The following is a 115,343-nucleotide window of genomic DNA, read 5'->3' as shown; positions in this document are numbered from 1 at the left end:
GCCGGGGCATCGGGAACGAGGGACTCCATGTACAGGCGGGCGATGAGGCAGTTGACCATCGGCAGCAGCAGGTAGTCCATGAGCGACGTCCACCCGACGAGGAACCCGAGTCCCGGGGACATCGTCTCGCGGGTATAGGTGTACGCCGATCCTGCCGTCGGGAAGATCTTGACCATCTTTCCGTAGCTGAAGGCCGTGAAGATCATGACGATGAGAGCGATGAGGTAGGCCGAGGGCACTGCTCCCTTGGTCTCGTCGGACACGATCCCGAACGTATCGAAGACCACCGTGGGCGTCATGTATCCGAGTCCGAGTCCGACGATGGACCACAGTCCGAGGTTGCGCTTCAGTGAGCCAGAGGCAGCCATATCAGTCCTCCCCAATGAGTTGTGCTGCCTGCCGGTCCGAGCATGTCGTCGTCGACGGCGGTCCGGCAGTGATGTGCGTCATGATCCTAACGCTTCCGCTACTGATTGCGAAACCACCGAGGATGATTACCGGAGCAATGGGTGCTCAATTGATATGGAATCAGTGATTGTGGGCGGCATTCACAACGATATCGGTAGTTGAGCGCTGGCAGGCGTCCGTCCGGTCAGGTGCCGTACCTCTCGGCTGTCCCGCACCGTCCCGACCGGCCCAGTTATCGAACGAACCGTCAGGCAATGGCGAAAACAGAGTAGATTGCAGTCATAGGACCTACCGGCCCCACAGAGAGGTGTGAGAGAAGTATGGCGATCGAAACGCTCAGTTCCCGACAGTCGGCGGCATGGAAGGACCGGGTTCTGCCCCCGGTCGAAAAGGTCGCCGAAGGCGTCTGGGCCGCGCCGGTTCCGATCCCGAACAACCCGCTCGTCTACACCTACTGCTATGCCATCGCCGATGGCTCCGGTGTCGTCCTCATCGACCCGGGCTGGGACGGCAAGGATCAGTACCTGGCCCTCACCTCGGCGCTCGCCGACCTCGGTTTCAAACCCACAGACATCCACGGCATCGCGATCACGCACTACCACCGGGACCACATCGGGCTCGTGCCCGCGCTGCTGGCGAAGAATCCCAGTGCCTGGATCGCCATGCACGGTGAGGACCTGCGCTCCATCAAGCGCTTCTACACCAACGCCGTCGACCTCGGCACCGGCATCGACCCGAACATCAACATCGCCCGCGCCTACGGAGTCCCCGAAGACCGCTGGGGAGAGGTCGAGAGCCTGCAGGTCGGCTCGAGCCGTGCGAAGGACGCGAACGAAGCCGGCGGCGCCAAAGACCCGAAACGCGAAGCCCTGAGCTTCTACCAGCAGGCCCTGCGCCAGATGCCGGAGACGGTCCGCGTCCTCGACGACGGCACCGAACTGCCGCTGGCCGACGGCACGGTGCGGGCACTGTGGACTCCAGGCCACACATACGGGCACTCGGCATTCGTCCGCGACGACGACAATCTGCTGTTCTCCGGCGACCATGTGCTGCCGACGATCACGCCGAACATCGGGCTCGATTCCGGGGCGATCACGCACAGCCTCGGCGACTATCTGCGGTCGTTGGAGAAGATCGCACAGCTCGACGAGGACGTGTCGGTGCTGCCCGCCCACGGGTTCCGCTTCAGCGGACTCCACGACCGCAAGGCAGAGCTCGTCGACCACCACCACGAACGCCTCGACGAGATCCGGGCGCGGATGGAAGCCACCGACGATCACAGCGTCTACTCGATCGCGCAGGGCCTGCACTGGTCACGCGGATTCGACAGCCTCCACAACTTCAATCTCTTCGCCGCCCTTGCCGAAACCGCCGCACACATGCATTATCTCGGTATCGACCTCGGCGTCGGTTCCCTCGTCGGCAACAGATGATGCAGGTCAGAACGCAGCAGATGATGCACGCCAGAGCGCAGCACATGGTGCTGACAGGGATGACAGTGCCGACAGCAGGGTCCAGCCCGCGCCGGAGTCGTCGATGCCTTGAGGAGGAGCCGCGATGACCACCCAGTTCGTCCCCGCCGCCGAGGTGCGGCCCGAGACCTTCACCGTCCACGCCGACGATCACCGTGAGCGCGGTCACCGGCGCGGGCAGATGCTGGCCACCGGCATCGCCTCCACGCTCACCGCCTACCGGCGGTACTTCGACCACCTGTCCATCGCCGAGGCGGACGTGCGCTCCGCCGCGACGTCGAGCCTCGCACGGCTGAGGGAATGGTCACCGACCGACGCCGAGGAGGTCGCCGCCGTGGCCGAAGGCGCGGGCATCGCGGTCGCCGAGCTCATGGAGATCATCGCCCGCACCGAGATCATGACCCTGGCCGAGGCCGCCCCGACCGAATGCTCGACCGTGAGCTTCACCGATCCCGGCGCCTCGGTGGCCGCCCAGAACTGGGACTGGGCCGCGGACTTCTCCACCCTGTGGCACGTCAACGACGTCGGCTCCGTGGCTGGTCAGCACCGTCATGTGGGGATCGCCGAGTTCGGCATGCTCGGCAAGATCGGCCTCAACGAAGCAGGCGTCGGAGTCCTGCTCAACATCCTCAAGCACACCGGCGACGAGCCCGGGGGAGTGCCGATCCACATGATCCTCAACCGGGTGCTCAGCCGGGCGAGCACCCTGACCGAAGCGCTGGAGATCATCCACTCGGCCCCGACCTCATCCTCGTCGATCATCACGGTCATCACCGCCGAGGCGGCCGTCCAGGTCGAGATCGCCGGTGACCGCAAACGCGAACGCCGGGCCCGGGCGGCCCACGCGGCCGACGGAGAGACGGGGCAGTCCGGATTCCTCATCCACACGAACCATTTCCTCCACCCCGACCTGCTCGACGGGGCGCTCGAACTGCGCCCCGACTCGACCTCACAGGCCCGGTACCGTCACCTCGCCGAGGCGGTTGTGCGCTTCGAAGCCGAACGTGCCTTGGCAGGTGGTGAGGAGGCCGCGGCCAGCGGCGCAGCCTCGTCCGACAGCACCGCTGCGACGGACGGAGAGAGACACGCCGCCGTCACGGTCGCAGACCTCACGAAGCTCCTGACGACCGGACCGGGCGAGGCACCCGTCAGCTGCACTCCGGCACCCGATGCCCCCTACGGCGATCGCTCGGCGACGCTGGTGAGTGTGCGCATCGATCCGGCCCGGAAGCAGATCGATCTAGCGCCCGGCTCACCGGCCGACGGGCTGCGCGGAAACCGCCGCTTCCAGCTCTGAAACGGCCCGCCCCTGAGGCGGTCGGCCCTGGAACGTCGGTCTCTCAGCCTTCGTCGGAATTGTTCTCAGCGGCCGATTCGGACTTCTCGGCCGCCTCGGCGGCTTCGTTCTCCCGCATCTCGATGACCGCGTCGAGCGCCGAGGCGATCGCCTCCGAATCCTCGAGTGCGGCCTGGATGAGTCGCCACGGCACGAGGTCGAGGTTCTGGTCGCCGATGAGGAAGCGGACATAGGGCTGGTGATGGCGCGGGTCGTCTTTTTCGAGCTCGGTGCCGTAGCGCCACTGGCCGACGGCGATGCGGCGGATGGTCTCGCCGATGAAGCGCATCGCGCCGGCAGTGAACGGGGTCTCCTCCTCGTCCATCATGTCTGCCGGTGAGTCATAGCGGGCCGAGATCTGCTTGCCCAGGCGCGCAAGGCTGTCGCGGTCGAATCCCCAGGACGCCGGGTCGGCCTGCTCCTGCGTCCAGGCGGCGATGCCCGGTTCGACGGTGCCGATGAAGCGGGTGAGGAATTCGACCTCCTCCTCGCTCGAGTTCTCGGCCGTGAGCATGCCCAGTGAGAGTCCCGTGCACTTGCGGCGCGGCTGACCGTCCCCGCCGAGGAGCTCCCGAGCCTTGTCCAGCACCGCGGTGAACACCTCGGCGCTGCGCTGATCGACGGCGGTGAGCACGATGGCCACCAGCGGGATCGGCTCACCGGCGGCCGGGCCCTGTTCGGTGTCGGGGCGGATGAACGGCATCCCGTTGCCGGTGGTCTCGTCGTGGTCCCACACGCCGCCGATCGCTCGCAGGTAGGTTTCGCCGAGGTAGCGGATGAGGCCCTCGAAGAAGCGCCGGTGCTCGGCCTCGAGGATCGCCTCGGTGCTGGGGAACTTCGAGAGCACGAAGAGCTCGAGCATCGGCAGCGACTTCGGGCCGAAGTCCTTCGGGAACTTCACCGTCTCCCCGTCCTCCGTTTCGAAGGTCTCGGGCAGGTCGGCGAGGACGAAGGCGCCGAGGCGGACGTCCATATTGTTGATGAAGGCGGTAAATTCGCGCTGGAGTTCATTCACGGGAACCACCTTAGTGCCTCAGACGGACGTGGTCAGCGCCTGCCAGCGCCTGGTTCAGTCGGTTTCGCAGGGGCTGAAGTCGATGAGGTGCATGAGGACGTCGACGATGAGGCTCGGGTCGATGTCGACGTATTCGTGCATCTCCTTGCCCGCCGCCGCGGTCAGCGCAATTCGGTTGAACACGGAGATGATGACGGTGAGGAATTCGGAGATCGGCTGCTTCGTCGTGGCTCCGGCGACCTCAAGGGCCGTGGCCACCAATGCTGAGAGCCGACCGAGCTGCGAGGCGTTGAGTTCGACGTAGCGGGCGTAGAGGTGCGGGACCCGCAGGCAGTAGAGCTCGATCTCCTGCTCGGTGATGGTCTCGGCCACCGTCTGCTTCTTCTCATTGAAGACATCGTCGATGAATCGCGTCATCAGCGCCTTGATCTCGGGCACCTCTGTGGTGTTCGTCAGCTGTTCGGTCCACCGCTGGATCGTCTCATCGAGACGGTCGAGGTTCTCTTCGGTGCGCATCTCGATGATGGCGAGCACGAGGTCGTCGCGGCTGGAGAAGTTCGAGTAGAAGGCCCCGCGGGTCAGCCCTCCGGCCTCGCAGATCTCCTCGATCGACGCCCCGTCGATGCCGCGCACGGCGAACACCGAGGTCCCGGCGTGAACGAGGGTCGAGCGGGTCTGGCGTCTGCGCGGGCTGAGTTCGTCTGTGTTCATCGTCATCTTCTGGCGGTGGTCCTATCGAGCGCCTGGCGGGGTCCTGTCGACTGCCGAGATCGCGGCGCTGGTGGAAGCGTTCGGGCGACCGCCTCGGCGGCTGAGCATCTGATGGGAATCCTCACGTTTCCTGGGATCCATTTGCACGGACGGTGAGGATTGCACAACAATACAATACTGTATCCAATACACTTTTGTATCGAGGTTTTCGTGTCAACTTTCCTCTACGCCCTGGGGCGTCGTGCGTATCGCGCCCCATGGCGGTTCATCGCCGCCTGGCTGCTCATCTTCGTCCTCATCGGGGCGGGCGTCGCCGCCTTCGCCAAGGACTTCGACAACGACTTCACGCTGCCCGGGTCCGAAGCGCAGACCGCGCTCGACTCGATGAAGTCGACCTTCCCCGAGGCGGCCGGAGTCGCGGCCTCAGTCATCGTCGTCGCCGATGACGGCGACAAAGTCACGGATGAGAAGTACAAGGACGCGATCGATGATGAGGTGAAGCGACTCGAAGACCTCCCGCACGTCGACACGGTGACCTCCCCGTACTCCGACCTCGTCGAGGGCGCCATCAGCAAGGACGACTCGGCGGCCATGATCTCCGTCCAGTACGACGGCACCCAGCAGGACGTCGGCGAGGACGCCGGCGACAACCTCCTCGACGCCCTCGACCCGCTGCGCGAAGCCCTGCCCGGAGCACAGGTCGAAGGCGGCGGCGAACTCTTCCAGATCACCGGCGTCGAGATCTCCTGGGTCGAAGGCGTCGGAGTCGTCATCGCCTTCATCGTCCTCCTGCTCACCCTCGGTTCCTTCCGCGCCGCCGGAATGCCGCTGCTGACCGCACTCATCGGCGTCGGCATCTCCGTCCTCCTCATCGTCGGAGGCACGGCGTTCGCGACGATCAACTCCTCGTCGATCATGCTCGCACTCATGCTCGGTCTGGCCGTGGGCATCGACTATGCCCTGTTCATCGTCTCCCGCGCCCGAGCCCTGCTCGCCGAAGGGCACGAGCCCATCGAGGCGACCGGACGTGCCGTCGCCACAGCCGGATCCGCCGTCGTCTTCGCCGGCATGACAGTGATGATCGCCCTGCTCGGCCTGTCGCTGGCCGGCATCCCCTTCCTCACCATCATGGGCATCGGCGCCTCCGGATCGGTGGCCGTGGCAGTGCTCATCTCGCTGACGATGATCCCGGCGCTGCTCGGCCTCGTGAAATCCAAGATCACCCCGAAGCCGACGAAGCGCTACCGGAAGGCCTACGCGGCCGCCTCGGCGCGTCACAGCGAATCGGATGCCGCCCAGGCGAAGATCGCCGACGACGCCCGCGCCGAGGCAGGGGAGCCGTACCCGGAGACGATCATGAACAGGTTCTTCGCCGGGTGGCTCAAGGTCGTGACGAAGATTCCGCTGCTGACGATCGTCGTCATCGTCGGCGGACTCGCGCTCTTCGCGATCCCCGCCACCCAGCTCCAGCTGTCCCTGCCGACGGCCGGCGACCAGGAGCAGGGCTCCCCGGCCCGCGCGACCTACGACCTCATCGACGAACACTTCGGACCCGGCTACAACGGACCGCTGGTGATGACGAGCCAGATCGTGACCAGCGACGACCCGCTCGGGGACGTCGAGGACATCGAGAAGCGCATCGAGAAGGTCGACGGCGTCGAACAGGTCATCATGGCCACCCCGAACCGGGACGCCACGACCGCTCTGTTCCAGATCATCCCGACCACCGCCTCGGACGACCCGGCCACGCTGGACACCGTGGACCGGCTGCGGGAGCTGAGCACGGAGATCGAGGACGACTATGACTTCGACACCGCTGTCACCGGAGCCACGGCGATCCAGATCGACGTCTCCGATCAGCTCGGCAAGGCGCTGCTGCCGTTCGGCATCTTCGTCGTCGGACTCTCCATCATCCTGCTCATGATGGTCTTCCGGTCGATCGCGGTGCCGCTCAAGGCCACCGGCGGCTTCCTTCTGTCCGTCTTCGCCTCCTTCGGCACCGTCGTCCTCGTCTTCCACGACGGGTACTTCGCCGCACCGCTGGGCATCGACTCGACGGGACCGGTGATCAGCTTCCTGCCGATCATCGTCATGGGCATCCTCTTCGGCCTGGCCATGGACTACGAGGTCTTCCTCGTCTCCGGCATGCGCGAAGCCTACGTTCATGGGTCCTCGGCCAGAGACGCCATCAAGGCTGGTTTCGCCTCATCGGCCAGAGTCGTCTCCGCGGCCGCGGTCATCATGTTCTCCGTCTTCGCAGCCTTCGTCCCCGCCGGCGAACCGATCATCAAATCGATCGCGCTCGCCCTGGCCTCGGGCATCTTCGTCGACGCGTTCCTCGTGCGCATGTCACTGGTGCCCGCGATCATGCAGCTCCTCGGCGACAAGGCCTGGTGGCTGCCGAAATGGCTCGACCGGATCCTGCCCAGGCTCGACGTCGAAGGCGAAGGACTCGCCCACGAGGTGGCCCTGCGCGACTGGCCGGAACCGGACTCGGACTACCGAGTCTACGGCCGTGGCATCGGCGTGTACTCAGGTGCGCGCGGATTCGCCCGCGTCGACATCTCCCTGCTGCCCGGCCAGATCCTCGTCGCCAGCGGCGCAGCCCGCAAGGCCCTCCTGCTCGCCGTCTCCGGCCGGGTCGGGCTCACAGCGGGGGAGATGAAGATCGGCGAGCACGTCCTGCCCGAACACGCCGGACGGGTTCGGCGCCAAGTGCCGTACTTCGACCTCACCCGGGGTGAAGTCGACCAGGCGATCAGCTCACGTGAGATCTCACGGATGGCCGCCTCGGCGCCGGATCTGCTCATCATCGACGGCGCCGAGCACCTCGCGCAGGGGGCTCGGGACTCGGCCGGGACCGGTCGGGATCTGCGCGATCTGCTCCCGCAGCTCGTCGCCGACGGCACCACCGTCGTCCTCGGTCTGCCCGACGGCGATGTGACCGGTCTCCTCAGCCCCGAAACGAACTACTTCCACCTCGACCTCGATCAGGCCAGGCCCGACGAGCAAGGCGGAACCGACAGCGAACCCGGCGGCGAACACACCCACGCCGCTGACAGCACCAACATGGAAGGCGTGCAGTCGTGAGACTCGAACGTGCGAACTCGAAGCGGCCGGTGAACTGGCTCTCCCTCCTCGGCCTCGTCCTCATCCCGATCATCGTGGCGGCCGGATTCATCCTCGCCACCTGGAAGAGTGGGGACCGGCTCGACACCATCGAAGCCGCCGTGGTCAACAATGACGACGGGGCGAAGGTCGACGGCAAGACCGTGCCGATCGGTCGGCAGCTGACCAGCGGACTCGTGGGTGAAGAGGACAACAACATCCACTGGGTCATCACCGACGAGGAAGACGCGAAGCAGGGGCTCTCCGACGGCACCTACGCCGCGAAGCTCACGATCCCCGAAGGCTTCTCCCGCGCTGTGACCTCGGTCGATGACGCGAAGTCGGCCACCCAGACGCAGCTCGACGTCGACGTCTCGGGCACGGCACCGGCCACGGACACGCAGATCTCACGGTCCGTCGCCGAGGTGGCCCGCACGACCTTCAATACGAAGATGACCGAGACCTACCTCGACAACATCTACGTCGGCTTCAACAAGATGGGCGACCAGATGAAGGACCTCGGCGACGCCGCCGGGGATCTCGACAAGGGGGCGAAGGGTCTCAAGGAGGGCACCGACAAGTCCGCGAGCGGTGCCGGCGAACTGTCCAAGGGCATGGATGAGCTGGGCAAGTCCGGAGGCGAGCTGAAGACCGGTGCCTCCGACCTCGCCGACGGCGCCGGCGAACTGTCGAAGGGCGCCTCGGAGATGTCCGGGGGCCTGAACAAGATGGACAAGCAGACCTCGAAGCTGCCCGAGAGCACGCAGAAGCTCGCCGACGGTTCCGGGAAGCTCTCCGACGGCGTCGACGAATACACGAAGTCCATCGACGAGATGATCAAGGGCTTCTCCGGCTCAGGCGACTCCGGCGAGGGCGGACTCGACGACCTCATCGACGGCGGCAAGAAACTCGACAAGGGCGCGCAGGGCGTGTCCACGGGTGCCACCGGTCTCTCCGACGGACTGCACCAGTACCGGGATGGGCTGAAGAAGGGCGCTGACGGTGCCGACCAGCTCGCCGCGTCGAAGCCCGACCTCGACGCGCTGGTCGAGGCGGGCATGATGAGTTCCGACGAGGCAGACCAGGCGCGGGCCGAGATGTGCCCGACCGGTACCCCCGACCAGGTCTGCCAGGGCATCGAGCAGGCCTATGCTCAAGGGTTGCTCAACGGCACCTCGGGCGGACTCAACAAGGCCGTCGACGGGCTCGAACAGGAGCAGAACGGCTCCTCGCTGCTCGGCGGGTCCGATGACCTCGCCGACGGCGCCTCGGAGCTCAGCGACGGGATGTCGAAGTTCGTCACGGGACTCGAGGACGGCCTCGGGAAGCTGACGAAGGGCATGGAGGACATCTCGAAGAACGCTCCGAAGCTGCTCAAGGCCTCGCAGGGGCTGAGGGACGGAGCCGCCGGCGTCGCCGACGGCAATCAGCAGCTCGCCGATGGGATGCCTGCCCTGTCCAAGGGAGTCGGGCAGCTCGCGGACGGTTCGTCGGAGCTCTCCGATGGTGCCGGTCAGCTCAGCGACGGACTCGACAAGTACAGCACCGGCGTCGGCAAATACACCGACGGCGTCTCCGAAGCCGCGACCGGCACCGGTGACCTGGCAGCCGGGCTCGACGAGCTCGACGAAGGCACCGGGAAGTACGCGAAGGGCGTGAGCAAGTTCGCTGACGGAGTCAAGGACGGAGCGGACGAAGTGCCGACCTACACGTCTCCGGAACGTGACCGGCTGTCGAAGGTCGCCTCGGCGAACATCGAGGCTCCGAACACGGACGGCCTGACGAACATTCTGGCCGGGTCGACGATCGCGCTGCTCATCATGCTTGCACTGTGGATCGGTGCGCTCGTCACCTACACGGTGCTCAAACCGATCCCGGCCTCGACCCTGCTGTCGACGAAGTCCTCGTTCGCCGTCTGGGCGCGTGGCCTGCTGCCCGGCCTCATCGTCGGTGTGCTGCAGGCGCTCGTGCTCTCGATCCTCGCGGTGACCGTCATGGACATCGACGCGATCCAGGGCTTCGACATCGCGGTGCTCACCTTCGTCTCAGCGATCGTGTTCATGATCCTCAACTTCGCGCTCGTGGCGTGGTTCGGCGGTGTGGGCAGGTTCCTGTCGGTGATCGCCGTGGTCCTCGCCGTGGCCGGGCGGACGATCGGCGCGGTGCCGCAGTTCTTCGACTTCGTGGCCCCGATCCTGCCGCTGACCCCGTCGATGAACGGCTTCGCCGCAATCGCCGCGGGCACCTCGGGACAGGCCGCGGCCTACGGCGGACTGTTGGCCTGGGCGGTCATCGGCATCGTGATGTCGCTGCTCGCGATCGTCCGGGCACGGACCACGAAGCCCGAAGAGGCCCTCGCCATGGCGTGAGGGCCGGCCGGCGGCGCTGGCGGTTGGCGGCGCCGGTCGTGGCTGGCGGAGCTGACGCCCGGCGGCCGGCGCCCGGCGCCGAGGCTGTGGTGGCGGCCGCGCGCTCCGAGGTCGGGGCTGGCGGTCACCGAAGCTGTTTCGGCCTAGGTTCTTCTGAAGGGATCACGTTCTTCGGTGAGCCGTTCGGAAGAACGTAGGCCCTTCTCGCTCCCGAGCCCTCAGGGCGGCCTCGGCGGGCGCAGAAAGAGGTGTCGCGCTCAGAAAGCGGAGTCGACGGTGCCGCGATAGCCGCCGCAGCGATAGTCTTTGCCTCAGAGGAGGTCGAGGATCGCTTCGGCGGCGGCGTGAGAGTCGTTGAGCGTGGCGGCGTTGACCCCCGGGTTCGCTGCGATCGCCAGACCCCACTGTTTCGAGGACAGCTGGATGGACAGCGCGAAGCGACGGGGATGCGCCTGCCCTTCGACGTCGATGGTCCGGTATGGGCGAGGGGTGAGAGCGAGTCCGTTGAGGAACTTCTCGCGTCCATCATCCAAGGTCAGGCGGGCAGCGGTGAGCTGACCGCGCTCGAGCATCCCGTACAGCAGCACATCGGCGGCACGGGCCACTGAGTTTGTTGGGGAGGCAGCGTCGATGACGACGCCTCCGGTGATCTCACCGGCTGCCTGCGCCGAAGTGACCTTGAAGATCTCCGGGTGGGGACGCGGCGACCGAGCGACAGCGGTCGAAGCGGCGGTCGAGGCAGTCGCATCCGAGGAAGCAACCGTCGAGCCAGTCACATCTGAGGCTTCGTCTGCGAGAGCAGTCGTGTTCTCCTCGATGCGCATGTCCGGGCCGATGAATGTCACGATGCCCGCCTCGGCGAGGGCGAGGAGTTCGGCGATGCGTTGCGGGGGAGGCCCGTCGCAGATTCCGGAGACGAAGCCCTCGAACCAGCCGAGGATCTCCATATCGATGCTCACCCGGTCGATGTGGCCTGCGACGATGAGCTCCTTGAGCAGCAGCCGAGACTGCCACAGCACGGGGAACAGAGCCTTCTCCGGGTGGCCCGTCGGGCCGGCCAGGGAGCTGTGCAGATCGGTGTGCAGGAAGTCGAGCATCCATTCGTGCAGTGACCCGGGTTCACCGGGTTCGCGACTGACGAAGAGTTCGCCCTCGAGCGGGTTGAGCAGCGAATGCAGCGACATGCGGTCGGTCGGATCGGGGACGAGCGCCTCTTCGATCTCGGACCACGCGAAGGCCTCACGAGTGACGCGCCCCTGCCGGGCGGCATCGTCGGTGGCTGTCGCGCTCGCGGCGGTCCGCGGACTCGGCACGGTCCGGGACGTGCTCGTCGATTGGGTGGTTGCCCGGCCGGCTGCCTGTGGGTGGGTCTCCTGCCAGGTGCGTCGGGTCAGGTGGCGGGAGACCGCCTCGGCGATGGCCTCACGCAGCTGACCGGGGTCACCGGCGAACGCGTCGGGGCGGACCTGGGACAGCGTGTGATAGTACGCCAGACGCAGATCGGCGAGGATGAGCGGCCACAGCTGATCGTTGAACCTGGCCTCGGCGAAGCCGTCACCCTCGAGACTGTCGAGACCGGCCAGCAGAGCGACGTTCTCCCTGGTGAAGTACCGCAGCGGCCAGTCCCTGCGGGGATGGTCGCGGCAGATGGGCTTGCTGCGGTACGGAATGCCTCGTCGCGAGCCCAGGGCGAGCAGAGGCTCACGGCCGCTGGGTCGGTAGCGCAGTTCGCCGTTCTGCTGCGGGAGGTACTCACCCCCGCGTTCGTGGGTGAACAGCGTCTGCAGGTCGAAGTAGTTGAGCCCCATACCGCGGACGATGACACGGTCGCCGGGGGCCACCTCGGCGACGGGGGTCTCTGCCGGCAGCCCCTGCGGCAGGTACAGCCCGTTGCTGAGTTCGGCGAACGCCGCCAGCCGGGCGCGTTCCTCGGGCTGAGCGCTGGGGATGTGGCCGACGGCGAGCACCACGGCGGTGGCGATGATCGTCGTGCCGTTCTGGCAGCGCACGAGCTGTTCCGGGACGGGGGTGTCAACGTCGGATTCATCCAACGTGGGCAGGTCGATGACGGATTCGGCCTTCGTCGGGTGTTCGACGATCTCGACGCAGGCCGGTGCATTGCTGCGGATGCGAGTGTAGGCGTCGCGGAGGTAGCGGCCGTAGAGGGCGCGGCTGGGGAACGTCGAGTCAAGCGGTTCGGTGCCGCCGCCGGCGACGTACCACTCGGCCATGGAGGGGCCGGGCGGTTCCTCGTCGGGGCCGAGGAAGGTGCAGCTGGCGTCGGGGAACACGGTCTGTTCGGCGATCGTGGTGTTCATCAGCAGAGACTCGGGCTGATCGGTCCGCCACACGATGCCCGCACCCATGGGGTACGGGTCGATGAGGTGGATGGTCAGCGCGGGCTCGGCTGTGCCGTCGGGCTCGGTTGTGCCGGGCTCAGCCGACGAGCCGGCGAAGCGCTTCGCGGCCAGGGCCACGAGCCGTTCGAGGATGGTGAGACCGCGCGGTCCGACGCCGATGATCGCGACCGCGGGAGCATGTGTCCTCTCGGGCTCGTTCACCCCTGTTCGTCGGTTCCGGCGTCGGGGCCGGGGTAGCCGGGGAAGTCGTCTCCGGGCTTGAACCCCTTCGGGTAGCACTTGCCTTCGGCGTTGGGTTCGCCCGGTGTCGCGGTGGCCTCAGCGCCTTCCTCTGAGCCGCCCTCTGCGGAGCCGGCCTCGTCGGTGCTCTGCTCACCGGAGTCGGCGGAGTCTGCCGGCTCGTTCGCCGCGGCGGATTCGTCGCCCGATTCCGAGCCCGATCCCGAGTCCTGGGATTCGCTGCCGTCGTTGGTCGGCTTCGGCGTCTCCTCACCGTCCGACGCGCCCTTGACCTCGCCGAGGATCCACTTGTGGAGGACGTCGAAGTCGGGGTCGTAGGTCGGGGTGACGTCGTTGTTGATCTGCACCGAGGTGACGTCGCCCTTCTGCATCATGAGGGCGAGTTCGATGAACGCAGGGATCTCGTTCTGTGGAATCGAGGTGGCGATGTTCCGGGTTGCGGAGTTCGCGAGCTTCGGATAGGCCGAGGCGATCTCCTGCGGGTCGACCTGTTCGAGTGTCGTCTTGAGCATCCGCTGCTGACGACACATGCGGTCGTAGTTGTCGCTGCCCTCACGGGAGCGGACATACCACAGTGCGTCCTTGCCCTTGAGCGTCTGCGGACCGGGGTCGACCCAGCCGTAGACTTCGTTCTTCACGCCGGACATCGATTTTCCGCCGCCCATCGGGATGGGGCGTTCGACGTCGATCTTGACTCCGCCGATGGCATCGACGACGTCTTCGAATCCGGCCATATCGACCGCTGCCCAGTAGTCGAGTTTGAGTCCCAGGGAGCCCTCGACGGCCTGCATCGTCGTCCACATTCCCGGTTCGAGGCCGTGCGCATTGCCGATCTGGTCCGGGTTCTGCTCGCCCCACTGCCAGACGGCGTTGATGAGGTCCTCCGAGGAGTTGCCGGAGGGACGGAAACCGTCGGGCCACTGCTTCTCGAGTTCGCTGCCTTCGGGGAAGATCGGGAACGCGAGGTTGCGGGGCACGGAGATGAGCGCGGCGTTGCCGGTCTTCGTGTCGATCGAGGCCACGAGCATCGTATCGGGGCGGGTGCCCTCACGGTCGTCGCCGTTGTCGCGGCCCATGAGGAATACGTTGATATAGGGCTTGTCCGCCCAGAGTTCCTCAGCGCTGTGGGCCTTGCCGGTGCTGTCGCCGAAGAGGCTGGCCACCGTTGATGACTGCACGCGGGCGAACACCGAGCCGACGCCCAGCGGAATGCCGATGATCAGTGCCAGGGAGACGACGAGGACGCCGGCAAGCTTGTTCTGCCAGGGCCGATATCGGTGCCCGCGCCGCAGCCCGAGGTGGGACACGACCATCACGAGGATCCAGATCACCGCCACGAGCACCGCAGCGATGGCGAGGAAGTTCAGCGTCGTCGGGCTGGCAATCACGGTCGCGACCGCTCGAACCGGTCCCTTGACCAGCAGATAGATGAGTCCGACGATCAGCGTGAGGACGAAGAGCCCGAACACCAAGAGACCGGCGGGCCGGAAGCGAGTGCGCAGCAGCCCGATGCCGGGAAGCAGTGTGCTCAGCGAGGTCCAGCCGACAAGGCTGGGGAAGGTCTCGCCGAGGCGGGAGGAATGCCGGCGCGCCCGTGCGGGCCCGTGGCCCGCCGAGTCGCTGTTTCGAGCCGCCTCGGTATCGCGGCCACCCGTGGATCCGCCTGCGCCGGCAGCCGCACGAGCGCCGGTCTGCTTGCGGTCGGCTGCCGCCGTGCGGTCGCGAGAACCGCGACCGCGGCCGCGCTCACGGCCTTCGGCGGCGAGTCGTTCGCGTGCTTCGCGGCGGCTGGTGGGTGAGTCGCCGGCTTCGCCGTCGTCGCTCGCCGAGGCGGTCCTGTCCTGCCGTGCGAACGTGCGCGGGGCATCGTGGTCGGCTCGGCGGGCTGACCTGCGATCGGCTGAACCCGGCGTGTCGGAGTGCGGGTCATCAGGAGTGTTCGATCCTGCGGCGGCGGCAACGCCGGCTGCGGAAGCTCCGCTGGCGGCTGCGGCACGCAGCATGCGAGCCTCGCGTCGGGTCCGCGGGGCGACCGGACGCGGGGTCGGGGCTGCGGAGGATTTCGGCTGTGCGGGACGGGCACTGGTGTAGGCGTCGTCGCCGACGTCTGCACGGGAAGATCGTCCTCGGGAGTCGGACTGGGAACGACGGGGCCGGTCGGAATCAGACCGGGAGCTGCGCGGTTCGAATGCGCCGGTGGGGGATTGGCGGGAGTGCGACGGTGGTGAATCGCCATTGTCGCTGGCGGCCGTGTCGCCGCGGAAACGGGGACGAGAGGAGGCGCGGAGCCGACGACCTGCGGCGGGAGAATCGGGGTCGTTCCCGTTCGGTCCGTGCTTGTCAGGGGGAAACTCTGGCAAGTTGTCTACTCCTCAAAACTCTCTTCTCGTGCAGTACGGCCCGCTCGTCGTTCTCATCCGTCGGCATCGGGAGCGTCGTCCGACGCAGGCAGTCCCGACCGGTGTTCCCGCAAGGAGAGGAGAGCAGACCGCAAAGCACATCACGCTGATTTTACGCCCGGACATTGATGAATGCTGGAATTCCGGTGTGGGGGAGCGTGGGAAACGGGACGTTCGGCCCGAATTTACGGAGATCGCGGGTCGTCGATTCTATGACGAAGCCCACTCTCATCGTCTGCGCTTTGCTCTGGGCGGCTCCTTTCCCTTAGGCTGTTACCCGTAGTGCTGGCAGGTCTGTCGACATGTTTTCCATGGGACGGCCGGGGCGCTGCATAAGAAGGAGTCGTGGCTGAGCGGCCGAAAGCGTCACCCTGCTAAGGTGAAGTCCTCCAATAGGGGGACCGTGGGTTCAAATCCCACCGGCTCCGCACAACGGGAAACCCCCGCGTATCGCTGAAACGAGCGGAACGCGGGGGTTTTCGCATGACTCGCTGTGCTGACCAGGAAACGGTTCGGTTCGACCAGTGACCGATTCGGTTCGAACCGGGCGACCAGTTCACCGAAGGTTCACCGCAGTCGACAAGGCCTGTAGTGAATATGGGGCGACTTCGGGCTAGGGTGATATGAGTCCGTCCCCACCGCCACCGGAGGCCCCCGAACGGGATCGACTCCGGCGACCTTCGAGGAGAACCGAAACCACCATGCGCCCCATCCGCAGGACAGCTCTGTCCGCTGCCGCCGTCGTTCTGGCCGTGACCCTGACAGCTTGCTCATCCGGGGACGACGCGGACGCGTCGAAGACCGATGACTCCGGTTCGCAGGAGACGGAGCAGGCATCCGATGATTCCGGGGATGGGGGAGCGAAGGGCGAAGCGGGATCCGCCGAGGCGGCCGGCCTCGATATGAATGATCTGCCCGATCCGATCGCCTCCCAGGACATCCCCGCCACCGTCGAAGGCGACGACGACGCGAAGTTGAAGGTCGACCTGTTTGCCCTCAAGCGGCAGGGTGAGACCGTCGTCGCTCAGTTCGGATTCACCGTCAACTCGAGCTCGACCGAAGAAGATTGGCTCTACGGATATCTCGGCGACGAATCCTGGGATCCGTTCCTCGTCGACTCGCGGAACCTGCGCAAGCACCAGGTGCTCAAGCACAATGTCAATCGGGCACAGACCACCTCTCAGGGGCCGAAGTTCAAGCCCGGTCAGACCTACTACGCCTTCGCTGTCTTCGCGGCCCCGCCGCCAGACGTGCAGGAGGTCGAAGTCTCGGTCGTCGACGGCATGAATCTTGTGACCGAAGCGAAGATCTCGTGAGACTCGCAGTTGCCTGTTCCACAGCGGCGGTACTTGCCATCGGCATCGCCATCGCCGCCCTGCCCACGGCCGCGAACTCGGTGACTCCACAGGACGTTGCGGACAGAGGCACTCCGACCCCCGATGATTTCACCGACCCCGAGCAGTCGAAGCTGGAGGAGAGCATCGTCGAACTCGACAAGGGGATTGACGAGCTGGACAAAGGAATCGAAGACCTCGAATCCACCAAGGTCGACGGAGGCGACACCGTCGTCACCCTCGACACCGATATCCTCTTCGACTTCGACTCGTCCGAGCTCAGTGACGAAGCGAAGAAGAAGATCGAGGAGCTCGCCGAGGATCTGCCGACGGACTCGGAGATCACCGTCGGCGGTCACACGGATTCCAAGGGCGAGGACGACTACAACAAGAAGCTCTCCGAGGACCGCGCGAAGGCCGTCTCCGAGGTGCTCACCTCGGCGAAATCCGGCCTCGACGTGACGGCGAAGGGATTCGGCGAGTCCGATCCCGTCGCATCGAACGAGAAGAGCGGCAAAGACGATCCCGAGGGCCGAGCGAAGAACCGCCGCGTCGAGATCCGCTACGAAGACTGAGTCGGACCGAAGGCTGGCCGGATAGGGTGTCATCCCCTACACTCGGAATTGTCAGTCAATCGAAGAACGTCTGACAAAATCTTTGGACGACGAGGCGATCGACGCATCGTCCGAGCAGCGCAAGGAGGTCAGGATGAAGATTCTGCTGGTGGGATCGGCCGGACATGTCGGCGGCGTGGCACGCGCCGAACTCGAGCGGCGAGGCCACGAAGTCATCGGCGTGACGCGCTCGACCGACCCGGGCGTCGATACCTCGGATCCCGATTCGATCTCCCGCCTGCTGCAGGCCGTCGGCACTGTCGACGCGATCGTCGTCGCCGTCGGTGCCGCCGCATTCAAGCCGGTCACTGAACTCACCCGCGAGGACTACACCGCGGCGCTCACCTCGAAGACGATGGGCCAGATCGAGTTCGTCACCCAGGGCCTCGACCACCTCAGCGACGGAGGTTCGATCACTTTCGTCACCGGAGTCCTCAGCCGAGAGCCCGTGCCGACCGCTGCGGCTGCTGCCATGGCCAACGGGGCCGTCGAGTCCTTCGTCATCTCCGCCGCGCCTGAGCTCCCGCGCGGCATCCGCATCAACGCGGTCAGCCCGAACGTGCTCGCGAACTCCCCGCACTATCACGACGCCTTCGCCGGAATGACCCCGGTGAGCGACGAAGAGGTGGCGAATGCCTTCGTGCGTTCGATCGAGGGCAACGTCACCGGCCGCATCCTCACGGTCTGAGGCGGTCTGACGATGGCGGCGGCCGCAGGCAATGAGAAGGGCAGCGCAAAGACCGAGGGCAATCGGTCCGACCGGGTTGCCTCGCGCTCTGACGACCGCTCCGCCGACCGTTCGGCCGACCGAGTTGCCGCGCGCCCGCCCGCCTCGAACACCGAACGTCGCCAGCGCGTCATCGACGAGATCAAACGCCGCATCGTGCTCGGCGAGCTCATGCCCGGCCAGCGGATCATCGAAGCGGACCTGACCTCGTCGCTCGAGGTCAGCAGGCCGACAGCCCGTGAGGCACTCAACCAGATGGCGCGCGACGGCTTCCTCATCCAGGAGGCCTACCGGGGCCTGCGCGTGTCCAACATCGAAGTCGACTCGATGCTCGAGATCGCCCGTGTCCGCGTGGCGCTCGACAGCGAAGCCATCGACGAGATCCTCGACGATCCCACGGGCGGGCGCATGGCTCGCCTGGAGGAGATCTGGAAGCGCTTCGAGAGCGAGAGCACTGCGGCCGACCCGCTCGCCGTCCACGAGGCGCACATCCGATTCCACCGCGGCATCTGGGAAGCGGCGGACAACTATCTGCTCATGCGCATCTGGCCCGTCGTCGAAGCCCAGATGACGATCATCCTCGCCTACGATCAGTTCACCAGGCGCGACTCCGGCCGCGCACACGCCATCCACGCCGCGCTCATGCGCGCCATCCGCAGCGGCGACCGTGCCCGCATCCGCACAGCACTCGACGTCCACACGATGGACAGCGCCCAGGAACTCGCGCTCCTCGTCTCCGGCTCCACTGACCAGGGCTGAGCTCCACCGACCAAGGCTGAGCCCCACCGACCACAGCTGAAGCTCGCCGAGGCGGCTCAGCAGCACCGCTGCAGCTGGGCCCTGTTTTTCGGCGCCGATGGCCCCGCACGACTCTGCACCTTCTGAAGCGACCCCACCGCTTCTGTCACGCCGTGGATCGTCCCCGCCGCACCTCGATCCCGCCCTGCCCGGGGATCACCCGAAGAATGCCCATCATTCACAGAGGTGAGAGGCATTGACGATCTCACAAACTCTGCGTAGCGTATTCCTCAAGAGATTGTCATACAATGTAAATGCAAGCGGTGATGCCGGCGTCTGAGTCGGTCGAGGATCCGCCGACTCGGGAGACCAATGGAGGGGACCGGATGAAGACTGTCATCATCGGAGGCGGCGTGGTCGGGCTGACCAGCGCATACGAACTGGCACAGCGCGGGCACGACGTCACCGTCATCGAGGCCGGACGCTGCGGCGCCGGTGCCTCCCACGGCAACGCGGCGAAGATCGCCATCGCCGAGAGCACGCCGGTCCCGGCGCCGGGAGTTCTCCTGCAGGGCATCCGCTGGATGCTCAGGCCCGACAGCCCGCTGTCGATCAAGCCGTCCCTGGCTCCCGGGTATCTGAAGTTCCTGCTGCAGATGGCCCGGCACTGCAATGCACGCGATTTCGACGCCGGACTCGACCTCCACCTGCGCCTCGGCGAGGATGCGAACGACCTCTTCGACGAATACCAGCGGCAGGGCATCGATTTCGAAATGCACGACCGCGGAGTGCTGCTGGCCTTCGAAACCCGCGAACGCTTCGACGAACACTGCGCAAGCCTGCCCGTCTTCGAAGCCGCGGGCCACCATCCGCAGCGTCTGCACGATGATGAGGTGCGCGAAGCCGAACCGGCATTGAGCGATCGGATCCGCCACGGACTCTTCTTCTCTGCCGACCGGCAGATCGAACCCGACTCCCTGACCGCGGGCCTGCTGGCGAAACTGGCCGACCTCGGTGTGGTCGTGCGCGAAGACACGCGAGTGCAGCGCTTCGTCCGCTCCGGCGATGTCGTGACCGCCGTCGTCACGACCGACGCCGAGGTCATCGATGCCGACGCCATCGTCATCGCCGCCGGAGTCCCCTCCGGTGCGCTGGCCGCAGGCCTTGGTCAGAAGATCCCGATCTACTCGGGCAAGGGGTACAGCATCGACTACTCGCCGGCCCCCATCCGACTGCGCACCTCCCTGACACTCGAAGACGCTCGCGTCGCAGTCACTCCGCTGGACGGCATGCTCCGCTTGGCCGGAACCATGGAATTCGGAAGCAAGGACGACCGAGTCAACGACATCCGCGTCGGCGCCATCCGCCGGTCCGCGCAGGAAGCCTTCCGTGACTGGGACGACGGCGACGGTGAGCAGACCCCGTGGGCAGGCTCGCGTCCCATGACCCCGGACGGCCTCCCCGTCATCGGACGTCTCGGATCGGCGCAGAATGCCTACATCAACTCCGGACACTCGATGCTCGGTCTGACACTGGCACCCGGATCCGCCCGCCTGCTCGCCGGGCTCATGACGGACGGAAGCTCGACCCTGCCCGACGAACTTCTCGCCCGGGTGTCCCCGAACCGATTCTGAACCCACACCGGACGGCCACCCGAGCCGCACCCGCTCACCACCCGCACCACTCGTGCCCGAACAGAACAGGAAAGCCCCATGACCACACAGCAGTTCACCGGCGTCTTGGCCGCCGTCGTCACCCCCTTCACCGCAGATGGGTCCGAGATCGACACCGAAGGCATTCGCCGACAGGTCGACCATATCGTCGGCAATGGAGTCCACGGACTCGTGCCCGGCGGATCCACCGGGGAATTCACCTCCCTGACCGTCGCGGAACGCAAGGCCTCCAACCGGGCCTACATCGAAGCAGCCGCGGGACGCGTGCCCGTCGTCGCCGGCACCGGCGCCCTGAGCACAGCGGAGACGATCGAACTCACCCGGGACGCGAAGGACGCAGGAGCCGACGCTGTGATGATCGTCCCGCCCTTCTACGACGCCCCCGATTTCGATGCGCTCATCGCCCACTATGCGGCCGTCACCGAGGCGGTCGACATCCCGATCATGTACTACAACATCCCAGCGGCGACCGGGGTGGAGCTCAGCGCCGAGCAGCTGGGTGAACTCGGTCGTCGCACCGGTGTGACCAGCTATAAGGACACCGGCGGGGACTTCCCGAAGTTCACCGAGGTCCGCTACGGGCAGGCGGCTGACATCCAAGCCCTCAACGGCTGGGACACTCTGACCTTCGCCGCCTTCGCCCTCGGTGCAGAAGCAGGAGTCTGGGGAGCCGCGAGCGTCGTTCCCGGCCTCTGCTCCGAACTCTACGAGGCGGTCGTCGTGAATAAGGACCTCGATCGGGGTCGGAAGCTGTGGGAGAAGATCAATCCGATCTGTGTCTTCCTCGAGTCGCACAACTATGCTGGCGCCATCAAGGCAGGGACGGCACTCGTCGGCGTCGACGCCGGCCCGACCCGTTCTCCGATCCTGCCCTTGGCCGAGGAGTTCGTCGATGAGTTCCGCGGTCTGCTCCGCAGCGCCGGCGTCGAAGTCGTGGGCTGAAGCCCGCGCACAGACGCAGAGACGAGGAACAGTGAAGAACAGACAGCTCATCCAGGCCGTCGACGTTCACGCGGCCGGTGAACCCGGACGAGTGCTCATCAGCTCGGGACTGCGGGTCAAAGGTGCGACGATGGCCGAGAAGCTGCGCTATTGCGAAGAGCATCTCGACGACTTCCGCACCCTCATCCTGCACGAACCCCGCGGCTATCCCGGCCTGTGCTCGCCGATCGTCGTACCTGCGACGGACCCGAGCTGCGATTTCGGGATGATCGTCATGGAACAGGGCGGGTTCAAACCGATGTCGGGGTCGAACCTCATCTGCACCGTCACGGCGCTCGTCGAGACCGGAGCCGTCGACGTCACCGAACCCGTCACCGAACTGCGGGTCGACACTGCTGCCGGTGTCGTCACGGTCCGCGCCGAGGTGGAGGCGGGCAGGGCGAAGTCGGTCACCTTCGACAACGTCCCGGCCTTCGTCCACGGGCTCGACCTGCCCCTCGAGGTGCCCGGCTATGGGACGATCCCCGTCGACATCGTCTTCGGCGGACAGTTCTACGTGCAGACCTCGGCGGACCACCTCGGCGTGGACCTCGATCCGGCCAACGCGAAGGAGATCATCCGCGCTGCCAGCGTGATGCGGCAGGCGGCGAACGAGACGTTCGAGGTCAGCCATCCGCTCATCCCCGAGATCGACTCGATCGGACTGCCGATGATCCACGGCCCGGCCCGTACCGCGGGCACGGATGGACGCAACGCGGTCGTCCTGCCCAACGGCGTCGTCGACCTCGACGACCCGAGCACGTGGACCGGGACGCTCGACCGTTCGCCCTGTGGAACCGGGACGAGCGGTCGGGTCGCGGCCAAGCACGCCCGCGGCGAGCTGCCCGTCGGCCAGCGCTTCGTCCACGAATCGATGATGGGCACGACCTTCACCGCAGTGGTGAAGGAAGAGACCGAGATCGGCGGACTGCCGGCCGTGATCCCCTCGATCACCGGGCGCGGCTGGATCACAGGATTCCAGCAGCTCGTCCTCGAGACCGATGACCCGTTCCCGCTCGGCTACACCGTCGGCGACATCTGGAGCGAAGGCACCACCGTATCCGCACCCACATTCGAGAACTGAGGAGAGAACATGGAACTGCAGGGTCGACGAGTCATCGTCACCGGCGCTGCCGGCGGCATCGGCTCAGCCATCGCGGCCGCCTGCGCCAGGCAGGGAGCGCTTGTTGCCGCGGTTGATCGGATCGAGGCCGCGATCGGTCCCGAGGACGGCCTCCCCGCCGAGGCGATCACCCCGTTCATTGCGGATCTCACCGAGCCGCAGGCCTGCTCGGAACTCATCGCCGAGGTCGGCGAGAGTCTCGGAGAGATCGACGGACTGGTCAACTGCGCCGGAGTGATGCGCCGAGGAGATCTGCTCGAAGTCGATGACGACGACTGGGCGGTGACGTTCGGAGTCAACGTCGACGCGGTGATGCGACTGTGCCGCGCGGCACTGCCCTCTCTCATCGCCGCCGAGTCAGGTGCGATCGTCAACATCGCCTCACAGTGGGGGCTGCAGCCGGCTCGCGGTCATATCGCGTACAACAGTTCGAAGGCCGCCGTCGCCTCGCTGACCCGCAGCCTCGCCGTGGACTTCGGGGCCCAGGGAGTGCGGGCGAACTCGATCTGCCCCGGTGAGATCCTCACCCCGATGCTCCAGCAGAAACTCGACGACAATGGAATCGCCGAATCAGAACTCGCCTCGACGATCCCGCTGGGACGGCTGGGCCGCCCCAGCGAAGTCGCCGAACTCACGACCTTCCTGCTCAGCGACCGAGCGTCCTTCATCTCCGGCGCCGCAATCGAGATCGCCGGCGCTCAGCAGGTGGGATCATGAGCGCGGGAGCACTGACCGGTCGACGCATCCTCGTCACCGGCGCATCGAAGGGGATCGGCGCCGCGATCGCCCGTACCGTCCACCGTGACGGCGCCGAGGTGGCCGTCCACTTCAATTCCGACGAAGCCGGTGCCACAGCGCTCGCCGCCGAGCTCGGCGAGCGGGTCCACCTCGTCCACGGCGACTTATCCGATCGGGAAGCGGCGACCGAGATCTGGGCCGCAGCATCCTCGGCGATGGGCGGCATCGACACTCTGGTCAACAACGCCGGTGCCTGGATCGCCTCACCCCTCGAGGCGGAGGACAACCGAGCCGCAGGGAGCGATGCGTGGGCCAGGGGATGGGACGCGAACCTGCAGCTCAACCTCCTGTCTGCTGCCGACCTCTGCCGGCAGGCGCTGCTCGACTTCGCCGACCACGGTGGGGGAGCGATCATCAATATGACGAGCCGCTCGGCCCACCGCGGCGACGATGCCGAACATCTGGCCTACGGTGCGGCCAAGGCCGGCCTGCTCAGCCTGACGAAGGGGATCGCGCGAGGGTACGGCCACCTCGGCGTGTGTGCCTATGCCATCGCACCGGGCTGGGTCGACACCGGACTGGCGGCCGGCGCCGTATCGGACGAGGTGCTGGCAGGTCTGCCGCTGCGCGAGGTCACCCCTCCTGAGGATGTGGCCGAACTCGTTGCCTTCCTCGCTTCCGGCCGGGCCCGTCACCTCACCGGGTCGACGATCGACGTCACAGGCGCGGACTACGTGCGCTGACTTCGGTTCATCGGCAGCCTGCCCGACCGGCACACATGAGGCCCCGGGACCGATCGGTCCCGGGGCCCCATGCTGTGGGTCAGAACCGCACCGCTTCGACGAACTTCTTCAGTTCGGGGTCTTCGGTGTGGTTGAAAGCGTCGTCCGGCGTCGCATTCACCGCGATCTCCCCTTCATGGAAGAACACCACACGATCAGCGGCCTTCGAGGCGAAGGCCATGTCGTGGGTGACGAGCGCGACGGCGATGCCTTCTTCTTCCTTGAGCCGGCGGAGGACGTCGAGGACCTCGGCGGCGACCGGCGGATCGAGCGCCGAGGTGATCTCGTCACAGAGCAGCAGCTTCGGCTGCATCATCAGCGCCCTGGCGATCGCCACACGCTGGCGCTCACCACCGGAGAGCTGGACGGGCTTCGACCGGATGTGATCGGACATCCCCACCTCGGCAAGTGCCTTCTTGGCGCGTTCGAGAGATTCGCTCTCGGACATGCCGAGTCGCTTCCTCGGCGCCAGCGTGAGGTTCTTGAGCACGTCCATATGGGGCCACAATGTGTAGCTCTGGAAGATCATTCCCACATGGGAGTCGACCTGCTTCCATGCTGGTGTCCGCTTCTGCTCTGAGAAGACCACCTCGCCGTCGAATGTCATCTCGCCGTCGTCCGGATCCGTCAGGCCGGCGATCGCGCGCAGCAGAGTCGACTTCCCCGAACCCGAACGGCCGATGATGACGGTGATGTCGCCCGCTCGCATATCGAAGTCGATGCTCTTCATCACCTCCCGATCGCCGAAGCTCTTGCGCAGACCGCGGCAGGAGACGAGCACATCGCCGATGTTCGCCGAGATCGCTCTTCCCGCATGTGCGCGAGCGGCGTTCGTCTGGCCGTCGTCGGCCTGGGTAGAACCCGCATTCGCAGGTGCGACTTCATTCATGGCTTCACCTTCACTTTCCCGCCGGGCATCATCTGCACTGCAAGTCCCTTCTTCTTCCTGACGCTGCTTCCGACCATGAGATTCCGTTCGATCTTGCTGAGGATGAGCGATGCCGGGAACGCGATGAGGAAGTACATCAGCGCCGCCACGGTGAGGATCTCGAGTGCCCGGTACGACTCGGTCGAGATCTTGTTCGCCGTGAACATGAGATCGGCGACGGCGATGGTCGAGACCAGGGCCGTGTCCTTGAACAGCGAGATGTTGAGCGAGAGGATCACCGGCAGCTGCTGTTTGAGTGCCTGCGGCACGATGATGTACCGAATCTGCTGGAACCTGGAGAGCCGGAGCATCTTACCCGCCTCGACCTGTTCAGGCGGCACCGCCTGGAATCCGCTTCGATAGGCCTCGGCCATGAAAGCGGTGAGGTTGAGGGTGAGGGCGATGACGGCTGAGATCGTACCGGGGATGGTGATGCCCGTCAGTGTCGGAAGGGCGTAGTAGACCCAGAACAGCTGGACGAGCAGCGGCGTACAGCGGAAGATTTCGATGTAGAGCTGAGCCAGCCAGCGGACCACTTCGATGTTCGACATCCGCAGGAATGCCACCGGGATCGCCAGGATCATACTCAGCGCGATGACGATGACTGCGATCTCCAGGGTGAGCACAAGCCCCTCGAGCAGCCGAGGGAAGTTGTTGGTGACGACAGACCAGTCGAATTGATAGTTCATTGTGACTCCTCGTCGAACCTCTTCATCACTTCATCTCGAGATCGCCGAGTTCGTTGGGGTCCACAACGCCGGCCTTGTCGAGAGCGGCTTGGAAGGAGCCGTCGTTCTTCGCATTCTGGATCGCAATGTTGATCACCTGCAGCGATCGGCTGTCGATGTCAGGGCTGACCCCGTAGTTCGAGTCGCTCTTGAAGATGACCGGCTTGGGACGCACGATCTTCAGGGACTTGTTCTTCTGGGCGGCGTCGGCGAGAGTCGGGAGATCGCCGAATGCCGCAACCGCACGCCCGGCCTCCATCGCGCTGATCGACTGCGGGATCGCCTCGGCATTGACGATGTCGACCTTGAGGTCCTCGACCCGTCGCTCGTACGAGGTGCCGGTGGCCACGGCGACGCCCTTGCCCGAATCCACGATGTCTTCGGTGGATTTGAGACCGGAGTCGGCCTTGACGATCCACACCCCCTCATAGGTGTAGACCGGATCGGTGAACTGAATGGCCAGCGACCTCTCCGAGGTGGCGTCGAGGTAGGCGCCGACGTCGAAGCGATCGGCTTGGAGACCAGAGACCATCTTCGACCACTCGGCTGCCACCGGAGTGAATTTCACACCCATCTCCTTGGCGAGATTCTGCAGCGGCAGGACGTTGGGACCGCCCATCTTCCCGTCTTTCTGCTCACCGGTCATCGGCGGTGCCGAGGCGATGCCGACCCGCAGCTCGCCCTGGTCTTTGATCTTCTGGATCCACGCACCGTTTTCGGTGCCACCGGCTCCGGAACCGGAGCGGAAGCCGGCTCCGAAGTAGCCACCGGCGAGCGCGAGGACTATAACCCCGACGATGGCGATGATGATCTGACTGGTTTTGGACATCGTTGTCTCTCTTTGTCATGCCCCGGTACGGTCATCGGACCAGGGTGCCGGATGTATCGACGGGACTTCGCGTCGGTGCGAAGCGACACCTCTGACCGTCAAGTGTCATACAATTCACTCTATAGCGGCTGTTCGTGATTTGCGACACATGTGGGACAATTTGACGCAGAACAGTTACATTGAGGGTGCCGCTCTCAATATGGCGGTAATTTGTCAGACAATCAACGTCACGTGTGGTGACGTGGGAGGGGCGCTTGAATGAATGCGAGCGCAGTGGACGGCTCGGCCAGGGGAGTCTCGGGCGATGACCGGATCTCGTTTGACGACCTCGTCGCGGCCATCGAATCCAGACTCACCGCCGCGGGCGCCTCGCCGTCGGTCGCGAAGGTGCTGGCAGCCAACTGCGCCACCTGCGAACGAGACGGCACTCTCAGCCACGGAGTCTTCCGGGTGGCCGGCTACCTCGACTCGCTGACGCGCGGCTGGGCGGATGGCGTCGCGGAGGCGAGCGTCGACGTCGCCGGTCCCTCCTATATCCGCATCGATGGGCGCAACGGCTTCGCCCAGCCCGCCCTGGCCCAGGCGCGGCCGGAGATCGACCAGGCGCTGGGCGATACCGGCGTTGCGGTCATCGCCCTGCGCAACTCCCACCACTTCAGCGCCCTGTGGCCCGATCTGGAGTCCTTCGCCCGCGAGGGGCGGGTGGCGATGGGGATGATCGCCAGCGGCAAGCTCGCCGTCGTCCCCGAGGGAGCGACACGGCCGGTCTTCAGCACGAACCCCTTCGGCTTCGCGACCCCCGTCGCCGATGCGGATCCAGTGGTCTTCGACTTCTCCACCTCGTCGATGTCCCATGGGGACCTGCAGCTGCTGCGCGCGGAAGGCAAAGAGGTTCCCGTCGGCACCGGGGTCGACTCGACCGGTGCGGATACCACGGATCCGAACGCCATCCTCGACGGCGGCGGCATCCGCCCCATCGGCGGACATAAGGGCGCGCTGCTGTCATTCATGATCGAAACGCTGGCGGCCGGCCTGACCGGCGGTGCCTTCACCTATGAGATCGACGCCGAGGCCCCCGAGGGTGCGCACACATTCCGCACCGGCCAGCTCTTCATCGTCATCGATCCCGAACGCGGCGGAAACGACGCCTATCTGGGGCGGGTTCGCGAATTCGTTGATATGCTCCGCGACGCCGGCATGGATCGTCAGCCCGGCGATCGTCGCTATGCCAACCGCGCCGAGGCGGCCGAACGCGGCATCCCCATCACCGACACGATCCGCTCCCTCCTCGACTGAACTGCGCCGCGGCCGCGCTCGCGCTGCATGTTCTCGGCGCGTCATGTGCCGCGGCGGTACTTGCGCTGCAGGCTCGTGTTTCGGCCTGCGCTGCGGCCGAAGTCGAGTCGAGTTCGCGGGGTCGCAGGATGCCTGCTCTGTCTGTGCCTGCAGTGCCCGACTCCTGCTCTGAAGCCGCAGTATCCGCTTCACATGGCTGATTGATCCAGCCAATCGTTGTCGGACAATCGAGAGGCGTCTGACAGTGCAGAGATCTGGCTGCGCTTCCTGTCACCTGGCCCCTCCTGTCTGGATGCCTGGTCGTGTCATGCCTGTATTTCTCTGAGTTCCCGTGTGTCTTGGTGAATCTCGGGCGGACGCTGGGTGATTCCTCCATTTCGCTTCATCCTCTGGTCACTCCATTGATTGTATGACAAACTGTCTATCGGTTCCTTGACCTGGACGCCGGGGCGAAGCTGCTCGGCGTCGGTGTTCGACGAAGAGACAGGGAGTGAGCATGGAATCGCTATTGGTCGGCATCGACCACAGTCAGGATTCAGTCAGAGCGGCGAGGTTCGCCATCGAGCGTGCAGCACTGACCGGAGGCAGAGTCGCCATCGCCCATGTCGTCTACTGGTCGAAGTTCGCCTTCCCGACCACTGTCGAGAACGAATCACGCGCCGGGCAGGTGGTCCTCGAACGAGACCGTGCCAAGGCCGAGACCCTCGACCCGATCACCGACTGGGCCGAGTCCGAGGGGCACCTGGACAAGATCGAACTCGTCTCCAAGGTCCTGCACGGGCGACCGTCAGAGGTGCTCGCGGACCTGGGGCAGAGCGGGGACTACGACATGATCGTCGTCGCTCGCACGGGCGAATCCCACCTGCGCAATGCGATCTTCGGATCAACGGTCGACCGCCTCGTGCGCCACGCTCCCGTGCCGGTGGTGGTTGTCCCATGAGCATCCAGGCATCCGCCGCCCCCGGTGCGGGGATCGACGCTTTCCTCGAATAGCATTTCCAGCCCTTCGCCGAGGCGGTCGAATCCGTCGTGTTCTTCCCGCTGCCGATCTTCGGCACCGAAGTCCCCATCATCGTGCTGTGGCTCGTGACGCTCGGCGTCTTCTTCACCCTGTGGCTGAAGTTCCTCAACGTCCGCGGGATGAAGCACGCCATCGATCTTGTCCGCGGGCGCTTCACCACTGCCGACGCCGTCGGCGAAGTCAGCCACTTCCAGGCCCTGGCCACCGCCCTGTCCTCGACCGTGGGGCTGGGCAACATCGCCGGAGTCGCTGTGGCAATCAGCATCGGCGGACCCGGCGCCGCCTTCTGGCTCATCGTCGCAGGCTTCTTCGCTATGTCGACGAAGATGGCCGAATGCTTTCTGGCGGTCAAGTACCGTCGCGTCCATGCCGATGGAACGACCTCGGGCGGGCCGATGTACTACCTGCGCGACGGCTTGGCTGAAATCGGCAAGGCCAGACTGGGTAAGGTCCTCGCCGCGTTGTGGGCGTTCTTCATGATGCTTGCGGCGCTGGGCACCAACGCCTTCCAGACGAATCAGGCCGTTGCCCAACTCGTCGAGGTCTCTGGTGACGGAAGTTTCGGCACGTGGCTGTCGGACAACCGCTGGCTGCTCGGGGTGATCCTAGCCGTCATCACGGGACTCGTCATCATCGGCGGCATCCAGTCTCTGGCCAAGGTCACAGGCGTCCTCGTCCCCGCGATGGCGATCCTCTACATCGTCGGCTGCCTCATCGTCCTCGCCGCGAACTTCACCGCGATCCCGCAGGCCATCGGCGAGATCCTCAGCGGAGCCTTCAACCCGCAGGGCGTTGCCGGCGGCGTCATCGGGTCTCTCATCGTCGGCTTCCAGCGCGCGGCGTACTCGAATTCTGCCGGTGTCGGCGATGCTCCTATCGCACACTCGACCGTGCGGACGAACCGACCGCAGACCGAAGGCTTCGTCGCCTCGCTCGAACCCTTCGTCGACACCGTGATCGTGTGCACGATGACCTCACTCGTCGTCGTCATCACCGGAGTCTGGAAGGTCTCCGACCCCGACACCGTCAGCGGCGTGACTCTGACTTCTCAGTCGTTCGCCACCGTTGCCGACTGGTTCCCGTACGTGTTGGCCGTCGCCGTGGTCCTCTTCGCCTTCTCCACGGTGCTCAGCAACACCTTCTACGGCATGAAGGGCTTCGGCTACCTCTTCGGCGACCGGAAGTCCGCAGAGAACGTCTACAAGATCGTCTTCCTCTGCTTCACCGTCATCGGAGCATCGGTGTCATTGGGACCGGTCATCATCTTCACCGATTCGGTGTTCTTCCTGCCTGCCATCTGCAACGGCATCGGACTCTACCTTCTCGCGAAGGTCATCCGCGGAGACTTCGACGACTACTGGCAGAAGCTGCGGGCAGGGGAGTATGCGCGAGTCGCCTGAGCATCCGACTGAGCCGGCGGGTGCAGTTCGGGGTCGTCGATCCGGCAGAACGGCTCGGACCTCAGCCGTGCATCCGCCACCACAGCAGCGCCACATGCAGAGCCGTGCGCGACTCCGCATCATCGAGTGAGACGCCGAGGCGGTCCTGCAGCCGCGTGATCCGTGCGTAGAGCGCGGGCCGGGACAGATGTCCGGCCCGCGCCATCGCCGATTTGTTCCCTCCGTGGGCCAGGTAGAGCTCGAGGAACTCGAGCAGTTCCCCGTCTGCGGACTCCGAGGGGGAATTCGGGACCCCGTCCCGGCGCCCGACACCACTGCTCGTGTCACCGAGCAACGGTCCGAGCTCGCCCTCCGCGAAGGCGCGGAGCCGCGAGTCCTCGGCGAGCAGAGACAGCAGCCCGCGGATGCGGACGTTCGACGATCGATAGAACGAGCGCTCACGGACATCGAGAGTCGACGCGACCTCGGCGACATGGGAGGCGGACTCAAGGCCCGCGACTGCGCGCAGCAGCGAGGTGCTGCTCCGTCCGACCCCGACGACCCAGCTCGCCGCATATCCCTCGAGTTCGCCGAGTATCCGGCTGAGACGGTCATCGGCGTCGTCGCTGCGGGGCACTCGTCGGCTGCTCCCATGAGCCGGCGCCAGGACGAACCCGAACGAACCCGACTGCAGGCTCGTCATGAGCAGGCACTGGTTCAGACGCGCTGCGACAGAGGCGATCTCCTGCGTCAGGCCGCGCTCCTGCAGCTGCACTCGAGTCGGATCGGTGTCGGGCTCCCGGTCGATCCGGACGACGACCGGTAACAGCTCGGCGCCCGCAGCGGGTGCGAACCCGAGAGACCTGGCGCGTTCCAGCGCCGCACGCTCATCAAGCCCTTCGGAGTCCGTGATCTCCCTGATCAGACCGCTCTGAGCCTGCAGCAGCAGGTCCTGTTCGTCACGGTCGGCCATACGGGTCAGGGTCAGCGCCTCTCCGGCGCGTTCGATGATCTGATCGAGTGCGGCGACCGACTCGGCGGCTCCCGGCACAACGAGGCGCCCCCACCTGCGGGTGCGCAGACCGACCGGGGTCTGCCGCCACTTCGCCGAATTCTCGACACCGGGTGCCGTGGCCGCTCCGGTGACAAGGTCCATCCACTTCTGCGCCAACGCCTGCGATCCGCTGCCGGAGTGCGCGAGAACTCGATGCGCAACGTCCTCGAGGACAACGGCCGTTCCCAGCAGCTCTGCCGTGCGGTCGACGATCGTCTGTGCTCCCGCCCGATCGAGGCTCAGCTGCGTGTACGTCTCATGGATCTCCTGCGCGTGTTCGAGCTGAGAGATCTGCTGTGCCAGAAGATGCCGGTGAGCGAGCTCTGTGATCCTGACGAATTTGACCCGCTGTGCAAGGACGACGACGGGCAGGCTGCGCCCCGCGGCGGCCGCCCGGACGACAGCTTCGGCCTCCGCATCGGGGGCGGAATCGGCATCGACGAGCTCGACGATCGTTCCGGCCGCGCCGGCCCGCTCCAACTGGTCGAAGAACTCAGCCATCGCCTCCGGCGAGCGACGGAAGGTCGTGGCCGTTGTGAGCACGAGCTCCCCGCCTTCGAGGAAGCGTTCGACGTGCTCGGAATCGGCGATGTGGACCCAGCGGATGGTCCGTGCCAGCTCCTCGGCACCGGCGAGGACCGTCGGTGCCGCGCGGGAGATCTCCGCGAATTCGAGCAGCCCGGCGATGCTCAGCGATCCCGTGCCTGACTGAGTCGATGAGTTCATTGACACAGTGTAAATCGACAGCGGAAATTCTTGACAGTTTGCTACTTCCAGGATCGGGTGGGCGGGGCTGAGGATGGAACCAGCAGAACCATCGACGACGAAGGACATTCAATGCCCACCATCTCCCACTGGATCAACGGACGCGACGTTCCCGCCGAGGCCGACGGCCGCCTCGGCGACATCACGAATCCCGCCACCGGAAAGGTCACAGGTCAGGTTCCGCTGGCTTCGCAGGCCACCGTCGAATCCGCCATCGCAGCCGCCGCCGAGGCGTTCCCCGCCTGGCGCGACACCTCGCTGGCTCGCCGGACTTCCGTCATGTTCGCCTTCCGCGAGCTGCTCAATGCGCGCAAGCAGGAGCTGGCCGAGATCATCACCGCCGAGCACGGCAAGGTCGTCTCTGACGCCCTCGGCGAAGTCGCCCGCGGTCAGGAGGTCGTGGAATTCGCCTGCGGCATCGCCGGCCACCTCCGCGGCGGCCATACCGAGAACGCCTCGACGAAGATCGACGTCCACTCGCTGCGTCAGCCGCTCGGTGTCTCCGCGATCATCTCGCCCTTCAACTTCCCCGCCATGGTGCCGATGTGGTTCTTCCCCGTCGCCATCGCCGCCGGTAACACCGTCGTGCTCAAGCCTTCGGAGAAGGATCCGACGGCGGCGAACTGGATCGCCGAACTGTGGAAGGAAGCGGGGTTGCCCGACGGCGTCTTCAACGTCGTCCACGGTGACAAGGAAGCAGTCGACACGATCCTTGAGAGCCCCCAGGTCGCCTCGGTGTCCTTCGTCGGATCGACCCCGATCGCGAAGTACGTCTACGAGAACGGCACCGCCGCCGGCAAGCGCGTCCAGGCGCTCGGCGGGGCGAAGAACCACATGCTGGTCCTGCCCGATGCCGATCTCGACCTCGCCGCCGATGCCGCGGTCAACGCCGGATACGGTGCCGCCGGTGAACGGTGCATGGCGATCTCCGTGGTCGTCGCCGTCGAATCGATCGCCGATGAGCTCGTTGCGAAGATCGCCGAGCGCACCCGCACCCTGCGCGTCGGGGACGGCGCGACCGAACCCGATATGGGGCCGCTCGTCACCGCCGCCCACCGTGACAAGGTCGCAGGCTACATCGATGCCGGCGCCGAGGCGGGGGCCGCCGTCGTCCTCGACGGCCGCGAAGGCACCCCGGCTGAGGGATTCTTCCTCAACCCGACCCTCTTCGACCACGTCACACCCGAGATGTCGATCTACACCGACGAGATCTTCGGACCCGTGCTCGCCGTCGTCCGCGTCCCCGGCTACGACGAAGGACTCGACCTCATCAACGCCAACCCGTACGGCAACGGCACCGCGATCTTCACCAATGACGGAGGCGCCGCCCGCCGATATGAGAACGAGGTGGAAGTCGGCTTGGTCGGCATCAACGTGCCGATCCCCGTGCCCGTCGGCTACTACTCCTTCGGCGGGTGGAAGAACTCGCTGTTCGGCGACACCCACGCCTACGGAGACGAAGGAGTCCACTTCTTCACCCGCGGCAAGGTCGTGACCTCCCGCTGGCTCGACCCCAGCCACGGCGGACTCAACCTCGGCTTCCCGACCAACGACTGAATCGGTCCGGTCGGAGCCCCTGATCAGGACACATGAGCACACAACGACGAACCACCTCGGCGAAGGAGCAGCCATGACCACCACCGCGGATTCCCCGCTCACGCAATCGCACCTCGACGCTGACGGCGCGGGCACCGAACGCACCGACTCGCAGCGGATCGCTGCGGGCGGGATCGACGCCGACCGGATCGAGGCCGGCAGGCGTGCCTATGAACTCGACCGCGCCCATGTCTTCCATTCCTGGCAGGCGCAGGGTCCGTTCGACCCGATGACGATCGTCGACGCCGCCGGCCCCTATGTCTGGGACGGTGAGGGCCGGAAGCTGCTCGATATGTCGTCGCAGCTGGTGAACACGAATATCGGACACCAGCATCCGGGCGTCGTCGCGGCCATCCAGGAGCAGGCGGGCAAGCTGTGCACGATCGCTCCGCAGCACGTCAACGACGCTCGTTCCGAGGCGGCCAGGCTCATCGCCGAACGTACGCCGGGCGACCTCGACCACGTGTTCTTCACCAACGGCGGAGCCGACGCCAATGAGCACGCAATCCGGATGGCCCGCCTGCATACGGGGCGGACGAAGGTGCTCTCGGCCTATCGCAGCTACCACGGCGGCACTCAGCTGGCCGTCAACGTCACCGGTGACCCGCGCAGGTTCGCCAACGACTACTCCGCTGAGGGCATCGTCCACTTCATGCCCGCCTATCCCTACCGGTCGTACTTCAATTCGACGTCCGAGGATGAGGAGACGCAGCGGGCGCTGGCCCACCTCGAGGACATGATCACGCTCGAAGGCCCTGGCAACATCGCGGCGCTCATCCTCGAGACCGTGCCGGGCACCGCGGGGATCTACGCCCCGCCGGCCGGGTACCTCGCCGGTGTGCGCGAGCTGACGGCGAAGTATGGGATCGTCTTCATCGCCGATGAGGTGATGGCCGGTTTCGGTCGCACCGGTGCCTGGTTCGCCGGCGACCACTGGGACGTGACCCCTGACCTCATCACCTTCGCCAAGGGGGTGAACTCCGGATACGTTCCGCTCGGCGGAGTCGCGATCTCCGAAGCGATCTTCGAGACCTTCCGCGACCGGGCCTACCCGGGCGGACTGACCTATTCGGGGCATCCGCTCGCCTGCGCGGCAGCGGTTGCGACGATCACCGCGATGGAGACCGAAGGAATGGTGGCCAATGCCGACCGCCTCGGCGAGGACATCATCGGACCGGGGCTGCGCGAGATCGCAGAGCGTCACCCTTCGGTCGGAGATGTGCGCGGAATGGGCTGCTTCTGGGCCGTCGAACTCGTGAAGAACCGGACGACGAAGGAGCCGCTGGCCGCCTACGGAGGCAGCTCGCCGGAGATGAACGAGGTCATCGCAGCGCTCAAGGCCGAAGGCGTGCTGCCGTTCGCGAACTTCAACCGGATCCACGTCGTGCCGCCGCTCAACACCCCTGACGACGACGTCCGCTTCGGGCTCGCCGCCCTGGATCGGGCGCTCGAGGTCGCGGATCGGTACGTCGAAGAGTAGATTCGACGCGTTTGAAGGAGGCGCTGCCTCGGCGAGGTCACGCCGCGGTTTCCGCGGATCGATCGGCCGCGGTTTCCGCGGATGACTGCGGGAGGTGGAGCGCCGCCTCGGCGAGGGGATTGCTGTGTTCGGGCCCCGTTCGGAATGTGAGTGCTATTGCATTCATTCCCGGGCGGGGCCCGTTTGCGCACGTCAAAAGTGAACAAAAGGTGAATGAGGTGGAGTAGGGTCGAATTGCGGGTGAAGAGCAGTTGAATCTGTGGGTAGACTTCTGCGGGATAGTGATGGCTGGCCGTCAGCTGCATCATCCACGGTCCGAATAGTGTCTACACCCAAGGTCGATTAGTGGAAATCATCTTCGTCGTCGTGCTCGTCATCGCACTGGCACTGTTCTTCGACTTCACCAATGGCTTTCACGATACGGCCAATGCCATGGCCACCCCGATCGCGACCGGGGCCATCAAACCGAAGACGGCGGTCACGCTCGCCGCGATCCTCAACCTCGTCGGCGCCTTCCTCTCCACCGAGGTGGCCAAGACCATCTCCGGCGGCATCATCAAAGAAGGCGGCGGGGGAGTGCAGATCACTCCCGACTTCATCCTCGCCGGCCTCATCGGCGCCATCATCTGGAACATGGCGACCTGGCGCTTCGGCCTTCCATCGTCTTCGTCCCACGCACTCTTCGGCGGCCTCATCGGTGCGGCAATCGTCGGTGAGGGACTCAACTCCGTCGACTTCGGAGTCTTCCTCTCCAAGGTCGTCCTCCCGGCGCTGGCTGCCCCGATCATCGCGGGCGTCAGCGCCTATCTGTGCACGAAGTTGGCGTATTCGATCACCCGACGCAATGACGACGGCAAGACCGCGCACCGTGCCCCGTTCAAGTACGGGCAGATCTTCTCATCGTCCCTCGTGGCTCTGGCGCACGGCACGAACGATGCGCAGAAGACGATGGGCGTGATCACCCTCGTTCTCGTCTCAGCGAATCTGCAGGAACACGGCACCGGCCCGCACATCTGGGTCATCACGGCCTGTGCCCTGGCGATTGCGCTGGGCACCTATGTCGGCGGCTGGCGGATCATCGACACCCTGGGCACGAAGCTCACCACCGTCAAGCCCGCCCAGGGGCTGTCCGCTGAGACCTCGACGGCCGCGGCCATCCTCGCTTCGTCCCACCTCGGCTTCGCACTCTCGACCACGCAGGTCGCCTCTGGATCGGTGCTCGGCTCCGGACTGGGCCGGAAGGGAGCCGACGTCCAGTGGTCGACGGCCGGGCGCATCGCCTCCGGCTGGCTGCTGACTATTCCGGCTGCCGCCATCGTCGGCGCCGCTGCGGCGGGCATCGCCCACTTCGGAGTGGTCGGCGTCCTCATCGATACGGCCGTCGCGGTCGTCGCGGTCCTCTGGATCTACCTCAGCTCACGACAGGTCGAAGAGACCGAGATCTCGAACTTCGACACCGTCGGCGAAGCCGTCAACATCCGCGGCCGCAAGCGCAAGCTGCGCAAGGATCGCAACCGCAAGCGCGCCGAAGCGAAGCGTGCCGCTCGTCGTGAGGCCTGGGACGAGAAGCAGCGGGCCAAGCAGGAACGTCGACCCTCGCACGAGCGGAAGGCCTCGGAATCCGATGCACGACGCTCATCCTCGGCGAGTGTGTCGGCCGGACCCGCCGGTGCCTCAGCGGGACAGGGCGATGCTTCGACAGGACAGGTCGATGGGCAGTCGGCGCGATCCGGAGAACAGGGTCTGGGATCCGGGGATCAGGCTAGAGGATCTGGGGACCAGGGTCTGGGACCCAGGGATCAGGCGACACAGTCCGGGGTCCGAGAATCCGGTGACAAGGGGGAGAACAAATGATCGAGTGGAGCTCATTCCTCATTGTCGCGGTCGCGACCTGGGTGTCGGCAGTCGTCGTCATCACTCTCTTCTCTGCGGCCGTGCGCATGCGTGCCGTGCACGTCGACCAGGCCGCTGAAGGCAACGCCAACGCTCTGCTCCGACTCGGCTACTGGGCTGTCTTCGGCGTCTGCGGGCTCGTCGTCCTCCTCGGCGTCTACCTCATCGTTCCGGCACTCCACGGCGCCTGACGCTTCCGCGGCGGCCGACGTTTCGGAGGAGGCCGGCTCTTCGGTGGCCACTGGATGGCGGGAGTTCGCATTGCGCACCCTCCGCCGCAATTCGTACCATTGCACCGGTGTGTTTTGCGGTCGCAGGGATGTTGTGCGGCTGACGGTCTGAAGCGTCGCTAAAGGTGCGGGATGCTTGGCGCTTCTAAAGGTGTGGGATGCCGGGTGCTGCTGACGGTGCGGGACACCCATGAGTCTGCGCCGGGGCGATTCGGGCAGAAGAGCCGCGCGACGCGACTGATGGGCAACCGACGGACTCGACCTAGACTCGTCCTGTGAGAACTCCACCGCACAATTCTCGGCGTTCCGCCGATCTGCAGAAGGAGATCGCCAGGGCCGATCGCCGGCGCATCGACCAATGGCATGCAGCGATGCGGCGCGATGGACGCGTCGTGCTGCGAACGAACCTGTTCAAGACGTTCATGGGCGCACTCGTCTGCTGGCTGTTCGTCGGGGCGATCATCCTCACATTCGTCGTCACCCCCGGCTCGACCTGGAACCCGCTGTCCCCTGGTTTCGGCGGATGGCTGGTCTTCGTCCTCCTTGTGGTCTTCGCCGTCGCCTTGGTGCTCTTCGGGTTCGGTGCGGTGTTGTGGACATTCGTCGTTCCCTTTGTGCGACCACAGTTCGTCGTGTCGAGGCGGGGCGTGGAATCCTCATGGTGGAAGCCGGGCGGACGCGTCAGGCGGTTCGCAGCCCCGTGGTCAGGCGTCGTCGACATCGGGGGAGAGTTCCAGTGGAGGAAATATCCGCTTCCGGACGCGCTGGTCGTGACGATCACTGCGCACGGGGCGACCGCTCATCAGAACGCGCTGATCGGCAACGTCAGGAAGCCGGAGATGGTCACCTACCGTGTCCTCAGAGAGCTCAAAGCGCGGCCGCGTGATGTGTTGGTGTTTCTGCTTGAGGTTCACGGGGCACAGACGGCGCATTGCTGAGTTCCCGCACCCTCAGCGAAATACGACAATCCCCCAACCACCTCGGCGGCGGTTGGGGGATTGTCGTTCAGCTGACGGTGCAGGCCGTCGGCAACTCAGCCGAGCAACTCAGCCAAGTGACTCAGCCGGGGGCCCCAGGCGAACGACTCAGGCGAGGCCGAGGCGCTGGCGGAGGTTGTCGACCTCAGCGCGCAGTTCGGTCGGGACCGAATCGCCGAGCTCGGCGTACCACTCTTCGATGAGACCGAGTTCGGTCTCCCACTCTTCGGGCTTGATTGCGAGAGCCTTGCGCATCTGCTCGTCGGTGAAGTCGAGGCCTTCGGTGTCCAGGCCGCCTTCGACCGGGGTGAGGCCGAGCGGGGACTCCTGAGCATCGGCGGTGCCGGTGACGCGTTCGAAGACCCACTTGAGGACGCGGGAGTTCTCGGAGAATCCGGGCCACAGGAACGAATTATCGTCGTCGCGGCGGAACCAGTTGACGTAGAAGATCTTCGGCAGCTGGGCACCCTCGGTGTTGCCGATGTCGAGCCAGTGCTGCAGGTAGTCACCGACGTTGTAGCCGATGAACGGACGCATGGCCATCGGGTCGCGGCGGACGACGCCGACGGCGCCGGTCGCGGCGGCAGTGGTCTCGGAGGAGAGCACCGAACCCATGAACACGCCGTGCGTCCAGTCCTTGGTCTCGGTCACCAGCGGCATCGTGGTCTTGCGGCGACCGCCGAAGAGGATGGCCGAGATCGGCACACCGTTCGGGTTGGTCCACTCGGGAGCCAGCGTCGGGACGTTCGCGATCGGGGTGCAGAAGCGCGAGTTCGGGTGAGCGGCAGGGGTCTCGGACTCAGGAGTCCAGTCGTTGCCCCTCCAGTCGGTGAGGTGCGCCGGCTTCTCGTCGGTCTTGCCTTCCCACCACACGTCACCGTCGTCGGTCAGAGCGACGTTGGTGAAGATGTTGCCGCCGGCCTCGATGGCGCGCATCGCGGTCGGGTTCGTGGTGTATCCGGTGCCCGGTGCCACGCCGAAGAGGCCGAACTCGGGGTTGACGGCGTAGAGCTGGCCGTCGTCGCCGAAGCGCATCCACGCGATGTCGTCACCGAGGGTCTCGGCCTTCCAACCGGGGATGGTGGGTTCGATCATGGCGAGGTTGGTCTTGCCGCAGGCCGACGGGAACGCGGCGGCCACGTACTTGACGACGCCTTCGGGGTTCGTCAGCTTGAGGATGAGCATGTGCTCGGCCAGCCAGCCTTCGTCGCGGGCGATCGCCGAGGCGATGCGCAGCGCGTAGCACTTCTTGCCGAGCAGAGCGTTGCCGCCGTAGCCGGATCCGTAGGACCAGATGGAGCGCTCTTCGGGGAAGTGGGTGATGTACTTGGTGGTGTTGCAGGGCCAGGCGACGTCGTCCTGTCCCTCTTCCAGGGGAGCGCCGACCGAGTGCACGCACTCGACGAACTTCGCGTCCTGGGCCTCGATCGCATCGAGGGCGTACTTGCCCGAGCGCGCCATGACGAGCATGGAGAGGACGACGTACGCCGAGTCGGTGACCTCGATGCCGAACATCGGCTGATTCGCTTCGGCGTGGCCCATGACGAAGGGGATGACGTACATGGTGCGTCCGCGCATGGAGCCCTCGAACAGGCCGTTCAGGGTCTCCTTCATCTCTGCAGGAGCGACCCAGTTGTTCAGCGGCCCTGCGTCCTTCTCCTCTTCGGAGCAGATGTAGGTGCGACCCTCGACGCGGGCGACGTCCTCGGGGTCGGATGCCGCATAGTAGGAGTCCTTGGTGCCGTTGACTCGCCTGATGGTGCCGGCTTCGACGAGCTGCTCGGCGATCTGGTTCTTCTGCTCCTCTGAACCATCGACCCAGACGATCTCGTCCGGGGTGGTGAGGGAGGCGATCCGGCCGACGAACGAGAGCACCGATTCGTTATCGGTCGGTGCGTTCTTCAGCTGGTCAGCGACGACATCATGGTCGAGGACAGTCATGAGTGGTCTCCTGGTCATTCGGTTGCGGGGGTTTGTCTCAAGCGGCTGCTGGTTCCGTCGAGCGGGTGGTACACATCCACCGTAGGATGGGGGCAAGCGCTGAAAACCCTGGTTTCGGTCACTCGAAGATGTGCATTGGGTCACAAGAAGATGACCATTGACGTGAATGAAACTTTCGTATGACGTGTTGTTGCGTAGTTTAGACGTATTGTTTCAGTCGGAATCTGCACTGAAATCTGCGATTTCATCCCCTGTTCGCCGAGGCGGCTTCCCGCCTTCACGTGAATGTGGCGAAGCGCACGTGGGTGCGATTTGAGCTTGGGTGAAACTGGTGTGTATAGTTGTTCGAGTTGCAGGGCGAGAGTCCGGGCGACATGCGCCACTAGCTCAACGGATAGAGCATCTGACTACGGATCAGAAGGTTGGGGGTTCGAATCCCTCGTGGCGCACCGAAGGAAAGTCCCTCACCTGGCAGGATAGCCGGTGAGGGACTTTTTGCGTGCCTCGAGTGAGACTTCTCTGATTGCTGATCCGAAGGTTGGGTTCTGTTGAGTTCTGCGATGAGAAAGGCCCGTCGTCACCGTGAGGAGCTCGGCGAGGTCATCGACGTCTTCGCCGATCGCCCGGGGCCGAAGACCGTGACAGCATTCGTCCTCGGCTGGGTGCTCTTTACTGGTCTGACGTTCATCAACCCGGGGGAGACGCTCGTCCTCGCGATTGCTCCGGGCATCATCTTCGCAGCGATGTTCGCGTTGATCCTTCTCTATCTCTCGGGTGAGCGGCTCATCGTCTGTGAACTCGGGATCCTCGTAGGCTCCATTGCTCCGGGCATTCGTCCCTACGTCATCCCCTTTCAGCAGATCACGCCCGGCAGCATTGCCGGGGTCACCGGGGCGAACAGGTATCTCAAGGAGGTCGGACTGCAGGGGCAGATAGCGCAGTCGACTCTGCGGGCATCGTGGTGGACGAAGAACGGTGTCCACTTCGTTGCCTGTTCGGCCGAGGACGCCCGGCGCGGGCGCAGACGATTCACACTGGCGCTCGACCCGATCCCGCGGTCGATCGACGCTCGGTGGATCTGGTTTGCGGGAACGGGGACGGAACCCCCGCAGCGAGCGATCGAGGCCATCGCTCGGGCCGCCTCGGCGACGGGGCACCCACAGGTGGCGCAGGCGGCACTTGACCGCGGAGTCGTCGAACTGACGGGCAACCCCGAGGATGCTGCCCGCCAGCTGCCCGGCCACCCGCCCGTCCGTCGAGGCGGGGTCAGGTAGCCGGACAGCCTGGGGCGACGATGCGTCGCCGCGATTCGGCGGAAACGGAGGCAGCCGCCGGGCAGAACGAAGGCCGGAGTGACCTCAGTCTTTGACGGCGAGGACCGGGACCGGGGAGTCGAGGAGCAGCCTCTGACTCACCGAGCCGATGAGCATTTTTCCGACGCGGGATCGGCGACGCATCCCGATGACGAGGCGGTCGACATCCGAGCGCTCTTCGAGTTCGTCGAGGACCGCCTCGGCGGGATCGCGATCGCCGCGTCCCTTGCGGGCGACGACGGAGTAACTGATTCCGCTCTCGTCGAGCGCGGAGGTGTCGAACGACGCGGCGATGCCGAGCGGAACAATGACGAGATCGGTGTCGAAGAGCTTGGCTTCGGCGATCGCGGCGGTGACCGCCGCTGCGCCTTCCGCGCGGTCAGTGACGGCGACGAGGATCGACATGATGGACTCCTTCACGGGAGAAGTTGAACGATGACGCTGATGCGGACGGTGAGTGTGATGCGGACGGTGGCGTGTGCGGCGGCAGCGTGACCTTGCCCGGCAGGACGGCCTGAGCCGGTGGGCCGGACTGAAACGGACTCGTCACGTCACTCACCGTACTTCGTGCGGAACTCAGCTTCGAGGTCCTCGAGAGTCTTGTTCCGGGTCTCGGGGACGAAGAAGAAGATGAACAGCAGCGCCAGCACGCCGAGCCCTGCGAAGAGGAAGAACGTGTTCGCGATGCCGAGGCCGCTGACCACACTCGGGAAGAACTGGGCGACTGCGGCATTGGCCAGCCAGAGGGCGAAGACGCAGATGCCCATCGCGAACGAGCGGATCTTCAGCGGGAAGATCTCGGCGAGCATGAGCCACACGAGCGGTCCGAGCGTTCCCTGCATCGAGAAGACGAAGAGGACGACGAACACGAGGATCGCGTAGGCCTTGAAGGTGCCCTCGGGCAGGAACACGGCGGAGAGGCCGATGAGCAGGTGGAACGAGCTGGTGAGGATGAATCCGCCGAGCAGCATGAAGCGCCGTGGCAGACGGTTGATGAGCATGATGCCGACGGTGACGCCGAGGACGGAGAAGAGTCCGTTGAAGGTGTTCGCGACGATCGCGGCGTCGGCGGAGAAGCCGGCGTCGGTGAGCAGCTGAGTGCCGTAGTACATCACCGAGTTGATTCCGGTCAGCTGTTGGGCGACTCCGAGGCCGACGCCGATGAGGACGAGCCGCAGGACCCATTTCGACGCCAGATCGGAGACGCCGCCGGTTTTGGCGACTTCTTCCTGCTCGGCCAGCAGCTCGACCTCTCTCATCTCGGCTTCGGCGCGTTCGTCGGAGCGGACCTGCTTGAGGACTTCGAGCGCCTGGCCGTCGCGGTTCTTCGAGATCAGCCAGCGGGGGCTCTCGGGCAGGAAGATCATGCCGACGAGCAGCGCGATGGCCGGCAGCACAGCAACGGCGAGCATGTAGCGCCACACGCCGTCGTGCTCGCCCCAGACGTTGAAGATGATCGCATTGATGACGAACGCCGCGAACTGGCCGACGACGATCATCACCTCATTGCGGGTGACGAGCGAGCCGCGCTTCTCAAACGGAGCGAGTTCGGCCAGGTAGACCGGCACCGTCGTCGAAGCCGCACCGACGGCGAGTCCGAGGAAGAATCGGGCCCCGGCCAGGAACTGCCAGTTCGGCGCCAGGGAGCACGCAAGAGTGCCGACGATGAAGAAGCAGGCGAGCAGGATGATGTTCGAGCGTCGCCCGAAGGCGTCGGAGAGCCGCCCGCCGACGACTGCGCCGAAGGCGGCACCGATCGTGAGGAAGCTGACGACGAGGCCTTCCGTCCGCGGGGTCAGCCCGAAGTCGTGCGTCAGCGGTTCGAGGGCGCCGTTGACGACTCCGGTGTCGTAGCCGAACAGCAGGCCGCCGAACGTGGCGACGACGGCGATGATGCCCAGACGTGAGGTGTGCGGACCCTTGGTGTCGGGCGGAAGATCCACCAGCGATTTCACTTGACCGCTCATGGCTTTCACTCTCCTTTGAATGATTCTCAATCGGTGCGTCGCTGCCGCTGAAATGCGGCGCGACGGGGCAGCCGAACCACCTGGCGGCGGTGCGGTTGAGGAAGGCTATTCAGTAGTGGTGCAGGTGGTGCGCTCAGGCTGGGTTCTCAGCCGCTCCGACCTCCCTGTTCGCTGATGAGTTCGTCGATCCGCTTCTTCTGAAAGCGGCTGACGGACTCGTTGTTCTCGTTCTCGGCGAAGACGTTGGACACGATGAGGCTGTCCTCACGGTCGAGGAATCCCGTCCGCGCCACAGTGGCGAAGAGCGCGTCGAAGTCGACGTCGCCGTCTCCTGCCTTGAGGTGCTGGTGCACCCTCGCCGAGGTGGTCGGCGGGTTCGCGATGTACCGCAGCCCGTGTGAGGCCCGGTGATCGAAGGCATCGGAGATATAGACCGCACGGAGACGCTCGCCGAGTTCGTCGGCGAGGGTCTCGAGGCAGTCACCGTAGTGGAAGGTGTGCGAGGCGACGTAGACGAAGCCGATCGCCTCGGAATCGAGGCCGCGCAGCCCCCGCCACGCCTCGTGCCCGTCCTCGACGAAGTCGTCGGGATGCGGATCGAAGTTCAGCGCCAGTCCCTCCTTCTCGATGACCGGCAGCAGCTCGTCCATCGATCGGTAGAACGACTCCTCGGAGTCTTCGAACGCCTCGGGTCGCCCGCTGAACTCGGTGTTGATAGTGCGCACGTCGAGGTCGACGGCGATCTCGATGACACGGCGGAAGTTCTTCACCGCCGCCACCCGCTTGGCCTCATCGGGCCAAGCGATCCGCTGCACCGGCAGCAGCGCCGGGATCGTGATGCCTGCCGCCTCGACAGCCTGTTTGAACCGCCGGATGAGGTCGCGATCCATCTTCGGATACCGGAAATGGGTGGCGAAGTCCGGGTGCGGGGTCAGCTGCAGGTGGTCGAAGCCGAGGTCCGCGGTGGCGGCCGGGAAGTCGAGGAGCCGGTGCGTATGGTGCAGCGGCGTGGGATCGTAGGCGATCTTCATGAATGCTCCAGATGATCCAGTGAGGTGGGCGGTCGGTCAGCGGTGAACGTGAGAGCCGATGCCGTCGGGGGCGGCGGCGGTCAGGCGTAGAAAGCCGGGGTGTCGGGAATGTCGAGGGTGCGGGGTTTGCCGTCGAACAGTGAGGCGACACCCTCCTTGCAGGCCACGGCCACCTTGTACCCGTCCCACGCGGAGGGCCCGGCGATGGTTCCCGCGCGGGCGGCGTCGACCCAGGCTTGCACCTGGGTGTCGTAAGCGGTGGCGAAGCGGGTGGTGAAGTCAGCGTGCTCGGCCAACCCGGAACGTCCCTGATGCCACAGCTGCAGGCCGTGGGACTCCCCGATCCGGGCGATGCCGGAGTCGAAGACCGCCTCGGTGGTCACCTGGTAGCCGAACTGGATGCTCACGTTCATCTCGAGGTCGACGAGCGTTCCGTTCTCGAGCTCCATGAGTACGAGGATCGGCTCCTTGAGGCGTTCGGGGGTCAGCCGATTGCGGCGGGCGTGCTTGACCTCGAGGCCGACGATGGGGGATCCGGCCAGCCACGGTACGACATCGAATTCGTGGACGACGGAGTCATTGATGAGCGACTCCTGCTGGTAGGAATCAGGCACCGCCGGATTGCGGTGGGCGCAGCGGAGCATGAGCAGCTCACCGGCCTGCTCGGAGGCGACGAGGTCGCGCAGCTGCCGGTATTCGGGGTCGAAGCGGCGCATGAATCCCACCTGGATGAGCTGCTTCCCGGTGGCCTGTTCGGCCTCGAGGACCCGCCAGGAGGACTCGGGGTCCGTTGTCAGCGGCTTCTCGCAGAGGATCGGCAGACCTGCGGAGAGGCAGGGCAGGAGCACCTGTTCGTGGAGGAATCCGGGAGTGGCGATGAGGACGCCGTCGACCGCGCCTGCGTCGAGGGCGTCTTCGATGCGTGCGTATCCCGTGGCTCCGGGGGCGTTCTCCAGCGCCGAGGCGCGCCTGGCCTCATCGGGGTCGACGATCGCTGAGACCCTGGCTCCGCTGATCGTCGAGGTGATGCGCTTGACGTGGTCGGCGCCCATCATGCCGGCGCCGACGATTCCGACTCTGAAGTCTCGCGGCTGGTCCGTGTCTGTCATTCTCACTCCTGCATGTCTGAAAGTCTGTGTACCTGAAAGTCTGTGTGTCTGGGGTTCGCAGTGGCTGCGCCCGAGGTGCGGTCTGCGCTGAGCTGGCTGCGTTCAGCGGTCGACGACCGCGGCCTCGGTGGTGCCGAGGATGGTCGCAAGCGTGCGCTGAGCGATCGGGAAGGGAGCGTCGACGCTGCAGCCGAACATGTCCTGTTCGACGATCGCGAAGATGTTCGGGTCGAGGGCCGCGACGGCTTCGATGATCGGGTCGAGGGGCGGAATCCCCTGATCGGGTTCGACCATGATCCCGTCCGCCACCGCGTCACCGAACGGGGTGTCGGATTTGAGGACGTCGAAGATCTTCACCGGGTCGACCTGCTTGAGGTGGAGGTAGCCGATCCGGGACGGGTGGTCCTGGATGAGCTTGAGGTTGTCCCCGCCGTAGTAGGAGAAGTGTCCGGTGTCGAGGCAGAGGTTCGTGAAGCGCTCATCGGTGAGTTCGAGGAACCGTTCGACCTCCGAATGCGTCCCCACATGGGAGTCGGCGTGGGAGTGGAACTGCTGGTGCAGGCCGAACTCCTCAAACAGTGCCTTGCCGAGGGCGTCGTGGCCGGCGGCCATGCGCGTCCACTGATCGGAATCGAGCGTGCGGGACTCGAGAGCCTCACCGGTCGTGTCCGAACGCCACAGGTCGGGGATGACGACGATGTGCTCACCGCCGAGCTCTGCGGTCAGAGACGCGACTGCCTCGGCCTGCTTCCATGCTCGGTCGAACTGGTCATCGGTCTTGTGGAAGCCGGTGAAGACCGTTCCGCCGGAGAGTTTGAGGCCGCGGCTGCCGAGCTCTTCCCGCAGCTGGTTCGCCTCCGTGGGCAGGTAGCCGTACGGGCCGAGTTCGATCCAGGTGTATCCGGCTTCGACCACCTCGTCGAGGAAGCGCTGCCAGGGAACCTGGCCGGGGTGGTCGGGCAGCCACACACCCCAGGAGTCGGGTGCGGTGCCGATGCGAAGTGACTGCGTTGTCATGAGCGGAATCCTCAGAGTTGTTCGGGTGTTGCGTTGTTCGTCTGTCAGGGGCGTCTGCGGTGGCCGGTCGGACCCGGCAGGTGGGCCGTCTCCAGTCGGTCCTGACCGTTCAGAGCAGCGGGCGTTGGGTGCTGCGTTCCTCTTCGTAGGCGGTGCGGGCATCCTGGGTCTCGGCCATCGTCGAGGCGGCGGCGACGGGCACGTCCCACCAGCCCTCGCCGTCGGGGGCGTAGACCAAGGGATCGGAATTGATGTGGATGAGCGTCGAGGTCTCGGCGGCGCGGGCCGCTTCGACCGCCTCGGCGAGGTGGGTGCTCGCCGAAGGCCCGGGTTCGATCTCGACGACATCGATGCCGTAGGACCGGGCGTTCGCGGCGAGGTCGACCGGCAGGATCTCGTCGGTGCGGAACTCGGGCGAATCGCCGTCGTACTTCCGGTACCAGGTGCCGAATCGCGGTGCCCCGACGGTTTCGGACAGGTGCCCGATCGAGGCGTAGCCGTGGTTCTGGACGAGGACGACGATGAGCTTGAGGCCCTCGGCGACCGCGGTGACGAGCTCCGTGTGGAGCATGAGGTAGGACCCGTCGCCGACCATGACGACGACGTCACGGTCATCGCCGGCGGCGTCGATGGCCCGCCGAACCCCGAGCCCGCCGGCGATCTCGTAGCCCATGCAGGAGAACGCGTATTCGACGTGGTAGCCCAGCGCATCACGGGTCCGCCAGAGTTTCTGCAGGTCACCGGGCAGTGATCCGGCGGCCTGGACGACGACGTCGCGGGCACCGGTGGCACGGTTGACGGCACCGATGATTTCGGGCTGGCCCGGCAGCTCGGCGTCGGTGGCCGCGGTGGAGGCGTCCACCTCGGCGGTCCAATTCTGCTTTTCGGTCTCGACCTTCCGGGTGTGGTCGGCGTCGACCCGGAACCCGCCGAGGCGCTCTCCCAGGTCCAGCAGGCCGGCGCGGGCATCGGCGATGATCGGGTACCGGCTGCCGTGCTTGTACGCGTCGAAGCCGGCGACGTTGAGGTTGACGAAGATCGCCTCGGGGTGGGCGAATGCCGTGCGGCTCGAGGTCGTGAAATCGCTGTAGCGGGTGCCCACACCGATGATCACGTCCGCCGAGGCGGCGATGCGGTTGGCCGCGGATGATCCCGTGGCACCGACCCCGCCGAGGTTGAGCGGATGATCGTGATCGAGCACCCCGCCGCCGGCCTGGGTGGTGGCCACGGGAATCCCGGTCGCCTCGGCGAAGGACTTCAGCTCCTCCTCGGCGTCGGAGTAGAGGACTCCGCCGCCGGCGATGATGAGCGGTGCCTTCGCGGTCCTGATCGCGCGGACAGCACGGTCGAGAGGGCCGGGTTCGGGCAGCGGGCGGCGGATGTGCCAATCGCGTTCGGTGAGGAATTCGTCCGGGACGTCGATGGTCTCGGTCTGCACGTCCTCGGGCAAGGCGATCGTCACGGCCCCGGTCTCGGCGGGGTCTGTGAGCACGCGCATCGCAGCCAGGGCGATCGAGAAGAGCTGTTCGGGACGGTCGACCCGGTCGAAGAAGCGCGAGAGCGGCCGGAACGCGTCCGTGACCTGCAGCGACGTGTCGTGCGGGTGCTCGAGCTGCTGGAGGACGGGATCGGACACGCGGGTGGCGAAGGTGTCCGAGGGCAGGAGGAGGACCGGCATGCGGTTGGCCGTGGCCAGGGCCGCACCGGTGAGCATGTTCGCGGCACCGGGCCCCACCGAGGCGGCCGCGGCGAAAGTCGACCGGCGGCGATTCATCCGGGCGAAGCCGACGGCCTGGTGGACCATGGCCTGTTCGTTCCGACCCTGGTGGTAGGGCATAGCGGCGGGGTCCTCGTGTCCGAGCTGACGCAGGGCCTGGCCGATGCCCGCGACGTTGCCGTGGCCGAAGATGCCGAACGTGCCGGCGATGGCCCGCTGTCGGATGTCGCCGTCGACGGTGTACTGGCGGGACAGGAACGTGATGAGCGCCTGGGCGACCGTCATCGTGGTCATGTCACTTCTCCTTCGAAGTCTCGGATGCGGTATAGGGCAGGCGGGAGTCGAACTCGAGGTTCTCCCATTCCTCGCGCACCCACCCGTGGGCGGGATCATCGCTGATCAGCCAGACGCGTTCCTCGTCGGGCCCGGCCATGACGTTGAGGTAGTAGTTGTCGTAGCCCGGCGCGGCGGCCAGGGGGCCGTGGTAGCCGAAGGGGACGAGCGCGATGTCGCCGGTGCGCACCGTCGCCGAGGTGGTGATCTCTCCCGCAGCCGACGAATACGTCGAGAACAGGGAGAACGGATCGGCCGCCTCGGGGACCTGGGATCCGCGGGAGACCGCGGTCTCGAAGTAGTAGATCTCTTCGAGGCGGGACTCGGAGCCGGGAATCGCCTCGTCGTGCTTGTGCGGGGGATAGGACGACCAGTTGCCGCCGGGGGTGATGACCTCGCAGGCGATGATCTTCACGCAGTCGAGCCCGGCCGGGGTCGCGAAGTTGTGGACCTGACGGCTCGAGATCCCCGAACCGCGCAGTTCGACGGGGACCTCGGCGGCGGGCAGGAACTGGACAGGGCGGGATTCGGTGGTGGGCGCCTCGGCGACGGCGATCCGCCCGGCCGGGGAGCTCACGGTGGCGCTCGTCCCGGTGGGCAGGTAGAGGCAATCGGCAGGGCCGTGGAAGACCGAGGCCCGGCCCGTCAGGTTCTGTGTTCCGGTGCTGCCGTCGGACAGGGTGAAGGCGACGGTGAAGGACTCGCCGGCAAGCGGGACGAGGACCCGTTCGACCGGTGCGGCCGACAGGTCAATGCTGGTGGGCCGGGTGTCACTCGCCGAGGCGGTCGTGGCCGTGGATGGGCCCGTAGACGTGGCGAGTGCCGAGGCATCGCCCAAGGTCACGGACCTGAATCCGGTGTGGGCCCAGCCGTCGATCTGGGCGTCGACGACGGAGTCGAAACCAACGCGAGCGAGGCTTCCTGCGGGGTGGAACCATTCGTTGACCATGGCTCAGATCCTCTCCTTTCCGTGGACGAGTCCGGCGGCGCGGTCGACGGCCGAGACGACGTCGCCGTCGGCGGGGTAGATGATGGAGCGGCCGATGACGAGTCCGCGCACACCGGGCAGCGCGAGCGCTTTCTCCCAGCTGCGGAACGTCGCCTCGGGATCGTCCGAGCGCTCGCCGCCGAGGAGGAGCGTGGGCAGCGTGGTCGCGGCCATGACGCGTTCCATATCGTCGACGACGGGGATCTTCAGCCACGTGTGGGTCGAGGTTGCGCCGAGTCCCTGGGCGATGCCGATGGAGTTGATGACCGCCTCGGGGGTCAGCAGGTTGCGCACCTTGCCGTCGACCCACTCGTTCATGAAGGGTTCGAGCATGACGGGGATCTTCGCCTCGGCGCAGGCATCGACGGCGCGGGCGTTCGCCTCGAGCGCCGAGGGGGTCGCCGGGTCATCGAGGTTGATCCGCAGCAGCGTCTTGGCCAGGTCGATGCCGTCGCGGGCCATCTGCTCCACGGAGTGGCCGGTGAAGCGGTCGTCGATTTCGAAGGATGACCCGGCCAGGCCGCCGCGGTTCATCGAACCGACGGCGAGTTTGCCCTCGAGATGGCCGAGGAAGGCGAGATCGTCGAGGATCTCCGCAGTGGCGAGCACCCCATCGACGCCGGGGCGGGACAGGGCTGTGGCCAGGCGTGTGACGAGGTCGGCGCGGTCGGCCATGGCGAGGGCATCGTCGCCGACCTTCATCGCGCCGCGGGCCGGGTGGTCGGCGGCGACGATGAACAGGCGGGAATCATCCCCGGCGATCGAGCGGCGCGAGCGGTTGTTCCAGGCGCGGGTGATGGCACCGGGGTCGGTGAAGCGGGCCTGGCGGAGTTCGGCGAAGGCCTCGGGGGCGATGACCGGTGAGGTTGGGGTCGGGTTCGCCGAGGTGGTGAGCTCGGCCTGCGTCGTCGCGGCGTCTGGCTGCGTGGTGGCGTCGGTGCTCACTGGCGGACTCCGTTCGTGCCGGCCGCGACAGCGGGGGAGACGGGAGCGTGACCGATGACGGAGGTGATCTCCTCGGTGGTCGGCATCGCGGTCGAGCATTCGCGTCGAGTGGCGACGATGGCGCCGGCGACGTTCGCGAACTTGAGGAGGTACTCGAGGTCCCAGCCGGCGAGCAGTCCGCGGCACAGGGCTCCACCGAATCCGTCTCCGGCGCCGAGGCCGTTGACGACGTCGACCGGATAGGGCGGGATCTCGACGCGTTCGTCGGCGGTCTTCGCGAGCACGCCCTTGGGTCCCTGCTTGACGATGGCGAGTTCGACTCCGCGGTCGAGCAGAGCATCGGCGGCGCGCTCGGGTTCGGTCTCACCGACGGCGATCTCGCACTCCTCCTTATTGCCCACGGCCACGGTGACGTGCTCGAGTGCACGGGCCACCTCGGTGTGGGCGATCTCCGGGGATTCCCAGAACATCGGGCGGTAGTCGAGGTCGAGGATGGTGTGCTCGGCACGTCCGCGCGCGGCGAAGGCGGCGTGATGGGTGCCGCGGCTGGGTTCGACGCTCAGCCCGGTGACGGTGGCCCAGAAGATCTTCGCCGAGGCGATCTGCTCCCGGTCGAGGTCAGCCTCGGTGAGGTCGAGGTCCGGGGCCTTCGGGTCACGGTAGAAGTAGAGCGGGAAATCATCGGGCGGGAAGATCTCGCAGAAGGTCACGGAGGTGTTGAAATTCTGGTTCGTGGCCACCCAGCGGTTGTCGACGCCGAGGCGGGCGACCTCATTGTGCAGGTACCGACCGAAGGGATCGTCCCCGGTGGCGGTGATGACGGCCGAGTCGACCCCGTGCTTGGCGGCGGCGACCGCGACGTTCGTTGCCGAACCGCCGAGGTACTTCCCGAAGGTCTCAACCTCCTCGAGACCGACCGAGTCCTGGAGCGGGTAGATGTCGACGCCGATGCGCCCGATGGTGATGAGGTCGAACGGTTCGGTGCGAGGAGCCGGAGTCGGCGAGGAGGTCATTGTGAGCCATCCTTCTCTACGGCGGCGATGCCGTGACGAATATTTGTTAGGACAAAGTATTTGTCATGACAATAGCACCGTTCGAGTGCTCCGTCACCCCCTGTTCCGAAAAATCTCGGGAGGTGACGATGTCGATGACAAGGGTCGCGGTGGCGTCGTCGATCGCAGTGCGGATCGGCACCCGCGAGGAGCGCGAACGGGCGCGGGCATCCGCGATCGGGACGTGAAGAGACGCGCTCAGCGTGAGATGAGTGTGGTCTCGAAGGAGTAGAGATCGGGGCGGTAGCAGTGATCGCCCCATTCGACGATGTCGCCGGAATGGTCGAGTGCCGTGCGATTCATCGTCAGCAGCGGGGACCCGGGATCGATGTTGAGCAGCTCGGCTTCGGAGTCCTCTGCGGCCTTCGCGCCGATGCGCTGCTGCGCGATCGAGAAGACGACTCCGCGTGAGCGCAGGGTCGCGTAGAGTCCAGTGCTCACGAGCTCGTCGGCGGTGATGTCGGTGAAGGGAGCCGGCAGCACATTGTGCAGAAGCGCCAGCGGGGTCGAACCGACCAGTCGCAGGCGTCTCAGGTGGAGGCTGGGGGTGCCTACCGGCACGCCGAGTCGCTCGGCCGTCTCGGCATCGGCGGCTTCGACACGGTGGGACAGAACGACGGTCGAAGGCGGATTGCCGGACTTCTCGAGGTCTTCGTAGAGGCTCGTGAGGTCGACGGGCCGGGCCACCGGTCGCTGGATGACCTGAGTGCCGATACCGCGCCGACGCACAAGCAGGCCCTTATCGACGAGGTCCTGGATGGCTTGGCGCACGGTGGGCCGCGACAGGCCGATGCGTTTGGCCATCGCGACCTCGTTCTCAAGCCGAGTTCCGGCCACGAGAGTCCCGGTCGCGATCGCGGCCTCGAGCTTGCGCGCGATCTGAACGTAGAGAGGCACGGCTCCGGGGGAGCGGTCAAGAGGACCGAAGAACTCCGCAGGGAGTTCGGTCTCGGGTTCGCGTGCCATGGGCTCCTGCCTCGTCGGGGGATCTGTCTCGAGCTTACTCGGGGATGCGCCGCCCGGGGACGGTGACCCGCGCAGGTCAGCGTCCCCGGGCAACGTACGGACTCACACGCCGCGTGCGGCTGTGAGCAGCACCTCGGCGGCGGTCTGCAGTCCTTCGATCCGGCCGAGGGATTCGTCCTCGTGCTCGATGTGCACGGCCATATCGGGATCGACCCTGGCCAAGGCGGCGACGAATCGGTTCCAGAAGTCCTGATCGTGGCCCTTGCCGAGCGCCACGAAGTCCCAGGAGGAGCCGGCGGGCCAGGCGCTGATGGCCGCCCCGCCGCGGATGTTCGTGATCCGGTCCCCGGTGAAGCGGGTGTGGCGGTCGTCGAGGACGCCGTGGATCGATGCCGCCTCGTTGATGCGCACGTCCTTGGCCGCGGCATGGACGACGAGTTCGCCGAGGTGGTCGATCGCGGCGACCGGATCGATGCCCTGCCAGAAGAGATGGGAGGGATCCATCTCCGCGCCGACGTTGGTCGCGCCGATGGTTTCGACGAGGCGTTCGAGCGTGGCCGGGTTGAAGACGAGGTTGTGCGGGTGCATTTCGATGGCGATCTGCACGCCGTTGTCGGCGGCGAGGCGGTCGAGCTCGCGCCAGACCGGGGTCGCGACCTCCCACTGGGCGTCGCGGGTGTCGAGGAGGGACGACTCCCACGGGTTGACGATCCAGGAGGGCTTCGTCGCGGCGGCGTCGGCCCCGGGCAGGCCTGACATCGTCACCACGCGGGTCTGCCCGAGCCGGTTCGCGACCTTGATGGCCCGCTCGATGTCGGACAAGGTCGGGGGACCGATCTCCGGGTCGGGGTGGAGGGGATTGCCATTGGCGTTGAGGCCTGCCAACTCGACCCCCGCCTCGGCGAAGGTCCCGAGGTAGTCGTCTCGGGCATCGTCGGAGGTGAGGATGTCGTCGATCGTGGGCATGTGGATGGGCGGGAGGAATCCGCCGACGTTGATCTCGGCCGCGTCGAGTCCGAGATCCTTGATCACGGCGAGTGCTTCGGGCAGCGGGCGGTCGTGGAGGATAGCCGTGTAGACGCCGTACTTCATGCTGCGACCTCCTTCGCAGATCCGTTGTCAGTGGCCGAAGCGATGACGGCGTCGCGGACCTCGAGGGCGTGGAGGCCCTCGGAGAACTGGGCGCAGCGCGGCAGCGATTCGGCCTCGGGGCGGCCGGCGACTTCGTCGAGGAAAGCGCGGGCCTGGAAGGTGAAGCCGTCGTTCTGTCCGACTCCGACGCCGGGGGCGGCCATCGCGAGACCGTCGGCGATATAGGGGTGTTCAGGGCCGAGCTGGATCGTCGTCAGCCCGGTGGCGGCGTGGCCGTCGATGCTCTGGTTGAGCACGATCTGGCCGGGGAAGCGGAAGTCGAAGCTGGCCGAGCCATTGGCGCAGAAGACTTCGACGCCGAGGCTGTTGGGATGGCCTGCAGCGATGCGGGAGACCTGGAGGATGCCGGATCCCGTGGGGAATTCGACGCCGAAGCCGGCGTAGTCGTCGTTGCCGACGGGCTCGAATTCGTCGCTGACTTCGACGTGGTCGTGACCGACGACGTGGCCCAGCGGCAGCGGGCGTTCAGTGATTGCGGTGTGGAAGCGGCCGCCGGAGACGGAGCTGATGGGGCCGGCGAGGAATTCGACGGTGTCGGTGAGGTGGCTGCCGACATCGGCGAGTGCTCCGCTGCCGAGCTCGCCCTTGTAGCGCCAGCTCATCGGCGCGGTGGGGGAGCAGGCGTAGTCGGTCCAGTACCAGGCGTTGACGTGGTGAACCTCTCCGAGGGTGCCGTCTTGGATGAAGTCGCGAATGGCGGCCAGCCCGGGAGCGCGGCGGTAGGTGAAGCCGAGGCGGGCGATCGAGTCGGACTTCTCGGCGGCGGCGACCATGGCGCGGGCGTCGTCGACGGTGTCGGTCAGCGGCTTCTCGCACAGGACGTGCTTGCCGGCCGCGAGCAGGGCCTCGACGATTTCCTTGTGCAGTGAATTGGCGACGACGACGCTGACGATGTCGATGTCAGGGGCGTCGACGATGTCCTGCCAATCCGTGTCGTGGCGGGAGAAGCCGTACCGGGCGGCGGTTGCGGCGGCGAGGTCGCCGGCGAGGTCGCAGATGGAGACGAGTTCGAGATCCGGCAGTTCGCCGGAGCCGACGGTGGGGGCGGCGCGCCAGGCCGAGGCGTGGGCTCGACCGGCCATTCCGGCTCCGATGACGGCGATTCCGAGGCGCTGCGGCATGGTGATTCTCCTTTGAATGCATGAGTGTTCTGCTTGGGGCGTCGGTTTGTGAAGCACCCGAGGCAGGGATCGTTAACGGTTGGTGCGCTGTGAAGCGCTCACCACATTACACTCATATTTGTCATGTCAAAAGAGATTTCAAGAGTGAATTTGTAATGACATGAAAATCGGCTGCCGGAGCGGCATCATCTGGCGGCGAGCACGGCCTCCCGCTGTTCGGGGGAGAGCCGTTTGACTGCCTCGCGGATCGTGACTCCCGACGCCCGGTGGGCGCGCGGAAGGATCCAGTCGAAGACGAGTTCGGGGCGTTTGCGGGAGGTGTCGCGCAGCACCCAGCCGATGGCTTTGCGGATGAGGAACTCCTTCTCCTCGAGCATCTCATCGGCGAAGCGGGAGAACCGCTCGAAGTCACCACGGCCCTGCCGCAGGGGCACGAGATGTGCCAGCAGTGCCGAGCGGCGGATCCAGAAGTCAGCGTCCTCGGCCCAGCGTTCGAGCACCGGGTCGAAGCCCGAATCCTGTTCGCTCAATGGTCCGACGAGATCTCCGGCCAGAGGGTCGACGAGGGCCCAGGTCTTCGCCTCACGCAGAAGGCTTTCGATGACATCGGCATCACCGGCACCGAGGTGGTCCTTCGATTGGATGAGCACCATTGTGGCCGCGGTGCGGCGTTCGTGGATGGGCTCTGCCCCGCCTGCCGGTGCCGCCCACAATTGCTGAGCCAGTTCAATGACCTCGTCATGCCCCAGGCCCTGGCCGCGGATGGCTGCCCGGACGACAGCCCGGGTGTCTGGCACGCTCACCCCGTAATGAGCGAGTTCGCTCTTGAGGTAGGCCTTCTCCTTCTCGGCGCGCTCAGCGTTGCCGCGGTCGCGCAGCTGACGATCGACCACCTCGGCGAGGGCGGCTGCGGTGTGCGAGGAATCGGACGTCATGGCGATCATCATTCCACGCGAGGGTGGGGATGCGCTGCTTGTGCGACGGTGGGCGCGGTCTGCTGTCCGGACGAATGCATCGAAAGGTGCGTCGGCCTGACGCCCGTGCAAACTGCGTCGCCCATGCTGCCGGTGAATAGGGAAACGGCCGGCAGGTGAGCCCCGCGATCTGATCAGATCGGGAAGCGCACCTGCCGGCCGTTCTCTGTTCTCAACCGGAGTCCGCGAGTCTCATGCAGCGCAGTGTCTCCGGAAGTCTTTCACCACCGAGCTCGGGCCTCAGCTCTGTCGGGCCTCAGCCCACTTGCCGTGATACCCGTGATACCGGGTCCGCTCGGTCCGGACCTCAGTCCGTGCCGGCGTCGAAGGCCGAGGACAGGTTGGCGAGGTCGCTGGCCTCATCCACCTCGGCACCGGAGTTCGCGATCTCCTCGGCGCCTCCGGCTTCCAGGGAGCCCACGAGCTCTGAGGTCGGGCCGGAGACGATGCCCATGGCCGCGTACTGCTCAAGGCGGGCACGCGAGTCGGCGATGTCGAGGTTGCGCATGGTCATCTGACCGATGCGGTCCTCGGGGCCGAAGGCGGCGTCGCCGACGCGCTCCATCGACAGCTTCTCCGGGTGGTAGGACAGGTTCGGGCCCTCGGTGTTGACGATCGTGTAGTCGTCGCCGCGGCGCAGGCGCAGGGTGACCTCGCCGGTGATCGCCGAGGCGACCCACCGCTGCATGGACTCGCGCAGCATGAGCGACTGCGGGTCGAGCCAGCGTCCCTCGTACATCCGGCGACCGAGGCGGCGGCCCTCTTCGTGGTAGAGGGCGATGGTGTCCTCGTTGTGGATGGCGTTGAGCAGGCGTTCGTAGGTCACGTGCAGCAGCGCCATGCCTGGGGCCTCGTAGATGCCGCGGGACTTCGCCTCGATGATGCGGTTCTCGATCTGGTCGGACACGCCCAGGCCGTGGCGTCCGCCGATCTCGTTGGCCTTGAAGACCAGGGCAACGGGATCGTCGAATTCTTCGCCGTTGATGGCGACCGGTCGGCCGGCTTCGAAGCGGACCGAGACCTCTTCGGACTTGACCTCGACGTCGTCGCGCCAGGCGGCGACGCCCATGATCGGTTCGACGATGTCGAGTCCTGCATCGAGGAACTCGAGGGTCTTCGCCTCGTGGGTGGCGCCCCAGATGTTCGCATCCGTGGAGTAGGCCTTCTCGGCCGAGTCGCGGTACGGATAGCCGTGCTCGACGAGCCATTCGCTCATCTCCTGGCGGCCGCCGAGCTCCTCGACGAAGTCCGAGTCCAGCCAGGGCTTGTAGATGCGCAGCTTCGGGTTGGCCATGAGGCCGTAGCGGTAGAACCGCTCGATGTCGTTGCCCTTGTAGGTCGAGCCGTCGCCCCAGATGTCGACGCCGTCTTCCTTCATGGCCCGCACGAGCATGGTGCCGGTGACGGCGCGGCCCAGGGGAGTGGTGTTGAAGTAAGTCTTGCCGCCGGAGCGGACGTTGAACGCGCCGCACTGCAGGGCGACGAAGCCCTCCTCGACGAGCAGGCGCTTGGCGTCGACGAAGCGGGCGATCTCGGCGCCGTATTCCTTGGCGCGATCGGTCACTGATTCGAGGTCGGGCTCGTCGTACTGGCCGATGTCGGCCGTGTACGTGCAGGGGATGGCACCCTTGTGGCGCATCCATGCGACTGCGCAGGAGGTGTCCAGTCCGCCGGAGAAGGCGATTCCAACGTGCTCACCGACTGGGAGCGAAGACAGTACTTTCGACATGACACCAGCGTAACGTCACTCCCTCCGTTCTGTCGAATTGTTATTCATGGGTCCGTATTTTTATGTGAATGTGGTGGGTGCAGACAGCCGATCCCTCGCCGAGGCGGTCCTGCCGGTTGCTATCGTGAGACCGTGACGATTCCTCCCGCACCCGCGCTCACGATCCGCCCCGAGAACTCCGGCGATATCAATGCGATTCGCGCGCTGACGACCGCCGCCTTCGATCGGCCGGATGAGGCGGGGACCGTCGACGCCCTCCGCGAGTCCGACAGCGGGATCGAGGGGCTCTCGTTCGTCGGTGTGCTCGACGGTGAGGTCATCGCTCACGCCATGCTCTCTCGCTGCTTCGCCGGCGAAGCTCCAGGAGTCTGCCTTGCCCCGTGCTCGGTTCTGCCGAAGCATCAGCGCACCGGTGCCGGCACCGCAGTCATCGAGGCGCTGCTGGCCGAGGCGACCCGATGCGGCGAGGCCTTCGCCGTTGTCCTCGGGCATCCCGAGTACTATCCGCGCTTCGGGTTCACCCCAGCTTCCGGGTATGGCATCACTCTGCACATCGACGTGCCTGATGAGGCGCTCATGGCGATGCCACTGGCCGGCGAGGCGCCTGCCGGGGCATTGGTCTTCGCCCCCGAATTCGGAGTCTGAAGCTCGCCTGCGGGCAACGCGGCCACCCGCTGCCTGCCCGCCGCATGCGGTGACCCGCGGCTGGCGGCCGGCTACTTTCTCGCCCGGCTCCTGCAGCTGCCCGGCGCAGTCGCGCGAGTATTGGTCACTTTCGGATATTCCGCCCGAAACATAGGTCGCTACCGGATATTTCTCGGCGCCAGAAATGTCCGATAGCGACCTACGATTTCACTGCAAGTCGAGATGCTTGCGGATGTCACGCTCGAGTTGGTGGCGGTTGGTCGATTTCGTCACTCGGATAACTGTCCAACCAGCGGCTCTCAGTGCGTTGACTCGGTCGATGTCGGCTGCCCATTGGTCTTCGGAGATCCGGTGTTGGTCTCCCTCATACTCCAAAGCGAGCCTTTCCTTCGGGTAGCCGAGGTCAGGATGCAGCGTGCGGTCGATCGTCGGGCAGTAGACAGCAGGGTGGACTGCAGGTTCGGGAAGTTTCCGGGAGAGCGCCCATAGGCGGAGGTCGGTCTCCATCGGCGAGTCGACGTCTTCTCGGATGAGTCCAACGGCAGTCTCGAGTTTCGACCTGTCTCTGAGGTGTTTCGTTTCGGAGATGTGCTTGGCCAGCGTTTCCAACGCGAATTGGGGTGGACTCTTCCAGTCGCCGATCGCCGCGTCTCCGATCTTCACCAATGACTCCACCGAACAGACAGACGCCAGTTGGCTGAAGACCTGGAGTGGGCTCAAAACCGGCAATTTCAACCACTCGATTGGTCGCAGCATTCTCATTCGGTGCAGGACTATGCCACTTCTGCGTATGCGCTTATTGGTATCCGAAGTTCCCAGATGCAGAATGTCCGTTCCAAGAGAGTGCGGCAGCGGCCACCCGAACAATCGCGCCGCAGTTTCTCTGCAGGCGACGATTCCCGGATGTTTGAAGGCCATGGCCGTCAGCAGCTTCGCCTCATCGACCCACGCATCATCTGCCCACGTCGGCACTGGAAACTCTTCGGACGCGGAGGAGTCAAAGCGGAGCCCCCAGGAGGCCAGGGGAAAGCCGCGCCCGGACCGGATGTCGTAGTCGGATGCTCCCCGTGCTCGTGCTTCCGAGACCGAGAGCACTGCCGGGTAGCGTGCATAGTTCAGAGGATGCTTCATGCACAGATCGTTCACTCCGACTCGGAATAGGGGAAGACCTGCCCGAGGCGACTGTGGTCGGCAGCTGCAGATCCACAAGCCAAAAGTGCTCGAGTCAACGCGGTATCCACAGCCGAATGTCGGCGAGATGGGCGGCCGTCCGCACAAGCCGCCGATCGTTCTCACGCAGACATTGGATGGTTCAAGGCAGCTGTCCTGCCCAAACCGTAAGCCAGTGAATTGCCTCGGGGGTGCACCCCAATGGCCTCTGGTCGGATTCGCATCAAGCGCAGAGTGGTGGCTCTCGGGTGGTTTCGGACGCGCAAAACATTCTGTGGCGGTCTATCTGCGCGGACCGCAGTAGAGAACTTCGCCGTGACTGCGCGAGTCACGGCGAAGTTCTGCACAGGCAAGAGTGTGTGAGTGGGTACAGCGCAGAGCGCCATCACGGCGACGTGAGTCGTTCTGCGAAGGGAGCCGCTATCGGGTGCAGATTGCAAAGTAGTGGTCGCAAACGGAGATTCGAGCCAAAATCTGGGTCGCTATCGGACACTTCTGAGCTCAGGAAATGTCCGATTGCGACCTACTTTCGGAATGCACTGTCCATTGGCGACCACTATTCGGAGAAGCCGGCCGGCTACCGCCTTGCCCGATGCGTCCGGATCGCCTCGGCCACGGAGATGGCGTCGCCTTCCGGGGCGTCGGACTTCCGGTCCGGACGTGCCGTGAAGAGATAGATGAACCCGACAGCCAGCACAACGACGAGGCCGATGAGCACGATCCAGTCGGCGAAGAACGACCCGGAGTCACCGGGCAGCGACAACAGGATCATCGCGAAAACTCCGTAAGCAAGCGCCGCGATGTTGACGACGATGCCCCAGCCGCCCAACGACCACGGTCCTGCTGGTTTCCAACCCTTGACCCTCTGCCGCAGCGCGCCGAGCACGACCATCTGGAAGGCCAGATAGATGCCGAGGATCGCGAACGAGGTCACGGCCACGAGGATGCCGTCGTTGAACCAGATGAGCACGCAGATCAGGGCCGGTGCCGTGCAGGCGACGATGAGCGCATTGTGCGGGATCTTCGTCCCGTCGGTGACCTTCGACAGCCACCGGTGCCCGGGCATCATGCCGTCACGGGCGAAGCTGAAGATCAGCCTCGACGCGGCGGCCTGCAGGCTGAGCACGCAGGAGATGAACGCGAGGATCGCAACGAGCAGGAAGATCTTCGCACCGACATCGCCGAGGCTGCCGGCGAGGATCGCAGGGATCGGGTCGGCGACTTCACCGGCGACGATCTCATCGAGGTTCGGTGCCGCCAGCACATACCCGCCGAAGGAGAACAGGGCCGAGATCGCGCCGACGAAGATCGTCATGAGCATGGCCTTCGGGATTCCGCGAGCCGGGTTCGAAACTTCCTCGGCGACGTCGCCGCAGGCTTCGAAGCCGTAGAAGAGGAAGAGCCCAGCGACGGCGGCACCCAGGAACACGGGCAGATAGCTGCCGTCGCCGGCGGTGCCCATGGTGTCGAAGAAGACGGAAAAGCTGTGCTTGCGTTCGAAGATGAGCAGGAACAGGCCGAGACCGATGACGCCGATGAGCTCGGCGAAGAGTCCGATGCGGGCGATTCGGGCCAACCACTTCGTGCCCGAGAAATTGATCGCCAGTGCCAGCACGAGCAGAACCAGAGCGAGGACGAGGGTGGTGGTGCGGTTGAGCTCGAACCCGAACAGGCTCGCGAGGAATCCGGCCCCGAACTCCGACACCGAGGTGATCGTGACGATGAGTGCGCAGATGTAGACCCAGGCTGCCATCCACGCGTAGCGCTTGCTCCACAGACGTCGGGCCCAGGGGTAGATGCCGCCGGCGATGGGGAACTGGGAGACGACCTCGCCGAAGACGAGGGCGACGAGCAGCTGACCGCAGGCGACGATGACGATCCACCAGATCGACGGTGGGCCTCCCGTGGACAGTGCCACGGCCAGCAGGGAATAGACGCCGACGAGAGGGGAGAGGTAGGTGAAGCCGAGGGCGAAGTTCGCCCACGGGCTCATCGACCGCTCGAACGAGTCACCGTAGCCGAGGACAGCAAGGTGGTCGGAGTCGGAGAGGTGGTCCCCGGTGCCGGGGCGGCCCGGGGAATTGCCGGCGCCCGAAGAGTGATGGGCGTCGGAGAGATGGTCGGACATGGTGATGTTCCTTCATTCGAATCGTCGTTGATTCCGTTTCCGTTCGTCATCGTAACCCCGATTCCCCGCCTCACGGCTGACTGCGATTTCATCCTCGCGGCGGAGGTGCCGGGCGACGCCCCGTCATAGCGTGGAATCACAGGCACGGACCACCGACGAACCGGCGCCCCGTGCAGGAGCAAGGAGGAACCGTGAACACGCAGACGCAGAGCCAGGCAGGATTCGCCGAGGCGACCGGACCGACCGGGACAACGCCGACATCCGACCCAGCACCCCACCCGCCCGGAGAGGCGGACCCCATCGCTGAGGCCCGCCCCACCACCGAGGCGGTCGATGCGAAGGGCCGTCCGCTCGCCGTCGTACCTGCCCGGGTCCCTTGGCTCGAGCTCGGGATCTTCGCCGTGCTCGCCTTCGGCCTCGCGTGGCTGGCCTGCCTGCCGCTGTGGTTCTCTGAGAAAGGGATCGGTGACCCGGTGCTGCTGTTGGCCTGCGGCAGTGCCATGATGTTCACCCCGCTCATCGCGAGCATCGTCGCCTCGATCGTCCAGCGCCGACGTGCCCGCACCAGGGGAGAGACCCTGGCCAGTGCACCCCGCTACTTCGGCTTCTGGCCGCTGCGTCCTTTCGGGCGGGTCATCTGGATGACGGTGGCCGCCTTCTTCGGGATCATGGTGCTCGTCATCCTCGGCTACCTCCTCAGTGCGGCTTTCGGGTGGCTGAGCCTTGATCTCACCGGGTTGTCCGGGTTCAAGGCACAGGCAGCTACGTTGCCCGGCATGGACTCGGTGCCGACCGCGGCCGCCATCGCCGTCTATCTGGGGCTGATGCTCGTCAGTTCGTTGACCAACATCTTCGTCACCATCGGTGAGGAGTTCGGCTGGAGGGGCTGGCTGCTCACCAGCCTGCGGCCTTTGGGAACCTGGCCGGCGCTGCTCATCATCGGTGTCGTCTGGGGACTGTGGCACTCGCCGCTCATCCTGCTCGGCTATAACTTCGGCCGCCCCGACATCACCGGCGTGGGCTTCATGGTCGGCGGATGCATCGCAGTCGGTATCCTCTTCGGCTGGCTGCGCCTGCGCACGGGTTCGGTCTGGCCGGCGGTCTTCGCTCACGCCGCACTCAACGGATGCGGGGCCATGCTGCTCGGGTTGTTCGTCGACGCCGGGGCGCAGACGCCGGACCCTGCCCTCGTCGCCTTCCTCGGGGTGGCCGGGTGGATCGTCTCTGCCGTTGTCATCGTCGTGCTCGTCCTCACCGGCCAGTTCCGCAAGCAGCCGGAACTGGGAATCAAGAAGCCGAAGACCGGCACCGCGGCCGGCCTCTGAAATTGAGGCTCGGCCCCGGCGTCCGTTAGGCTCAAAACCCGATCGACGGGAACCCTCACACCTCTTAGGAGCATAATGACTTTCGGACCATCGCTGCTGCAGACTGCAGGACGCATGCTCACCGCCCCGATCTTCATCAGCGGAGGACTCTCCGCCGTGAAGGACCCGGCAGGAAAGGCGGCGATGGCCGAGTCGACGCTCGACACGATGCGCGAATACGTGCCGGGCCTCCCCGATGACAACGAACTGCTCGTGCGCATCAACGGCGGAGTGCAGATCCTCGCCGGTGCCACCCTGTTCTTCGGCATCAAGCCGCGGCTGTCCGCGCTGGCGCTCGCCGGATCCCTCATCCCGACCACTCTCGCCGGACACTCGTTCTGGGAGATGGAAGGCGGAGAGGCGAAGGCCCATCAGACGCAGTTCTCGAAGAACCTTGCCGCTCTCGGCGGTCTGATGCTCATCGCCGGATCCGGTGACAACAGCAAGGCGATCGAGAAGGCGGCGAACAAGGCTGCCAAAAAGGCTGCGAAGAAGGCCGAGAAGCGCGCCCTCAAACAGGCCTGAGAACCTGCACCGTCTCGGGAAGCCCCTGGAATTCGGCGCAGAAACGCCTATGCTCGAAGCATGGCCAAGGCACTTCTCATCGTCGACGTCCAGAATGATTTCACCGAAGGCGGCGCGCTCGGCGTCACCGGCGGCGACCGCGTGGCCACGGGCATCACGCGCCACCTTGCCGCACACGCCGGCGACTACGATGCGATCATCGCCTCCCGCGACTGGCATGACGCCGACAGCGACAACGGCGGTCACTTCAGTGACAGCCCGGACTTCGTCGACAGCTGGCCGATCCACTGTGTCGCCGGCACGGCTGGTGCCGAATTCGACCCCCTGCTCGACACCGCTCCCATCACCCACGAGGTCCGCAAAGGTCAGGGCCGACCCGACTATTCGGCTTTCCAAGGAACCACGGGAACGGGGAGCCGCCTCGGCGAGCTTCTCACCGATCTCACCATCACCGAGGTGGACGTCGTCGGCCTCGCCACCGACCATTGCGTCCGCGCCTCCGCCCTCGACGCACTGACCGCGGGAGTGGCCGTCCGAGTCCTCGCCGACCTCGTCGCAGGCGTCGGGGAGGACTCGAGCGCGGCGGCCCTGACAGAGGTGGAACAGGCGGGCGCCACCCTCGCATGAACGGCTGATCAATCGCTGCCCCCACCACTGACTCTCCACCCTGAGAAAAATCATCGTCCCAGGTCACAGCGTTTTCTCCATCGAAAGTTGCAGATGGAGTCTGAACTCTTTTGCGATGTTCTCCAGCCCATAGATTGATGGACTGGAGTCATGAACTCACCACTGGCGAAAACCGCACACACGCTGACATCGAAGCGCGGTTCGTGGCTGGTCCTCGGCGGGGTCGTCGTCCTCGTCGTCCTGCTCTTCGGGCTCCTGTCCGGGGCAGGGGAGGACCGGCCCAACGAAACCGCTCCGGCCGACTCCGAATCCACTCAGGCCCAGCAGACCCTCGACAAGTTCCCCGAGGCGGACAAGCAGTCCGTCATGGTCGTGGCCTCGAACAAGGACGGCTCCGAACTGTCCGCCGACGATCAGGCCGAACTGAAGAAGCTCGGCACCTCGCTCGGCGACTCCGTCGGAGACGAATCCACGGACCCCGTCACCGGGCCGATCCTCAGCGACGACAAACAGGCGGCGCTGCTCATGGTCCCCATCACGGTGGGCATGACGAACTCGGACACCGCCGAGACCGTCGATGACCTGCGCACTGCCATCACCGACGATCCGACCGCCTCAGGACTCACCGACGCGGGCATGTCCCTGCTGGTCACCGGCGGTCCCGCGATCGGCGCCGACATCGCCTCAGCGTTCAACGGCGCGGACTTCACGCTGCTCATCGTCACCATCGTCATCGTGGCGCTGCTGCTCATCATCACCTACCGATCACCGATCCTGTGGCTGCTGCCGCTCATCGTCATCGGCACCGCCGACGGGCTCGCCTCGACCGTGACCGCGGCCGTCGGCGACTGGCTCGACCTGCAGTTCGACGCGGGCATCATCAGCGTCCTCGTCTTCGGCGCCGGCGCGAACTACGCACTGCTCTTCATCTCCCGCTACCGCGAGGAGCTGCGCCGGATCGCCGACCACCGCATCGCGCTCGCCGAAGCCTGGACGCACACCGCGACGACGATCCTCGCCTCGAACCTCACCGTCGTCCTGTCCCTGCTCAGCCTCGTCTTCGCGATCATCCCCGGCACCCGCGGCCTGGGCATCACCGCCGCAGTCGGCCTCCTCATCGCTGCCGCCGCGGTCCTGTTCGCCCTGCCTCCCGTGCTCGCGATCTGCGGGAAGAAGATGTTCTGGCCCTTCATCCCGAAGGCCGAGGAGAACACGGATACCCACGCCGAGGCGGCCAAGCCTTCGATCTGGCGCACCATCGCCACCCGCGTGGTCCGCAAACCCGGGCTCCACCTCGGTGCCGGAATCGTCATCCTCGGTGTCATGGCCACCGGTTTCATCGGGTCCTCGATCGGACTCGACCAGACCGAGAAGTTCCGGGTCCAATCCGAATCGGCGCAGGGCCTCGACGTTCTGTCCGACCACTTCCCGCCCGGCGAATCGCAGCCGATCTGGATCGTCGCCGATACTGACCACGCGGACCAGGTCGTCGACTCGGTCAGCGACATGGACGGCATCGTGCGCGCCTCGGCGATCGAAGACACGAACGTCGACGGCACCTCGGTCACGAAGATCATGGCCACCGGCGAATTCGAGCCCGACAGCGCGAAGGGACTCGACCTCGTCAAGGACATCCGCACTGACGTCCACGCCATCGACGGAGCGAACGCCCAGGTCGGTGGGGCTGCGGCCACGGAACTCGATGCCCGTGACGGCAACCAGGCGGACTTCTTCACGATCGTGCCGATGATCCTGGCGATCAGCTTCATCATCCTGCTCGGCATCCTCCGAGCCCCGATCGCGGCGTTCACCCTGCTGCTGGTCAACGTCGTGTCCTCGGGAGCGGCGATCGGACTCGGCGCCTTCCTGTCGCGGTTGATCTTCGACCAGTCCGCCCTCGATGCGCAGGTGCCGATCCTCGCGTTCCTCTTCCTCGTAGCACTGGGCATCGACTACTCGATCTTCCTCGCCCACCGTGCGAAGAAGGAGTCGGTGATCCACGGCGGACGCCAGGGAATGATCGAGGCCGTCGCCCACACCGGCGGTGTCATCACCAGCGCTGGCATCGTCCTGGCCGGAGTGTTCGCGGCCCTGGGCATGCTGCCGCTGATGGTGCTCGGTCAGCTCGGACTCATCGTGGGAGTCGGCGTCCTCGTCGACACGCTCATCGTGCGCACCGTCATCGTGCCCTCGATCTTCGGACTCGTCGGCAACCGGATCTGGTGGCCGAACAAGGCGATCACCCACTTCGATGAGACCGCGAATTCGGGTGCTGGTGCGGCTGCGGGTGCTGGCGCGGCTGCGTCGGCCGGCACAGGGCGCGACGGGGACTCCACCCATCTGCTCGCCGCAGAGGAATACGCGCACTCGGGTTCGGGATCGCACAGCGGTTCCGGATCCCACCACGGCAAGCACTGAGTCTGTGCGCACTGAGCCGGCAAGCTTCGAGTCTGTGAGCTGAGTCAGCGAGCCGGTGTGAGCAGAGAAGGCCCGGGCCACGATCGCCCGGGCCTTCTTCTGCGTCCACATCGGCGTCACGCGTCTTGCGCCCCACTTCCGTTCCGGAGTCGCGCATATTTCACCGCACCAGGGGCTCGGATGTGGTTGAGTTGGCGGGGAGGATCATGACAGAACACGATCACCGCTTCGGCACCTTCGCCGCCGAGGCGGAACTGGAGGAAGGCGGACGAGTGGGCGCTCGCAAGTGGACGGAACGCACGATGGAGTTCGGTCAGCACGCCATCGCGCTCGTCCTCATGCTCATTTCCGGTATCCGCGCGGTCTCCGGCGGCGCTCCGCTGCTGCCCACCGTCGCTGTGAGCGTGGTGTTCCTCGCCTGGTACGCACTCGGTGCCGTCCGCGCGGCTCGTACGGGAGCACTGGTGCTGGCGAAATGGTGGCTCATCGTCCTCGCCGCTGCGTGGCTGTGCACCCTGCTCGTGTCCGCCGAGTTCATCTGGGTCGCCTTCCTCCTCTGGCTGCTCGCCGGCCACCTGTTCTCCCTGCGCATCGCCGTCGTCTTCACCGCGCTGACCTATATCGCGACGATCGTCGCCCCGCTCGCGCACTATGGTCAGGTGCCCACGCCGAGCATCATCGGCTCCCTCATCGGCGCCGTCTTCGCACTCGGGCTCTCCCGCGGCTACATCGAACTCCTTCGTGAGGGCCGTCGCCGCGAGGAGCTGCTGCGCTCCCTTGAGCTCGCCCACCAGAATCTGCTCGACCTCCAGGACGAGCTCGCCCTGACTCAGCGTCATGCCGGCGAGATCCAGGAACGCACCCGCGTCTCCCGGGACATCCACGACACGATCGCGCAGTCGATCTCTTCGATCCGTCTCATCGCCCACGCCGAGGCGGAGCGCACTACCGATGACCATGCCGGGGAGGTCCTCGCCCAGGTCGAGGACCTCGCTGCGCAGAGTTCCCGCGATGTCCGCCGCATCATCGCCGCTCTTGCCCCGGCCGAACTCGAGGATGGGGCGCTGACCGCCGCGATCCGCCGACTGCTCGCCCGGCTGGAAGAGGACAGTTCGATCAGCGGTCGTCTCGACATCGACGAGACCCTGCCGACCCTGTCCGCCGAGGCGGAGGTGGCACTGCTGCGAACCGCACAGTCGGCGCTGGCCAATGTCCGCCAGCACTCGCAGGCCAGCCGGGTGCTGGTCAGTCTCATGGACCTCGACGGGGCGATCAGGATGGACATCGTCGATGATGGGGTGGGCATGGCCGACCCCGAGAAACGACAGCGGAACCCGGAGTCGGGTTTCGGCCTCGGCTTCATCGCCTCGAGGATGCGCGAACTCGGCGGGGAGCTCGTCATCGAATCGACCCCGGGGTCCGGTTTCGCAATCTCCGCGACACTGCCCAGCCAATCCCAGCTGCACACTCGGGGTGAAGGGCTCAGCACCCCTGTCGGGGACACGGTCGCGGACACGGCTGGCCGCCTCGGCGAGGGTGACCACAGCCCGCGCAAGACCACGGACACAGGAGAGAACGCATGAGCATTCGAGTGATCCTCGTCGACGACCATCCGGTCGTGCGGGCGGGTCTGAAGTCCGTCATCGATGCCCCGGACAACATCGCCGTCGTCGGTGAGGCCGGCAGCGGCGAGGAGGCGCTGACGATCGTCGACGACCTTGCCCCCGATGTCGTCCTGTGCGACTTGCGGCTGGGGGAGGGGATCGACGGCATCGAGGTGACGAAGCGGCTGCGGGCGAAGGAGAATCCGCCGGCGGTGCTCATCCTCACCACCTTCGACCTCGATTCGGAGATCATCGCGGCAATCAATGCTGGTGCTTCGGGGTACCTGCTCAAGGACATCGACCCGGGCGATATTTCGATGGCGATCGAGAAGGCGGCGAAGGGTGAGACGTATATGCCGCCGGAGATCTCGTCGAAGGTCTTCGCCGCGATGCGCAATCCCGGCCCGAAACTGACCCGCAGGGAACGCGATGTCGTCAAGCTGCTGGCCACCGGCGCCTCGAACGCGCAGATCGCTCAGGAGCTCTTCGTCACCGAGGCGACCGTGAAGAGCCACCTCGTCAACGTGTTCACAAAGCTCGGCGTGGACTCGCGGGCCCGCGCCATCCGCGTCGCTGAGGACCAGGGGCTCGTGTAGGGCTGGTGCTGCAGTCGGATCGATCGGGGCAGCAGCTGTCTCAGTCGTCGACTTCAGGTCGCAATCGGACATCGGGCGGCAAATATAGGTCGGTATCGGATACTTTCTGAGCTCAGTAGTATCTGGTAGCGACCTATATCTGCGGGAGCACGCCGCTGGCCGATGAGCCGGGAATGGATGAGTGGACTACCCATGGAGTGAGGCGAAGAGGTTGCCGCATATGATCGAGCTATGAATCGGGGTATGAGCAGGAGAAACGCATCATGAAGCGGATGTGGGCAGGTATCGCAGCGGCAGGCCTGATGGCCCTGAGCGGGTGCAGCGACAGCACCGAGAAAGCAGAGGGAACACCGTCGCCGACGACCACCCCGACCCTGGCTGAGCCAGTCGAACTCGACTACTACGCGTCGGTGATCACCGACAACGGATCAGATCTGGCGCTCGTCGGGGATTGGATGAGTCAGAAGCTGCGAGTCGTCGACGCCCAGGGCGAAGAGAAGTGGAGCATCGACTCCAATGTCAACGAGGACGACGGCGGCACCGAAGCCTACTCGGCAGGCGAGAACGTCATCGTCCACGACTTCTCGGGTACGACGACGGCCTATTCGTGGGCTGACGGCCAGGAAGTCTGGTCCTTCGATCTTCCCGACGCTGAGAGCTCCTGCCGCCCCGCACATTCCTTCGGATCGCAGTCGACAAGCGGCGGAGACCGCCTCGGCGAGGGGGACCTCATCCTGCTCGAGAACAACTGGATGGACCCCGAGGGAAACTGCGCTTCCTCCGCCGAAGAAGACGCCGTCGTCTACGCACTCGATCCGAAGACGGGGAAGGAAGCCTGGCCGGCGCTGTCGCTGGGTGAGGGCGGGGAGACCTTCGGCGGTCGCCTCATCGAACTGGCACCCGACCGCAAGTCCGGGGTCATGTCGTGGATGGACGGGGACGAGTCGATGGTCACGCGGGTGAATTTCGACGACGGCTCACACACGTCCATTCCCATCACCGAGGCGCGCAAGATCGATGACACCGGAGCCGACTACTTCACCGTCTACCCGACAGCCGATCCCAGCAACCTGACGTACGTGTACGGGGCGATGGACGGAGACGATCCGATGAGCTCAGCAATGACACGAGCGGCGACATTGAGCGTCCCGACGGATCTCAAGGCATCGGATTCTGCCACGCTGCAAGCGCCCGATCAGTCCGTGGACGTGAGCATGGACAACACCTTCGACGCCGTGTGCAGCACCGAACTGGCCTTCACCGCCGAAGGAAAGCCAGCGTGCCTGCAGACTCAGCTGTTCGCCTCGGCGGTGAAGTACCAAGGATCGGACGGCTCAGCCGAGGGTTGGTACGACGACGCTCCTGAGGCGGCGGTTGCTGTTATCGGCAGTCGTGGCGGTCCGCAGTGGGAGCCAGTCGACAATGGCGATCAGGCTCTTCTCATCGTTCCGGCCCCACAAGACGGGATCGCGGCACTCGATGCCGCAACCGGCAAGTCAGTGTGGACGACCGACGGACCGCGCCTGCGAGACGAAGGCGAACCGGGCTACTGGGGCGGGCAGGGAGTGCTGCCTGACCTCGGGCTGATCGTCGTCACCGACAACAAGAAGACAACGTTCTTCGAGGCGAAGACAGGCAAGCCGGTCAGCGACCATCCGGCCGGGGACTATGCCGACCTGAGCACGAGCGGGCGTTTTGCGATCGCGACCAACGAGGACACGAGCACGATGTGGGCTGTGATCGAAGCCTGACCACCGGCTGCCGACGCCGGAGTAAGGTGAATAACTGATTGGTAATGATCTGTGGCGTCACGCCTGGTGAGGGGCCCGGGCGTACCAGCAGAAGCGGAGGTCCGCGCTCAGATCGGGCGAGTTCGGCTACGGGGTTTCATCTCCTCCGGGTAGTCTGTTCCCTGCACATCGGACGGCTGTGCCCATGCGCATAGCCGTTCCGGACGAGACACACGACGCCAGTGAGACAGTGGAGGTGACATGGCAGGCGAAGACGAGATTCTCCCGCCCCGGCCGGTGACCCCACCGAACCGTCGCATCGGAGCTCTGTCCGGCAATACGAAGGGCATCAGCAACGCCGTCAACGCACCTGCTGTCGACGCACCCTCCGAGGCGGCCCCGGACGAACCAGAGGCCCCGGACGAACCCACGGACGCGGACTCCCAGCAGCTCCCAGAGCCGCAGGGTCCCGCAATCGGGCATTCCCCGACGTCGCCCGCCGCAGCCGATGAGACAGACGAGGACGACGATGCCGCCTCGGTGCCGGACATCACTCTCCCGCACGTCGGAGAACTCGCCTCGGCGAGCGAAGACGCCATCGTCGACCCCTCCGAAGCGGTGCTCGAAAGCATCGACCTCGACACCTGGAAGTGGCCGGAGTTCTTTGCCTTCGCGCTCACGCGGATGCAGGAGATCTTCCCGACCGGCGGGATCCCGCGCGGCATCGGACCGGTGCGCGAATACGTCACCGAGGACAACGACTTCCGCCCGCTGACCATCGACCGCGAGCGGTGGCCGGCGATCGATGAGGACTGGACCACCGTCGGCGACGTCCTCGCCAACACCCACACCGACGCCTGGCTCGTCACCCGCAACGGGATCGCCCTGGCCGAGGAATACGCGTGGCCGATGAAGCCCGCCCGCCAGCACATGCTGTTCTCCGTGAGCAAGTCCATCGTCGCCGCCGTCATCGGCGCGCTCGCGGATGCCGGGCTGCTCAGTCCCGCCGACCTCGTCACCACTCATGTGCCGGCCCTGGCGAAGAGCGGATACGCGGGAGCCACCATCCGCGACCTGCTCGACATGCGTTCGGGCATCAAGTTCTCCGAAGAGTACCTTGAGAAGGGGTCGGAGATCCGGGCGCTGTTCGAAGCGGTCGATTTCGCGCCCCGGTCGGCCACCTCGGCGAAGGGAATCAAGAACTTCCTCACCGGGCTGACCAGCGATCGCGAACACGGATCGGCCTTCGTCTACCGCAGCTGCGAGACCGACGTGCTCGCCTGGATCGCCGAGGCGGTCACCGGCCAGCCGTTCTCCATCGTCGCCAGCGAATACGTCTGGTCGCGGATCGGCGCCGCGCACGCCGCCCAGGTCTGCCAGGACCGGTGGGGCGGATCGATCGCCGACGGCGCCATCAGCGCGACGATCCGCGATCTGGCCCGCTTCGGCGAGATGATCGCGCGCGGCGGCACGACTGCCAACGGCGAACGGGTGCTCTCGGCCGAGTGGGTCGAGGACATCTTCACCGGTGCCGCGGATTCGGCGAAGGTGTTCGCGGCGTCCCCGTCGGGGCGGTCGTATCCGGGCGGCATGTACCGCAGCCAGTTCTGGCTGCCCTCGGCCAGCCGCGACGTCGTCATCGGCATCGGCATCCACGGTCAGATGCTCTACATCGACCGCGCCACCCAGACCGTCGGCGTCAAGCTCTCAAGCGATCCCGAACCGGTGAGCCTGGCCGCCCAGCACGGAACCTTGGCCATGTTCGAGGCCATCACCGAGGCGGTTGCCCCGGAGGCGAGCGACACCATGCAGCCGGCCTCCACCGAGCCAGCCCCCACCGAGGCGGTCGCCCCGGTCGCGGCGGCTGCCCCCGCCGAAGCGGCACCAATCGATACGGCCAAAACGGTCGCACCCGAGGCGGCACCGGTCGATCCGAGCATCGGCACTCCGGAAGCCGAAGCACCCGAGGCCATGGCTGCCGAAGTCGGGCCCGCGGCTGCGGCAGTCCCCGCCGAAACGCAGGCGCCGCCCGTACCCGGTATCGGCGTCGCCCCGCTCATCGGCCAGAGCACGCTCTACTGAGCCGTCGGCCAATCGATGGCCGCCCCTGTCGCCTCAGGCGTGTCTACTCACTGAACGGTGAAGCTCGCAGTGTGAATTCGCAGACGCTGCGCTGCTGCGAGCAACGCGGACTGACTGAGGAACCGTTCGCGGCGGTATCTATACGAGGGTTGTCCAGTAGTCCCAAAAGCGGTGGGCAATGAGACCTGCGATGAGGAGGAACCAGCCCGTCAGAATCGGCCCCCGGTACTCGCACAGCTCAGTGATCCAAGGCTGATCTCCCCCGACCGCACGGAGATTTCGGACCGTGGTGCAGACGAACAGCGGAATCGTCACAGCCCAGACCACCATGCAGTAGGGGCACAGCGCACTGATAGTGTAGAGGCTCTGATAGATCAGCCAATGCACGAAAACGACCGCGAACGTCATGCCAGCCTGCACTCCGGCCCAATACCATCGCGAGTACCGGCCACCGGCGAGAACCCCGGCACCGATCGCGAAGACGATCGCGAAACCTGCAATACCGATGATCGGATTCGGAATGCCGAATGCCTCGGCCTGCTCAGTTGCCATCACCGACCCGCAGGACAGGACTGGATTGACGTCACAGCTGGGAATGTAGTCCGGATCGGCTGCCAACGACAGCTTCTCCACCAGCAAAATGACAGCTGCGACGAGGCCGACGAGGCCGCCGACAACGAGGAGGACCCCCAAGCCGCGTGTGGACGCGATTTGTGTTCGCGCGACTGAGGTCGGATCGTCGGGTTCAGCCTTGGAGAGCGTCATCGAAGGCTTCCTCCAGGTCGCTGACGCTCTGCGGCTGCAGCCTCTCACCGTCCAGGAAGAACGTCGGTGTCCCGGTGATCCCGAGGGCCTGCCCGTCTTTCCGGCTCTGCTCGATGCGCTCAAGCGTCGTTGGATCATCGTAGGCTGCGGTGAATGCGTCCATGTCCAGACCGAGCTCTTTCGCATAGCCGAAGAACACATTGCGCTGTGACGATTCCTGGTGCCCCCATTCTTCGGCCGTGTCGAACAGGCGTTGGTACATTGCCTCGAATTCGCCCTGTTCGGCAGCGGCCTCAGCTGCTAGAGCGGCGTTGAGGGAATTGCCATGCAGGGGCATGTAGCGGACGACGAACGTCACTCGGCCATCATATTCTTCACGCAGGTTTTCGATGACCGGGTAAAGGGACAAGCACGCTTCGCACTCGAAGTCGAGGAACTCCACGAACACCGCCTCTTCACCCTCGGCCAAGCGAGGGCTGTCATCCCGAACCAGCAGATCCGCGCTTTCGCTTTCAGAGGGGACGGCCTGCTCGGGCGTCTCATCGCTGCGCCCGTTGAATGCCAGAAGAACAACAAGGACAAGAGCGGCAACGCCGATCATGGACAACGAGATCTTCACACTTCGACTCAACGCTGACTTGCTTCCACTCGGGTTACGGAATCTGGCCTGCTCGTGTCACCCTTGGGCTGAGAAGAGCCGTGGCGCTTCGATCGAGCGGCTCGGATGCCGTTGAGGATGACGACCACTTCGGCGACCTCATGGACGAGCACAACTGCTGTGAGACCGAGCACTCCGAAGAGCGCAAGCGGGAAGAGCACCACGATGATCGACAGAGCCAACGCAATATTGCCGGTCATGATCGCTCGCCCCTTCCTGGCATGGGCCAGTGCGTCGGGGATCAGTCTGAGATCGGTGCCGGTGAATGCGATGTCGGCGGATTCCACCGCTGCTGCCGTTCCGGTCGCTCCCATTGCGATACCGACGCTTGCCGAGGCAAGAGCAGGTGCGTCGTTGATGCCGTCACCGACCATCGCCGTGGGCACCCCGGAGGCACGGATTTGTTCCGCCTTGTTCTCCGGCAGCTGTTCGGCGTGGACTTCGTCGATGCCGGCCTGGGTCGCAATCGCCTCTGCGGTGCGTGTGTTGTCGCCGGTGAGCATCACCGTCGAGATGCCCTGGGTGCGCAGAGTCGCGATCGTCTCGGCTGCTTCGGGGCGCAGCTCATCACGGATGCCGATCAATCCGGCGACCCGATCATCGATCTCAACGACGACGATGCTCATGCCCTGATCGGCAAGAGCCGCTGCCTGATTTTCCATACCGTGCGGAGTGATCCACCGGGGACTGCCGACTCTCACGTGGCGCTCCTCGACGGTGCCGGTCAGACCGTGCCCCGGCAGCTCCTGCACATCCGTGGCATCGGATCGCGTCGGAGAGGCGATTCTGATCGCTTCGGCCAATGGGTGGGAGCTCGTCGATTCAATCGCCGCAGCGAAGCTCACGACCTGTGCTTCGTTGTAGTTGCCGTTGGTGCGTGTGGTCACGACGCGTGGTTCATTGCGAGTGAGAGTACCGGTCTTGTCGAATGCCACTCGGCGGATCGTGCCGAACTGCTCGAACGCGGCACCCGATTTGATGATCACACCCAGTTTGCTTGCCGATCCGATCGCGGAGATCACCGTGACCGGAACGGCGATCGCCAGCGCGCATGGTGATGCGGCCACGAGCACCACCAGAGCCCGTTCAATCCACGTTCCCGGATCACCGACGATGAACCCGAAGGCGGCGATGAGCACTGCGGCGATGAGGACGAGTGGCACGAGCGGGCGAGCGATGCGGTCAGCCATGCGTGCGCGTTCGCCCTTGTTCGCGTGAGCCTGCTCAACCAGGCGCACGATATTCGTCAGGGAGTTGTCGCGTCCATTGGCGGTGGCTTTGACGGTGAGTGCGCCCGAGCCGTTGACGGAGCCGGCAAGAACCGCGTCTCCGGGGGCGACTTCGACCGGAATCGACTCGCCCGTGATCGCCGAGGTGTCCACCCAGGACCGGCCCGAGGCCACCACTCCGTCGGTAGCGACCCGATCTCCGGCGCCGACGACGAGAACATCGAGTTCGCGCACATTAGCTGCGGGAATCGTCTCCTCGCCCGACTTGCGGGAGATTCGAGCGGTCTCCGGGATGAGTGACAGCAGCGCCCGCAGCCCCTGTCGGGCGCGGTCCATCGCGCGATCCTCAAGCGTCTCTGCGACAGAGAACAGGAAAGCCAATGCCGCCGCCTCCCCGACGTGGTCGAGGAGGACGGCACCGATCGCGGCGATCGTCATCAGCAGCCCGACGCCCAACTTCCCACGTCCTTTGGCGGTGAAGAGGCGTTTGATGGTGCCTGGCACGAACGTCCACGCGCCGGCGATCAGTCCCAGCGCGAAAGCGATCATTGCCGGAAGTTCCAGATCCGTCCAATCCAGCACCAGGCCGGTCGCCCACAGCAGACCTGAGGCGACCGGCAGTGCCAGAGCCGGATCCCTCCACCATGGCGGGATCTCCTCGTGTTCGTCGCCGCCGGGCGCCGCAGGGCCGCAGCACGCATCGACCGGCTCGGCCACGACCGGTTCGTCGGGACCGCAGCATTCCCGGCTCATCGGACCCTCGCCGATCCGGCTCCGGCCATCGACACGTCGTCGGCAAGACAGCAGCCCGGGATCGAACACCCCGGATCGGCGCACGGCTGATGCTCGTCGACTGCCAATGTGACATCGACCAGTGCCGTCAGGGCAGCAGCGAGGTGAGGATCGGCGATTTCATATCGGGTCTGCCGTCCCTCCGGTTCGGCGACGACGATTCCGCATCCACGCAGGCACGCCAAGTGATTCGAGACGTTCGTCCGGGTCAGGTCCAGGTCGCGGGCCAACTGCGCCGGGTAGCCCGGCTTGTCCAGGAGCGAGAGCAGGATCCGCGACCGCGTGCCATCTGCCATCGCTCGACCCAGGCGGTTCATGACGTTGATACGAGAGGCTATAGTCAGCATATAGTGACTATACATCAGCGACTGACCTAAAAGGGCGGCTCGCTGCCGAATATCCATTGACCGGCCTGATCGAGCAAGCGGGCCCGACTATAATTCTACCGTATGTAGAATGATGGTGACCGCCTCAATGCAGCACAAGGAGTCTCCGTGCGACACGCACATCCGTCGCGATCCCGAACTCACTCTTTCGTCCGCATCACCTACTTCAGTACCGTGCTTGCGACGCTGGGCGGGTGCACCCCGGCAAAGCCAGCAGAGAAGGGAATCGAGGACAACTTCGCAGCCAACGACCAAGGATACCTCTCCGGCGCAGGAGTCATCACCCAGGTGCCCGAGGCCGACCGAGCAGGCGCTGTGGAACTGTCCGGGGAGACGACGAACGGGCAGAGCTTTGACCTTGAGGACTGGCGGGGCAGTCCAGTTGTCTTGAACCTTTGGTACGCGGCATGCCCATCATGCCGCGAAGAAGCATCGGACCTGCAGGACAGCTTCACGTCATTCAGTGATGAAGGCGTGCGTTTCCTTGGCATCAACGTCCGAGACGAAGCCGCTGCCGCCAACGCTTTCGCCCGACAGTTCGGCATCACCTACCCCCTCGACGCTGGCAAAGAAGGCAAGGCAGTGGCGGCACTGAGCGGACTGCTACCTCCACGGGCCGTCCCTTCCACCGTGGTTCTGGGTTCCACTGGCGCAGCCGCCGCCCGCGTGGTCGGCGCCGTCGATCGCTCGACCCTTAACGCCCTCATCTCCGACGTTCTCGACGAAGAGGCATCAACACTGTGACCTCGATCGGGGAGCAGTTCTCACAGATCGCCGGCTCCGGGCCGATGCTGCTGGCAGTTCCGATCGCTGTGATCGCCGGTGTCATCTCCTTCCTCTCGCCGTGCGTCCTGCCTCTCGTGCCCGGGTACATCGGCTACGTGACCGGCCTGACCGGCACATCACTCGAGGATCAGAAACCCGCTCGGGTCGTCCTTGGTGTGTTTCTGTTCATGATCGGCTTCTCGGTCGTGTTCGTCGCGATCGGACTCGTCTTCTCGCTCACCGGGGTACTCCTCAGTGCCTGGGCAGACGTGATCAATCGGATCATGGGCGCCATCGTCATCATTGCGGGAATAGTCTTCATGGGCGGTTTCTCGCTCCTCCAGCGCTCGTGGAAGATATCCCACCGCCCTCGAGCCGGACTATGGGGTGCCCCTGTGCTCGGTGGTACCTTCGCCTTCAGCTGGGCACCGTGCATGGGCCCGACCTTGGCTGCGGTTCTCGCATTGACCACAAGCTTCGGGCCGACAGGAACCGACGCCATGGTCCGGGGCGCTGTCCTGACGCTGAGTTACTGCCTCGGTCTCGGGATACCGTTCATGCTCGTCGCTCTGCTCATCATCAGGGGCGGAGGTCGCATGAAGTGGGTCAAAGAGCACCATGCCGTCATCACCCGGTTCGGCGGGGCAGTTCTCGTTGGTGTGGGACTGCTGCTGGTGACTGGCGTGTGGACGCAATGGGTCAACGGACTGCAGGGGTATATCGGCGGCTTCTCCACAGTGGTGTGAGGCGTTTTCCCATGCACTTCGACATCATGCCTGGTGGGGACCTGCCACCCGGCGCTCTGAATTGACTATCCAACGGACTCACCCTGTCACCCGGCGGGCTGCGGCTGCCCGGCGTTGGGCCGGCACCACGTGTGGCACCCTCCTGTCGACGTCGAATGACGAAACCGTAGCGGTCGGCGCGGTGACTCGGTAGCGTGAGGATCGGAACCCGACACCGATCACAGGAGGCACCGCGATGACCGACTTCTTCGACCGCGAGAACGACCGCAAATACGACAAGGCCTACAAGGAGACGACCCCCGACATCCTCAAGGCGTTCGGCGAATTCAACAATGCCGTGTTCGCCGAAGAGGGCCGCGAGATCCCGTTGAAGTACCGCGAACTCATCGCCTACGCCGTCGGCCTGACCACCCAGTGCGCCTACTGCATCGATGCGCACTCGAACGCCGCAGTCAAGGCCGGAGCCACGGAGACCGAACTGGCCGAGACCGCCTGGACCGCCTCGGCGCTGCGAGCCGGAGGAGCGTTCGCCCACGGCCGCCTCGGCTTCAAGCTCACCGGCACCCACGAACACTGAGCTCTGAGCTCCGCCTCGGTGCGGGCGGGCAGTCACGACTCAGGCCCGCGACGACCGGTCAGTCACCGACGCACACGCGCATCGATTGCCTAGACTGAGAGGCGATCATGAGCGACGAACCCCGCACCACCTCACGCAGAACACCCCGTTCGCGTCCGCACCGCATCCTGGTGTTGGCTCTGGACGGGGTGTCTGCCATGGACCTCGGCGTCCCCGTCCAGGTCTTCGGCCCCGAATCGAATGCCGCGACAGGCACCACCGGGATCTGGCCCTACCGGGTCGAGGTCTGCGGAATCTCCGCTGGCACGGTCACCGGATCGGACGGGCTCGACTATTCCGTCGATCATGGACTCGAGGCGCTGCAGACGGCGGATACGATCATCCTCCCGGGTGCCACCTCGGCGGTCGTCGAAGAACCACCCGCGTCAGTCATCGGGGCTCTGCTCTCCGCGTTTGAGCGGGGCGCGCGAGTCGCCGCGATCTCCACCGGAACCTTCGTCCTCGCTCGCACGGGACTGCTCGTGGGACGTCGGGCCACAACCCACTGGTCGACGGCGAAGGAGCTCGCCCGACGGTTCCCCTCGATCAAGGTCGACGAGAACGTCCTCTTCATCGACGAAGGACAGCTGCTCACCTCGGCGGGAGCCGCCTCGGCGGTCGATCTCTGTCTCCACCTTATCCGCAGCGATCACGGCGTCGGTCTGTCCAACCAGGTCGCACGTCGCCTCGTCGCCGCCGCCTACCGCAGCGCCGGTCAGGCGCAGTACGTGCCGCGCAGCGTGCCCGACCCGCTCGGCGACGACTTCGCCGACACCCGCGAATGGGCACTGCAGCACATCGGGGAGAAGCTGACACTCGACGAGCTCGCCGCCAACGCCGGAGTCTCCGTGCGCACCTTCTCTCGCCGCTTCGTCGAAGACACCGGCTACACGCCCATGCAATGGGTGCTCCGGGCCCGCGTCGATCTGGCCCGGGAACTGCTGGAGAACTCCGACCTGGGCATCGAACAGATCGCTGACCAGGTGGGACTCGGCACAGGTGCGAACCTGCGGATGCACTTCCAGCGCATCCTCTCGACCTCGCCGAACGACTACCGCCACTCCTTCCAAGGCTGAGGTCAGTTCCCCGCGTCGCACCGCTCTGTGTGTCAGACTGACGGTGCCAGGGCAGCACCTTCCCTTCTTCAACAGATTCGCAAAGGCGGTCCGTTTGATCTCTCCTGCAGCGGCCATGGGCATCGCCCTCGTAGAACTCGGCCTCGCACTGACACCGGGCCCCAACATGATGTACCTCGTCTCACGCAGCATCAGTCAGGGATGGCGCGCTGGCATGATGTCACTCACCGGCACTGCTGTCGGCTTCGTCGTCTACTTGGTAATGGCCAACCTGGGCCTCGCAATGGTGTTTCTCGCCGTCCCATGGCTCTTCATCGCGCTGAAGGTTCTCGGTGCACTGTATCTTCTGTGGCTGGCCTACCAGACGCTCCGGCCCGGTGGTCGTTCACTCTTCGAGGCGACCGACCTCCCAGCCGATTCGTTCGGCCGTCTCTTCCGTATGGGCCTCCTGACCAACCTGCTGAATCCCAAAGTAGCGATCCTCTATCTCGCTCTCATCCCGCAGTTCATCGATCCGTCGGCCGGCAGCGTCGTGCTCCAGGGGTTCCTGCTCGGGGCAATTCAGATTCTTGTGGGAGTGGCGGTCAACGGCGCCGTGATCCTCGCGGCAGGCTCTGTTGCGGCTGGCCTGCGGCGCCGTCCTGCCTGGGTGAAGTGGCAGAAATGGGTCACTGGAACCCTGCTCGGGGCGGTCGGGGTGAAATTGGCGATCGACGCCCCAGCACCGGCCGCCGTGGCATAACGACATCACTGGACGCCTGATGCGGACAGTGAAACACCCGCCCGTCCCGGCTGAGATTCCCCACCTCTTTCGCCCTGTATCGGTGGCCCCGATCACCCTGGCGTAAAACTTGCGACATCTGGCAATAAGTCTGGCTAAAACCTTACGTAGATTGTCTTGCTGGCCACTGTTGCAGGGTGCTGAGATCGCCCATGATGGAGATATCAAGACGAATCCCCGTGATCAAGGAGTGACATTGACTCGCATCGCCATCAATGGTTTCGGTCGCATCGGACGCAGCACCCTGCGCGCGCTGATCGAGCGCGGCAGCGAGCTCGAGGTCGTGGCCATCAACGACCTGGGCCCTGTGGAAGACCTCGCTCGGCTGCTGAAGTTCGACACCACCCTCGGGCGCTTCAACCATGACGTCGAGGCCACGGATGATGAGATCGTCATCGACGGCAAGGCCATCAAGGTCTTCGCCGAGAAGGACCCGGCCAAGCTGCCCTGGGGCGAGCTCGACATCGACATCGCGCTCGAATCCACCGGCCGCTTCACCAAGGCCGACAAGGCTCGCGCCCACCTCACCGCCGGCGCGAAGAAGGTCCTCGTCTCCGCTCCTTCGAAGGGTGCCGACGTCACCCTCGCCTTCGGTGTGAACAACGAGGCCTACAAGCCCGAGCACACCGTCATCTCCAACGCCTCGTGCACGACGAACGCCCTGGCCCCGCTGGCCAAGGTCCTCGACGACCTCGCCGGCATCGAGCAGGGCTTCATGACCACCGTCCATGCCTACACCGGCGACCAGATGGTCCAGGACGGTCCCCACAAGGATCCCCGCCGTTCCCGCGCCGCAGCCGAGAATATGATCCCCACGTCCACGGGTGCGGCCAAGGCCATCGGCCTCGTCCTCCCGCAGCTCGACGGCAAGCTCAGCGGCGACGCCATCCGCGTGCCCGTGCCGGTCGGCTCGATCGTCGAGATCAACACGACCGTGTCCCGCGAGGTCACGCGCGACGATGTGCTCGCCGCCTATGAGAAAGCCTCTGAAGGCGAACTCAAGGGCATCCTCGACTATGAGACCGAGCCCGTCGTCTCCTCCGACATCGTCGGTCAGGCCGCCTCGTCGATCTTCGACGCCGCACTCACTCGCGTCGAAGGCAAGCGCGTGAAGGTCGTGGCCTGGTACGACAACGAATGGGGCTTCTCCAACCGCGTCGTCGACAACCTCGAGTTCATCGGCAAGAACTGAACTCCACCGACGACGCCTGACTGATCTTCATCGGCGATATCCGCCGGTGACTTCGAACGTCGCCGAGGTGGTTGCTCGGTGCCGACGGATGCACCTGTGGCCTCGAACCCGCTCCGCGCGGGTTCGAGGCCACAGTCGTCACATCGGAATTCCGAGACGTCACATCAGGATTTCCGGACGTCACATCAAGATTCCCAGACAGGGATTCCCCTCGCCGAGGAGGCCCTTCGTCTGCGCTCGACGCTCAGACGTCGTCGGCGCCGGGTGTGCCGCCTTCGTCCTCCCAGCGCTCGATGGCGCGGACCTTCGCGCGGCCGAACTTCAGACGCACGCCGTATCCGCCCTCGGGGCCGTCGGGAATGAACCGTGCGCCGTACTGTTCGAGTGCAAGAATGAGGCGGCGCTCCTGTTCGGCAGTGAGGTCCGTGACTCCCTTTTCGTAGTCCTTGAGTTCGGACTTCTCGATTTCGGCCTTGTCTGCCACATGCTTGGCCGAGACCTGGCAGAGGATCCGCGTTGCGCGTGCCAGGGGGCCGTCGATGATGATCTCTTCTGTGCTCATGGCTCCACCTTGCCAGAGCCCACCAGGTGTGCCAAGACAGAGAGTCCCCTGATGAGACGGGTCATGATCGCATCACGAGAGACAAATGTGGACGTGAGTGAATCCATATCGGCAGTCAGTTCGATTTGCCTCCGAGCATTTCATGTCAGTGCCTGCAGATAGTGTTTCGGTCATGCTTCCGACAGTGGAGTCGGAGGCGAGCATCGCAGGGTGCGGTGCATGACGGAAGGTCAGAACAATGGAGATCACGACCAGAAGCATCCGCAGCTTGGCATGGAGCTGCAAAGAGTTCCTCGACGACCACGGGAAGCCGCTGTCGATCAGCTATCCAGGCAGCCTCGCGCTGTGCATTCTCGACGCGCTCTATTCGACAGGGTCCCACCCGACCGCGGTCGACAACCTCGTCAGGCGGTACATCGACCGGCACGGTGCGGCAGATGGAGCCAAGTCGCTGCGCTATTCGATCGCCGCGACGGGCGGACCGGATGCGTGGGCACGGGAGGTGATTCACAATCTCAGACCCGTCAACGTTCAGCCTGGTGCAATGCTCAGGGCTGAGGTGGTCGACCGTGCGACCCGCGTCATGGCCGACCACGGTATCGACACTGTTGACGACCTTCTGGCTGCGGTCGGAGACGAACCCTGCATCGGCCCGCGAATCAATGCGGTGGCACGGGACTGGAGGGCGCTTCCCAGCCAGAGGTCGGGGCTGTCGTGGCGGAATCTGCTCATGCTCGCTGGGTCGCCGCACTTCGACATCGACTACACGGTGAAGGGCTCCATCGACCGGGCCGCAGGGTGGTACCCGTTCGCGACCGACGACTATGTCCATGAGCTCATCGCGGCGACTGCGGACTTTCTCGATGTCGAAGGGCAGGAGATCCGACGTATCGTCTGGCAGGTCTCACGCCGTCGCCTCCTGCAGAATCCGAAACGCGAGATATGTCCTTGGCCATATGGCCTCGAACTCGAAGCGGGGGAGGGGGCCGACGCTGAGGAATGGGCATCGCAGTTCGAGCCTGAGCAACCGCAGCCGCGCCCGGGCCCCTGGGATGAGATATGGGGCGCTGCTCCGCGTGTGAGCGCCGCACCCTTCTGATACCGGATCCAATCACGGCTGAGCGGTGGGCAGATGTGAAAGCGCCCGGGGAACTCCAGCACACGTCGCCAGACACTTCGGGTCCGACGACGTGTGCCGACTCAGTGTCCTGCGTTGCGTCGGTGCTGTGCTGCCAGCCGCACCGGCGCATTCGGGGCACCGTAGCCCTGGTAGTCGCCCCGACGTTCGACCATCTCGAAGAACACCGAGCCGATCGTCGAGGTGTAGAAGTGGAGGAATTCGCCGACGTCGTCTCTGTCGTAGAGGATATTGTTCTCTCGCAGCCGCTGAAGAAGCTCGGGGGCGAGATCGAAACGGGCCTCGAGGTCTTCGTAGTAGTTCTCGGGAACGGGCAGGAAGTCCAGCCCCCGTGAGACTGCGGTCGCGGCTGCCGTGAAGATGTCGTCGCAGGCGATGGCGACATGTTCGGGGTAGCTGCCCGTCTCCGGTGATTCGGCCGAGCGCGGGGCCAGGTTGAGCGGCATCCGGATCGCCCCGTCGGAGCTCGCCATCACCTGGGAACGGATCAGGCCCGAGGGGCTGGGCACATCGTTCGAGACCTGCGCGTGGAGGGCGAGGAGGGAGGTGTAGAAGAGGACCGCCTCGTCATAGTGGTGCGCGGGCTGTGCGAGGTTGACGTGGTCGATCGCCGACCGGCGGTCATCGGGAACAGTGCCGAACTCATCGGTCCACGTCGGATCGACGCCGGTCCCGCTGCCGAAGAAGACTTCCGAGCCGTCCGGGGCGAAGACTCCGCGCAGCACTTCCTCGTCATGGGCCTGGTCGCGGGGAACCTCGGTTGCCTGGAGCAGAGTTGCCCGCTCCATAGCGGAATCGGCATCGGCCACTGCGAAGCCGATGCCGCGCAGATGAGTTCCCGAGCTGACGGGGGCGGGGGCAACTGCGGACGCGGGCGCGGGAGCGGCCGTAGCGTCTGCGGGCACAGCGCTGTCTGGATCGACGCTCACCGGGTCGATGTCGGCAGATTCGGTGACGACGATGCGAGCCTGACCGCGTCGCCACAGCTGCACATGCGGTTTCGTGCGATGGAAACCGACGAACCGAAAACCGAGCTGATGGATCTGGCGAGTCAGCGCGCCCAGATCATCGGTGTCCAGCTCGATGTAGTCGACACCGCGAGGCTCCGCGACCTGCGGCAGAGTCTGCAGATCGAGTCGCACTTGATCGCTGTCAACATGAGCGGCGGCCACATTGGCTTCGAGCCATCGCAGTGAGCGCAGACCGTCGACGGCCGTGCGCTGGGTATCGGCCTGCCTGAACGAGTCGTTGAAGACCTCGAGAGAGACCGGCCCCGCATATCCGGTGGCGGTGACGCGAGCGAGGAAGTCTGTGAGATCCCACGAACCCTCACCGGGGAAGACCCGGTGGTGACGGGACCAGCTGAGGACATCCATCGAGAGGGCGGGGGCATCGGCGAGCTGGAGGAAGAAGATCTTCTCGCCCGGGATCTCGGCGATGCGGGACAGATCCGTGCCGCGGGAGAGGATGTGGAAGCTGTCGAGACAGGTGCCGATGCGCGGATGGTCGGCGGCCCGGACGAGGTCCCAGGCCCGATCGTATTCCGAGACGTACCGGCCCCAGGCCAGCGCCTCATACGCGACATCGATGTCGTAGCGCTCGGCCAGATCGCCGAGGCGGCGCAGCTGTTCGACGACGACCTCGTCGTCATCGATGGTGGCGGTGCCGACGTTCGAACACAGCAGGATCGTATCCATGCCGAGTCGACCCATCAGCCGGAACTTCGCCTCGGCGCGCCGCAGATTGGCTTCGAACTGTGCCTCGTCGACGCCTTCGAAATCGCGGAAGGGCTGAAAGAGGTCGAGGCTCAGCCCGAGATCTGCCGCCCTGGCGGCGATCACCTCGGGGGAGTCGGGGGAGACGGTGAGGTCCTGCTCGAAGATCTCGACACCGTCGAAGCCGGCCTGAGCCGCAGCCTGCAGTTTCTCATCGAGCGTGCCGGACAGGCACACCGTGGCGATCGATGTTCTCATCGTGACCTCTCTTCGTGGATGTCGTCGATCTCTTCCAAGCTCAGACCCTTCGTCTCCTTCGCCGTCATCGCGACCAGGCCGACGACGATGCAGACTCCGGCGGTGAACGCGGCCACGGACAGCCAATTCGCACCGTCCGAACCGGCGACTGCGGAAGCGAGCACAGGGGCGAGCCCTCCGGAGACGGCGAAGCCGATCTGGGTGCCCAGGGCCAGACCCGTGACCCGGGCAGTGGTCGGGAACATCTCAGCATAGAACGACGGCCAGATCGAGTTCGCCAGGGAGTAGGCGCAGCCGGACATGATGGCACCGAAGAGGAAGATGAGCGTCCAGTTGCCGCTCTCGACCGCACCCAGGTACGGGAACATCATGAGCCCCGCACCCACGGCGCCGGTGATGAAGACGGGTTTGCGGCCGAAACGGTCAGACAGCACTGCTGCGGCCGGGATCGCAAACAGCGCGACGCCATTCGCGATGACCGAGACGAGCAGCATGGTCGAGCGTTCGAGGCCGACGATCGAGGTGGCAAACGACAGCGACCAGACGGTGAAGACCATGTTCACGGTGTTGACCATGGCGCATGTGGCCACGCGCAGCACTGCGGCCTTGTGCCAGCGGAAGACCTGCATGAGAGGCGGATTGGCGGTGCGGGCCTCCTTGAACGCAGGCGGCTCCTCGAGGCCGCGGCGGATGAGCCAGGCGGTGAGCACGACGACTGCTGAGAGCCAGAACGGCACTCGCCAGCCCCAGCTGAACAGGGCCTCATCGGGCAGGAACGCGGTGAAGGGGATGAAGACCGCGGTGGCCAGCAGGGTTCCCGCCTGAGTGCCGTGCAGCGTCCAGCTCGTCGTCCACGACCGCTTCTTCTCCTCCGAGTGCTCGAGGGAGACGGAGATCGCGCTCGCCTGCTCGCCGGAGGCCGAAAGCCCCTGGATGATGCGGCAGAGCACGAGCAGGATCGGGGCGAGCATGCCGACCTGCTCATAGGTCGGCAGGCAGCCGACGATGAAGGTCGAGATGCCCATCATGAACAGGGTGAGCAAGAGGACGAATTTGCGTCCGAAGCGGTCGCCGAGCGGGCCCATGATGAGCGCACCCAGCGGGCGGACGACGTAGGCGACGCCGACGGTGCCCATGGCCAGGAGGATCGAGATTCCCGGAGCAGTCGTCTCGGGGAAGAACAGGGTGTTGAGCACCAGTGCCGCCGCGGTCCCGTAGACCGCGAAGTCGTAGTACTCGAGGGCAGAGCCGGTCCAACTCGACAGTGCCGCGCGCAGCGGCGTCTTCGTCGGGCGGGCTTCCTTGATCGCTTCGCTCATGCGTCCTCGCATCTCTCATTCTCGTGGTCCGTCGGTGGGCCAGCGATACGGATCGTGTGTTGCCACAGTATGGCAATCATTGTTACATTGTGGTTTACAGTGTGATCGACATGACATAGCCTGTCAACGTGGGCAGGCGAAGAACTGCGTCGATGCCCGACCATGCGACACGACGACGCGATACGACCACGCGAGACCAGGACGCGGGCAGCCGCCCGCAGCCGACCAGCCATCATCAGCAGCAACGCAAGGAGGCGAGATATGCCGCCCAAGGGCTCGAACTCGGTGACGAAGACCTTCGAGATGCTCGCGCTGCTCGGCGAGAACCCCGACGGAATCAGTGCCGCGCAAGCGGCAGAGACCACCGGCTACCCGTTCTCGACGGCCTACCGACTCCTCGGCGGTCTCGTCGAATCCGGGTATGCCAGCTTCGATGCACGCACGAAGATCTACACGCTCGGCATGGAGGTCTTCCGGCTGGCGCAGAAGGTCGCCCACCGGCGCGGACTCGCAGGGGCGACGAAAGACCTCCTCGAGGACCTCACCGCGACGACGGGGGAGTCGAGCATCCTCGCGATTCGCCGGGGAAACTCCGCCCTGACCGTGCTCACGGTCGACGGACCGCAGTTCCGCACGACCACGGATCCCGGCGACGAATCGCCGCTGCACACCTCGGCGATCGGCCAGGCGCTGCTCGCTCACGACCCCGATGCCGACGCCACGATCAAGGCCCTCGACCTCGAAGCGCGGACCCCGTACTCGATCACCGACCCCGGGCAGATGCGACGCAAGCTCGCACAGATCCGCGAAACCGGATGGGCAGGTCAGTCCGAGGAGAATGACATCGGCATGAACGCGCTGGCCGTACCCGTCTTCGACCTCGACGGCAGTCTGCTGGCCTCATTGGCGCTGGCAGCCCCTGTCTTCCGTCGCAGTCTCGACGAGCTCGTCGCGCTCGTTCCCCAACTGACCGAAACCGCCGCGGCCGTCGCCGCCCGATTCCCGAGGTGATCATGTCCCATCCCGCCGAGTCCCATCCCGCCGAGTCCGATCCCGACGCGACCGAGCCCGAGACGACCGAGCCCAGTCCGACCGAACCCGATCAGACCGTGCCCGAGATCCTCATTCTCAACGGCCCCAACCTCAACCTGCTCGGCGAACGCGAACCCGAGATCTACGGCCGCACCACCTTGGCCGACATCGAGGCGATGTGTTCGGAAACCGCCGCCGAGGCGGGACTGGCCGTCCGCTGCATCCAGAGCAACCATGAGGGCGGGCTCATCGACGCCGTGCACGAGGCCCGGCACTCCACAGTCGGAGCGATCATCAACGCCGGAGCCTACACGCACACCTCCCTGGCCCTCCACGATGCGCTGAAATCCTACGACCACCCGATCATCGAAGTGCACCTGAGCAACCCGCATGCGCGCGAAGCCGTGCGCCACCACTCCTATCTCTCACCCGTGGCCGCCGCCGTCATCGCCGGAGCCGGCGCGAAAGGCTACGTCCACGCGATGGAGATTCTCATCGACCTGCTCCCGACCGCGAAAGCGAGACCATGACCTCTTCCCTCCTCCTCGGACTCATCGGCGACGGCATCTCCGCCTCCCGCACCCCGCGCATGCACGAGAACGAAGGCGCCGCCCACTCCATCCCCACGATCTACCGCACGATCGACATCGCCGAACCGCGACTGGCGGGCGTCGGCCTCGAGGAGCTGCTGAGCGCGGCGATCCGGCTCGGATTCGACGGACTCAACATCACCCACCCGTTCAAGCAGCAGGTCATCGATCTCCTCGACGCCGTCGACCCGGTGGCCGCGCGCATCGGTTCGGTCAACACCGTCGTCATCGACGCTGCGGGGAAGACGACCGGTCACAACACCGACGTCACCGGATTCGCCGCCGGGTTCCGTGCCGGATTGGACGGTGCCGCCGCCGAGGCGGTCGTGCAGATCGGCGCGGGCGGGGCCGGCCGTGCGGTCGGGTTCGCCCTGGCCGAACTCGGAGTCGGCGAACTCATCATCGCCGATACCGATGTCGATCGGGCCGCCGGTCTGGCGGCGGATATCGGGACAGTCACGGACTCGCAGGTCCGGGCGCGGGCGATCGGACTCGATGAGCTGGAGGCGGCGGCCGCCTCGGCGAACGGGATCGTCAACGCCACCCCGATGGGAATGAAAGCCTACCCGGGAACCCCGGTCGACACTTCGGTGTTCGATGCCGACACCTGGGTGGCCGACGTCGTGTACTTCCCGCTCGAGACGCAGCTGCTCGCCGAAGCCAGGGCGAAGGGATGCCGCACGCTCGACGGTTCGGGAATGGCGGTTAATCAGGCCATCGACGCGTTCGAACTCTTCAGCGGACAGAAGGCGGACCCGCAGCGGATGCGGGATACGTTCCTGTCCTTCGGGACCTGACGTCCTCGGGGACCTGAGGCTCAGTCCTCGGCGGTCTCTCCGGCCGCTTCCGCTTTCTTCTGCTTCCGGTATTCGTTGAAGAAGCTGACGGCGAAGATGCCGACGATGAGCGCCAAAGTCAGCCACAGCGCGTACTTATCGATGACCTTGAGGACGTCGACGGCGGTCTCGCCGAGCTGGTAGCCCAGAACCGTCCAGATGAGGGTGAAGATGAGGCAGCCGATGAGGTCGGCTGCGAGGAACAGCGACAGCCGCATCCGCGTCCACCCGGCGACGAGGTAGACGAGGGTGCCGGGGATGCCCGGGCAGCGGGAGATCACGGTCATGAGGAACAGCGCCCAGTTCGGGATCTTCTTCAGCTGGTTGATGCGTTTGAGCTGCCGTTCGTTCTGGGCGAAGAGCCGCAGCACACCGTCGCCCCAACGGCGTCCGGCCAGCCAGAACGCCCAGTCGAGTTTGGCCATGCCGACGAAGCCGGCGACGATGACCAGCCACAGCGGGATCTCACCGACGCGGGCATAGGCGGCGGCCGCGACGATCGAGGTCTTTGCGCCGTTGATGAACTCCTGAACGACCGGGGCGTTGACGAGCATCCACGGTCGCAGCGGCATGAGGCCCAGATAGATGAGCGGGACGCCGATGATGATGAACAGGAGCAGTTTGTCCAGGCCCGCGGCCTTGCCCTGCCAGGGTTTGAGCGCCGCCCACGGATTCTCCTTGGCAGCCGCCTCGGTGCCGGGGGACTGTGACGCGGACTCGGCCTGGTCGGGGGCGTTCGATGAGGACTCTGACGCAGAGCCGACGGTCTCAGCCTCGTCGCGGTCCGCGCGATCGTCGCTCATCGGTGGGCTCCTGCCGGTCGTCGGGGCGGTCGGCGCTTACGGTATCACAGGCGTCCGAACGGCCCACTTAAGAAGACTCTCATCGCCTGCGGCTCGACTTTGCCGTCTGCCATGGGCAATGTGGTGATTGTGAGCGGACGATCGAAGATTCTCGGCTGGATTGTGGCCGGTCTCGTCATCATGCTCGCAATTCTCACCGTCCTCATCGTGCGCGGCACCTCCCAACCGGACCAGCCGGATCTCAGCCCCGTCGAGGTGACCCCCGAACCGACGGGAACCTCCGAACCGGGCAAGACCGCCGAAGCCGACAACGACGGCACCGCCGGCACAGACTCCAGCGGCCGCCCCTCCGACGGAGGCGACGCGTCGGGCGCGGAGTCGAAAGAGCCGCAGGAACTCGAGCATTCCTACGAACCGGTGCCGAACCCGCCTCGTGAAGTCCCCGACGACGGCGATGACGATGACGGCGACGACGGCGATGATGACGATGACGGCGGCGACGACGGTGACGATGATGACGACTGAACGCCGCGTCGGGTTGTCCGTCCAGAACCGTCTGACGCTGGCCGTCGCAGCGCTGTCAGTGCTCACCCTCTCCGTCGTCGGCGTCATCCTCTATACGGTCGAGTCGAGCAACGTCTCCAGCCGGATCACCGCGTCCATGTCCCAGGAGATCGGGGAGATGCGGACCTTCTCCGAGAACGGGATCGATCCTCAGACCGGCAGACCATTCAGCTCGGTTGATGAGATCCTCAGCCAGTTCCTCGGCCAGAACCGACCCGATGAGGATGAGACGCTCTTCGCGTTCCTCACCGACGGTCGCGTGCTCTACCAAGGCGAACCGGAAGGTCTGCTCGGCAGTTCCGGCGATTTCGAGGCCGCTGTGGCCAGGTCGGCCGAGAGCGGAGGGGAGATCCGCCTGAGCGTCGACGGCGTCGACTACGAAGGCTTCGTCCTCCCGATCACCGGCACCGAGGCGGGGCAAGACGCGAATGCGGACTCTCGAACCGATTCCACCGAGTCGACGACCCGGACGAAGGGCGTCGGTGAAGTCGCCGGCGGGGCGGGTGCGTCGAACGGGCTCGGAGCCTTCGTTGTCGTCCACAATGTCTCGGCCAGCCAGGGCGACCTCGTGCAGATCATGCAGATCTACGTCGTGGTGGCGCTCGCGGCAGCCCTCCTCATCTCCGGGATCTCCGCACTGCTGGCTCGTCGACTGCTGTCACCGGTGACCGAGCTGCGGCGAACCGCTCAGTCGATCTCCGGTGGTGATCTCAGCAGTCGTCTGGCGACGAAGGGACATGACGACATCGCTGAGCTCGGCCATACCTTCAACGACATGCTCGACCGACTCGAGGCCGCATTCGAGGCGCAGCGACGCTTCCTCGACGATGTCGGCCACGAGCTGCGCACCCCGCTGACCATCCTCGGCGGCCACCTCGAGACGATGAACGCAGAGGATGTCGACGATGTCGAGGAGACCCGGACGATGCTGCTCGATGAGACGGATCGGATGGGCCGCCTCGTCGAGGAGCTGCTTCTGCTCGCTCGGGCCCGGCCCTGATTTCGTCCGCCTCGCCGAGGTGGATCTCAGGGAGCTGGTGTCCGCATCCTTGGCGAAGGCGAAGGGGCTCGGAGACCGGGAATGGAAGCTCGATGTGCCCGAATCGTTGAGTTTCCGCGGGGATCGGCAGCGTCTGACGCAGGCGCTTCTGCAGCTGGCGGCCAATGCCGTCGAACATACCGAGGACGGCCAGGCGATCGTCTTCGGCGCCCTGGAAGAAGCCGAATCCGTCCACATCTGGGTCCGTGATGAGGGAGAGGGTGTGCCCGCGGAGATCGCCGAGGACATCTTCGACCGCTTCTGCCGCGGGTCGACCGACGGGTCCGGCTTCGGTCTGGGACTGTCGATCATTACCGCCATCGCCGAGGCGCATGGAGGCACAGTCGTGCTCGACCAGACCTCCATCGGCGCACAGTTCCGCATGATCCTGCCGAAAGGGGCACAGTGAAGAGCATTCTGGTGATCGAGGACGAGCAGCGGATCTCCGCCTTCATCTCGAAGGGGCTGACCGCTGCCGGATTCAGTCCGCAGACCGCCGCCGACGGCATCACCGGGCGGGACCTGGCATTGACGGGAGACTTCGCGCTCGTCATCCTCGACATCGGCCTGCCCGGTCTCGACGGCTTCACCGTGCTGGGGCAGCTGCGAGAGCAGCGACCCGAACTGCCGGTGCTCGTGCTCACCGCCCGGGACAACCCGGACGACACGATCTACGCACTCGAGTCCGGGGCAGTCGACTACATGATCAAACCCTTCCGGTTCGCCGAACTCCTCGCCCGGGTGCGCCTGCGGCTCAAGGAGACCCCGCAGGAACAGGCGGTCACGGAGCTCGTCCGCGGTGAGGTGCGCATCGACCTGCTCAAACGGCAGGTGTGGGTCAAGGACAGCCTCGTCGAGCTCTCGGCTCGAGAACTGACTCTGGCGGAGATCCTGCTGCGCAACCGCGGCAACGTCCTCTCCCGCGAACAGCTGCTCTCCCACGTGTGGGGATTCGACTTCGACCCCGGCTCGAACGTCGTCGACGTCTATATCGGGTATCTGCGCAAGAAGCTCGGCACCGACTTCGTCACCACGGTGCGCGGCTTCGGATACCGAGTGGACTGAGCTCAAGAGCACCGTGGACTGAACCTAAGACCATTCTCATCCGCGTCTTAATTTCATCTTAATCGCAGCCGACAAGCTGAGATGTATGAGAAGACGATTGAGAATCGCACTGTTCTCCCACGATTCGCTGGGACTGGGCCACATCCGCCGCAACCGGGCTCTGGCCTTCGCCCTGGACCGGGACCTGCCGAGCCTGACCGGGCGAGAGGTCTCCGGCCTGCTCATCGCCAGCAGCCCCGAAGCCGCGCGATTCGACCTGCCGGACGGCTGGGACTGGGTGATCCTGCCCGGCGTCACCCCCGCAGCCGGCGGTTACGCCCCGCGGGCGCTCGCCTCCTCGATGGCGGGGCTGAGCGCACTGCGGACGGCGGCGATCTCTGCGATCCTCGACCAGCAGCGACCTGAGCTCTTCATCGTCGACCGCCACCCCTTCGGCATCGGCGGAGAACTGGCCACAGCCATCGACCAGGTGCGCAACCACGGCTGCCGCACTGTCCTCGGTCTGCGCGAGGTCCTCGACACCCCGTCCGTCATCGATGCCGAATGGGAGAAGGTCGGCGGACCGGCCCGTGTCGCCGACTCCTTCGACGCAGTCTGGATCTACGGCGACGCAGACGTCTACGACCCGCGAGCGACCGGTGAAGTTCCCGCAGCGCTCGCCGCCAAGGCCGTCACCACCGGCTACCTCTCCCACCACCGCCCCGACGACGGCGGTTCCACACCGGCTGCGCGCGGGACCGGCCGCTTCGTCCTCACCTGCCTCGGCGGCGGCTCCGACGGAGGCAGCCTCGCCTCCATCGCCGTCGAAGCCGAACCGCCCGACGGGCACCGCCACCTCATCGTCACCGGACCGCAGATGGATACCGAGGAGTTCGACCGAGTGCGGGCCCGCGCCGGCACGGCCACCACCGTCATCCGCCACAGTGACGACATCCCCGGACTCGTCGCCTCCGCGAGAGCAGTCGTGTGCATGGGCGGCTACAACACTCTGGCCGAGCTGATGTCCACCGACACCCCCGCACTCGTCGTCCCGCGCAAGGGCCACCGCGCCGAACAGCCCCGGCGCGCGTTCGCACTCGCCGCAGCCGGAGCCGTCGACGCACACACGATCGACAACCTCAGCGCAGACGTGCTCAGCGACTGGTTCGCAGACGTGGTGGGGCAGCGGGCCGACCGCTCCCACATCGACCTGACGGGACTGACCACGGTTCCCCGTCTGGCGGGCGAACTCATCGCCGACGCCCGCTCGGTCCGCGCAGCCGCACCGGCACCTCTATCCGATTCCGCACCGACACAAAAGCCGACACCGGCACCGCTGTCCGATTCCACACCGGCGACGGCAGCCGCGATGCCCAGCCGTCTGCCCATCACACTCGAGGAGACCAGCCATGCTGTCTGAGACGACATCATCCACTCCGACACCGACACTGACACCGACGATGTCCTCGCAGGCGGCCCCGACGCCCGACGCACGTCCGACCAGCCGCCGCGCGTATGTGCTCAAGATGTACCCGCGCTTCTCCGAGACCTTCATCGTCTCGGAGATCCTCGCCCGCGAGGCCGCCGGCGAAGACCTCGTGATCTTCTCCCTGCGTCCGAGCACGGACACCCGGTTCCATCCCGAACTCGCCCGTGTCCGTGCCGAGGTCATCCACATCGACCGGCCGTCGAGTGCTCGCAGCTTCTGGCAGACCTTCGCCGAAGCCGCAGCGGATCCGCGGCTGACCACGGCCCTGTCGGGCCACCTCGGCGAGTTGGCGGAACTGGGCCACGACGATGCGATCCAAGCCATCACCCTCGCCCGACTGGCACTCGACCACGAGGTGACGCACCTGCATGCGCACTTCGCCTCGGTAGCGACGACCGCGGCCAGGGCGGCCGCGGCGCTGACGGGGATCCCGTACTCGTTCACGACCCATGCGAAGGACATCTTCCACGAGGATGTCGTGCTCACCGACCTGGCCCGCAAGACCGCCGACGCCGACCACGTCATCGCCATCAGCGAATTCAACCGGCGGTATCTTGAGACGGTGCTCGGACCCGAGCTGTCCGACCGGATCGTCGTCGTGCGCAACGGCCTCGAACTCGACCGCTTCCCCTACCGTCCGCGGCCGGGTGCAATGGGCGACGTCCCGCGCACGGGAGGTCTCCCCTCCCTGCTGGCAGTCGGCCGCCTCGTCGAGAAGAAGGGGTTCGCTCACCTCCTCGACGCACTGGCTCGCCTGCGCGCAGACGGGAAGGATTGCCGCCTCGACCTTGTCGGCACCGGTCCGCTGGAGGAGGAGCTGCGGGCACAATCCCGCACGCTCGGACTCGACGACCTCGTCACCTTCCACGGCGCACTGACCCAGGCCGAGGTCCGGCAGATGCTCACCGACCACGACATCCTCGTCGCCCCGTTCGTCATCGGCTCCGACGGCAACGCCGATGGCCTGCCCACCGTGCTCCTCGAGGGCATGGCCACAGGCATCCCGTGCATCGCCGGCGCCGTCACCGCCGTGCCCGAAGTCATCGACCACGACCGCACCGGGTGGCTCGTCGACGGGGCCGATGAGCAGAACATCGCCTCCACCATCGCCGAGGTGGCCGCCGCCCTGCAGACGAACCCCGCCGTCATCCGTGCCGTCACCGATGCCGCGCGTGACCGTGTGCGCGACATGCACGACTCGGCCGTCTAGGCACGTGAACTCGCGCGCCTGGCCGATCGTGCGGCGATCGCCGCGGACACAGTTCCCGCAGCCCCCACCGTCCGCGAGATGGAGTCAGTGTCATGAGAATCGCCTATGTCCTCCTCGACCCCGGCATCGGGGTCTTCGGCACGAAAGGTGCCAGCGTCCACGTCCAGGAGGTCGTGCGCACCTTCCGCGCCCTCGGCCACGAGGTCAGCGTGTTCTGCACCCGCACCGATGACGACATCCCCGCCGATCTCGCGGACCTCGACGTCACTCGACTCGAGGTGCCGCGAGGCCTCGACCGGGGCCAGCGTGAGATCGCGCTGCTGCGACTATCCGATATGCTCGCCGATCTCGTCACGGAGACCACGGCCGCCTCGGGGCAGGGATTCGACCTCGTCTACGAACGCTATTCCCTGTTCTCCACCGCCGGCGCCCGCATCAGCGACCGCCTCGATGTGCCGCTCATCATGGAGGTCAACGCGCCGCTGCTCGAAGAACAGCGGACCCACCGCGGACTCGTCCACGCCGAACACGCCGCCCGGGCCACCGCGGCGAGCTTCGCCGGAGCCGACCGCATCGTCTGCGTGAGCGAACTCGTCGCCGACTGGGTCCGCACCGACTATCCGGGACTCGACGACGTCAGCGTCGTCCCCAACGGAGTGAATACGGAACGGATCACCCCACGCAGCGGCCACGGCCGCCTCGGCGAGGGCGACCGGCGTGCGCACGGGCCGGTACGGATCGGATTCGTCGGCACGCTCAAACCCTGGCACGGCACAGATCGGCTCATCGCCGCCTGCGCCGGACTGGTCGGGGACTTCCGCGTCGACATCGTCGGCCACGGTCCCGAAGCCGATGCCCTGGAAGAGCAGGTCCGGGCGCTCGGACTCGGTGGGCGCGTGCGCTTCCATGGGGCGCTCGGCCCCGAATCCGTGCCTGAAGCGCTGCGCGAATTCGATATCGCGGTCGCTCCATACCCGGCCGGGGAGAACTACTTCTCACCGCTGAAGGTCTACGAATATCTGGCGGCAGGGCTGCCCGTCGTCGCCTCCAGGGTCGGGGCCATCCCCGGCGTGCTCTCTGGAAGCGGAGCCGCGATCCTCACCGACCCTGCCGACACCGCGGATCTCACCCGCGCCCTGCAGCAGCTCATCGACGACGCCGAACTGCGCGCGGAGATGGGTGCTCGGGCCCGGGCGGATGCCCTGGCCAGCCATTCCTGGACCAGGCGTTGCCGGCAGATCCTCGCGCCGGTGACCGACGCCGATCCGGCCCGGGCGAGGGCTGCTCCCGTCGATACCGCTACTGCTCCCGTCGACAGGGGATCGTTTGTGTCGGGACGGCGTCCCGCCTCGGCGGTGAGAGCATGAGCGCGAAGAAGCTCACGGCCTCGGCCCTGCGGCGGACACTGCGGATCATCCGCCCGCACCTGGGCCGGCACACGTGGCTGATCATCGGCGGTATGGCGGCGCTGCTGGCCGACGTCGTCTTCCGCATCCTCGAGCCCTGGCCGATCAAGATCGCCGTCGATGCGGTCACCGCGGCGCTGGGGGCACAGATCGCGCCGACGTTCGGCCTCGACGCCGGGGTCGGCACGACGCTTGCGGTCGTGGCCATCGGCCTGGCCGTCATCGTCGGCGGACGCGCGGCGGCGAACTACGCCTCGACGATCTGCTTCGCTCTCGTCGGTGCCCGAGTGGCCACCCAGCTGCGCTCCCGCGTGTTCGACCATGTCCAGTCACTGTCGCTGCGATACCACTCGAAGGCCTCGATCGGGGATACCTCGCAACGTCTCGTCGGCGATATCGGACGGCTGCAGGAGGTCGCTGTGACCGCGGGGCTGCCCCTGGTCGGCAACCTCATCACCCTCGCCGTCCTGCTCGTCGTCATGGTCGTCCTCGACCCGGTGCTCAGCGCCATCGTGCTCGTCACCGCGGCGGTCTACGGACTCCTGTCGAAGGTCGCGACCCCGAAGATCACGAAGGCCTCCCGGTCCACCCGCAAGGGCGAGGGCCGTCTGGTCGGATCCGCCGCCGAGGCGCTCGGTGCCATCCGCGTCGTCCAGGCCTACGGACTCGAGAAGACCGTGGCCCGCGACTTCGCCGACGGCAACGAACGCGCGCTCAAGGCCGGTGTTCGAGCACGCCGCCTGGCCGCCGGACTCGAGAGGTCCACCGATGTCCTCGTCGGCATCTCGCAGGCGCTCGTGCTCGCATTCGGCGGGTGGCAGGTGCTGCGCGGGGCGATGTCCCCGGGCGACCTCGTCCTCTTCCTCCTCTACCTCAAGATCGCGATGAAACCGCTGCGGGACATGGCCAAGTACACCGGCCGCATCGCCCGCGCAGCCGCCTCGGGGGAGCGGATCGCCGATCTGCTCGACGAACCCGTCGAGATCGCCGACGCCCCGAACGCCGTGACCATGGGACCGGTCTCCGGCGATGTCGTCTTCAACAGCATCACCTCGGCCGACGGGCACGGCCGACCGCTGTTCGACGGGCTCGACCTGCTCATCCCCTCGGGTGAGAAGATCGGCATCCTCGGGGCCTCCGGGGCCGGCAAATCGACCCTGATGAGCTACCTGCTGCGACTGTCCCAGCCGGATTCCGGGGCGATCTACCTCGACGGCTACGACACCCACAACGTCACCCGCGCCTCACTGCGCCAGAATGTGTCCGTCCTCCTCCAGGAATCCGTGCTCTTCGCCGCCAGCGTGCGTGAGAACATCCGCTACGGCCGCCTCGACGCCACCGACGCCGAGGTGGTCGCCGCTGCCCGTGCCGCCCGCGCCGATGAGTTCATCCGCTCCCTGCCCGACGGTTACGACACCGAGCTCGGCAACCGCGGGGACACGCTCTCGGGCGGGCAGCGGCAGCGGCTGGCCATCGCGCGTGCCCTCATCCGCGACGCCCCGGTCGTCGTCTTCGACGAAGCGACGACGGGACTGGACCCGCAGACCCGCGCCGAGGTGGCTGACTCAGTCTCCGCGCTGACAACGGGACGTACGAGCATCGTCATCAGCCATGATGTGGCGATGATCCGCGGACTCGACCGGGTGGTGTGGCTCGAGGACGGGCGGATCGTCGAGGACGGAGCACCGAGCGAACTCGCCGCGGACGAAGGCAGCCGGTTCGCGCGGTGGATCAGATCGCAGGCCGACGAAGCCAAGAGCGTGCCGGAGCCAACACAGGCCGTGGTGTCGGCGGACACTGCGCCGGAGGAGGACACCCTGCCGAACGGTGCGGCGCCGAGGTCGTCCGCACCGGCGGCGGGCCCGGTGCCGGCGGCCGCGGGCCCCCGTCCGACCGCGCCGCCCACCGTCGGCAACGCACCCGTCTACGTAGGAGCCTCATCATGACCGTACCGTCAGTCGCACCCGCGGACACGCGATTTGCACAGCTGCCCTTTGTCGACGAGCTGCGATCGGCCGAAGGGCTCTCCCGACGTCTGGGATTCGCGGTCCGGCCCCACCGGATCCGCGTGAAACCGGGCAGCAGCGCCATCGTCGCGTGGCAGCGCGAGGAACCGAGCAGCCTCGGTGATTTCGCCGATCACGGGTTCACCGCAGTGATGACGAGCCCCGACAAACTCGCCAATGCACAGCGGCGGGCAGCCCGGCACGGGCAGGACCTGACCATCCACGAGGCTGCCGATCCTCGCTCGGCAGGCGCGAGCGGAGCCGTGCTGGTCAGCGGCGGGGTGCTTGCCGACCCGAAGATCGGCAAGCAGGTCGCCCGCACGCTCGACCACCTCGGCGGCGATATCGAAATCATCGGATACAACCCCGCCAGGCGGCTGCTGCTCAAGCACACCCCGATGGACGGGGCACCGGAATTCGTGCGGATCAGTGCGGATTCCCAGCGCCACCTCGCCGAGGCGGCCCACCGCTGGCAGCAGAGACGGCTGCCGAGCCTGCCGGTCGAGTTCATCGGCGGGTGTGAGACCGCCACCCGTTCGCCGTGGTGGGGGATCGGCGATCTGCGCGACCATCCGGATCCGAACGCGGCCGACGAGGTCGGGGTGATCATCGCCGAACTGCACCGTGGCGACCCGACCGAGACGAACGGACGGGACTGGGCTGCTGACAGGGACCCGATCAACCAGGTCGAGACTGCCGGCCGCTCGCTGTCGCGTCTGCTGCCGGAACGGGAAGCGGACGTCGACGAGCTGATCGCCGAACTCCGTCCGCGCATCGCAGCGACGCAGACCCTGCGGGAGATCCACGGAGACCTCAGCCCCGACCAGGTGCTTCTCGGCCGTGACGAATGCCGGATCATCGACCTCGACCGATCCGGCAGAGGTCCGATCGGGGCGGACTTGGGCCGGTGGATCGCCTCCTGCCGCACCAATGCCGGGCTGCACGCACTCGAACAGCCCTTCCTCGACGGCTACCGTTCGGCCGGCGGCGAGGACACCGACCTCGGCGCATGGACGGCCTGGGCGATGCTCGTGGCAGCACTCGAACCATGGCGCAGCTGCTCCACGACATGGAGGGACGAGACGATGCGGATCATCGACGCCGCGATCGACGCGATCGAGGACCGGCCGGACGGATTGGAGGACCGGTCAGGCGGGCTGGAGGACGGGACGGACGGCGTGGAGGGCGGACCGGACGGCATGGAGGGCGGACCGCGCAATCTGGACGGCGGCGCCCGCGTGAAAGGAGCGACGGTATGAGCACAGTGATCGAGGACATCGCCCTCCGCATCCCTGGCACTGTCACCATCGATGAGCTCGACTGGCAGGTGCGGCGCGCTTGGCCCGCCTCCCAAGGCCGCATTGCGTGGGAAGCGGTGCACCCCAGTCACGGGATTCGGGTCGGCTACCTCGGCGAACACGGAGTGAAGGTCCTCGACGCCGACCACGACCCGAAGCTTCCCGGACTCGCAGAGCTGCTCAAGGAGGGAGGCCGACTGGTCTCGCACCGACCGGGCAAACGTGCTGTCGTCCGTCTGGCCGACGGCAGCTTCGCCAAATGCGTTCGCGATGGCCGGGCCGCCGATGTCCTCGTCGGGCAGCGGAGGGCGGCGGGGTTCCTTCCCGGTTTCTCGCTCCCGCAGGTTCTGCGAGCCGATGCCTCGACCGTTGTGCTCAGTGTGGTGCCCGGAGTCGAACTCCACGAACCTGCTGAGCTTGGCACTGACTGGGCGCGAGCCTGGGCCGAGTCTCTCGACGCCTGGGCGAAGGTGCCGCTCACATCGACGGCGATGCCGATCCATGACGCTGCGGCAGAGGTTGATGTCCTCCGCACTTGGCGCGACCGTGCCCTGCCTGTGCTCACCGCAGCCTCCGGTAACCAAGCGAGCATTCGGCCGGATGACCTCGACGCTCTCATCGCGAAGGTCACGGGCGAACTCACCGGCGGGGCCATATCGGATCCGAGGGCGGATCCGAATGCCGAGGCCACGGGCGAACCCACCGGCGGGACCGCCTCGGCGAGGGGCGAACCGTTCGGCCTCATCCACCGGGACCTGCACGACAAGCAGATCATGTGGGATCCGGTCGCCGGTCCCGGGCTGCTCGACGTCGATACGGCGTGTTTGGGTGAGCGCGCCCTCGACCTCGGCAATCTGCGCGCGCACGCCCGGTGGCGCACCGAGCAAGGTCTGTGGACTACAACCGAGGCGGCCGTGGTCATCGATGAAATCGACAGAACCGCCTCGGCGGCGGGGATCGATCCGGGCCGGGTAGGCGTGTACGAGCGGGCCACCCTCATTCGGCTCGCCTGCGTCTATGCGTTCAGGCCGGCCTGGCGCGACCGCGCGGGGGCACTGCTCGACGCTGTCGAGGCGAGCTGGTCCGGGGCGGTGAGGCGGCCGACGTCGACCCGCTAGTCTGGATGGATGTTGGTGCGTGACCGGGCCGGGTGGGTGCTGCCGGCGAATCCCCACGCGGTGGGCAGAATCTCACGGTTCTCCCGGGGCGTGGGCATCGTCTGCGCGATCATCGGTGGGTGGGCGCTGCTCTGCGGCCTCGGGTTCCTGCTGTTCGGAGGATTCATCTTCGATGCCGTCTCTTCGGCCGATCCGGGCAACAAGGGCATCGCCCGCTGGGCGATCGGCGGAGGGATCACGGTGTGCGGAATCGTCTTCACGATTGTCGCCGTCGTCATTCTCGCGCGGGTCCGAAAGCTGCGGAAGGCTCCCCAGCAGTCGGTGCTCACCGTCGATGGTCGCGGGATCTCGGTGGTCGGACTGGGCTCGGCGGACTATCCGGACCTCATCTCGGTCCATGCTCGCATCGGTCCCCGGCCAACCATGTGGTCGACGACGATGGCCAAAACTGCGGGCAATGAGCTCGCCGCCACCCTGGTCGGGCGATCTGAGATCGTCCACGAGCTCATCATCCGCCGCCGCAGCGGACCGGACATCCGGGCCGACCTTTCCATGCACACGAGTCCCGCGAGCTTCATGCAACTGGTCGATCAGCTGCGGGGACTCCTGGCTGCGTACTCGATTCCCGTCGAGTTTCGCCGCTGAGCGCGGGCGTACATCAGCACCTCACCCCGCCGGGCGCGGCCGCAGCTCAGTTCGCTGATCGCGGGCGTGCCTCACTGCTGAGTGCCGGGACGGCACTTCACTCCGCGGTGCTGCGCCGGGCATCGCCCCAGATGTCGACCCCGGAGTCGACGGCGAATTCGTCGATCGCCTTCAGCTCTTCAGCGGTCAGCGGCGCCGCGTCGAGGGCCGCGACATTGTGCTCGAGCTGCTCGACCCGGCTGGCCCCGATGACCAGCGAGGACACGCGATCGTCGCGCAGCGCCCAGGCCAGCGCCATCTGCGCCAGGGACTGACCGCGGGCGGCAGCAATGTCGTTCAATGCCCGAATGCGGGCGAGGTTGTCGTCGCTGAGGAACCCGTCCTTGAACGACGGCTTCTCTTTTCCGGCACGCGAGTCCTCGGGGACCCCATCGAGATACTTGCCGGTGAGCAGCCCCTGCGCCAGCGGCGAGAAGCAGATAACGCCGAGGCCTTCGTCAGCAGTGGTTTCGAGCAGTCCGTCGTCTTCGATCCACCGGTTGATCATCGAATAGGAAGGCTGGTGGATGAGCAGCGGGGTGCCGAGCTCGCGGGCGATCTGTGAGGCCCGGGCGGTGTCGGCAGCGGAGTAGGAGGAGATGCCGGCGTAGAGCGCTCGGCCTGAACGCACGGCGGTATCGAGCGCGCCGATGGTCTCCTCGAGCGGGGTCGACGCATCGGGGCGGTGGGAGTAGAAGATGTCGACATAGTCGAGGCCGAGTCGGCGCAGCGAGGCATCGAGGCTGGCCAGCAGGTATTTGCGGCTGCCGCCGGGTCCGCCGTAGGGGCCGGGGTGCATGTTCCAGCCGGCCTTCGTCGAAATGATGAGCTCATCGCGGTAAGGGTGGAGATCTTCACGCAGCAGACGCCCGAAGTTGATCTCCGCCGAGCCCGGGGGAGGGCCGTAGTTGTTCGCCAGGTCGAAGTGCGTGATGCCGAGGTCGAAGGCCCTCCGGACGATATCGCGCTGATTCTGGAAGGCGACGTCATCGCCGAAGTTATGCCACAGCCCGAGGGACAGGGCCGGCAGGACGAGTCCGGAACGGCCGACCGGGCGGAAGGTCATCGAGTCGTAGCGGTTCTCGGTGGCTAGGTACACAGGTTCTCCTGGCTTCGCGCGGATGGTTTGACCCCAGACTAGTACGGTCCGGGACCGCTGGAGGTTCCGTCCGCTGACGCCGTGACGTCCTGCCACCCTGACGCCGTGACGCGGTGCCGCCCTGACGCCCTGATGCCGTGACGCGGTGCCGCCCTGACGCCCTGATGCCGTGACGCGGTGCCGCCCTGACCCCCTGACCTGCCGGTCAGTCGGTGAGCAGTCGACAGTCAGCCGCAGTCAGTCGGCGTCGGGGTCCGCTTTCACCCCCGCCGAGGCGGCCAGCTCACTGATCTTTCCGGCCATGTCGAGGTCGCGTTCGGTCACGGCCCCAGCGTCGTGGCTGGTCAGCTGGATGTCGACGTGGGGGAAGGTCAGGGTGATGTCGGGATGGTGGCCGGCATCCTCGGCGGCGGCGCCGATCTTGTTGACCAGCTCCAGCCCGGTCGCGAAGTCACCGGTGAGCAGCCGGGTGCCGATCGAGTCTTTGCGGTCCTGCCAGCCGGTCAGGCCGTTGTTCTTGAGTGCGTCCGTCAGGTTCTGTCCGGTATATGCAGTCATGGCTTCATGCTAGGGACTCTTACGTCATCCGTGAACCCCTCCTGGGCTCTTCCGCCGCTCGGGCCTGTTCCTGCCTTCGGTTTCCCGGGCGCAATCGGCCTGATCTGAGGGCCGAGAACTCGGAATTCGCGAGAGCAGCGAGAGGCATAACGCCCGCCTTCCACCACAAAATAGACCAGTGGTCTTGAAATTGAGGTGTGTCCTATGCCTCAATGGTGTCGTGACGAAATTCCACGCCATCCGCGACCAGCTCCTCGACCGGCTCGAGGACATGACCGCCGGAGAGCAGTTCCCTCCGGAGCGTCAGCTCGCCGAGACCCTCGGCATCTCCCGGATGACCCTGCGCCGAGCCATCGACGAACTCGTCGCCAAGGGGATGGTCCGCCGCCGTCACGGCACCGGCGTCTTCGCCCTCGGGCCGAAACTCGACCAGCCTCTGGCCGCGAGCTCGTTCACCGAGGACATGCTCGCCCGCGGAATGCGTCCCGGTTCGCACATCCTCAGCTTCGACACCGCGCGGGCCGGCGCGCACATCGCCCGCCGCCTTCACCTCGACGAAGACGATGACGTCATCGCGGTGCTGCGTCTGCGCCTGGCCGATGACGAGCCGATCGCCCTCGAAGAACTCCACGTCCCCTCAGCCCTCGTCCCGGGCCTGAATGCCGGTGACCTCGAGAACCAGTCCTTCTATGAGCTGCTGCGCAGAAACTTCGGCATCCGCCTCAACCACAGCGTGCAGACGATCGAGCCGACCCTCCTCGACGCCGCCGAAGCTCAGCACCTCGGTGTCGAAGAACTCTCACCCGCGCTGCTGTTCGAACGCATCTCCCGCGGTGCCGACGACCGGCCCTTCGAATTCGTCCGCTCCGTCTACCGCGGCGACCGCTACAAGGTCCGCACCGAGCTCACCGTCCCCGCCGTCGACATCGCACCGACCGGACCCGCAGACGCCACCCCGGACGGCGCCGTTCCCGCGCACTCAGGAGGAGAGCAGCCATGATCATCGCCGGACTCATGACCGGAACCTCCGCCGACGGACTCGACCTCGTCATCGCGGAGTTCCTGCCCGACCCCACCGTCGGCTCGGACCTCGTCGGCGCCGACCCGACGACCTTGACCGTGCGCATCCTCGCCGAACGCGAAACCCCCTTCGATGAGGAGCTCTCCGCCGACATCCTCCGCCTCCTCGAACCCGCCGATGTTCCGCTGTCCCTGGTCAGCAGCGTCGACGCGCGCCTCGGCCGGTTCTCCGCCGAGGCACTGTCCGAACTCTGCAGTGACCATGACCTGCGCCCCGACCTCGTCGTCTCCCACGGGCAGACGGTCCGCCATGACATCAGCGACGGGCAGGTCACCTCGACCCTCCAGCTCGGGCAGCCGGCCTTCATCGCCGAGCGGCTCGGAGTTCCCGTGCTCTCCGACGTCCGCTCCCGCGACGTCGCCGCCGGCGGTCAGGGCGCACCGCTTGTCGGGCTGCTCGACTCCCTGCTTCTCTCGGATGCCGCTCAGGCCGACGCCACCCAGGCCGACGCCGCCGAGGCCGACGCCACCGAGGCCGACGCCACCGCACCCACCGCGGTGCTCAACCTCGGCGGGATCGCGAACATCACTGTCATCGCCCCTGATCAGGATCCCGTCGCCTTCGATACGGGGCCGGCGAACGCCCTCATCGACATTCTCGCCCGCCGCATCACCGACGGTTCGCAGGGATACGACCGCGACGGTGCGCTCGCCGCCGCCGGCACCGTCGACGAGGAGCTGCTCACCGAGCTGCTGACCGAACCGTACTACGAGCTCCCGGCCCCGAAATCGACGGGCAAGGAACTCTTCCACGCCGCCTACCTCGACTCATACCTCAGGTCCCACCCCCACCTCGGCGAGCATGATCAGATCGCGACGGTCACGGCACTGACCGCGCGCACCATCGCCGAGGCGGCCCGCCGTCACGACGTCACCACCGTCATCGCGTCGGGAGGTGGGACTCGCAATCCCGAACTCATGCGCCGCCTCGGCGAAGAGCTCGGCGAGAACGTCGAACTGACCAGCACCGACGAGGCCTTCGGGCTGCCGGAAGGCAGCAAGGAGGCGCTGCTCATGGCGCTCCTCGGGTGGCTGAGCTGGCACGGCCTCGACGGCACCGAACCGAGCCTGACCGGGGCACGCGGCCCGCGCATCGCCGGGCGCTTCACACCCGGTGACGGGCCGCTTCAGCTGCCCGAACCCCTCCACCGACGACCCGCCCGGCTGAGACTGGCCGACTGAACCGGCCAGCACCACCGATATCCCGGCTCAGACCCGATACCCCGACCACGACCCCACAACCCGACCCCGACCAAGACTTCATACCCCAACAAGGAGAGACCAATGCAGATCATCGACCTCCTGGTGATCATCGCCTATCTCGTCGCAACGGCGTGGCTGGGACTGGCGCTGAGCGGCAAGCAGAAGAACCTCAAGGGCTACTTCCTCGGCGGGCGCGACCTGCCGTGGTGGGCCGTCTGCCTGTCCGTCGTCGCCACCGAGACGAGCGCGCTGACCGTCATCGGCATCCCCGTGATGAGCTACCTCGGCGACCTCAACTACCTGCAGCTGGGCTTCGGCTACATCCTCGGCCGCGTCGTCGTCGCCTACTTCATGCTCCCGCGCTACTACGACGGTGAGATGATCACCGCCTACGCCTACCTGGGCAAACGCTTCGGACAGTCGACGCAGACCACGGCCGGTGTGACGTTCCTCTTCACCCGCCTGCTTGCCGACGGCATCCGCGTGCTCGCCGCAGCCATCCCGCTCAAGGTCATCCTCGACGGGCTCGGCATCCACACGAACTACTTCGTCATCATCGTCGTCCTCTCGCTGGTCACGATCGTCTACACGTTCATTGGCGGCATCAAGGCCGTGGTCTGGGTCGACGTCGCGCAGATGTTCCTCTACGTCCTCGGTGGGATCCTCGCGATCATCATCATCTCCGCATCGATCGGCGGCGGATGGTTCGCCGAGGCGGTCGAAGCCGGGAAGGCGAACATCTTCGTCTTCGAGGGCAATCCGATCTCCGCGGACACCTCGTTCATCCCGTCCGTCCTCGGCGGTGCGGTCTTCGCGATGGCCTCGCACGGCTCCGATCAGCTCATCGTTCAGCGCCTGCTCTCCTGCCGGTCGAAGCTCGAGGCGCAGAAGGCGCTCATCACCTCCGGCTTCGTCGTGGTCGTCCAGTTCGCGATCTTCCTGCTCGTCGGACTGGCCCTGTGGGCCTACTACGATCACGCGCTGCCGGCCGATCTCGGTCTGACCCGCGACGATGAGATCTTCCCGCTGTTCATCATCGAGGGCCTGCCCACTGGCGTCTCCGGGCTGCTGCTGGCCGGCATCCTCGCCGCTGCGATGTCGACGCTGTCCTCGTCGCTGTCGGCCCTGTCCTCGTCGACGGTCAACGACGTCTACGCGAAGCTCAAGCGGACCCCGATGACCGATGAGCAGGGCTTCAAGGTCGGTCGCTGGGCGACGATCGGCTGGGGCATCGCGTTCATCCTCCCGGCCACGATCTTCGAGTCCGATTCCGGCAACATCGTCATCCTCGCCCTCGGCATCGCCGGCATCACCTACGGCGGTCTGCTCGGCGCGTTCGTCTTCGGCATCGTCAACAAGCGCGCCCGGGCCGCGGATGCGAACATCGCGTTCGCCCTGGCCGTGGCCGTCAACGCCTTCTTCTTCGTCATGGAGAAGTACGTCACCGGTGAGGTGTGGGTGGCGTGGCAGTGGTACCCGCTGCTCGGCGTCATCGTCACCTTCATCGTCGGCGGGCTGCTCGGCCTGCGCCACAAGACCAAGGTCGTCGAAGAGCCCATCGCCGAGGTGGAAGGAAGCAGCCGCCCATGACCTCCTCCCAGCCCGGCTCAGCCCGACCGACCCCGTCGCCGGAAGCGACGCCGGCGGCGTCGACCGCACGTCCCCTGTCGCCGACCGAGCAGCGCAACCCGGCGAGCTCCGGTCTCGACGAACTCGACACCCTCGGGGTGCTGCGCGTCCTCAACTCTGAGGACCACGCCGTCATCGACGCGGTTTCAGCGGCCCTGCCGCAGCTGGCCCGCCTCGTCGACGCGAGCGCGACACGCATGCGCCGAGGCGGCCGCGTCCACTACTTCGGTGCGGGCACCTCGGGACGGTTGGGGGTCCTCGACGCGAGTGAGCTGCTGCCGACGTTCAACCTCGAACCCGGTCGGGTCATCGGGCATATCGCCGGCGGCCAGGCGGCCCTGGTCAACGCGGTGGAGAACGCCGAGGACTCCGCGGCCGACGGGCGTGCGACCGGATCCGAACTCGGACCCGATGATGTGGCCATCGGCATCGCCGCAAGCGGGTCGACCCCGTACGTCGGCGGGGCGCTCGACGCGGCGCGGGCGAACGGTGCGCACACCGTGCTCATCTCGAACAATCCGCACGCCCCATTGGCGGAGAAGGCCGATGATCACATCGTGCTCGATACCGGCCCCGAGGTGATCACCGGGTCGACGAGGCTCAAGGCCGGCACTGCGCAGAAACTCACCCTCAACGGGTTCTCGACCGCGCTCATGGTCGCCTTGGGCCGGACGTGGGACAACCTCATGGTCTCCGTTGTCGCCACGAATGCGAAGCTGCGCGAACGCACCGTGCGCATCCTCATGGAGGCCGCAGACCTGTCTGATGAGGATGCGAGGGACCTGCTCGAGCGCTGCGATGGCGACCTCAAGACCGCGATCGTCGTCTCCTTCACCGAGGCGGCCCCCGCCCTGGCAGCGTCGACACTGGAGACCCATGACGGTTCGGTCCGGGCCGCAATCGCCGAACTCGTCGGTGGCGCATGAGTCTGATCCTCGGCATCGACATCGGCGGGACCGGCAGCCGAGCCGCACTCGGTGCAGTCGACCTGAACGGCAGCGTCGACAGCGAGCCTCGCAGCGATTCGGAAGTGTCGTCCGACGGGGTGGGCGCCGGACCGCGCATCCTCGACCAGATGACCGGACCCCGCATCGAGATCGGACCGGGCGGCAGCACCGTCCTCGACATCGTCCGGACACTCGTGAGGACGGCCGCGAAGACCTGGGCCGACCGCTTCTCTGAGGTCACCGGCATCGGCATCGGCGCCACCGGCATCGCCTCCTTGGCGGAAGACCCGACAGAGGCACTGACCGACATCTCCACCGAATTCGGGGTGCCCGCGGTCGCTGCCATCGATGCCGTCACCGCCCACCTCGGCGCCCTCGGCGGAACCGGCGGGGCGATCACCGTGCTCGGCACCGGAGCCATCGCCATCGCCCACCCGGGCCCGGACGATGATGGCAACTGGTCGGCTGACTGGTCGCGTGCCGACGGGTGGGGCCACCTCTTCGGCGACCGCGGGGGAGGAGCATGGCTGGGCCGCCACGGACTCGAACTCGCCCTACGCACTCACGACGGAATCGACGACCACGGTCGGTCCCTGCTCGAGGCGGCCACCCGACGATTCGGACCACCCGCGACGTGGCCGGGGCAGTTCTATACGCGCAGCGACCGGGCCGGGCTGCTCGCTGAATTCGTCATCGACATCGCCGAGACCGCTCGCTCCGGAGACGCAGCCTCGGCCGAGCTGCTCCGCCGTGCCGGACAGGAAGCCGCCCGCAGTGCCGTCGCCGCCGCTCGCGCAGCCGATATGCAGGTGCACATCGCGCTCACCGGGGGAGTCGCGGCTGCCGGGAGCCACCTCGTCGAGGGGTTCCGAACCGAAACCGCCCGTCTCCACCCGAATGTCACCATCGTCGAGCCCGCCGGCGGACCGCTCGACGGAGCACTCACGCTCGGCCGCCTCGGTGCCGGTGGGAAACTGAGCGCACAGGATCGGACCGTCTGGACCGGCCAGGACGCCAGGTAACGCGAAAGTCGAAAAAGTCGTCGCCGGCGACGTTCTTTTCGCGTTTCGCGTGACCTGAAGCGAAATCACACCCTGGGAGACCGCACCATCCGCACCTCACGCACCCCGTCATAGTCATCGGTCTTGACGGTGCCGTCGGCGATGAAGCCGTTCTTCGCGTAGAACGCCTGGGCGCGGGGATTCGGGTCGGCCACCCATAGGGCCGTCGTCACGGAAGGGTCGATGACGGCGTCGAGGAGATCCTGCCCGGCACCTGTTCTGTGCATGGATCGGTAGGCATAGAGCACATAGAGGTGCCGATCCTCCGGGTGCTCGACTTTGTCGCGGCCGAGCACGGAGCCGCCCTCGTCCTCCGGACTCGCGCCCTGCCGGTTCTCGCCCTCCTCCGGGGGACCGGCCATGGCGATGCCGACGATCCGGTCGTCGGTTTCGGCGACGGCGCAGGTGAATCTGGACGGATCCGCCTCGGCGATGATGTTCGTCCACATCTGACGGCGGCGGTCGAGGAGGTCAGGGGCATCGAGGAGTTCATCGGGCATGATCCCGCGATAGGTCTCGAGCCACGTGTCGACGTGGACGCGCGCCATGGCGTCGGCATCGGCGGGCACGGGCGGGCGGACGGTGTGAGCCATGACTGGATGCTACCCGACAACACATGCTGTCCGAACGGGCATCGGCACGAAATGTTCACCTGACCTGCACCTGCGCACAAACTGACGGTCAGCCTCGGCGCGCAGGATCGAGAGAGTGAGAGCGAACCGCGAACCAGTTCCAGCAGGCGAATCACTGCCTTCGGGCGAAACACTTCCTCAGAAACTCCGGCCGGCGCCGGTCGACCACCGGCCGCCAAGTGCGAGGATTCGGCTGCCCGGTGCAAGGACTCGGCACTCCGGCGCACTTCCACCCACCGATCTCGAACTGCCGATGGGCCCACGAACTCCGACATATCGGTTCTTCGAAGCGCTGCCGGCGGCGATCAGCTTCACCGCGGTCGGACTGGTGTTCATCCTTCCGTTCATCGACGCGAAGCTCGGAGCGGTCTATGTGATCTCGATCGTCGGTCTGATGTTCGTCCGTGCCATGCTCGGGGCGATCGACGTGGCCCGCGGTTTTCTCCGCTACCGTCGCAGCGCGCGGGTCGACTGGGCCGCCCGACTGACCGACCTGGAACGGGCCATGGACGGGCGGCAGGCTCTGGCACATCCTCGGGGAGGGTTCCGAGCCGACGAACACGCAGACCTTGTGGCGCAGGTCAGCGCCGACCCGGGGTCGATCATGCGGCCATCGACGCTGCTGCATGCGGTCGTCGTGGCCGCCTACAACGAGCCGTACCCGGTCATCGCCGACACCATCCGCACCCTGCTGCACACATCGACAAGACCCGAAAAGCTCCTCGTCTTCTTCGCCCACGAAGAACGCGGCGGCCCTGCGATGGCCGAGACAGCGCGCCGACTCGAAGCCGAATACGGTCACCGCTTCGGTGCCTTCGTTCTCGTCGAACACCCAGCCGCTCTGCCCGATGAGATCGCCGGCAAGGGCGCGAACATCACCTATGCCGGACAACGACTGGCCGAATGGGTCCGAGACCACGCCATCGACCCGCGGCGGGTGATCGTCACGAGCCTTGACTGCGACAACATTCCGCACGAGTCCTACTTCGACTGCGTCGCCTACGAATATGCGATCGCACCGGATCGGGAACGGCTGTCGTTCCAGCCGATCAGCCTCTACATCACGAACATCTGGGATGTGCCGGCGCCCTCTCGGGTCGTGGCCAGCGCGAACTGCTTCTGGAACCTCACGACCACGGTCCGCCGTCTTGCCCTGCGCAACTTCGCGTCCCACGCGCAGCCGCTCACCGCACTGGTCGAGATGGGGTTCTGGTCGAAGCGGACCATCGTCGAAGACGGGCACCAGTACTGGCGCAGCTGGTTCCACTTCAACGGCGACTACCGGGTGGTGCCCATCCATGTCCCGATCTTCCAGGATGCGGTGCAGGCCGGGACGTTCAAGGCCACGATGGTCGCTCAGTTCAAACAGCTCAGCCGCTGGTCCTACGGAGCCTCCGACGTCCCCTATGTCGGGGTCCGGGTTTTCGCCCCCGACGCCCGGTCTCCGTTCTGGCCGGGAGTCCTGCGGTTCTTCTCGCTGCTCGAGGGGCACGTCAGCCTCGCGTCGATCTCGATCATCATCGCCATCGGCGGCTGGATCCCCTTCGTCGTGGCCTCGCAGACGGGGCAGGTCACCTCGGTGGTGGAGCGGATGCCGATGACCGTGGGCATCATTCAGCAGATCGGCATGATCGGACTCATCGTCTCCATTGTTGTGTTCAACGCGCTGCTGCCGCCGCGGCCGATCCACGTTCCCCGCGAACGACGCGTGACGATGTGGCTGCAATGGCTGCTCTATCCGCTCACTCTGTTGGTCTTCAACTCCTCGACCGCGCTGTATTCGCAGTGGTGCCTGCTCACCGGCCGTTACCGCGAACGCTTCGACGTCACGGAGAAGAGGGCCGGAGGGGTGCTCCGTCGTAAAGCCGTGTGAGAACGGGCCTTGGGGCCGGCGCGGACAGACTAGTCGGCATTGCACACGTCGTGATTGATTGAGTCGGGGCTGCCGGAGGGCTCGGGCGATTGCGGCGAGAAGAACTTCGGAATATCATAGAGAGCGTAAGCCCCGTGTGGACCGCTGGTTTCGACCATGTCGCCGGGGCACTGCTTTTTTGGCATACTGCTCACATGTCAGACCGGTGGATTGATGCCTGGCTCGGCGGTTCCCGTTTTCAACGCTATGTCAATGAATGCGATGGGGATAGGGCACGCGCTCTCGAGCTGTATGAGTGGAACGTTGTAGCTGGTCAAGCCATAATGCATGACATAGCTCATTTTGAAGTTGCGCTCCGAAACGCGTACGACGATGCGATCTCATCCCGGTGGCCGTATCGAGTCCATTGGTTGCTTCACGCGGAATCCCCAGCAGTAATGCCTATTTGGCGTACGAAGTCTGTCAACGGCATAAAGCGGGGAATGGACGTCAACTACCGTACTCGGAAGAACATCGACGATGCCATAAGGAAGTGTGGTTACGGCAAGGCGAGTGCCGGCAAGGTCATTGCCGAATTGTCTTTCGGGTTCTGGCGGCAGCTGACTACCAACGCTATGGAGAAGAGCATGTGGGTGCCATACCTGCACACTGCGTTTCCTCAGGGCACATCTCGCAGGTCGATCGACGCACAAGTGTCCGCAGTGAATGAGCTGCGCAATCGGATCGCTCACCACGAGCCGTTGTTTGGTCCAACTGTCGATCCTGAGTCTGTCTGTGGAGAGATGATGGACTGCCTGCTGCTGGTAGCTCCAAGTGTGCACACTTACGTTCAGCGGACCTCGACAGTGGACGGGGCTCTGGCCGCGCGTCCGTAATAGGCTTTTTCAACGTCAGAGACCAGCATCAGCACCTTCACACACCCATACCCAACGCCCGTCCCGAGGTCTACGCTGGAGAGTGCGTCCATCGAGCCAAGGAGGGTGTCATGGCCGACACCGAACACGCTGACTGCATCATCTCCGGAGGCGGTCCGGCCGGAATCGTCGCCGGGCTGCTGCTCGCCCGCGGCGGGGTGAGAGTCGTGGTGCTCGAGAAGCACAAGGATTTCTTCCGTGACTTCCGCGGCGACACCATCCACCCCTCGACCCTGCGCCTGCTCGACGAACTCGGGCTCTATCACCAGTTCGCCCGCATCGCTCACCGTCGCGTCGAGGGCGTGACCCTGACCGGACGCAGCGGCGAGGATGTTCTGCTCGCCGATTTCACCCGCCTCAACCTGCCCCACCCGTTCATGACGATCGCGCCCCAGTGGGACTTCCTCGATCTGCTCGCGAAAGCAGGGGAGGACGAGCCGAACTTCGACCTCCGGATGGGCGTCGAGGCCACCTCGTTGATCTGGGACGGCGACCGCGTGATCGGTCTCCGTGCGCGGAATTCCACCGTCACCGAGGCGGCACCTCCAAACGAGGACATCGTCGAATTCCGCGCGCCGCTCGTCATCGCCGCCGACGGCAGATGGTCGAAGGCCCGCGCCGAGGCGGAACTGTCCGTTCGTGAGCTGCCGTCGACGATCGATGTGTGGTGGTTCCGCATCGACACCGAGGCGGTCCTGCCCGATTCCGTGGCCCCGCGAGGTGGTGACGGCAAGGTCTTCGTCGCGATCCCGCGTCAAGGCCACGTCCAGATCGCCCGGCTGATCCCGAAGGGCGCGGACGCACGCCTGCGGGCCGAGGGCATCGAGGCGCTGCGTGGCGCCGTCGCTGCGACGTACCCGGAGTTGGCAGATGACGTCGGAGCAGTCGAACTCGACGATGTGAAGCTCCTCGACGTCCGCCGCAACGAGGCCAGACGCTGGTTCGTCGACGGTCTGCTGTGCATCGGGGATTCCGCACACGCGATGAGTCCGCTCGGCGGGGTCGGAGTCAACCTCGCGGTGCAGGACGGGGTCGCCGTCGCCCGGATTCTCGCTGAGCCTTTGCGCTCGGGATCGGTGCGCACCGCAGACCTGCGTCGTCTCCAGCTCAGGCGGCTGCCGACCACTCGCGCCGTCGAACTCCTGCAATCAGCCATCCACCGGATGGTCGAACCTGCCGTCCACGGACAGCGACCGATCCGCCCACCCGCACCGGTAGAGTGGCTGCTGACGACCTTTCCCGCACTCACCCGCGTTCCGGCGCGCATCCTCGGTGTCGGCATCACCGCCGAACACGCCCCGGATTTCGCTCGACGTTCCGGTTTCCCTCAATCGGCTTCGACGGCCAACACCAGTGCCACGGCACGTTCAGGCCCGTAGAGTCTCAGACATGAACTCACTATTCGACTCCATCCGCAAACTCGGTTTCCGTCGCGGTCCCGACCGCATCCTCGGCGGCATTGCCGGAGGCCTCGCCGAGGTCACCGGCATCAATGTCTGGCTGATGCGCCTGCTCGTCCTCGCTTCGTTCCTGCTTCCGGTCATCGGCCTCGGTGCGTACCTCGTCGTCTGGGTCCTCACCCCGTGGCAGGACAATTCGATCCCTCTGCAGCAGCTCTTCGGCGGCCGCTCGATCGAGTGACATCCAATTCGCGATGGGCCGATGCGCAAGAATGAGGACATGAGCGACAGCGAACCCTCCGCACCGGCCTATCGCTATGCCGCGCCCGACGAGTGGCACGAGGTCGACAGGTACTTCACTCAGTCATTCGTCGGTGAGGACGATGCGCTGATCGCCGCCAGACGATCAGGTGCTGCGACGACGATGCCTCATGCCGAAGTCGCGGCGAACCAGGGCGCGTTCCTCGGCCAGTTGGTGACGATCGCCGGTGCGAAGCGTGTGCTCGAATTCGGCACCTTGGCAGGCTATTCGACCATCTGGCTCGCGCGAGCAGCGGGAGAGGACGGGCGCGTCGTCACCCTTGAACTCGAACCGGACAACGCATCGATCGCCGAGGCGAACTTCCGTGCCGCCGGAGTCGCCGAGCACATCACGATGATCGTCGGACCAGCTGCCGAGTCCGCCGCCCGGCTCATCAGTGATGGTGCTGAGCCGTTCGACTTTGTGTTCATCGACGCCGACAAACCGAACAATCCCGCCTATCTCACTGCTGCGCTCGAACTCACCCGATCAGGGGCGGTGATCGTCATCGACAATGTCGTTCGCAACGGCGCAGTCACAGACGCCGACAGCACCGATCCGCGAGTTCAGGGCGTGCGCAAGGTCGTCGACGAGATCGCGGCCCACCCCGAACTCGATGCGACAGCGTTCCAGACGGTCGGCGAAAAGGGATGGGACGGGCTCATCATCGCGCGTCGGCGGTGATCCGAATCCGGAGTCCGGGTCTACCTGACCTGCGGCGAGCTGACCTGCGGCTACCTGACCTGCGGCGAGCTGCGGTAATAGACATCGATGGGATCGAGGTCCATCGTCGGCGCGTCAAAGATCGTCCAGATAGCCAGCAGGATGGTGATCGGGAAGAACGCAACCGCCACATAACGCGACATTCCCCTCCAGAATCCGACGCGTCTGCCGCTGTGCTTGAGCGTGACGACTCCACACAGCGCTTGGCCGGGGGAGACAGTGCAGCCGTAGAGGGCCCCGAAGATCAGCGCCATCAGC

At 65.9% G+C, this 115,343-nt stretch carries 100 protein-coding genes and 2 tRNA genes (2 of these 102 cut by a window edge); 64 read left to right on the top strand and 38 right to left on the bottom strand.

The features are described from left to right. Nucleotides 1–368, bottom strand: the 5' end (the start) of a protein-coding gene (locus L1F31_RS16315) for an APC family permease (RefSeq protein WP_265418284.1). 1,072 nt of this gene lie to the left of the window's left edge; only the first 368 of its 1,440 coding nucleotides appear in the window; its start codon is at nucleotides 366–368; its stop codon lies beyond the left edge, outside the window. A 360-nt stretch (nucleotides 369–728) separates the two neighbouring features. Between L1F31_RS16315 and L1F31_RS16310 the strand changes: the two genes are divergently transcribed. Both L1F31_RS16310 and L1F31_RS16305 read left to right on the top strand, forming a co-directional pair. After that, the gene (locus L1F31_RS16310) at nucleotides 729–1,841 is read left to right on the top strand and encodes an MBL fold metallo-hydrolase (RefSeq protein WP_265418283.1); all 1,113 of its coding nucleotides are present in this window, start codon (nucleotides 729–731) and stop codon (nucleotides 1,839–1,841) included. A gap of 124 nt (nucleotides 1,842–1,965) precedes the next feature. Further along, nucleotides 1,966–3,177: a C45 family autoproteolytic acyltransferase/hydrolase gene (locus L1F31_RS16305; RefSeq protein ID WP_265418282.1), complete on the top strand. Its 1,212-nt coding sequence runs from the start codon at nucleotides 1,966–1,968 to the stop codon at nucleotides 3,175–3,177. Nucleotides 3,178–3,220: 43 nt separating this feature from the next. On the opposite strand, the gene L1F31_RS16300 is transcribed toward L1F31_RS16305, so the two are convergent. After that, nucleotides 3,221–4,231 (bottom strand): hypothetical protein, encoded by a 1,011-nt coding sequence (locus L1F31_RS16300; RefSeq protein WP_265418281.1) that lies wholly within the window; start codon nucleotides 4,229–4,231, stop codon nucleotides 3,221–3,223. A gap of 54 nt (nucleotides 4,232–4,285) precedes the next feature. Further along, a complete protein-coding gene (locus tag L1F31_RS16295; protein ID WP_265418280.1) occupies nucleotides 4,286–4,942 on the bottom strand; it encodes a TetR/AcrR family transcriptional regulator in 657 nt (218 codons plus the stop codon). Nucleotides 4,943–5,152: 210 nt separating this feature from the next. Between L1F31_RS16295 and L1F31_RS16290 the strand changes: the two genes are divergently transcribed. Continuing rightward, complete coding sequence (locus L1F31_RS16290) at nucleotides 5,153–8,032, top strand: MMPL family transporter (protein WP_265418279.1); 2,880 nt, start codon at nucleotides 5,153–5,155, stop codon at nucleotides 8,030–8,032. Next, the gene (locus L1F31_RS16285; protein WP_265418278.1) at nucleotides 8,029–10,419 is read left to right on the top strand and encodes a YhgE/Pip family protein; all 2,391 of its coding nucleotides are present in this window, start codon (nucleotides 8,029–8,031) and stop codon (nucleotides 10,417–10,419) included. Before L1F31_RS16290 ends, L1F31_RS16285 begins: the two co-directional genes overlap by 4 nt. 311 nt (nucleotides 10,420–10,730) lie before the next feature. Here L1F31_RS16285 and L1F31_RS16280 read toward each other — a convergent pair whose 3' ends face one another. Together L1F31_RS16280 and L1F31_RS16275 are read right to left on the bottom strand one after the other, a co-directional pair. Then, complete coding sequence (locus L1F31_RS16280) at nucleotides 10,731–12,980, bottom strand: FAD/NAD(P)-binding protein (RefSeq protein ID WP_265418277.1); 2,250 nt, start codon at nucleotides 12,978–12,980, stop codon at nucleotides 10,731–10,733. After that, nucleotides 12,977–15,379, bottom strand: coding sequence for an LCP family glycopolymer transferase (locus tag L1F31_RS16275; RefSeq protein WP_265418276.1), 2,403 nt, complete (start codon nucleotides 15,377–15,379; stop codon nucleotides 12,977–12,979). The genes L1F31_RS16280 and L1F31_RS16275 overlap by 4 nt, the downstream gene beginning before the upstream one ends. Nucleotides 15,380–15,757: 378 nt before the next feature. Here L1F31_RS16275 and L1F31_RS16270 point away from each other — a divergent pair. The 10 genes from L1F31_RS16270 (at nucleotide 15,758) to L1F31_RS16225 (ending at nucleotide 24,089) form a co-directional block, all read left to right on the top strand. After that, nucleotides 15,758–15,846, top strand: a tRNA-Ser gene (locus L1F31_RS16270). A 273-nt stretch (nucleotides 15,847–16,119) separates the two neighbouring features. Beyond that, a complete protein-coding gene (locus L1F31_RS16265; RefSeq protein WP_265418275.1) occupies nucleotides 16,120–16,734 on the top strand; it encodes a hypothetical protein in 615 nt (204 codons plus the stop codon). Next, complete coding sequence (locus L1F31_RS16260; RefSeq protein ID WP_265418274.1) at nucleotides 16,731–17,327, top strand: OmpA family protein; 597 nt, start codon at nucleotides 16,731–16,733, stop codon at nucleotides 17,325–17,327. The genes L1F31_RS16265 and L1F31_RS16260 overlap by 4 nt, the downstream gene beginning before the upstream one ends. Before the next feature lie 133 nt (nucleotides 17,328–17,460). Beyond that, a complete protein-coding gene (locus L1F31_RS16255; protein WP_265418273.1) occupies nucleotides 17,461–18,054 on the top strand; it encodes a short chain dehydrogenase in 594 nt (197 codons plus the stop codon). A 12-nt stretch (nucleotides 18,055–18,066) separates the two neighbouring features. Continuing rightward, the gene (locus L1F31_RS16250) at nucleotides 18,067–18,852 is read left to right on the top strand and encodes a GntR family transcriptional regulator (protein ID WP_265418272.1); all 786 of its coding nucleotides are present in this window, start codon (nucleotides 18,067–18,069) and stop codon (nucleotides 18,850–18,852) included. Between the two features lie 365 nt (nucleotides 18,853–19,217). After that, a complete protein-coding gene (locus tag L1F31_RS16245; RefSeq protein WP_265418271.1) occupies nucleotides 19,218–20,465 on the top strand; it encodes an FAD-dependent oxidoreductase in 1,248 nt (415 codons plus the stop codon). A 78-nt stretch (nucleotides 20,466–20,543) separates the two neighbouring features. Then, a complete protein-coding gene (locus tag L1F31_RS16240) occupies nucleotides 20,544–21,446 on the top strand; it encodes a dihydrodipicolinate synthase family protein (protein WP_265418270.1) in 903 nt (300 codons plus the stop codon). A 31-nt stretch (nucleotides 21,447–21,477) separates the two neighbouring features. Further along, the gene (locus L1F31_RS16235) at nucleotides 21,478–22,569 is read left to right on the top strand and encodes a proline racemase family protein (protein ID WP_265418269.1); all 1,092 of its coding nucleotides are present in this window, start codon (nucleotides 21,478–21,480) and stop codon (nucleotides 22,567–22,569) included. Between the two features lie 9 nt (nucleotides 22,570–22,578). Further along, complete coding sequence (locus L1F31_RS16230; protein ID WP_265418268.1) at nucleotides 22,579–23,325, top strand: SDR family NAD(P)-dependent oxidoreductase; 747 nt, start codon at nucleotides 22,579–22,581, stop codon at nucleotides 23,323–23,325. After that, nucleotides 23,322–24,089 (top strand): SDR family NAD(P)-dependent oxidoreductase, encoded by a 768-nt coding sequence (locus tag L1F31_RS16225; RefSeq protein ID WP_265418267.1) that lies wholly within the window; start codon nucleotides 23,322–23,324, stop codon nucleotides 24,087–24,089. The genes L1F31_RS16230 and L1F31_RS16225 overlap by 4 nt, the downstream gene beginning before the upstream one ends. A gap of 79 nt (nucleotides 24,090–24,168) precedes the next feature. On the opposite strand, the gene L1F31_RS16220 is transcribed toward L1F31_RS16225, so the two are convergent. Genes L1F31_RS16220 through L1F31_RS16210 form a run of 3 tightly spaced genes read right to left on the bottom strand, consistent with a single transcriptional unit; the run spans nucleotide 24,169 to nucleotide 26,613 of the window. After that, nucleotides 24,169–25,017 carry an amino acid ABC transporter ATP-binding protein gene (locus L1F31_RS16220; protein ID WP_265418266.1) on the bottom strand — a complete coding sequence of 283 codons (849 nt, stop codon included), beginning with the start codon at nucleotides 25,015–25,017 and terminating at the stop codon, nucleotides 24,169–24,171. Further along, nucleotides 25,014–25,745: an amino acid ABC transporter permease gene (locus tag L1F31_RS16215; protein WP_265418265.1), complete on the bottom strand. Its 732-nt coding sequence runs from the start codon at nucleotides 25,743–25,745 to the stop codon at nucleotides 25,014–25,016. Before L1F31_RS16215 ends, L1F31_RS16220 begins: the two co-directional genes overlap by 4 nt. 25 nt (nucleotides 25,746–25,770) lie before the next feature. After that, entirely contained in the window at nucleotides 25,771–26,613 is an 843-nt protein-coding gene (locus L1F31_RS16210) for a substrate-binding periplasmic protein (RefSeq protein ID WP_265418264.1), read from the bottom strand. A 258-nt stretch (nucleotides 26,614–26,871) separates the two neighbouring features. Here L1F31_RS16210 and L1F31_RS16205 point away from each other — a divergent pair, with 258 nt between their 5' ends. From L1F31_RS16205 to L1F31_RS16195, 3 genes are all read left to right on the top strand, one after another. After that, entirely contained in the window at nucleotides 26,872–27,909 is a 1,038-nt protein-coding gene (locus tag L1F31_RS16205; RefSeq protein WP_265418263.1) for an Ldh family oxidoreductase, read from the top strand. Nucleotides 27,910–28,405: 496 nt separating this feature from the next. Continuing rightward, nucleotides 28,406–28,849 (top strand): universal stress protein, encoded by a 444-nt coding sequence (locus tag L1F31_RS16200; protein ID WP_265418262.1) that lies wholly within the window; start codon nucleotides 28,406–28,408, stop codon nucleotides 28,847–28,849. Nucleotides 28,850–28,938: 89 nt separating this feature from the next. Then, nucleotides 28,939–30,330, top strand: coding sequence for an alanine/glycine:cation symporter family protein (locus tag L1F31_RS16195; protein ID WP_265418261.1), 1,392 nt, complete (start codon nucleotides 28,939–28,941; stop codon nucleotides 30,328–30,330). Between the two features lie 61 nt (nucleotides 30,331–30,391). Here L1F31_RS16195 and L1F31_RS16190 read toward each other — a convergent pair whose 3' ends face one another. Continuing rightward, entirely contained in the window at nucleotides 30,392–32,089 is a 1,698-nt protein-coding gene (locus tag L1F31_RS16190; protein ID WP_265418260.1) for a PucR family transcriptional regulator, read from the bottom strand. 111 nt (nucleotides 32,090–32,200) lie between these two features. Between L1F31_RS16190 and L1F31_RS16185 the strand changes: the two genes are divergently transcribed. From L1F31_RS16185 to L1F31_RS16165, 5 genes are all read left to right on the top strand, one after another. Then, nucleotides 32,201–33,685 carry a CoA-acylating methylmalonate-semialdehyde dehydrogenase gene (locus L1F31_RS16185; RefSeq protein WP_265418259.1) on the top strand — a complete coding sequence of 495 codons (1,485 nt, stop codon included), beginning with the start codon at nucleotides 32,201–32,203 and terminating at the stop codon, nucleotides 33,683–33,685. 73 nt (nucleotides 33,686–33,758) lie between these two features. After that, entirely contained in the window at nucleotides 33,759–35,204 is a 1,446-nt protein-coding gene (locus L1F31_RS16180; protein WP_265418258.1) for an aspartate aminotransferase family protein, read from the top strand. A 345-nt stretch (nucleotides 35,205–35,549) separates the two neighbouring features. Beyond that, nucleotides 35,550–37,058 (top strand): inorganic phosphate transporter, encoded by a 1,509-nt coding sequence (locus tag L1F31_RS16175; RefSeq protein ID WP_265418257.1) that lies wholly within the window; start codon nucleotides 35,550–35,552, stop codon nucleotides 37,056–37,058. Beyond that, nucleotides 37,055–37,288, top strand: a complete 234-nt coding sequence (locus L1F31_RS16170) for a hypothetical protein (protein ID WP_265418256.1) — start codon at nucleotides 37,055–37,057, stop codon at nucleotides 37,286–37,288. The genes L1F31_RS16175 and L1F31_RS16170 overlap by 4 nt, the downstream gene beginning before the upstream one ends. Before the next feature lie 314 nt (nucleotides 37,289–37,602). Then, nucleotides 37,603–38,265, top strand: a complete 663-nt coding sequence (locus L1F31_RS16165) for a hypothetical protein (protein WP_265418255.1) — start codon at nucleotides 37,603–37,605, stop codon at nucleotides 38,263–38,265. 147 nt (nucleotides 38,266–38,412) lie between these two features. Here the strand turns inward: L1F31_RS16165 and L1F31_RS16160 are convergent, their stop codons facing one another. Continuing rightward, entirely contained in the window at nucleotides 38,413–40,245 is a 1,833-nt protein-coding gene (locus L1F31_RS16160) for a phosphoenolpyruvate carboxykinase (GTP) (RefSeq protein ID WP_265418254.1), read from the bottom strand. Between the two features lie 376 nt (nucleotides 40,246–40,621). Between L1F31_RS16160 and L1F31_RS16155 the strand changes: the two genes are divergently transcribed. Both L1F31_RS16155 and L1F31_RS16150 read left to right on the top strand, forming a co-directional pair. Beyond that, nucleotides 40,622–40,694: transfer RNA gene (locus tag L1F31_RS16155), tRNA-Arg, on the top strand. A gap of 111 nt (nucleotides 40,695–40,805) precedes the next feature. Beyond that, on the top strand, nucleotides 40,806–41,519 hold the full coding sequence (locus tag L1F31_RS16150; RefSeq protein WP_265418253.1) for a hypothetical protein: 714 nt from the start codon (nucleotides 40,806–40,808) through the stop codon (nucleotides 41,517–41,519). 84 nt (nucleotides 41,520–41,603) lie between these two features. Here L1F31_RS16150 and L1F31_RS16145 read toward each other — a convergent pair whose 3' ends face one another. The 14 genes from L1F31_RS16145 to argG form a co-directional block, all read right to left on the bottom strand. Then, entirely contained in the window at nucleotides 41,604–41,963 is a 360-nt protein-coding gene (locus L1F31_RS16145; RefSeq protein ID WP_265418252.1) for a universal stress protein, read from the bottom strand. A gap of 146 nt (nucleotides 41,964–42,109) precedes the next feature. After that, nucleotides 42,110–43,525 (bottom strand): sugar porter family MFS transporter, encoded by a 1,416-nt coding sequence (locus tag L1F31_RS16140; protein WP_265418251.1) that lies wholly within the window; start codon nucleotides 43,523–43,525, stop codon nucleotides 42,110–42,112. A 146-nt stretch (nucleotides 43,526–43,671) separates the two neighbouring features. Further along, nucleotides 43,672–44,556: a sugar phosphate isomerase/epimerase family protein gene (locus tag L1F31_RS16135; protein ID WP_265418250.1), complete on the bottom strand. Its 885-nt coding sequence runs from the start codon at nucleotides 44,554–44,556 to the stop codon at nucleotides 43,672–43,674. 80 nt (nucleotides 44,557–44,636) lie between these two features. Next, complete coding sequence (locus L1F31_RS16130; RefSeq protein WP_265418249.1) at nucleotides 44,637–45,665, bottom strand: Gfo/Idh/MocA family protein; 1,029 nt, start codon at nucleotides 45,663–45,665, stop codon at nucleotides 44,637–44,639. 102 nt (nucleotides 45,666–45,767) lie between these two features. Then, nucleotides 45,768–46,682: a sugar phosphate isomerase/epimerase family protein gene (locus L1F31_RS16125; RefSeq protein ID WP_265418248.1), complete on the bottom strand. Its 915-nt coding sequence runs from the start codon at nucleotides 46,680–46,682 to the stop codon at nucleotides 45,768–45,770. A 109-nt stretch (nucleotides 46,683–46,791) separates the two neighbouring features. Next, the gene (gene iolD, locus L1F31_RS16120) at nucleotides 46,792–48,693 is read right to left on the bottom strand and encodes a 3D-(3,5/4)-trihydroxycyclohexane-1,2-dione acylhydrolase (decyclizing) (protein ID WP_265418247.1); all 1,902 of its coding nucleotides are present in this window, start codon (nucleotides 48,691–48,693) and stop codon (nucleotides 46,792–46,794) included. Between the two features lies 1 nt (nucleotide 48,694). After that, nucleotides 48,695–49,681, bottom strand: a complete 987-nt coding sequence (gene iolB, locus L1F31_RS16115) for a 5-deoxy-glucuronate isomerase (RefSeq protein ID WP_265418246.1) — start codon at nucleotides 49,679–49,681, stop codon at nucleotides 48,695–48,697. A gap of 3 nt (nucleotides 49,682–49,684) precedes the next feature. Continuing rightward, complete coding sequence (locus L1F31_RS16110; RefSeq protein ID WP_429860973.1) at nucleotides 49,685–50,575, bottom strand: class I fructose-bisphosphate aldolase; 891 nt, start codon at nucleotides 50,573–50,575, stop codon at nucleotides 49,685–49,687. 86 nt (nucleotides 50,576–50,661) lie between these two features. After that, nucleotides 50,662–51,678 carry a 5-dehydro-2-deoxygluconokinase gene (iolC, locus tag L1F31_RS16105; protein ID WP_265418244.1) on the bottom strand — a complete coding sequence of 339 codons (1,017 nt, stop codon included), beginning with the start codon at nucleotides 51,676–51,678 and terminating at the stop codon, nucleotides 50,662–50,664. Nucleotides 51,679–51,915: 237 nt separating this feature from the next. Continuing rightward, a complete protein-coding gene (locus L1F31_RS16100; RefSeq protein ID WP_265418243.1) occupies nucleotides 51,916–52,683 on the bottom strand; it encodes a GntR family transcriptional regulator in 768 nt (255 codons plus the stop codon). A gap of 102 nt (nucleotides 52,684–52,785) precedes the next feature. Beyond that, the gene (locus L1F31_RS16095) at nucleotides 52,786–53,775 is read right to left on the bottom strand and encodes a sugar phosphate isomerase/epimerase family protein (protein ID WP_265418242.1); all 990 of its coding nucleotides are present in this window, start codon (nucleotides 53,773–53,775) and stop codon (nucleotides 52,786–52,788) included. Further along, complete coding sequence (locus L1F31_RS16090; protein ID WP_265418241.1) at nucleotides 53,772–54,956, bottom strand: Gfo/Idh/MocA family protein; 1,185 nt, start codon at nucleotides 54,954–54,956, stop codon at nucleotides 53,772–53,774. The genes L1F31_RS16095 and L1F31_RS16090 overlap by 4 nt, the downstream gene beginning before the upstream one ends. 185 nt (nucleotides 54,957–55,141) lie before the next feature. Beyond that, nucleotides 55,142–55,891 (bottom strand): DNA alkylation repair protein, encoded by a 750-nt coding sequence (locus tag L1F31_RS16085; protein WP_265418240.1) that lies wholly within the window; start codon nucleotides 55,889–55,891, stop codon nucleotides 55,142–55,144. A gap of 346 nt (nucleotides 55,892–56,237) precedes the next feature. Next, nucleotides 56,238–57,659 carry an argininosuccinate synthase gene (argG, locus tag L1F31_RS16080; protein ID WP_265418239.1) on the bottom strand — a complete coding sequence of 474 codons (1,422 nt, stop codon included), beginning with the start codon at nucleotides 57,657–57,659 and terminating at the stop codon, nucleotides 56,238–56,240. A 132-nt stretch (nucleotides 57,660–57,791) separates the two neighbouring features. Here argG and L1F31_RS16075 point away from each other — a divergent pair, with 132 nt between their 5' ends. Continuing rightward, the gene (locus L1F31_RS16075) at nucleotides 57,792–58,304 is read left to right on the top strand and encodes a GNAT family N-acetyltransferase (protein ID WP_265418238.1); all 513 of its coding nucleotides are present in this window, start codon (nucleotides 57,792–57,794) and stop codon (nucleotides 58,302–58,304) included. A gap of 207 nt (nucleotides 58,305–58,511) precedes the next feature. Here L1F31_RS16075 and L1F31_RS16070 read toward each other — a convergent pair whose 3' ends face one another. Further along, nucleotides 58,512–58,967 carry a hypothetical protein gene (locus L1F31_RS16070; protein WP_265418237.1) on the bottom strand — a complete coding sequence of 152 codons (456 nt, stop codon included), beginning with the start codon at nucleotides 58,965–58,967 and terminating at the stop codon, nucleotides 58,512–58,514. 1,084 nt (nucleotides 58,968–60,051) lie between these two features. Then, on the bottom strand, nucleotides 60,052–61,602 hold the full coding sequence (locus tag L1F31_RS16065; RefSeq protein ID WP_265418236.1) for an APC family permease: 1,551 nt from the start codon (nucleotides 61,600–61,602) through the stop codon (nucleotides 60,052–60,054). A 191-nt stretch (nucleotides 61,603–61,793) separates the two neighbouring features. Here L1F31_RS16065 and L1F31_RS16060 point away from each other — a divergent pair, with 191 nt between their 5' ends. From L1F31_RS16060 to L1F31_RS16025, 8 genes are all read left to right on the top strand, one after another. Then, entirely contained in the window at nucleotides 61,794–62,927 is a 1,134-nt protein-coding gene (locus L1F31_RS16060; RefSeq protein WP_265418235.1) for a CPBP family intramembrane glutamic endopeptidase, read from the top strand. Between the two features lie 75 nt (nucleotides 62,928–63,002). Beyond that, the gene (locus L1F31_RS16055) at nucleotides 63,003–63,491 is read left to right on the top strand and encodes a DoxX family protein (RefSeq protein WP_265418234.1); all 489 of its coding nucleotides are present in this window, start codon (nucleotides 63,003–63,005) and stop codon (nucleotides 63,489–63,491) included. A gap of 60 nt (nucleotides 63,492–63,551) precedes the next feature. Beyond that, nucleotides 63,552–64,118 carry an isochorismatase family protein gene (locus L1F31_RS16050; RefSeq protein ID WP_265418233.1) on the top strand — a complete coding sequence of 189 codons (567 nt, stop codon included), beginning with the start codon at nucleotides 63,552–63,554 and terminating at the stop codon, nucleotides 64,116–64,118. Nucleotides 64,119–64,268: 150 nt separating this feature from the next. Further along, nucleotides 64,269–66,536 carry an MMPL family transporter gene (locus L1F31_RS16045; protein WP_265418232.1) on the top strand — a complete coding sequence of 756 codons (2,268 nt, stop codon included), beginning with the start codon at nucleotides 64,269–64,271 and terminating at the stop codon, nucleotides 66,534–66,536. 206 nt (nucleotides 66,537–66,742) lie between these two features. After that, a complete protein-coding gene (locus tag L1F31_RS16040; protein ID WP_265418231.1) occupies nucleotides 66,743–68,119 on the top strand; it encodes a sensor histidine kinase in 1,377 nt (458 codons plus the stop codon). Further along, on the top strand, nucleotides 68,116–68,736 hold the full coding sequence (locus tag L1F31_RS16035; RefSeq protein ID WP_265418230.1) for a response regulator: 621 nt from the start codon (nucleotides 68,116–68,118) through the stop codon (nucleotides 68,734–68,736). The genes L1F31_RS16040 and L1F31_RS16035 overlap by 4 nt, the downstream gene beginning before the upstream one ends. 263 nt (nucleotides 68,737–68,999) lie before the next feature. Beyond that, nucleotides 69,000–70,487 carry an outer membrane protein assembly factor BamB family protein gene (locus L1F31_RS16030; RefSeq protein ID WP_265418229.1) on the top strand — a complete coding sequence of 496 codons (1,488 nt, stop codon included), beginning with the start codon at nucleotides 69,000–69,002 and terminating at the stop codon, nucleotides 70,485–70,487. Between the two features lie 240 nt (nucleotides 70,488–70,727). After that, complete coding sequence (locus tag L1F31_RS16025; RefSeq protein WP_265418228.1) at nucleotides 70,728–72,548, top strand: serine hydrolase domain-containing protein; 1,821 nt, start codon at nucleotides 70,728–70,730, stop codon at nucleotides 72,546–72,548. 138 nt (nucleotides 72,549–72,686) lie between these two features. Here the strand turns inward: L1F31_RS16025 and L1F31_RS16020 are convergent, their stop codons facing one another. Genes L1F31_RS16020 through cmtR form a run of 4 tightly spaced genes read right to left on the bottom strand, consistent with a single transcriptional unit; the run spans nucleotide 72,687 to nucleotide 76,339 of the window. Next, nucleotides 72,687–73,313 (bottom strand): vitamin K epoxide reductase family protein, encoded by a 627-nt coding sequence (locus L1F31_RS16020; protein ID WP_265418227.1) that lies wholly within the window; start codon nucleotides 73,311–73,313, stop codon nucleotides 72,687–72,689. Continuing rightward, the gene (locus L1F31_RS16015) at nucleotides 73,294–73,932 is read right to left on the bottom strand and encodes a DsbA family protein (protein ID WP_429860931.1); all 639 of its coding nucleotides are present in this window, start codon (nucleotides 73,930–73,932) and stop codon (nucleotides 73,294–73,296) included. Before L1F31_RS16015 ends, L1F31_RS16020 begins: the two co-directional genes overlap by 20 nt. A gap of 8 nt (nucleotides 73,933–73,940) precedes the next feature. Further along, nucleotides 73,941–75,953 carry a heavy metal translocating P-type ATPase gene (locus L1F31_RS16010; RefSeq protein ID WP_265418226.1) on the bottom strand — a complete coding sequence of 671 codons (2,013 nt, stop codon included), beginning with the start codon at nucleotides 75,951–75,953 and terminating at the stop codon, nucleotides 73,941–73,943. Continuing rightward, nucleotides 75,950–76,339, bottom strand: coding sequence for a Cd(II)/Pb(II)-sensing metalloregulatory transcriptional regulator CmtR (gene cmtR, locus L1F31_RS16005; protein WP_265418225.1), 390 nt, complete (start codon nucleotides 76,337–76,339; stop codon nucleotides 75,950–75,952). The genes L1F31_RS16010 and cmtR overlap by 4 nt, the downstream gene beginning before the upstream one ends. Nucleotides 76,340–76,486: 147 nt before the next feature. Here cmtR and L1F31_RS16000 point away from each other — a divergent pair, with 147 nt between their 5' ends. From L1F31_RS16000 to gap, 6 genes are all read left to right on the top strand, one after another. Further along, entirely contained in the window at nucleotides 76,487–77,122 is a 636-nt protein-coding gene (locus tag L1F31_RS16000) for a TlpA disulfide reductase family protein (protein ID WP_265418224.1), read from the top strand. Nucleotides 77,123–77,166: 44 nt separating this feature from the next. Further along, entirely contained in the window at nucleotides 77,167–77,889 is a 723-nt protein-coding gene (locus tag L1F31_RS15995) for a cytochrome c biogenesis CcdA family protein (protein ID WP_429860972.1), read from the top strand. Between the two features lie 235 nt (nucleotides 77,890–78,124). Further along, nucleotides 78,125–78,466, top strand: coding sequence for a carboxymuconolactone decarboxylase family protein (locus L1F31_RS15990; protein ID WP_265418223.1), 342 nt, complete (start codon nucleotides 78,125–78,127; stop codon nucleotides 78,464–78,466). Between the two features lie 107 nt (nucleotides 78,467–78,573). Then, nucleotides 78,574–79,581, top strand: coding sequence for a GlxA family transcriptional regulator (locus L1F31_RS15985; RefSeq protein ID WP_265418222.1), 1,008 nt, complete (start codon nucleotides 78,574–78,576; stop codon nucleotides 79,579–79,581). A 115-nt stretch (nucleotides 79,582–79,696) separates the two neighbouring features. Beyond that, nucleotides 79,697–80,323, top strand: a complete 627-nt coding sequence (locus tag L1F31_RS15980) for a LysE family translocator (RefSeq protein ID WP_265418221.1) — start codon at nucleotides 79,697–79,699, stop codon at nucleotides 80,321–80,323. A gap of 235 nt (nucleotides 80,324–80,558) precedes the next feature. Beyond that, nucleotides 80,559–81,554 (top strand): type I glyceraldehyde-3-phosphate dehydrogenase, encoded by a 996-nt coding sequence (gene gap, locus L1F31_RS15975; RefSeq protein WP_265418220.1) that lies wholly within the window; start codon nucleotides 80,559–80,561, stop codon nucleotides 81,552–81,554. Between the two features lie 244 nt (nucleotides 81,555–81,798). Here gap and L1F31_RS15970 read toward each other — a convergent pair whose 3' ends face one another. Then, complete coding sequence (locus L1F31_RS15970; protein WP_265418219.1) at nucleotides 81,799–82,116, bottom strand: XRE family transcriptional regulator; 318 nt, start codon at nucleotides 82,114–82,116, stop codon at nucleotides 81,799–81,801. 238 nt (nucleotides 82,117–82,354) lie between these two features. Here L1F31_RS15970 and L1F31_RS15965 point away from each other — a divergent pair, with 238 nt between their 5' ends. Further along, nucleotides 82,355–83,215, top strand: a complete 861-nt coding sequence (locus L1F31_RS15965) for a hypothetical protein (protein ID WP_265418218.1) — start codon at nucleotides 82,355–82,357, stop codon at nucleotides 83,213–83,215. A 101-nt stretch (nucleotides 83,216–83,316) separates the two neighbouring features. On the opposite strand, the gene L1F31_RS15960 is transcribed toward L1F31_RS15965, so the two are convergent. Next, entirely contained in the window at nucleotides 83,317–85,227 is a 1,911-nt protein-coding gene (locus L1F31_RS15960; protein WP_265418217.1) for a bifunctional sugar phosphate isomerase/epimerase/4-hydroxyphenylpyruvate dioxygenase family protein, read from the bottom strand. Further along, nucleotides 85,224–86,546 carry an MFS transporter gene (locus tag L1F31_RS15955; protein ID WP_265418216.1) on the bottom strand — a complete coding sequence of 441 codons (1,323 nt, stop codon included), beginning with the start codon at nucleotides 86,544–86,546 and terminating at the stop codon, nucleotides 85,224–85,226. Before L1F31_RS15955 ends, L1F31_RS15960 begins: the two co-directional genes overlap by 4 nt. Nucleotides 86,547–86,807: 261 nt before the next feature. On the opposite strand from L1F31_RS15955, the gene L1F31_RS15950 reads away from it, so the two are divergent. From L1F31_RS15950 to L1F31_RS15940, 3 genes are read left to right on the top strand one after another with little or no spacing between them, the layout of a single operon-like run. Continuing rightward, on the top strand, nucleotides 86,808–87,557 hold the full coding sequence (locus L1F31_RS15950; protein WP_265418215.1) for an IclR family transcriptional regulator: 750 nt from the start codon (nucleotides 86,808–86,810) through the stop codon (nucleotides 87,555–87,557). A gap of 2 nt (nucleotides 87,558–87,559) precedes the next feature. Further along, entirely contained in the window at nucleotides 87,560–88,108 is a 549-nt protein-coding gene (aroQ, locus tag L1F31_RS15945; protein WP_265418214.1) for a type II 3-dehydroquinate dehydratase, read from the top strand. Next, nucleotides 88,105–88,965 carry a shikimate dehydrogenase gene (locus tag L1F31_RS15940; RefSeq protein WP_265418213.1) on the top strand — a complete coding sequence of 287 codons (861 nt, stop codon included), beginning with the start codon at nucleotides 88,105–88,107 and terminating at the stop codon, nucleotides 88,963–88,965. The genes aroQ and L1F31_RS15940 overlap by 4 nt, the downstream gene beginning before the upstream one ends. 20 nt (nucleotides 88,966–88,985) lie before the next feature. Here the strand turns inward: L1F31_RS15940 and L1F31_RS15935 are convergent, their stop codons facing one another. Continuing rightward, nucleotides 88,986–89,807, bottom strand: a complete 822-nt coding sequence (locus tag L1F31_RS15935; protein WP_265418212.1) for a DedA family protein — start codon at nucleotides 89,805–89,807, stop codon at nucleotides 88,986–88,988. A gap of 129 nt (nucleotides 89,808–89,936) precedes the next feature. Between L1F31_RS15935 and L1F31_RS15930 the strand changes: the two genes are divergently transcribed. From L1F31_RS15930 to L1F31_RS15880, 11 genes are all read left to right on the top strand, one after another. Beyond that, the gene (locus L1F31_RS15930) at nucleotides 89,937–90,332 is read left to right on the top strand and encodes a hypothetical protein (RefSeq protein ID WP_265418211.1); all 396 of its coding nucleotides are present in this window, start codon (nucleotides 89,937–89,939) and stop codon (nucleotides 90,330–90,332) included. Continuing rightward, entirely contained in the window at nucleotides 90,268–91,371 is a 1,104-nt protein-coding gene (locus tag L1F31_RS15925; protein ID WP_265418210.1) for a HAMP domain-containing protein, read from the top strand. The genes L1F31_RS15930 and L1F31_RS15925 overlap by 65 nt, the downstream gene beginning before the upstream one ends. Before the next feature lie 37 nt (nucleotides 91,372–91,408). Continuing rightward, nucleotides 91,409–91,819, top strand: a complete 411-nt coding sequence (locus tag L1F31_RS15920; protein ID WP_265418209.1) for an ATP-binding protein — start codon at nucleotides 91,409–91,411, stop codon at nucleotides 91,817–91,819. Beyond that, on the top strand, nucleotides 91,816–92,475 hold the full coding sequence (locus tag L1F31_RS15915; protein WP_265418208.1) for a response regulator transcription factor: 660 nt from the start codon (nucleotides 91,816–91,818) through the stop codon (nucleotides 92,473–92,475). Before L1F31_RS15920 ends, L1F31_RS15915 begins: the two co-directional genes overlap by 4 nt. Before the next feature lie 97 nt (nucleotides 92,476–92,572). Next, nucleotides 92,573–93,874 carry a glycosyltransferase family protein gene (locus tag L1F31_RS15910; protein ID WP_265418207.1) on the top strand — a complete coding sequence of 434 codons (1,302 nt, stop codon included), beginning with the start codon at nucleotides 92,573–92,575 and terminating at the stop codon, nucleotides 93,872–93,874. After that, nucleotides 93,864–95,153 (top strand): glycosyltransferase family 4 protein, encoded by a 1,290-nt coding sequence (locus tag L1F31_RS15905; protein WP_265418206.1) that lies wholly within the window; start codon nucleotides 93,864–93,866, stop codon nucleotides 95,151–95,153. Before L1F31_RS15910 ends, L1F31_RS15905 begins: the two co-directional genes overlap by 11 nt. A gap of 92 nt (nucleotides 95,154–95,245) precedes the next feature. After that, a complete protein-coding gene (locus tag L1F31_RS15900; RefSeq protein ID WP_265418205.1) occupies nucleotides 95,246–96,520 on the top strand; it encodes a glycosyltransferase family 4 protein in 1,275 nt (424 codons plus the stop codon). Continuing rightward, nucleotides 96,517–98,505: an ABC transporter ATP-binding protein gene (locus L1F31_RS15895; protein WP_265418204.1), complete on the top strand. Its 1,989-nt coding sequence runs from the start codon at nucleotides 96,517–96,519 to the stop codon at nucleotides 98,503–98,505. The genes L1F31_RS15900 and L1F31_RS15895 overlap by 4 nt, the downstream gene beginning before the upstream one ends. Next, on the top strand, nucleotides 98,502–99,824 hold the full coding sequence (locus L1F31_RS15890) for a phosphotransferase family protein (RefSeq protein ID WP_265418203.1): 1,323 nt from the start codon (nucleotides 98,502–98,504) through the stop codon (nucleotides 99,822–99,824). Before L1F31_RS15895 ends, L1F31_RS15890 begins: the two co-directional genes overlap by 4 nt. Beyond that, the gene (locus L1F31_RS15885; RefSeq protein WP_265418202.1) at nucleotides 99,821–100,981 is read left to right on the top strand and encodes a phosphotransferase; all 1,161 of its coding nucleotides are present in this window, start codon (nucleotides 99,821–99,823) and stop codon (nucleotides 100,979–100,981) included. The genes L1F31_RS15890 and L1F31_RS15885 overlap by 4 nt, the downstream gene beginning before the upstream one ends. Before the next feature lie 9 nt (nucleotides 100,982–100,990). Continuing rightward, nucleotides 100,991–101,626, top strand: a complete 636-nt coding sequence (locus tag L1F31_RS15880) for a hypothetical protein (RefSeq protein ID WP_265418201.1) — start codon at nucleotides 100,991–100,993, stop codon at nucleotides 101,624–101,626. 97 nt (nucleotides 101,627–101,723) lie between these two features. On the opposite strand, the gene mgrA is transcribed toward L1F31_RS15880, so the two are convergent. Both mgrA and L1F31_RS15870 read right to left on the bottom strand, forming a co-directional pair. Further along, nucleotides 101,724–102,764 carry an L-glyceraldehyde 3-phosphate reductase gene (mgrA, locus tag L1F31_RS15875; protein WP_265418200.1) on the bottom strand — a complete coding sequence of 347 codons (1,041 nt, stop codon included), beginning with the start codon at nucleotides 102,762–102,764 and terminating at the stop codon, nucleotides 101,724–101,726. A gap of 237 nt (nucleotides 102,765–103,001) precedes the next feature. Continuing rightward, nucleotides 103,002–103,322: a 4a-hydroxytetrahydrobiopterin dehydratase gene (locus L1F31_RS15870; RefSeq protein WP_265418199.1), complete on the bottom strand. Its 321-nt coding sequence runs from the start codon at nucleotides 103,320–103,322 to the stop codon at nucleotides 103,002–103,004. Between the two features lie 220 nt (nucleotides 103,323–103,542). On the opposite strand from L1F31_RS15870, the gene L1F31_RS15865 reads away from it, so the two are divergent. The 5 genes from L1F31_RS15865 to L1F31_RS15845 all read left to right on the top strand — a co-directional run bounded on the left by L1F31_RS15865 (nucleotide 103,543) and on the right by L1F31_RS15845 (nucleotide 109,203). After that, complete coding sequence (locus tag L1F31_RS15865; protein WP_265418198.1) at nucleotides 103,543–104,322, top strand: GntR family transcriptional regulator; 780 nt, start codon at nucleotides 103,543–103,545, stop codon at nucleotides 104,320–104,322. After that, nucleotides 104,319–105,584: an anhydro-N-acetylmuramic acid kinase gene (locus L1F31_RS15860; protein ID WP_265418197.1), complete on the top strand. Its 1,266-nt coding sequence runs from the start codon at nucleotides 104,319–104,321 to the stop codon at nucleotides 105,582–105,584. The genes L1F31_RS15865 and L1F31_RS15860 overlap by 4 nt, the downstream gene beginning before the upstream one ends. Before the next feature lie 102 nt (nucleotides 105,585–105,686). After that, entirely contained in the window at nucleotides 105,687–107,195 is a 1,509-nt protein-coding gene (locus tag L1F31_RS15855) for a sodium:solute symporter (RefSeq protein ID WP_265418196.1), read from the top strand. Then, on the top strand, nucleotides 107,192–108,160 hold the full coding sequence (murQ, locus tag L1F31_RS15850; RefSeq protein WP_265418195.1) for an N-acetylmuramic acid 6-phosphate etherase: 969 nt from the start codon (nucleotides 107,192–107,194) through the stop codon (nucleotides 108,158–108,160). Before L1F31_RS15855 ends, murQ begins: the two co-directional genes overlap by 4 nt. Next, nucleotides 108,157–109,203 (top strand): N-acetylglucosamine kinase, encoded by a 1,047-nt coding sequence (locus tag L1F31_RS15845; protein ID WP_265418194.1) that lies wholly within the window; start codon nucleotides 108,157–108,159, stop codon nucleotides 109,201–109,203. Before murQ ends, L1F31_RS15845 begins: the two co-directional genes overlap by 4 nt. A 65-nt stretch (nucleotides 109,204–109,268) precedes the next feature. Here the strand turns inward: L1F31_RS15845 and L1F31_RS15840 are convergent, their stop codons facing one another. Then, on the bottom strand, nucleotides 109,269–109,835 hold the full coding sequence (locus tag L1F31_RS15840; RefSeq protein ID WP_265418193.1) for a GNAT family N-acetyltransferase: 567 nt from the start codon (nucleotides 109,833–109,835) through the stop codon (nucleotides 109,269–109,271). A gap of 292 nt (nucleotides 109,836–110,127) precedes the next feature. Between L1F31_RS15840 and L1F31_RS15835 the strand changes: the two genes are divergently transcribed. The 5 genes from L1F31_RS15835 to L1F31_RS15815 all read left to right on the top strand — a co-directional run bounded on the left by L1F31_RS15835 (nucleotide 110,128) and on the right by L1F31_RS15815 (nucleotide 115,046). Next, complete coding sequence (locus L1F31_RS15835) at nucleotides 110,128–111,747, top strand: glycosyltransferase family protein (protein ID WP_265418192.1); 1,620 nt, start codon at nucleotides 110,128–110,130, stop codon at nucleotides 111,745–111,747. A gap of 482 nt (nucleotides 111,748–112,229) precedes the next feature. Continuing rightward, nucleotides 112,230–112,622 (top strand): hypothetical protein, encoded by a 393-nt coding sequence (locus L1F31_RS15830; protein WP_265418191.1) that lies wholly within the window; start codon nucleotides 112,230–112,232, stop codon nucleotides 112,620–112,622. A 110-nt stretch (nucleotides 112,623–112,732) separates the two neighbouring features. After that, nucleotides 112,733–114,040 carry an FAD-dependent oxidoreductase gene (locus L1F31_RS15825; RefSeq protein WP_265418190.1) on the top strand — a complete coding sequence of 436 codons (1,308 nt, stop codon included), beginning with the start codon at nucleotides 112,733–112,735 and terminating at the stop codon, nucleotides 114,038–114,040. 10 nt (nucleotides 114,041–114,050) lie between these two features. Next, entirely contained in the window at nucleotides 114,051–114,302 is a 252-nt protein-coding gene (locus L1F31_RS15820) for a PspC domain-containing protein (protein ID WP_265418189.1), read from the top strand. A 39-nt stretch (nucleotides 114,303–114,341) separates the two neighbouring features. Then, nucleotides 114,342–115,046 (top strand): O-methyltransferase, encoded by a 705-nt coding sequence (locus tag L1F31_RS15815; RefSeq protein WP_265418188.1) that lies wholly within the window; start codon nucleotides 114,342–114,344, stop codon nucleotides 115,044–115,046. Between the two features lie 50 nt (nucleotides 115,047–115,096). Here the strand turns inward: L1F31_RS15815 and L1F31_RS15810 are convergent, their stop codons facing one another. Beyond that, nucleotides 115,097–115,343: the 3' portion of an RDD family protein gene (locus L1F31_RS15810; protein WP_265418187.1), read on the bottom strand. 161 nt of this gene lie beyond the right edge of the window; only the last 247 of its 408 coding nucleotides appear in the window; its start codon lies beyond the right edge, outside the window — the gene reads right to left on this strand; it ends in the stop codon at nucleotides 115,097–115,099.

It is taken from the genome of Brevibacterium spongiae, from assembly GCF_026168515.1.
GTDB lineage: Bacteria > Actinomycetota > Actinomycetes > Actinomycetales > Brevibacteriaceae > Brevibacterium > Brevibacterium spongiae.
Note: the sequence above shows the minus strand (reverse complement) of the source record. Positions and strands in the feature narration are given on the sequence as shown.

Coding starts and splice junctions, on each gene's coding strand:
- L1F31_RS16310 (WP_265418283.1), top strand. CDS start 729: ATGGCGATCGAAACGCTCAGTTCCCGACAGTCGGCGGCATGGAAGGAC.
- L1F31_RS16305 (WP_265418282.1), top strand. CDS start 1,966: ATGACCACCCAGTTCGTCCCCGCCGCCGAGGTGCGGCCCGAGACCTTC.
- L1F31_RS16295 (WP_265418280.1), bottom strand. CDS start 4,942: ATGAACACAGACGAACTCAGCCCGCGCAGACGCCAGACCCGCTCGACC.
- L1F31_RS16265 (WP_265418275.1), top strand. CDS start 16,120: ATGCGCCCCATCCGCAGGACAGCTCTGTCCGCTGCCGCCGTCGTTCTG.
- L1F31_RS16255 (WP_265418273.1), top strand. CDS start 17,461: ATGAAGATTCTGCTGGTGGGATCGGCCGGACATGTCGGCGGCGTGGCA.
- L1F31_RS16250 (WP_265418272.1), top strand. CDS start 18,067: ATGGCGGCGGCCGCAGGCAATGAGAAGGGCAGCGCAAAGACCGAGGGC.
- L1F31_RS16245 (WP_265418271.1), top strand. CDS start 19,218: ATGAAGACTGTCATCATCGGAGGCGGCGTGGTCGGGCTGACCAGCGCA.
- L1F31_RS16240 (WP_265418270.1), top strand. CDS start 20,544: ATGACCACACAGCAGTTCACCGGCGTCTTGGCCGCCGTCGTCACCCCC.
- L1F31_RS16230 (WP_265418268.1), top strand. CDS start 22,579: ATGGAACTGCAGGGTCGACGAGTCATCGTCACCGGCGCTGCCGGCGGC.
- L1F31_RS16225 (WP_265418267.1), top strand. CDS start 23,322: ATGAGCGCGGGAGCACTGACCGGTCGACGCATCCTCGTCACCGGCGCA.
- L1F31_RS16220 (WP_265418266.1), bottom strand. CDS start 25,017: ATGAATGAAGTCGCACCTGCGAATGCGGGTTCTACCCAGGCCGACGAC.
- L1F31_RS16215 (WP_265418265.1), bottom strand. CDS start 25,745: ATGAACTATCAATTCGACTGGTCTGTCGTCACCAACAACTTCCCTCGG.
- L1F31_RS16210 (WP_265418264.1), bottom strand. CDS start 26,613: ATGTCCAAAACCAGTCAGATCATCATCGCCATCGTCGGGGTTATAGTC.
- L1F31_RS16205 (WP_265418263.1), top strand. CDS start 26,872: ATGAATGCGAGCGCAGTGGACGGCTCGGCCAGGGGAGTCTCGGGCGAT.
- L1F31_RS16200 (WP_265418262.1), top strand. CDS start 28,406: ATGGAATCGCTATTGGTCGGCATCGACCACAGTCAGGATTCAGTCAGA.
- L1F31_RS16190 (WP_265418260.1), bottom strand. CDS start 32,089: ATGAACTCATCGACTCAGTCAGGCACGGGATCGCTGAGCATCGCCGGG.
- L1F31_RS16185 (WP_265418259.1), top strand. CDS start 32,201: ATGCCCACCATCTCCCACTGGATCAACGGACGCGACGTTCCCGCCGAG.
- L1F31_RS16180 (WP_265418258.1), top strand. CDS start 33,759: ATGACCACCACCGCGGATTCCCCGCTCACGCAATCGCACCTCGACGCT.
- L1F31_RS16170 (WP_265418256.1), top strand. CDS start 37,055: ATGATCGAGTGGAGCTCATTCCTCATTGTCGCGGTCGCGACCTGGGTG.
- L1F31_RS16160 (WP_265418254.1), bottom strand. CDS start 40,245: ATGACTGTCCTCGACCATGATGTCGTCGCTGACCAGCTGAAGAACGCA.
- L1F31_RS16150 (WP_265418253.1), top strand. CDS start 40,806: ATGAGAAAGGCCCGTCGTCACCGTGAGGAGCTCGGCGAGGTCATCGAC.
- L1F31_RS16145 (WP_265418252.1), bottom strand. CDS start 41,963: ATGTCGATCCTCGTCGCCGTCACTGACCGCGCGGAAGGCGCAGCGGCG.
- L1F31_RS16140 (WP_265418251.1), bottom strand. CDS start 43,525: ATGAGCGGTCAAGTGAAATCGCTGGTGGATCTTCCGCCCGACACCAAG.
- L1F31_RS16135 (WP_265418250.1), bottom strand. CDS start 44,556: ATGAAGATCGCCTACGATCCCACGCCGCTGCACCATACGCACCGGCTC.
- L1F31_RS16130 (WP_265418249.1), bottom strand. CDS start 45,665: ATGACAGACACGGACCAGCCGCGAGACTTCAGAGTCGGAATCGTCGGC.
- L1F31_RS16125 (WP_265418248.1), bottom strand. CDS start 46,682: ATGACAACGCAGTCACTTCGCATCGGCACCGCACCCGACTCCTGGGGT.
- iolD (WP_265418247.1), bottom strand. CDS start 48,693: ATGACCACGATGACGGTCGCCCAGGCGCTCATCACGTTCCTGTCCCGC.
- iolB (WP_265418246.1), bottom strand. CDS start 49,681: ATGGTCAACGAATGGTTCCACCCCGCAGGAAGCCTCGCTCGCGTTGGT.
- iolC (WP_265418244.1), bottom strand. CDS start 51,678: ATGACCTCCTCGCCGACTCCGGCTCCTCGCACCGAACCGTTCGACCTC.
- L1F31_RS16100 (WP_265418243.1), bottom strand. CDS start 52,683: ATGGCACGCGAACCCGAGACCGAACTCCCTGCGGAGTTCTTCGGTCCT.
- L1F31_RS16095 (WP_265418242.1), bottom strand. CDS start 53,775: ATGAAGTACGGCGTCTACACGGCTATCCTCCACGACCGCCCGCTGCCC.
- L1F31_RS16090 (WP_265418241.1), bottom strand. CDS start 54,956: ATGCCGCAGCGCCTCGGAATCGCCGTCATCGGAGCCGGAATGGCCGGT.
- L1F31_RS16085 (WP_265418240.1), bottom strand. CDS start 55,891: ATGACGTCCGATTCCTCGCACACCGCAGCCGCCCTCGCCGAGGTGGTC.
- argG (WP_265418239.1), bottom strand. CDS start 57,659: ATGTCGAAAGTACTGTCTTCGCTCCCAGTCGGTGAGCACGTTGGAATC.
- L1F31_RS16065 (WP_265418236.1), bottom strand. CDS start 61,602: ATGTCCGACCATCTCTCCGACGCCCATCACTCTTCGGGCGCCGGCAAT.
- L1F31_RS16055 (WP_265418234.1), top strand. CDS start 63,003: ATGACTTTCGGACCATCGCTGCTGCAGACTGCAGGACGCATGCTCACC.
- L1F31_RS16050 (WP_265418233.1), top strand. CDS start 63,552: ATGGCCAAGGCACTTCTCATCGTCGACGTCCAGAATGATTTCACCGAA.
- L1F31_RS16045 (WP_265418232.1), top strand. CDS start 64,269: ATGAACTCACCACTGGCGAAAACCGCACACACGCTGACATCGAAGCGC.
- L1F31_RS16040 (WP_265418231.1), top strand. CDS start 66,743: ATGACAGAACACGATCACCGCTTCGGCACCTTCGCCGCCGAGGCGGAA.
- L1F31_RS16035 (WP_265418230.1), top strand. CDS start 68,116: ATGAGCATTCGAGTGATCCTCGTCGACGACCATCCGGTCGTGCGGGCG.
- L1F31_RS16030 (WP_265418229.1), top strand. CDS start 69,000: ATGAAGCGGATGTGGGCAGGTATCGCAGCGGCAGGCCTGATGGCCCTG.
- L1F31_RS16025 (WP_265418228.1), top strand. CDS start 70,728: ATGGCAGGCGAAGACGAGATTCTCCCGCCCCGGCCGGTGACCCCACCG.
- L1F31_RS16020 (WP_265418227.1), bottom strand. CDS start 73,313: ATGACGCTCTCCAAGGCTGAACCCGACGATCCGACCTCAGTCGCGCGA.
- L1F31_RS16010 (WP_265418226.1), bottom strand. CDS start 75,953: ATGAGCCGGGAATGCTGCGGTCCCGACGAACCGGTCGTGGCCGAGCCG.
- cmtR (WP_265418225.1), bottom strand. CDS start 76,339: ATGCTGACTATAGCCTCTCGTATCAACGTCATGAACCGCCTGGGTCGA.
- L1F31_RS15995 (WP_429860972.1), top strand. CDS start 77,167: ATGCTGCTGGCAGTTCCGATCGCTGTGATCGCCGGTGTCATCTCCTTC.
- L1F31_RS15990 (WP_265418223.1), top strand. CDS start 78,125: ATGACCGACTTCTTCGACCGCGAGAACGACCGCAAATACGACAAGGCC.
- L1F31_RS15985 (WP_265418222.1), top strand. CDS start 78,574: ATGAGCGACGAACCCCGCACCACCTCACGCAGAACACCCCGTTCGCGT.
- L1F31_RS15980 (WP_265418221.1), top strand. CDS start 79,697: ATGGGCATCGCCCTCGTAGAACTCGGCCTCGCACTGACACCGGGCCCC.
- L1F31_RS15970 (WP_265418219.1), bottom strand. CDS start 82,116: ATGAGCACAGAAGAGATCATCATCGACGGCCCCCTGGCACGCGCAACG.
- L1F31_RS15965 (WP_265418218.1), top strand. CDS start 82,355: ATGGAGATCACGACCAGAAGCATCCGCAGCTTGGCATGGAGCTGCAAA.
- L1F31_RS15960 (WP_265418217.1), bottom strand. CDS start 85,227: ATGAGAACATCGATCGCCACGGTGTGCCTGTCCGGCACGCTCGATGAG.
- L1F31_RS15955 (WP_265418216.1), bottom strand. CDS start 86,546: ATGAGCGAAGCGATCAAGGAAGCCCGCCCGACGAAGACGCCGCTGCGC.
- L1F31_RS15950 (WP_265418215.1), top strand. CDS start 86,808: ATGCCGCCCAAGGGCTCGAACTCGGTGACGAAGACCTTCGAGATGCTC.
- aroQ (WP_265418214.1), top strand. CDS start 87,560: ATGTCCCATCCCGCCGAGTCCCATCCCGCCGAGTCCGATCCCGACGCG.
- L1F31_RS15940 (WP_265418213.1), top strand. CDS start 88,105: ATGACCTCTTCCCTCCTCCTCGGACTCATCGGCGACGGCATCTCCGCC.
- L1F31_RS15935 (WP_265418212.1), bottom strand. CDS start 89,807: ATGAGCGACGATCGCGCGGACCGCGACGAGGCTGAGACCGTCGGCTCT.
- L1F31_RS15925 (WP_265418210.1), top strand. CDS start 90,268: ATGACGGCGACGACGGCGATGATGACGATGACGGCGGCGACGACGGTG.
- L1F31_RS15905 (WP_265418206.1), top strand. CDS start 93,864: ATGCTGTCTGAGACGACATCATCCACTCCGACACCGACACTGACACCG.
- L1F31_RS15900 (WP_265418205.1), top strand. CDS start 95,246: ATGAGAATCGCCTATGTCCTCCTCGACCCCGGCATCGGGGTCTTCGGC.
- L1F31_RS15895 (WP_265418204.1), top strand. CDS start 96,517: ATGAGCGCGAAGAAGCTCACGGCCTCGGCCCTGCGGCGGACACTGCGG.
- L1F31_RS15890 (WP_265418203.1), top strand. CDS start 98,502: ATGACCGTACCGTCAGTCGCACCCGCGGACACGCGATTTGCACAGCTG.
- L1F31_RS15885 (WP_265418202.1), top strand. CDS start 99,821: ATGAGCACAGTGATCGAGGACATCGCCCTCCGCATCCCTGGCACTGTC.
- L1F31_RS15880 (WP_265418201.1), top strand. CDS start 100,991: ATGTTGGTGCGTGACCGGGCCGGGTGGGTGCTGCCGGCGAATCCCCAC.
- L1F31_RS15870 (WP_265418199.1), bottom strand. CDS start 103,322: ATGACTGCATATACCGGACAGAACCTGACGGACGCACTCAAGAACAAC.
- L1F31_RS15860 (WP_265418197.1), top strand. CDS start 104,319: ATGATCATCGCCGGACTCATGACCGGAACCTCCGCCGACGGACTCGAC.
- L1F31_RS15855 (WP_265418196.1), top strand. CDS start 105,687: ATGCAGATCATCGACCTCCTGGTGATCATCGCCTATCTCGTCGCAACG.
- murQ (WP_265418195.1), top strand. CDS start 107,192: ATGACCTCCTCCCAGCCCGGCTCAGCCCGACCGACCCCGTCGCCGGAA.
- L1F31_RS15845 (WP_265418194.1), top strand. CDS start 108,157: ATGAGTCTGATCCTCGGCATCGACATCGGCGGGACCGGCAGCCGAGCC.
- L1F31_RS15840 (WP_265418193.1), bottom strand. CDS start 109,835: ATGGCTCACACCGTCCGCCCGCCCGTGCCCGCCGATGCCGACGCCATG.
- L1F31_RS15835 (WP_265418192.1), top strand. CDS start 110,128: ATGGGCCCACGAACTCCGACATATCGGTTCTTCGAAGCGCTGCCGGCG.
- L1F31_RS15830 (WP_265418191.1), top strand. CDS start 112,230: ATGGACGTCAACTACCGTACTCGGAAGAACATCGACGATGCCATAAGG.
- L1F31_RS15825 (WP_265418190.1), top strand. CDS start 112,733: ATGGCCGACACCGAACACGCTGACTGCATCATCTCCGGAGGCGGTCCG.
- L1F31_RS15820 (WP_265418189.1), top strand. CDS start 114,051: ATGAACTCACTATTCGACTCCATCCGCAAACTCGGTTTCCGTCGCGGT.
- L1F31_RS15815 (WP_265418188.1), top strand. CDS start 114,342: ATGAGCGACAGCGAACCCTCCGCACCGGCCTATCGCTATGCCGCGCCC.